Raw genomic sequence first — 115,343 nt, 5'->3', positions numbered from 1 at the left:
GCGCCCGCGTGGCGGCAGCGGCTGGCGAGCAGCATCGTGCCGATCGCGGCGGTGCTGGCGGTGCTGCTGTTCTTCACCGTCGCCCGCGGGATGATCTTCGTGTTCGCCTTGCCCGCGATCGCCGCGCTGCTCGCGGGCGCCATCGCGGGCAACCGGCACGACCGGCGGCGCCGACGGTTCTAGGATCGGCACGGTGGAACCGGTCGAGATCAACGCGGGCACCTACTACCTGCGCCAGTTGCGCGCCGACGACCGGCTGGACGACCGTCCCGCGCTGGTCGAGGCCTTCACCGACCCGACGCACGTCCGCTTCGTGCCCGGCTACCTCGTGGACACGCCGGCGGCGGCGTCCGGCTACATCGCCCGCCGCGCGGGCGAGTGGGCCCGCGGCGAACGCTGCTCGTGGGCCGTCGCCCACCCGGTCACGGGGGCACTGCTCGGCGAGGTCGGGCTGAAGAAGCTCGATTTCGACGCGGGCACCGCCGAGACGGCCGTCTGGGTCCATCCCGCCGCGCGCGGGCAGGGCGTCGCCACCACCGCGGTGGGCGCGGCGCTGCGCTTCGGCTTCGACGCGCTGGGCCTGCGCACCATCGACTACCTGCACGAACCGGACAACCACGCCTCGGCAGGCGTGGCCAAACGGTGTGGCTTCACGTTCGCGGGCCCGGTTCCGGAGACCGGCGACGTCCGCTGGACGCGCGGCGCGGACGATCCGGCGTGAGCCACTTCCTGCACCGGCTGCTGCGGGTGCTGGCCGACGGCGGCGCGGCGACCGCGTTCACCGGACCCTCCGGCCGCACCACCTACGCCGAGGCGCGGGCGTTGCTGCTCCGGCTGCACCACAAGCTCGCCGGCGTCGGCACGGGCGACACGGTGGCGGTGCTCGGCAGCAACCGCCCTGAGACGCTCCTGGCCCAGCTCGCCGCACACCTGCGCGGGGCGAGCGTCCTGCTGGTGCCCGCCTCGGCGAACGCCGCCGACCGTGCAGCGGTACTGCGCGCGGCGGGGGTCACCGCGCTGGTCGTGGAACCGGGCCAGGCCGCGCCGCCCGGGCCGCACCGGATGCTCCCCCTCGCGCCGTCCGCTCCGGGCGCCGAGGACGAGACCACCGTGGACGTGCCGCCCTCGGTGCACACGGTGTTCGGCTCCGGCGGCACCACGGGCCCGCCGAAGCTGATCAGCCACCGCGGCATCTACGAGGGCATGGCGCACATCTTCCAGCCGGACGCCGACGGCCCGTGGCGGGTGCTCGTCGTGGCGCCGCTGTCGCATCTCACCGGCAACTGCGCGGCGCTCGGAGCCCTGCTGCGTGGCGACACCGTGGTCCTGCACGACGGCTTCGACGCGGCCACGGTGCTGCATGCCATCGCCACGGAACGCGTGACCCACCTGTCGCTGACGCCACCGAGGCTCGCCGCGCTGCTCGACCACCCCGCGCTGCCGGACACCGACCTGAGCAGCCTGCGCAGCGTGTCGCTCGGCGCGAGCCCGCTGCCGGAGCGCAGGCTGCGCCAGGCGCTGGAGGTGTTCGGACCCGCCGTCGGGCAGGGCTACGGGCTCACGGAGGCGCCGATGGTCGCGAGCATCACGGCCGCCGAGTACGAGGGGCACCCGGGGCGGCTCGGCTCGGTGGGACGGATCGTGCCCGGCATGCAGGCCCGCGTCGAGGGCGGGCACGACGGCGACGGGGACGGTGCGTCCTGCGGCGAGGTGCTGGTGCGCGGGCTGGCGCTCATGGAGGGCTACCACCGGCAGCCGGACCGGACCGCCGCGGCGTTCACCGGCGACGGCTGGCTGCGCACCGGTGACCTCGGCCGCTTCGACGCCGACGGCTACCTGTACCTGCTGGGCAGGGCCGACGACGTGGTCGTCACCGGCGAGCACGGGACGAAGGTGCACTGCGCGGCCGTCGAGGACGCGCTGGCGGGCCATCCGCTGGTGCGCCAGGCCGCCGTGTTCGGCGCGGAGGGCGACGACGGCGCGCTGCTGCACGCGGTGGTCGCCGCGGAACCGGGGCTGACCGCCGCCGCCGTGCGTGACCACGTCCGCGCCACCCTCGGTGGCGAGCACTTCGTGCCCGCGCACGTGCGGCTGACCACCGCCGACCTGCCGCTCACGGCCGTCGGCAAGGTGGACACGACCGCCCTGCGGGCCGGGTTCAGCCCACCGGCTCGGTGAGCCGCGCCCTGGCCTCGGGCGCGGCCGAGCGCCGGGCGTCGGCGGCCTCGTCGCTGGGCTGGGTCTGCGAGTCGCGCTCGGCCTCCACCCTCGCCCGGTACACCGAGACCTCCTGCGCGGTCTGCTCGGCCGACCAGCCGAGCACCTCGCCCATCAGCTCGGCGACCTGCTCGGCGCAGTCCACCCCCCGATGCGGGTACTCGATCGAGATGCGGGTGCGCCGGGCCAGCACGTCCTCCAGATGGAGCGCGCCCTCGCAGCGGGCCGCGTAGGCGGCCTCCACCCGCAGGTAGTCGGGTGCGTGCTCGATGGGCCGCAGCAGCTCGGGCCTGCCGTCGGCCAGGGCCAGCACCTCGCCGACCAGCGAGCCGTAGCGGTCGAGCAGGTGCCGCACACGGTACGGGTGCAGCCCGTATGCCGAGGCCAGCTGGTCGGCCTGGTTGACGAGCGCGTGGTAGCCGTCGGCGCCCACCAGCGGCACCTTGTCCGTGATGGACGACTGCACGCGCGAGGGCAGGTCGACGGACGCGGCGTCGACCGCGTCGGCGGCCATCACCCGGTAGGTGGTGTACTTGCCGCCCGCGATCGCCACCAGTCCCGGCGCGACCCGCGCCACCGCGTGCTCGCGGGACAGCTTCGAGGTCTCCTCGCTCTCCCCCGCCAGCAGCGGGCGCAGCCCCGCGTAGACGCCCTCGATGTCGCTGTGCGTGAGCGGCGTCGCCAGCACCGCGTTGACGTGGTCGAGGATGTAGTCGATGTCGTGTTTGGTGGCCGAGGGGTGCGCCAGGTCGAGGTTCCAGTCGGTGTCGGTGGTGCCGACGATCCAGTGGTTGCGCCACGGGATCACGAACAGCACCGACTTCTCCGTGCGCAGGATCAGCCCGGTCTCGGAGACGATCCGGTCGCGGGGCACCACGATGTGCACGCCCTTGCTGGCGCGCACCCGGAACCGGCCCCTGCTGCCGGAGAGCCGCTGCAGCTCGTCCGTCCACACGCCCGTGCAGTTGATCACGGCACTGGCCTGGACCTCTGTCTCCCTGCCGTCCTCCACGTCGCGGACGCGCACGCCCGAAACGCGGTCGGCCTCGCGCAGGAACTCGACCACCTGGGTGGACGTGCGCACCACGGCGCCGTAGTGGGCCGCCGTTCGCGCCACGGTCATGGTGTGCCGGGCGTCGTCGGCCTGGGCGTCGTAGTAGCGGATGCCGCCGATGAGCGCGTCGCGCTTGAGCGCGGGCACCATGCGCAGCGCGCCGGCCTTGGTCAGGTGCTTCTGCCCCGGTACCGAGCGGGCGCCGCCCATCGTGTCGTACAGCAGCAGGCCCGCCGCGGTGTACGGGCGCTCCCACACCCGGCGGGTGAGCGGGTAGAGGAAGCTCACCGGCTTCACCAGGTGCGGCGCGAGCCGGGTGAGCATCAGCTCCCGCTCCCGTAGCGCCTCCCGGACCAGGCCGAACTCCAGCTGTTCGAGGTAACGCAGCCCGCCGTGGAAGAGCTTGCTCGACCGGCTCGACGTGCCGGAGGCCAGGTCACGGGCCTCCACCAGGGCGACGCGCAGGCCGCGGGTCGCGGCGTCGAGGGCCGTCCCTGCGCCGACGATGCCGCCGCCGATGACCACGAGGTCGAAGCTGTCCTGGCCGAGGCGTTCCCACGACTTCTCGCGGTGCTCGGGGCCCAGGCGCGCCGAGGCCACGCCCGGCAGGTCGCGTTCACGATGCGCGGTCACGTATTCCTCCTCGCCACGGGGTCGGGCGCACGTCTCCAGCATGGCACGTCTCGGCGCGTCCGCATGTCACCCGGCCGCGAGATTGCGACACTCGGAGCTTGGAGAGATCACTCGCAGGCGAGTAGCGTGCGGGTCCTGTGGGTCGGCAACGGCGCCTACCGCGGGCCGGGCTGCCCTGCGCAAACGGTGTCCAGTGTGGAGGGCGGAGCCATGAGTGCCGGAGCGATATTCGTCTGGGAGATGTTGGGCACCTCGGTGCTCGTGCTACTGGGTACGGCGGTCGTCGCCAACCACGTGTTGAGGAACACGCTGGGCAACGGCGCCGGCTTCCTGTTCATCACGATCGGCTGGGCGTTCGCGGTGTTCACCGGCGCCAGCATCGCGAACCCGACCGGAGCGCACATCAACCCCGCCGTGACCATCGGCGTGGCGGTTTCCGGCCAGATGGACTGGGCGGACGTGCCGATCTACTTCGCGGGCCAGATGGTCGGCGGTGTGCTCGGCGCGGTGCTGTGCTGGCTGACGTACAAACTGCAGTTCGACAACCACCCCGAGCCGGAGAACACCCTCGGCATCTTCTCGACCGGTCCGCAAATCCCCCACAAGGCGTGGAACCTCGTGACCGAGTTCATCGGCACCTTCGTCCTCGTCGCCTGGATCCTGCTGACGCCCGCCGCCGAGCCGGGCCCCAACGGGGTGCCCGTGTTCGGCAACGCCGCGCTCGGCTACGCGGGCGTGTCGTTCGTCGTTCTGGTGATCGGCACCTCGCTCGGCGGGCCGACCGGCTACGCCATCAACCCGGCGCGTGACCTCGGTCCGCGCATCGCCTACGCGTTCCTGCTTCCCATCCGCGGCAAGGGAGACGCCAACTGGGGGTACTCCTGGGTTCCCGTGGTCGGACCGCTGGCCGGCGGCAGCGCGGCCGCGCTGCTGTACCTGGCCGTGAACAATCTGAGCTGAACTGGAGCACGCATGACTTCCTATGTCGCCGCCATCGACCAGGGCACGACCTCCACCAGGACGATGATCTTCGACCACTCCGGGAGCGTCGTCGCCGTCGACCAGCGCGAGCACAGGCAGATCTTCCCGCAGGCCGGCTGGGTGGAGCACGACGCGGAGGAGATCTGGGCCAACACCAGGGCCACCGCGGCCGGGGCGCTGGCCAACGCCGACATCACCGCCGCCGACATCGCCGCGGTGGGCATCACCAACCAGCGGGAGACCACACTGGTGTGGGACCGCAAGACCGGCAAGCCGGTGTACAACGCGATCGTCTGGCAGGACACGCGCACCGACCGGATCGTCAACGACCTGGGCGCCCTCGGCGGTGGGCAGGAGCGCTACCGCGAGAAGACCGGGCTGCCGCTGGCCACCTACTTCTCCGGGCCCAAGATCAAGTGGATCCTGGACAATGTGGACGGCGCCCGCCAGCGCGCCGAGGCTGGTGAGCTGCTGTTCGGCAACATGGACACCTGGGTGCTGTGGAACATGACGGGCGGGCCGGACGGCGGGCTGCACGTCACCGACCCGACCAACGCCTCCCGCACCATGCTCATGGACCTCGACACCCTGTCGTGGGACGAGAGCATCGCCGCCGACATGGGCATCCCGCTGTCGATGCTGCCCGAGATCCGCTCGTCGTCCGAGGAGTACGGCAAGGGCCGCGCGAAGGGCGCGCTCGGCGGCGTGCCGATCGCCGGGATCCTGGGCGACCAGCAGGCGGCGACGTTCGGGCAGGCGTGCCTGTCGGTGGGCGAGGCGAAGAACACCTACGGCACCGGTAACTTCGTGCTGCTGAACACGGGCACCGAGAAGGTGCTGTCGCAGAACGGGCTGCTCACCACCGTGTGCTACAAGCTCGGTTCGAAGCAGACGGTGTACGCGCTGGAGGGCGCCATCGCGGTCACCGGCTCGCTGGTGCAGTGGCTCCGGGACAACCTGAACATGATCAGCACGGCCGCCGAGATCGAGGAACACGCGCGGACCGTGGAGGACAACGGCGGCGCGTACTTCGTGCCCGCCTTCTCGGGGCTGTTCGCGCCGTACTGGCGTTCCGACGCGCGCGGCGCCATCGTCGGCCTGACCCGCTACGTCAACAAAGGACACCTCGCCCGCGCGGTGCTGGAGGCGACGGCCTTCCAGACCCGCGAGGTGATCGACGCGATGAACGCCGACTCGGGCGTGCCGCTGAAGTCGCTCAAAGCGGACGGCGGCATGGTGGTCAACGACCTGCTCATGCAGTTCCAGGCCGACATCCTCGGCGTGTCGGTGATCCGTCCGGTGGTCAACGAGACCACCGCGCTCGGCGCCGCCTACGCCGCGGGTCTCGCCGTGGGCTTCTGGCAGGGCGAGGAGGACATCCGCTCCAACTGGGCCAAGGACAAGCAGTGGGACCCGCAGATGGACCCCGACCGCAGGGCCCGCGAGTACCACAACTGGAAGAAGGCCGTCACCAAGACCTTCGACTGGGTCGAAACCGACTGACCACGCCCCCGGGGCCCCTCACCACGCCCCCAGACCGTGAGCAAGGGACCTTTACTCTCGTTTCGCGGTAGTAAAGGTCCCTTGCTCCCGTCTGTGTCAGGCCGTGTCGGGGACGGCGATCAGGACGAGGTGGGCGCCCTGGTTGTCGGTGACGGTCGCGAGGCGGCCGAAGGGCGAGTCCTGCGCGGGGCGCACCAGCGAACCGCCCAGCTCCTGCGCACGGGCCACGGCGGCGTCGGTGTCGGCAACCTGGAAGTACGCCGACCAGTGCGCGGGCACGTCGGCCGGAGCCTCGGCGTTCAGCTCGCCGAGCCCACCGACGACGTTGCCGCCGACCTTCAGCGTCAGGTAGGTGAAGCCGCCGCCGGACATGTCGTCGAACTCGTAGCCGAACACCTCGCCGTAGAAGGTCTTCGCCCGCTCGACGTCACGGGTGATGCACTCGTTCCACGTCAGCGCGCTCACCGTGTTGGCCAGCTCGACGCCGTGATGCTCCCCGGCCTGCCAGAGGCCGAACACCGCACCCGTCGGGTCGGTGGCGATGGCCATGCGGCCCATCGCGCCGACGTCCATCGCGGGCATCATGATCTGCCCGCCGCTCTCCGTGATCGCCGCCGCGGCCTTGTCGACGTCCGAGGTGGCGAGGTAGGTCGTCCACGCGGCGGGCATGCCCTGCTGGTCCGGCGGGATCCCGCCGATGCCCGCCACCTGTCTGCCGTCGACCGAGCAGAGCAGGTAGTTGCCGTAGGCGTCGCCCTGGTCGGCGAAGTCCCAGGCCAGCAACGCGCCGTAGAAGTCCATGGCCATCCTGGGATCGGGCACCATGAGGTCGACCCAGCAGGGCGTGCCGTCGGGCCAGGGCGTGTCACGAATGGTCATCGAGTGCTCCTTCATGTCGAGACGACTGCGGGTGACCATCATCACCCGAGGCACCGACAGAAGCAGCCGCGCGCGAAGGCCGGGTTTTCAGCGGCTTCAGTCCAGATCGTCGTGGCGCATGAGCTGCCTGCCCGCCTCGGTGATCGATCCGGACAGCGACGGGTACACCGAGAACGTCAGCGCCAGGTGCTCCACGGTGAGCTGGTTCTGCACGGCCAGCGCGATCGGCAGGATCAGCTCACTCGCCGTCGGCGCCACCACCACGCCGCCCACGACAACGCCGGTGGCCGGGCGGCAGAACAGCTTCACGAAGCCCTGCCGCAGGCCCTCCATCTTGGCGCGGGCGTTGGTGGCCAGCGGCAGCATGATCGTGCGGGCCGGCACCTCGCCGGAGTCGATGGCCTGCTGGCTGATGCCGACGGTGGCGATCTCCGGGTGGGTGAACACGTTGGCCGCGACCGTGCGCAGGCGGATCGGCGCGACGCCCTCGCCGAGGGCGTGCCACATCGCGATCCGGCCCTGCATGCTGGCGACCGAGGCGAGCATGAGCACGCCGGTGCAGTCGCCCGCGGCGTACACGCCGGGTGCGCTGGTGCGCGACACCCGGTCGACCGTGATGAAACCGCCGGGGCCCGGTTCGATGCCGACGCGTTCCAGTCCGATGTCGTTGGTGTTGGGCACGGAGCCGACCGTCATCAGGGCGTGGCTGGCCTCGATCTGCCTGCCGTCGGTGAGGTGGATCAGCACGCCCTTGCCGGTGCGCTCGACGCGGTCGGCGCGCGCGTGCTTGACCACGGTGGTGCCGCGCTGGGAGAACACCTCCTCCAGCACGGCGGCGGCGTCGGCGTCCTCGTGCGGCAGCACGCGGTCGCGGCTGGAGACCACGGTGACCTTGACGCCCATCTCGGTGTAGGCGGAGGCGAACTCGGCGCCCGTGACGCCGGAGCCGATGACGGCCAGGTGCTCCGGCAGTTCCGGCAGGTCGTACAGGTGCCGCCAGTCGAGGATGCGGTCGCCGTCGGGCACCGCGCCGGGCAGCACCCGCGGGGTGGCGCCGGTGGCGATGAGCACGACGTCGGCGTCGAGGACCTCCACCTGCTCGCCGTGGTCGGCGGTGACGGCGATCTGGTGCGTGGCCAGGCCCGGCTCGGCGTCACAGAAGCGGCCGGTGCCGGTGACGACGCGCACACCTTCGCGCTGGACCCTGGCGCGGATGTCGGCCGACTGGGCGAGCGCGAGCCCGCGCACGCGGCCGTGCACGGTCGGCAGGTCGACGCGTGTGTCGGCGAGGTCGGTCGCGATGCCGAGCTCGCCGAAGCCGTGCAGGCTGGCGCGGGCGCCCGAGGAGGCGATGAACGTCTTGGACGGCACGCAGTCGTAGAGCACGCAGGCCCCACCGAGACCGTCCCGCTCGACCACGGTGACGTCGGCCCCGTGCTGGGCCGCGACCAATGCCGCCTCGTAGCCGGCTGGTCCGCCGCCCATGATCACGATCTTGGTCACGTTCGCTCGTCCTCCTCGTCGTGGCTTCCCGCGCCCACTCTAGGCGGGGACACGCGGAGTGCGTCCTTTCGGGTGAGCGGGTGGCCGTTAGGCTGTGCCCGTGCCCTTGTATGCCGCGTACGGGTCCAACATGGAACCCTCCCAGATGATGGAGCGGGCCCCGCACTCGCCGATGGCGGGTACCGGGTGGCTCGAAGGCTGGCGGCTGACGTTCGGCGGCGAGGACCTGAGCTGGGAGGGCGCCCTCGCCACGATCGTCGAGGACCGCTCGTCGCGGGTGTTCGTGGTGCTCTACGACGTCACCCCCTACGACGAGGAACGGCTCGACCAGTGGGAGGGCGGCGAGCTCGGACTGCACAACAAGATCCGCCTGCGGGTCCAGACCATGGAGGGGTCCGTCCTGGCGTGGCTGTACGTGCTCGACGCCTACGAGGGCGGCCTTCCCTCCGCACGCTATCTGGGGGTGCTCGCCGATGCGGCCGAGGCCGCGGGCGCTCCCGCCGACTACGTCGACGCCCTGCGCACCCGCCCCTGCAAAGGCATCGGCCCCTAACCCGCGAGTCCTGCGCTCAGGCCCGCGAGTCCTGCGCTCAGGCCCGCGAGTCCTGCGCTCAGGCCCGCGAGTTCTGCGTTCGTGAGTGCCGAGCTGACTAAGCGGCGAGCCCGCGTCGCCGGAAGGCCGCTTGGACCTCGCTGATCACCCGCCACGGGTTGGCCAGATCGCTCGCCGTCGCCCTGATCACCATCCAGCCGCGCCGACGCAGATCGGCGTCCCGTGCCGCATCGGCCTCCTGTTTCGCCTCATGTGCCTCGTAGCCGTCGTACTCGACGGCGACGCGGACACCGGACCACGCGAAGTCGAGCCGGTAGAGCTCTCTCCCGGACAGGTCCGTGATCGGGTACTGCTGCTCGGGCAGCGGTAGCCCGCCGTCGACGAGCGCCAGCAACATCCAGCTCTCCGCGGGTGACTCCGCCAGCCCGGTGGCCAGCGCCAGCACCGATCGCGCCTGCCGACGCCCACGGGGGTCGGGCCTGGTCCGGATACGTTCCTCGACCCATGCCCCGAACTCCGCGCGCTCCTCCTCGGACACCAGCCGAAGGGCTTGATCGGCGCAGGCCAACCCGGTTCGGCGGGTATCCCGGCTCAACGCCTCCGCGAGGGCGACGTCCAGTGCCAGCGTTCGGAGCCCGGCGATGTCCAGCACATCCTGGTCGTCGTAGCGGCCGTGGTGCAGGACAAGCCCCGGCCGCCGGCGCGCCTTGCACTCGTACGGCACGACCATGTGCACGGCACCGGTGCCCGCGGCAGTGCAGCCGTGCAGTGCAAGCGCGCTCGGGCCGGTCAGAACCGCGTGCGGGCCGACGTGGAGCAGGCCTGCGGCCGCTCGTGTCGGGAAGTCGGCCGCCCGGCGCGCGTCCACGACGACCGACCGGGAGAAGGACACCAATCGACCCTCACGCACCAACGTGCGCAGGACGGACGCGCCGACGTACTCGGCCAGCTCGGCACGCAGATGGGCTCCGTGCAGACCCTCGGGCATGATCGCCATGCGTCCACGGTCCACGATTCGAGAACCGCTCGCCGAAACCATCCACAAATTGTGGATAACTTCGGGTCCTGTGGATAACCACCCATGGGCTGGGCACGGCCTGCTCTTCGCCGACTGCAGAACTCGCGGGCCTGAGCGCAGGACTCGCGGGCCTGAGCGCAGGACTCGCGGGTCAGGCCAGGGCGGCGAGGGCCGCGTGGACCATCACCCGGACGCCCGTCAGCAGGGCCCGCTCGTCCAGTTCGAAGGTCGGCTGGTGCAGGTCACGCATAGCTCCCTCGCCGGACCACACGCCGAGCCGCGCGAACGCACCCGGCACGTGCTCCAGGTACCAGCCGAAGTCCTCGCCACCTGACGACTGCTCCGTGCCGGTCAGCGCCTCGTCGCCGAGCGCCGCCTCGACGCCCGCGCGCATGAGCACCGTGCTCTCCTTCTCGCTCACCACGGGCGGCACGCCACGCCGGTAGTCGAGGTCGTACCCGACGCCGGTGGGCGCGAGCAGCGACTGCACCGACGACGCGACGAGCGGCTCCAGCTGGGTCCACGTCTCGTGGTCGGCGGTGCGCAGGGTGCCCCGCAGCACGCCGTCCTGCGGCACCGCGTTCGGCGCCTCACCCGCGTGCACCGCACCCCACACGAGCACCGTGCCCGAACGCGGGTCGACCCGCCGCGACAGCAGCGCGGGCAGGGAGGTGATCACCGTGCCGAGCGCGTGCACCAGGTCGGCCGTCAAATGCGGCCGCGAGGTGTGCCCGCCCGGCGAGGTCAGCCGCAGCTCCACGAGGTCGGCGGCCGAGGTCAGCGGGCCGATCCGCGTGCCGACCTTGCCGACGGGCAGCCGTGGGTCGGCGTGCAGGCCGAAGATCCGGTCCACGCCGTCGAGCGCACCCGCGGCGATCGCGTCCAGCGCACCGCCGGGCATGACCTCCTCGGCGGGCTGGAAGATCAGCCGCACCCGCCCTGGCAACTGGGGAGCCGCGGCCATCGCCAGCCCGGTGGCGAGCAGCACCGTCGTGTGCAGGTCGTGGCCGCAGGCGTGCGCGACGCCGTCGACCGTCGAGGCGTACGGCAGGCCGGTCGCCTCGGTCAGCGGCAGGGCGTCCATGTCAGCCCGCAGCGCCACGCACGTGGAGCCGCTGCCGATGTCGCAGACCACGCCGGTGCCGCCGGGCAGCACCCACGGCCGCAGGCCGGCGGAGCGGAGCAGCTTCGCCACGAGCTCGGTGGTGCCGTACTCGCGGCGTGCCAGCTCCGGGTGGGCGTGGATGTGCCGCCGCCAGGCCACCACGTCCGTGGCGTGCGCGCTGAGCCATTCGTCGAGCCAGAACGGGCCGCGACCCGCACCGAGGTCGGGCACGGATGCCATGGTCACACCGGTCTCACTGAGTACGGCGTCGTCGGAGCCGGTCACTGGGGAGCCGTTGGGCTCCCCGGGAACCTCGGGTCGCGAGTCGAGAACCGTCACGCCACACCTCCGCGCGAGCCCGGCAGAGACTGCACATCCAGCCCTGTCTCTTGCCGGGAAATCGTTGCCGTATGCACTGCCCCTCAAGTTTGCACCAAACAGGTGATGAGGAGACCCAGATGTCCTATTGACGAGACAGACGGTAGCCGGTTTGCGGCGAGCGGCTACAGAGAGTTCGGCTTCACTGTTCGACGAACAGCGGCCGCGGGCGGGTTCAGCGGTCGGCTACTTCTTGGCCTTGCGCTTCTTGTTCCGCACGTGCCGTCCCCACACGACGATGCCGAGCAGCACCGCGGCGGCGCCACCGACGATCAGCTTGTTCTTGGTGTTGCGCTCGTCGGCCTCGGTCTGCGGGTCGAGCGTCGGCCCCTCTTCCTGGGCGTGGTGGAGCTGCTGCGCGGCCGCGGCGGGCGGCTCGGCGGCCGCGTGGGCGGCCGGTACGCCGACGCCGATGGCCAGCAGGCCGACGAGAACGGCCAACACACCTACCTGGACGGCAAACACACGCACGTGGCCAGTGTGCCCTGTCACCGGCTCCCCGTCAGCCACCACCCGGCGCGTCGCCGCCGAACGCCCGCAGAATGCGCTCAGCGGCGAGCGTGGCGGTGAGCCTGCCCTCACGCACGTCGTTTTCCACCTCCGGCACGATGGCCCGCACGTCCGGATGCGCGGCGAGCCGGTCCAGCAGCTGCTCGCGCACCATCGACCACGTCCAGTCCACCTGCTGCCTGCTCCGCTTCGCGGCCAGCTCACCGGCGGCCTCCAGCGTCTCGCGGTGCCTGCCGATCTGCTGCCACACCGTGTCGAGGCCCGCACCGGTCAGCGCACTGCAGGTCAGCACCGGCGGCGTCCACGCCGCGTCGGGGCCGTAGATCATCCGCAGCGCCCCGGACAGCTCCCGCGCGGCCTTGCGCGCCTCCCGCTCGTGCTCGCCGTCGGCCTTGTTGACGGCGATGACGTCGGCCAGCTCCAGCACGCCCTTCTTGATGCCCTGGAGCTGGTCGCCGGTGCGTGCCAGGGTCAGGAACAGGAAGCAGTCGACCATGTTGGCCACCGCCACCTCGGACTGGCCCACCCCGACCGTCTCCACCAGCACCACGTCGTAGCCCGCGGCCTCCATCAGCACGATCGTCTCGCGCGTGGCCCTGGCCACGCCGCCGAGCGTGCCGGAGGTCGGCGAGGGCCGGATGAACGCGGCGGGGTCGACGGCGAGCTTCGCCATGCGGGTCTTGTCACCGAGGATGCTGCCACCGGTGCGCGTGGACGACGGGTCGACCGCGAGCACGGCGACCCGGTGCCCGGATCCGGTCAGCTCGGTCCCGAGCCGGTCGATGAATGTCGACTTGCCGACACCCGGCACGCCGGTGATGCCGACCCGCGCGGAGCCGCCCGCGTGCGGCAGCAGCTCCACGAGCAGTTCCTGGGCGCGCGTCCTGTGCTCGGGCCTGCTGGACTCCACGAGCGTGATCGCGCGGGAGAGCACCCCGCGGTCGCCTGCGAGCACACCCTTGGCGTAGGCGGCGGCGTCGAGACGGTCGATCGGGCGCGGCATGCCTACGACTGTGCCGCGTCGAGCTGGTCGAGCAGGTCGATGGCGGCGTCGGCGATCACAGTGCCCGGCCCGAAGATCGCCGCGGCTCCCGCCTCGCGCAGCTCGGCGTAGTCCCGCGGCGGGATGACCCCGCCGCACACGATCATGATGTCGTCGCGGCCGAGCTCGGCCAGCTCGGCGCGCAGTGCGGGCACCAGCGACAGGTGTCCCGCGGCCAGCGACGACACGCCCACGACGTGCACGTCCGCCTCGACCGCCTGCCGTGCCACCTCGGCCGGGGTGGAGAACAGCGGGCCCACGTCGACGTCGAAGCCGAGGTCGGCGAACGCCGTGGCGATCACCTTCTGCCCCCGGTCGTGGCCGTCCTGGCCCATCTTGGCGACGAGGATGCGCGGCCTGCGGCCCTCGGCCTCGGCGAACCGCTCGACGCGCTCCCTGGCCGCCTGCACGTTCTCGGACCTGCCTGCCTCGTCGCGGTACACCCCGGAGATCGTACGAATCTGCCCGGCGTGGCGCCCCCACACCTTCTCCAGGGCCTCGGAGATCTCGCCGACGGTCGCCTTGGCGCGCGCGGCGTCGATCGCCAGCGCCAGCAGGTTCTCCCCCGAGGACTCCGCCGCCGCGGCGGTGAGCCTGCCCAGGGTGTCCTCCACGGCGCGCGGGTCGCGCTCCTCGCGCAGCCTGCGCAGCTTCTCCAGCTGCTGCGCCCGCACGCCGGCGTTGTCGACCTTGAGCACGTCGATCTGCTCCTCGGCCTCCACCCGGTACTTGTTGACGCCGATCACCGGCTGCCTGCCCGAGTCGATGCGTGCCTGGGTGCGCGCCGCGGCCTCCTCGATCCGCAGCTTCGGGATGCCCGCGTCGATGGCCCTGGCCATGCCGCCCGCCGACTCGACCTCGCTGATGTGCGCCCACGCCCTGCGCGCCAGGTCGTAGGTGAGCCGCTCGACGAACGCGCTGCCGCCCCACGGGTCGATGACCCGCGTCGTGCCGGACTCCTGCTGCAGCAGCAGCTGGGTGTTGCGGGCGATGCGGGCGGAGAAGTCGGTGGGCAGCGCGAGCGCCTCGTCGAGCGCGTTGGTGTGCAGCGACTGCGTGTGCCCCTGGGTGGCGGCCATGGCCTCCACGCACGTGCGCACGACGTTGTTGAACACGTCCTGCGCGGTCAGCGACCAGCCGGACGTCTGGCTGTGCGTGCGCAGCGACAGCGACTTGGTGTTGGCGGGCGAGAACTGCTTGACCAGCTTGGCCCACAGCAGCCGGGCCGCGCGCAGCTTGGCGACCTCCATGAAGAAGTTCATGCCGATCGCCCAGAAGAACGACAGCCGCGGCGCGAACGCGTCGACCTCAAGCCCCGCGTCGAGCCCGGCGCGGATGTACTCGACGCCGTCGGCCAGCGTGTACGCCAGCTCCAGGTCGGCGGTGGCCCCCGCCTCCTGCATGTGGTAGCCGGAGATGGAGATCGAGTTGAACCGCGGCATGCGCTCCGACGTGTAGGCGAAGATGTCGGAGATGATCCGCATCGACGGACCCGGCGGGTAGATGTAGGTGTTGCGGACCATGAACTCCTTGAGGATGTCGTTCTGGATGGTCCCCGTGAGCTCCTCGGGCTTGACGCCCTGCTCCTCGGCGGCGACGACGTAGAGCGCCATCACCGGCAGCACCGCGCCGTTCATGGTCATCGACACGCTCATCTTGTCCAGCGGGATGCCGTCGAAGAGCTGGCGCATGTCGTAGATGGAGTCGATGGCCACGCCCGCCATGCCGACGTCGCCGGAGACCCGCGGGTGGTCGGAGTCGTAGCCGCGGTGGGTGGCGAGGTCGAACGCCACCGAGAGGCCCTTCTGCCCGGCGGCGAGGTTGCGCCGGTAGAAGGCGTTGGACTCCTCGGCGGTGGAGAACCCGGCGTACTGCCGGATCGTCCACGGCTGGTTGACGTACATCGTGGGATATGGCCCGCGCAGGAACGGCGCGATGCCAGGGTAGGTGTCCAGGAAGTCCACACCGGACAGGTCGTCGGCGGTGTAGAGCGGCTTGACGCCGATGCTCTCCGGTGTCTCCCAGACGAGCGCGTCGGCACCCTTGCCGGTGCTGGCCTGCAGCGCGTCGGCCCACTGCTGCCTTCCGCCCGGCTCGGGCGTGCCCAGTTCGACGCCGGTGAAGTCGGGGATGCTCATGGTCGGACTCCCAGCTCGTCCAGGGTGGCGGTCAGCACCGCGAGGGCGTCGCATCCGATGTGGACGACGGCGTCCACGCCGGGGTACTCGCCCGGTTTGCCCGCGAGCAGCACCCGGGTGGCGCCCGCCTCGCGCAGCCGCGCGGCCACGTCCGCGGCCTGCTCGGCGTAGGCGGCGTCGCTGCCGCACAGGCAGGCCACGGTGGCACCGCTGGCGGCGAAGGCCGCGACGACGTCGTCGGTGGCCCCGGGGTTGACCGGCTCGATGCCGCCGGCCTGCAGCAGGTTGGCGGCGAACGTGGCGCGGCCGGTGTGCGCGGCCAGCGGTCCGAGCGTCGCGAGGAACACCGTCGGGCGCGCGCCGTGCCGGGCGAGGTGGGCGTCGGAGCGGTCGCGCAGCTGCTCGTACGCCTGTGCGTAGCGCACGCGCGGCAGCCCGCCGCCGTCCACAGGGGACGGCGCGGGTGGCCGCTCGACGGGTTTCTCGTCCAGATCGGGGAACTCGCTGACGCCGGTGATGGGGTCCTCGCGGGTGGCGATGCGCCGCGAGCGGGCCTGCCAGGTGGCGGCCAGCCTGCCCGCCAGCTCCCCGGAACGCAGCTGCGCCTCGATGCCGCCTGCCCGCTCGATGCCGGTGAACTCCGCCCAGGCGGCGTGCGCGAGCCGATCGGTCAGGTTCTCCACGTACCAGGACCCGCCCGCCGGGTCGATGACGCCGGAGAGCCTGGACTCCTCCAGCAGGATCGCCTGCGTGTTGCGGGCGATGCGGCGGGAGAAGGCGTCGGGAAGGCCGAGTGCAACGTCGAACGGCAGCACGGTCACCGCGTCGGCGCCGCCGACTCCGGCCGCGAAGCAGGCCAGCGTGCCACGCAGCAGGTTCACCCACGGGTCGCGGCGGGTGTACATCGCGGGCGAGCTGACGGCGTGCTGGCACAGCGGGACTCCGGGTGCGCCGGACACCTCCAGCACCCGCGCCCACAGCCTGCGCGCGGCGCGCAGCTTGGCGATGGTCAGGAACTGGTCGGCGCTGGCCGCGAGGCGGAACTCGAGCTGCCGGGCGGCTGTCTCGACGCTCAGCCCGGCCTCGGTGAGCGCGCGCAGGTAGGCGACACCGGTGGCGATCGCGGCACCGAGTTCCTGGCTGTCCGAACCGCCGGCCTCGTGGAACGGCAGCGCGTCGACCACGAGGGTGCGCAGCCGCGGGTACCGCTCGGCGACCCGGGCCGCGAGCGCGGCGGCGACGTCCGTGCCGTGCGCGCGGCCGGTGCGCGCGAGCAGGCCCACCGGGTCGGCGCCCAGGTTTCCGCTCGCCTCGCCCGCGGGCACGTCGCGCTCGGCGAGCAGGCCGAGAAACGCCTCGGCGGCCGCCTCGTAGTCCTCGCCGGGTTCGAGCACCACCGGGGCCAGGTCGACGTGGACGCCGCCGAGCGCGTCGGCGAGTGCAGGCACGGGCAGGGCGCCCTCGCCGGTGCGCAGCCACACCGAGGTGGCGCCGCCCTCCAGGTCGGCGAGGACGGCGGCGTTGGTCGCGGCCGGGTCGGGGCCGGTGTGCAGCACCCGGACGTCCCAGCCGGTGCCGACGTGGCCCTCGGGCCGCGCGCCGCGCACGAACGGCGGCAGGCCGGGGAATCCGGCGGGCGGCGCGGGATCGTCCGCGGCGTACAGCGGCTGGATCGCGATGCCGTCGTAGGTGGTGCTGACCAGGTCGTCGACCGTGCCGCCGCTCTTGTCGAGCACCCGGTTCACCAGTCGTTCCCAGTCGGCGCGGGCGGGCCGGTCGAACTCGGCCGCGAGCGACAGCTCGGCGGGTGCGTCACCGCGTGCCCCAGCCACTTCGGTCATAAGCATCGATGGTAGGGGCAGCGCAAGAGGGACAGGTGTGAGGCTGATCGCCACCGACCCACCGGTAACAAGGTCAGGGGGCATCCGCGGGAGAGAGGAGTTCGACACAATAGGCGCGTGCCCGCTCCCACCGATGAGTCGCGTCTCGTGGCCGGACGGTACCGGCTGCGGTCCGTGCTGGGCTCCGGCGCGATGGGCACGGTCTGGTCGGCCTACGACGAGTTCCTGCACCGCCAGGTCGCGGTGAAGGAGGTGCGCCTTCCGCCCGGCGTGTCGGCGGCCAAGGCCGACGAGCTGCGCGAGCGGACGCTGCGGGAGGCGCGGGCGATCGCGGTGCTGTCGCACCCGAGCGTGATCGTGCTGCACGACGTGGTCCGCGAGAACGGCGACCCGTACGTGGTGATGGAGCTGCTGCCCGCGCGCAGCCTCGCGGCGCTGCTGCGGGGAGGCAGGCGGCTGACGGTGCCGCAGGCGGTCATGGTGGCCCACGCCGTCGCCTCGGCGCTGGAGGCCGCCCACGCGGCCGGCATCACCCACCGCGACGTCAAGCCGGGCAACGTCCTGGTGGCGGGCGACGGCCGGATCAAGCTCACCGACTTCGGCATCGCGCGCAACGTCTCCGAGGTGACGATGACGCACACGGGGATGATGCTGGGCTCGCCCGCGTTCATCGCGCCGGAGGTGGCCTCCGGCGGAGCGGTCACCTACGCGGCCGACCTGTGGGGCCTGGGCGCGACGCTGTTCGCGGCGACCGAGGGCCGCCCGCCCTACGACGCCGACGGCGATCCGCTCGAGACGGTGACCCGGGTGGTGCACGGCGAGGTGCCCGCGCCGTCTCCGGGCCCGCTCGCCCCGGTGGTGCGGGGGCTGATGGCCAAGGAGCCCTCGGCGCGGATGTCGCTGTCCGAGGTGCGGCGCCGGGTGTATCCGCTGCTGCCGAAGCAGGGGCAGCCGGTGTTCGGGCCGGAGCTGTTCCGGGAGCGGGACGGCGTCGCCGCGGGACCCGAGGCGAGCGTCACGCGGGTGATCCCGCAGCTGCCCGCCGTGCCAAGGCAGCCGCCCGAGCAGAGCGACGTTCCGGCCGAGCAGGGCGCGCTGGCCGCCGAGCCCGGGCCACTGCCGTTCGCGCTCGACGCACAGGCCCCCGCTGCGGCCGCCCCCACGGGCGGCCGGAACGTGCCGCGGACGGTGGCGCTGGTGGTGGCCACGGTGCTGCTGTTCCTGCTGGCGGCCGCCGGCGGGTTCGCGTTGACCCGGGCGCTGGCAGGCCAGTCGCTGGGCCCGCCGGACGAGCCGGAACCCGCCGCGACCGCGGCGCCCGCGCAACGGCAGCACCTGGTGGCCAGGGAGGGCGACGCGACCAACCTGCGGGGCGCCAAGGGCGGGTTGTTCTCGGTGCGGGTGCCCGAGAGCTGGACCCGGTTCATCACCCAGCAGCCCGAGGGCAGGCTGCCCACCAGCACGCTCGTGCAGTTCGTGTCGGCCGATGGCACCCAGGTGCTCGGGGTGGAGCGGTTCGCCAACTACGCCCCCGTGCTCACCGTCGACGACTACGTCGACGTGCTGAGCGGTAACTGGCCCACCGGTGACTTCACCCTGGTGCAGTCGGATCCGCTGCGGGACGGCAGGAAAGGCAGGCTGGTGAGCTACCGCACGGCCGAGCGTGGCGAGGGCGAGCGGGCGATCACCAGGGCCACGGTGGCCGAGGTGTTCCTCAGCGGCAGCAGCCTGTGGGTCGTCGGTGTCACCGTGCCGATCGAGCAGGAGCAACTCGGCCGCAGCAGGCTGTTCGACCGCATCGTGCCGACGTTTCAGATGACCGACTGAGCCCTCGCCGCCCTGGTGTTCGGCGCAGGCCACTGGCGTTCCACGCATGGATAGTATAGCTTTCCATTATGGGGAGTAGAGGTATCCATGAATGGAGGGCACCGATGTCCGCACCGCTGCGCCAGGCCGCCACCTGGCACCGGCCGATGCTTGTGCTCGCGGGGTTCATGGGCGTCATGGCCGTCGTGTCACTCGGCGGGCTCGTCGTCGACGACCGGGTGCTGCTGGGGGCTCCCATCTGGCTCAAGCCGTTCAAGTTCGCCGTCTCGATCGCGATCTACTGCGTGACCTGGGCGTGGCTGACGGCGCTGCTGCCGAGGCGGCGCCTCGCCGACCACGTGTCCACCGTGATCGTGCTGCTGCTCACCATCGAGTACGTCATCATCGTCGTGCAGGTGGTGCGCGGCACGACCAGCCATTTCAACTACTCGACACCGCTGAACGCCACGCTGTTCTCGATCATGGCGTTCTCCATCGCGGCGCTGTGGACCGCGACCCTGGTGCTCACCGTGCTGCTGCTGCGCACCCCCATCGCCGACCCCGCTGCCCGCTGGGCCATCCGGCTCGGTGCGCTGATCTCCCTCGCCGGTCTCGCGCTCGGAGCGCTGATGACCAGCCCGACCAGCGACCAGCTCGACTCGATGGAGCGCGGCACGTTCGACGGCATCATCGGCGCGCACAGCGTGGGCGTCGCCGACGGCGGGCCCGGCCTGCCGATCACCGGCTGGAGCACCACCGGCGGTGACCTGCGCATCCCGCACTTCGTCGGCATGCACGCCCTGCAGTTCGTGCCGCTGTTCGCGCTGCTGCTGAGCCGCCTCGCCACGCGGGCCGCTGCGCTGCGCCACGACGGCGTGCGGACGAGGCTGGTGCTGGTCGCGGCGGGCGGCTACGCGGGCGTGGTCGGGCTCGTCACCTGGCAGGCGCTTCGCGGCCAGCCGCTGCTCTCGCCCGACGGCTGGACGCTGGCGGCAGCCGGTGCCCTCACGGCGGCGGTGGTGCTCGGAGCGGTCGGCGCCGTGCGCGCGGCGCCCGCGCCGGACCGCGAGCTCGCCGGGAGCACGACGTGACCGGCGCACTGTTCGACCTCACGTTCTGGCTCGCCGCCCCGTTCTGGGCGCTGATGATCCTCGCGCCCGGCTGGTCCTGGACCCGGCGCCTCATCGGCTCGCCGTGGATCATCGCCCCGCCCCTGGCCTGCTACGCCGTGCTCGCCGCCGCCGGGTTCGGCGAGCTGTGGCGGGTGGTCAGCAGGCCGGATCTCGGTGCGCTCCAGGCGTTTCTCGGCAGCCCGGCAGGCGCGGCGGCCATCTGGGCACACCTCATCGCCTTCGACCTGTTCGTCGGCCGGTGGATCTACCGCGACGCCCGCGAGCGGGGTGTCCACCACGCGCTGCTGGCTCCGATCCTGGTGCTCACGATCCTGCTGTCGCCGTTCGGGCTGCTGGCCTACCTGCTCGTGCGCGCCGCCAGTGCCACACCCCGTAGGCTGGGCGCCCGTGAACGACACGATCGACACGCAGCCCCGTGAGCTCGCCGCCGTGGCCGCGTCGGTGCTCGCCGAACGGACCGGCGCCGCGCGGCACGACATCGCCGTGGTGCTCGGATCGGGCTGGCGCCCTGCCGCCGACGTCATCGGCGAGCCGGAGACCGAGGTGCCGCTGGGCGAGCTGCCCGGGTTCGAGACGCCCAGCGCGGTGGGCCACGGCAGCACGGCCCGGTCGGTGGTGGTCGGCGACAAGCGCGTGCTGGTGCTGCTGGGCCGCACGCACCTGTACGAGGGCAAGGGCGTGGCGCGGGTCGTGCACGCCGTGCGCACGGCCGCCGAGGCCGGGGTGTCGTCGGTGCTGCTCACCAACGCCGCGGGCGGCCTGCGCGACGGTTTCGAGGTCGGCCAGCCGGTGCTGGTGTCGGACCACCTCAACATGACCGCGACCTCGCCGATCACGGGTGCGAACTTCGTCGACCTCGTCGACCTGTACTCGGCGCGGCTGCGTGCGGTGGCCAGGCAGATCGACCCGACCCTGGAGGAGGGCGTCTACGCGGGGCTGCCCGGCCCGCACTTCGAGACGCCCGCCGAGATCCGGATGCTGCGCACCCTCGGCGCCGACCTCGTGGGCATGTCGACCGTGCTGGAGGCGATCGCGGCCAGGGCCGCCGGGGTGGAGGTGTTCGGGCTGTCGCTCGTGACCAACCTCGCCGCGGGGATCACCGGCGAGCCGCTGAGCCACGAGGAGGTCATCGCGGCGGGCAAGGCCGCGGCCGAGCGGATGGGCGGGCTGTTGCGCGAACTCGTGCAGCGAGCGTGACGCTCGTCACTTTCCGGTGGATGCCTGGCTCGTGGTGATGGGCACGTCCGCGATTTCCCGACTCGTCATGGATTTTCCCTTTCAACAATCCGAGATTCGTCGCCGCGCGGTAGCGTGACACCGAGTTTCCTTGCGGCACAGCCAATTTGGCGTATTGCCATGCAGTCAACAATAGCCCGATAGTGTGCTTCGACGACGTTTTCCGCTGACTGTCAGCGAACTTGTCACGAGCCTGACAAAACGCCCGTGACAAATGCGCACGGAAATGCGTGTCCCTACTCCGTCCGGCGGGACAGCAGCCGCCGGACGCGCAACGCGGCGGTGAGCGCGAACCGCGTGTCCGGGTCGTGGAGACGCTCGCCGTAGAGGTCCTCCAGCTGATGCAGCCGGTACCGCACCGTCTGCGGGTGCACGCCGAGTTGCGCGGCGATCTCGGGAGCGCCGCCCCGCGTCTCCAGCCACGCGGACAGCGTCTCGGCGAGCCGCTCGCGCTGTTTCACCGCGACGGCGGAGAGCGGTTCGGTCGCCTGCCGGGCGAGCCGGGCGGCCAGGGCGGCGTCGCTGAGCAGCCACAGGGCGACGAGGTGCTCGGCACCGTCGGTCAGTGGCCTGCCCGGCAGGACGCCGTCGCGGACGAGCGCGGCGACGCCGCGGGCCCACCGCAGCGAGTGCCGCGCGTCGGCGACGTCGACGGCGGGTCCGGTCACCGCGCGCCACCCGGCCAGCGCACGCCCCAGCTCCTCCGTCCGGCCCCGGCCGGCGGGCACGACCAGGCACGGCTGGTCGCTCTCCAGGTCGACGAGCACGTCGGCGTCGAGCTCCGGCGTGGGCGAAGGGTGCTGGCCGCCCGGCGGATCGAGCACCACGACGACGACCTGCTCGGGCAGCGGCCACCTCGCCGCGTCGGCCAGCGCGCCGAGTTCGCCGTGCGCGGGCGCCGGGTCACCGAGCATGCGGTCGAGCAAGCGCTTGCGCCGCCGCTCCAGCGCACCCGCGGCGCGCGCCTGCGCGGCGGTGTAGCCCTCGTGGGACAGCGAGGACAGCTCGTCGATGTAGGCGAACAGCGCGCCCGCCAGCTCACACATGGCACTCACCGGCAGCCCGCTGCGCTGGCCGAACTCGCTGAGCGCCTGCCAGCCGACGCGGGCGCCGATGCGGTAGGCCGCGTGCAGCACGTCGATACCGCGACCCTCGATGACCTCGTACCTGCCGAGGAGCCGGAACAGCTCGGCCGTGCCGGTGCCGGTGCTGCCCGGATCGACGAGCCGGTCGACGAACTCCAGCACCCCCTGCTCGACGCCGCCGACGATGGCCTCGCCGAAGGTGCCCTCGAGCGGGCGCGCATAGGCGGGGATCGTGCTCTGGATCCGCTGCAGGATGAGCTGTGCAACTTCGCCCGCCCTCGCCCGCATGGCCGGGGCCAGCTCGATCAGCTGCGCCCTGGTGGACTCGTCGATCGAGACGTCATGCTGCATTCGGGTTAACCCTATGAAGTATTCAGCCGCGCGAAGCGCGTCCGTTTGGGCGGCGGCGGGCCGGGCGGGGGTGACGGTAGCGGGATCGCCGGTGGTTGACAACATTGGCCGGTGACCGAACCGACCGGCAGGCTCACCGCGGCGCTGCGCGACACGACGTTCCGCTGGATCGCCGACGACGCCGACCCGCGGTCCCGCGCGGAACTGCAGGACGTGCTCGCCCGCGCCATGGGAGGTGACGCCACCGCCGTGGCCGACCTCGAGGACCGGATGGCGGGCCCACTGACCTTCGGTACGGCGGGGCTGCGCGGGCCGGTGCGGGCCGGGCCGAACGGCATGAACACCGCCGTGGTGGTCCGGACCACTGCCGCGGTGGCGTCGTGGCTGGCGAGCCAGGATGCCGCGGGCGGCATCGTCGTGATCGGCCGCGACGCGCGGCGCGGCTCGGAGACCTTCGCCGCCGCGGCAGCCGAGGTGCTGGCCGCCGCCGGGTTCGCCGTGCGGACGCTGCCCGCGCCGCTGCCGACCCCCGTGCTCGCGTTCGCGGTGCGGCAGCTCGGTGCGGTGGCGGGCATCCAGATCACGGCCTCGCACAACCCGCCCGCCGACAACGGCTACAAGCTCTACGACGGCACCGGCGCGCAGATCGTGCCTCCCGCCGACCGGCAGATCGAGGCGGCGATCGCCTCGGCGCCCGCGGCGGTGTCGGTGCCACGCGACACCGCCGGAGTGGCCGTGCTGGGCGACGACGTGCTGGAGGCCTATCTGGCGCGGGTGCATGCCCTGCCCCGGGGCGGCGAGCGCACGCTGCGGGTGGCGGCGACGGCGCTGCACGGCGTCGGGGCCGAGGTGCTGCGCAGGGCACTGCAGGGAGCCGGGTTCACCGACGTGCACCTGGTCGCCGAGCAGTCGCAGCCTGATGCCACCTTCCCGACCGTCTCGTTTCCGAACCCGGAGGTGCCGGGCGCCACCGACCTGCTATACGCGCTGGCCGCCGAGGTGGACGCCGACCTCGTCGTCGCCCTCGACCCGGACGCCGACCGGTGCCAGGTGGGCACGCGCAGCCGGGACGGCTCCTGGCGCCCGCTGACCGGCGACCAGGCAGGCGTTGTGCTCGGCGATCACGTACTGTCCACAGCGGACGTTCCGGATCCGCTGGTGGCCACCACGGTGGTGTCGTCGTCGATGCTGCGGCGGGTCGCCGCCGCCCGCGGCGCGCGCTACGCCGAGACGCTCACCGGCTTCAAGTGGCTGGCGCGTGCCGGCGACGGCCTGGTGTTCGCCTACGAGGAGGCGCTGGGCCTGTGCGTGGACCCCGGCTCCGTCCGGGACAAGGACGGCATCGCGGCGGCGGTGCTGGCGTGCGACCTGGCGGCCACCCTCAAGGCGCGGGGCCGCACCCTGTTCGACGCCTACGACGACCTCACGGTGCGGCACGGGCTGCACCGGACGGGCCAGGTGACGATCCGGATGGCCGATCCGCGCGAGCGGGCCGCGCTGATGGCCAGGGTGCGGGCGGAGCCGCCCGCGTCGCTCGGCGGGGTGGAGCTGACGGCCGAGGACCTGTTGCCGGATGCCGACGTGCTGCTGCTGCGCGGCGAGGGCGTGCGGGTGGCGCTGCGCCCGTCCGGCACGGAGCCGACCCTCAAGGCCTACCTGGAGGTGACGGCACCCGCCCCGCCCCGCGAACGCCTCGCCGAGGCCGACGCCGCCGCCGGTGACCGCCTGCAAGCCCTCGCCACCGACGTCGACCGCCTGCTCACCCCCTGACCCGCCCACCCAGGATGGGAGCAAGGGACATTTACTCTCGTTTCGTGGGAGTAAACCTCCCTTGCTCCCGGCTCGGCGGGGGCTCTGGTTGCGCCGGGCAGGCACGGCGGGCACCCTGACGGACTGTGTCCACGCTGCTCATCGTGCATCACACGCCGTCGCCGCACCTGCAGGCGATGTTCGAGGCCGTCGTCGCCGGCGCCACCGACAGGGAGATCACCGGCGTCGACGTGGTGCGCAGGCCTGCGCTGGCCACCACCGCCTCCGACGTTCTCGACGCCGACGGGTACCTGCTCGGCACCCCGGCGAACCTCGGCTACATGTCGGGCGCGCTCAAGCACTTCTTCGACACCGTCTACTACCCGTGTCTGGACACGACCCGGAACCGGCCGTTCGGCTACTACCTGCACGGCAACCAGGGCACCGAGGGCGCGCAGCGGGCCATCGACGCCATCACCACGGGCCTCGGCTGGACGCAGGCCGCCGAACCCGTCGTCGTCCAGGGCGAGCCTGCCAAGGACGACCTCGCGGCCTGCTGGGAACTCGGCGCCACGATCGCGGCCGGACTGATGCCGTAGAGCCACCACGCTGCCGGGCCGGTGGCTCTACGATGCGCGCATGGTCATTCGCCGAATCCTGGTGGGGGCGCTCGCGCTCGCGGCCACGCTCGCCGCGGGCTGCACGTCCGACGAGACGCCGCAGGGCTCGCTGCCCGACGGCTCCGCCCTGCTGAAGGAGGCCGCCACCGCCACGGCGGAGATCGGCAGCACCCACTTCACCCTGCGCGTCGACGGCACGATCCCCGGCCTGGCCGTGCAGAGCCTCGACGGCGACCTCACCAAGGACGGCGAGGCGAAGGGGTCCGGAACGCTCACGCAGGCGGGCCAGCTGGTGGAGGTCGAGTTCGTGCTCACCGGCGACACCCTCTACCTCAAGGGACCGACCGGTGGCTACCAGCGGATCCCGGCGGCGCTGAGCTCGTCGCTGTACGACCCGGCAGCGGTGCTCGATCCCGAGCGCGGCGTCGCGAAACTGCTGTCCAGCACCCGGAATCCCACCACCGAGGCCGCCGAGGACGTCGGCGGCACCCGGACGTACAAAGTGACCGGCGCCGTGGGCAAGGACGTGCTGGCGAGCCTGCTGCCCGGCGTGCCGTCGGGAGCGGACATGACCTACTGGCTGCGCGCCGACGGCAGGCACCTGCCGGTGAAGGCCACAGCCGCGTTCGCCGACGGCGCCACCGCCGAGGTGATGCTGTCCGATGTGGACAAGCCCGTCACCGTGACCCCGCCCGCGTGACCGGCCTCGCGGTCACCCGGACCGGCCGCTCGCTCGCGATCGGCGCGGGCGGGCTGGCCGTCCTGCTCGGCGCACTCGACACCTATGTCGTCGTCGGGCTGCTGCGCCAGATCATCGAGGACCTGCAGATCCCGGTGAACCGGCTGGAACGCATCACGCCGGTGGTCACCGGCTACCTGCTCGGCTACGTGGCCGCGATGCCGCTGCTCGGCCAGGCCTCCGACCGGTTCGGCCGGAAGGCGCTGCTTCAGGCGTGTCTGGCCGGGTTCGTCGCGGGCTCGGTGCTGACCGCCACGGCGGGCACGGTGCCGCTGCTGGTGGCGGGCCGGGTGCTGCTCGGCATCGCGGGTGGCGCGCTGTTGCCGGTGACGATGGCCCTGGCCGCCGACCTGTGGTCGCAGCGGCGGCGGGCCACCGTGCTGGGCGGGCTCGGCGGAGCGCAGGAGCTCGGCAGCGTGCTGGGCCCGCTGTACGGCATCGCGCTGGCCGCGCTCGCCGGCTGGCGCAGCGTGTTCTGGGTCAACGTGCCGCTGGCGCTGCTGGCGATGGCCGCCGTGGCCGTCTCCGTGCCGGGCGGCAGGCCCGCCGAGCGCGCCAGGGTGGATCTCGCGGGTGGTGGCCTGCTCGCCGTGGCGCTGGGGCTGCTCGTCGCGGGGCTGTACAACCCGGACCCGCGCGCTCAGGTCCTGCCGTCCTGGGGACTTCCGCTGCTCGTCGGTGCCGGCGTCGCGCTGGTGGCGTTCGTGGTGTGGGAATCGCGGGCCAGGACGCGCCTGCTTGACCCGGCACACGTGCGGATGCGGCCGTTCCTCGCCGCGCTCGGCACCAGCCTCGCCGCGGGTGCCGGGTTGATGGTGACCCTCGTCGACGTCGACCTGTTCGCACAGACGCTGCTCGGCCGCGACGACCGGGGCGGGGTGCTGTTGCTGCTGCGCTTCCTCGTCGCGCTGCCGGTGGGTGCCGTGCTCGGTGGGTTCCTCGCGTCCCGCGTGGGCGAGCGCTGGGTGGCGGTGGCCGGGATGCTCGTGGCCGCGGCCGGGTTCGTCCTGATGTCGGCCTGGCCCGCCGACGTGCTGGCACGGCCGCACGAGCTGGGCCCGCTGACGCTGCCACGGTTGGACACCGACCTGGCGGTGGTGGGCCTCGGCCTGGGGCTGGTGATCGCACCGCTGTCGGCGGCCGCGCTCCGGGTGGTCCCTCCTGCCCAGCACGGCGTCGCCTCCGCCGGGGTGGTCGTGGCACGGATGACGGGGATGCTCGTGGGCATCGCGGCGCTGTCGGCGTGGGGGCTGCACCGGTTCCACAGCATGACGGCCGCGCTCGACGTGCCGATCCGGGTGCTGTTCCCGTCGGAGGCGGAGTACGAGGCGGCCCTCGACGCCTACGTCGGCGCCGTGCGGGAGGCACTGCTCACGCAGTACACGGAGATCTTCGCGATCACGGCGGGCGTGTGCGCCGCCGGCGCCGCCCTCGCCCTGCTCATCGGCCCGCGACCCGCTCGATAGACTCGACGGGTACTCCCTGTCCGTACTCCTGACCTGAGGAAACCCTGGTGAAGATCGACAACAGCCCCGCAAGGGGAACCCGTGACCTGCTTCCGGCTGCGGTGGCGGTGCGCGACCATGTGCTGTCGACGATCACCGAGGTGTACGGCCGCTACGGCTACCAGCGCATCGAGACGCCCGCGCTGGAGCGCATCGAGCGGCTGTCCGGCGGGCAGGGCGGCGAGAACGAGAAGATGATCTTCCAGGTGCTGCGCCGCGGTCTCCCGGACCGCGTGGAGGCCGGTACCGAGCTCGCCGAGCTGGTGGACCTGGGCCTGCGCTACGACCTGACGGTTCCCCTCGCCCGCTTCTACGGCCAGCACCGGGCGGAGTTGCCGACGCCGTTCCGCTCGTTCCAGTTCGGGCCGGTGTGGCGTGCCGAGCGGCCACAGAAGGGCCGCTACCGGCAGTTCTACCAATGCGACATCGACATGATCGGTGAGCCGAGCATGCTGGCCGAGGCCGAGCTGATCGAGGCCACCACGCACGCGCTGAACCGGGTGGGCCTCACCGACACCACGGTCCGGATCTCCGATCGGCGGTTCCTGGCCACGCTGGCCACGGAAGCCGGGGTGCCTGCCGAGGCGCAGGACGGCTTCTTCATCACCCTCGACAAGCTGGACAAGATCGGCTGGGACGGGGTCGCCGAGGAGCTGGGCCGCCGTGGGTTCGAGTCCGGCGTGGTCTCGGCCGCGAGGGAACGGATCGAGGCGCTCGGCCAGGTGCCGGGCGACAAGGTCACCGACGTGCTGGGCGAGGCGCTGCCGAGTCTGGCCGAGGACGTCGTCGCCGACATCGGGACCACGGGGTCGTGCCTGAACGAGATCGGCGCCGTACACGGGATCCGGTGGGAGTTCGACCCGACGCTGGTGCGGGGCATGGGCTACTACACCGGCCACATCTTCGAGGTGACGGCGCCGGGTGCGGCCGGTTCGGTGGCCGGCGGCGGGCGCTACGACAACCTGGTTGGCCGTTCGCTCGGCACGGATGTGCCCGCGTGCGGCTTCTCGATCGGCTTCGAGCGGATCGTCGACCTGTTGTCGGAGCCGAGGACGAGCGAGCGGCTCGCGGTGCTGTACGACGGCGACGTCCCGACGCCGACGGTGCTGACCACGGCTCGTGAACTGCGCGATGGTGGCCGGGCCGTGGCGCCGGTCCGCCGGAGTGGCAAGTTCGCGGCACAGCTGAAGCGCCTGGAGGCCGCGGGGTTCACCGCGTTCGTGCACCTGCGCGCGGACCAGGACGGCCTGGAGGAACGCCCCCTGCGCGGCGAGAACTGACGGCAACCGACGAAGGGGTGCGCGGCGGCACGGCTGCGCACCCCTTTTCTTTTATTGCACCGTGGACACGAAAAAAGGCGGGATCCCGATTTCTCGGGATACCGCCCTTCTTCAAGTTGAGTTCGGCGGTGTCCTACTCTCCCACACCCCTGCGGGTGCAGTACCATCGGCGCTGGTGGGCTTAGCTTCCGGGTTCGGAATGGGACCGGGCGTTTCCCTCACCGCTATCACCACCGAAACACTGTGAAACAGCCACGCGGGGTGTTTCGTGGTGGTGTTTCAGGATCGTAGAGTGGGTGCGTAGCATCTTTGTGGGCAAGTCCTCGGCCTATTAGTACCAGTCCACTCGAAAACGCATTACTGCGCGTCCATGTCTGGCCTATCAACCCAGTGGTCTGCTGGGGGCCTTACCCCACATAGGGTGGGAGACCTCATCTAGGAACAGGCTTCCCGCTTAGATGCCTTCAGCGGTTATCCCTTCCGAACGTAGCCAACCAGCCATGCCCCTGGCGGGACAACTGGCATACCAGAGGTTCGTCCGTCCCGGTCCTCTCGTACTAGGGACAGCCTTCCGCAAGTCTCCTACGCGCGCGGCGGATAGGGACCGAACTGTCTCACGACGTTCTAAACCCAGCTCGCGTGCCGCTTTAATGGGCGAACAGCCCAACCCTTGGGACCTACTCCAGCCCCAGGATGCGACGAGCCGACATCGAGGTGCCAAACCATGCCGTCGATATGGACTCTTGGGCAAGATCAGCCTGTTATCCCCGGGGTACCTTTTATCCGTTGAGCGACACCCCTTCCACCAGGAGGTGCCGGATCACTAGTCCCTGCTTTCGCACCTGCTCGACCCGTCAGTCTCACAGTCAAGCTCCCTTGTGCACTTACACTCAACACCTGATTGCCAACCAGGCTGAGGGAACCTTTGGGCGCCTCCGTTACCCTTTGGGAGGCAACCGCCCCAGTTAAACTACCCACCAGGCACTGTCCCTGAACCGGATCACGGTCCGAGGTTAGATTCCCCATCCGACCAGAGTGGTATTTCAACAACGACTCCACCAACACTAGCGTGCCAGCTTCACAGTCTCCCACCTATCCTACACAAGCCGAACCGAAAACCAATACCAAGCTATAGTAAAGGTCCCGGGGTCTTTCCGTCCTGCCGCGCGAAACGAGCATCTTTACTCGTAGTGCAATTTCGCCGGGCCTGTGGTTGAGACAGCCGGAAAGTCGTTACGCCATTCGTGCAGGTCGGAACTTACCCGACAAGGAATTTCGCTACCTTAGGATGGTTATAGTTACCACCGCCGTTTACTGGCGCTTAAATTCTCAGCTTCACCCCCGRARGGGTTAACCGGTCCTCTTAACGTTCCAGCACCGGGCAGGCGTCAGTCCATATACCTCGACTTGCGTCTTCGCATGGACCTGTGTTTTTAGTAAACAGTCGCTTTCCGCTGGTCTCTGCGGCCAACCCACCCTAGCCCGCAAACGGGGCTTCAGGTGCTTTGGCCCCCCTTCTCCCGAAGTTACGGGGGCAATTTGCCGAGTTCCTTAACCACAGTTCACCCGATCGCCTTGGTATTCTCTACCTGACCACCTGTGTCGGTTTCGGGTACGGGCCACACATGCACTCGCTAGAGGCTTTTCTCGGCAGCAGAGGATCACCCTACTTCACCACAACGGCTACGCATCACGCCTCACCCTCGTCATCCAAGACAGCCCGGCGGATTTACCTACCAGGCGGGCCACACGCTTACACCAGTATCACCACTGACTGGCGGGGCTACCTTCCTGCGTCACCCCATCGCTTGACTACTACAGGATCAGGTCCCACGCTCACCAAGCACGACCTCCCGAAGGAAGCCACACCGGCTCGGGTGGTTAGTCTCCCCTGCCTCGCCAGGGACGCACACACGCGGGTACGGGAATATCAACCCGTTGTCCATCGACTACGCCTGTCGGCCTCGCCTTAGGTCCCGACTTACCCTGGGCGGAACAACCTGGCCCAGGAACCCTTGGTCATCCGGCGGCAGAGATTCTCACTCTGCATTCGCTACTCATGCCTGCATTCTCACTCCCACACCCTCCACAGCTAAGTTCCCTCGCTGCTTCCCCGGATGCAGGACGCTCCCCTACCCACCCACACCACTAGACAACAACCCCGAAAGGTCGAAGCCGATGAAATGTGTGGATGACACAGCTTCGGCGGTGTGCTTAAGCCCCGCTACATTGTCGGCGCAGAACCACTTGACCAGTGAGCTATTACGCACTCTTTCAAGGATGGCTGCTTCTAAGCCAACCTCCTGGTTGTCTCAGCGACTCCACATCCTTTCCCACTGAGCACACACTTAGGGGCCTTAGCTGGCGCTCTGGGCTGTTTCCCTCTCGACGACGAAGCTTATCCCCCGCCGTCTCACTGCCGCGCTCTCACATCACAGTATTCGGAGTTTGGTTGACTTCGGTAACCCGGTAAGGCCCCTAGGCCACCCAGTAGCTCTACCCCCATGATGAAACACACGACGCTGCACCTAAATGCATTTCGGGGAGAACCAGCTATCACGGAGTTTGATTGGCCTTTCACCCCTACCCACAACTCATCCCCCAGGTTTTCAACCCTGGTGGGTTCGGGCCTCCACACCGTCTTACCGGCGCTTCACCCTGGCCATGGGTAGATCACCCCGCTTCGGGTCTCGACCACGCAACTACACGCCCTCTTCAGACTCGCTTTCGCTACGGCTACCCCACACGGGTTAACCTCGCCACGCAGCACGAACTCGCAGGCTCATTCTTCAAAAGGCACGCCATCACAACCCACAAAGGAATCGCTCTGACGGCTTGCAGGCACACGGTTTCAGGTACTCTTTCACTCCCCTCCCGGGGTACTTTTCATCTTTCCCTCACGGTACTCGTCCGCTATCGGTCACCAGGAAGTATTTAGGCTTACCGGGTGGTCCCGGCAGATTCACAGCAAATTCCACGAGCTCGCTGCTACTCGGGAACACCGCCACACCCACACCACACAGCTTTCGCGTACGGGACTCTCACCCACTCCGGCCACGCATCCCAACGTGTTCCACTAGCCATGCGCGCAGACGCTAGGAGTGTCAGCCCCTAGACGACAGGTCCCACAACCCCGCACACACAACGCCTGACAACTTGACATGCGCACGGTTTAGCCTCCTCCGCTTTCGCTCGCCACTACTCACGGAATCACACTTGTTTTCTCTTCCTACGGGTACTGAGATGTTTCACTTCCCCGCGTTCCCTCCACACGCCCTATACATTCAGGCGCGGGTGACACCCCATCACGGGTGCCGGGTTACCCCATTCGGACACCCTCGGATCACAGCTCGGTTGACAGCTCCCCGAGGCTTATCGCAGCCTCCCACGTCCTTCATCGGCCCCTGATGCCCAGACATCCACCATGTGCCCTACACAACTTGACCACAAAGATGCTCGCACCCACTCTACAATTCTCAAACACCACACCGAAACAACACCACGTGCTGCCTCAGGACCCAACAGCGTACTTGCAGCCCAGCCAGCGCCCCCACCCCCACACAAGGGACAGAAACACCAACACAGCTTGGTAGGTTCACAAATTCCTCGAGCAACCACCATCCACACAACCGGTGAATCCAGTGGCCACCCCACCCCCACACAGAACCCTCCAACACAAGGGACCTGACAAGGATGGATGTGATGTGCTCCTTAGAAAGGAGGTGATCCAGCCGCACCTTCCGGTACGGCTACCTTGTTACGACTTCGTCCCAATCGCCAGTCCCACCTTCGACCACTCCCCCCCACGAAGGGTTGGGCCATGGGCTTCGGGTGTTACCGACTTTCGTGACGTGACGGGCGGTGTGTACAAGGCCCGGGAACGTATTCACCGCAGCGTTGCTGATCTGCGATTACTAGCGACTCCGACTTCACGCAGTCGAGTTGCAGACTGCGATCCGAACTGAGACCAGCTTTAAGGGATTCGCTCCACCTCACGGTATCGCCACCCTCTGTACCAGCCATTGTAGCATGTGTGAAGCCCTGGACATAAGGGGCATGATGACTTGACGTCATCCCCACCTTCCTCCGAGTTGACCCCGGCAGTCTCCCACGAGTCCCCGGCATAACCCGCTGGCAACATAGGACAAGGGTTGCGCTCGTTGCGGGACTTAACCCAACATCTCACGACACGAGCTGACGACAGCCATGCACCACCTGTACACCAACCACAAGGGAAGCCCTATCTCTAGGGATGTCTGGCGCATGTCAAGCCCAGGTAAGGTTCTTCGCGTTGCATCGAATTAATCCACATGCTCCGCCGCTTGTGCGGGCCCCCGTCAATTCCTTTGAGTTTTAGCCTTGCGGCCGTACTCCCCAGGCGGGGCGCTTAATGCGTTAGCTACGGCACGGGACACGTGAACAGCACCCCACACCTAGCGCCCAACGTTTACAGCGTGGACTACCAGGGTATCTAATCCTGTTCGCTCCCCACGCTTTCGCTCCTCAGCGTCAGTATCGGCCCAGAGACCCGCCTTCGCCACCGGTGTTCCTCCTGATATCTGCGCATTCCACCGCTACACCAGGAATTCCAGTCTCCCCTACCGAACTCAAGTGATGCCCGTATCCACCGCACGCCCCAAGTTAAGCCTGAGGTTTTCACGGCAGACGCGACACACCGCCTACGAGCTCTTTACGCCCAATAATTCCGGACAACGCTCGCACCCTACGTATTACCGCGGCTGCTGGCACGTAGTTAGCCGGTGCTTCTTCTCCAGGTACCGTCACTTCCGCTTCGTCCCTGGCGAAAGAGGTTTACAACCCGAAGGCCGTCATCCCTCACGCGGCGTCGCTGCATCAGGCTTGCGCCCATTGTGCAATATTCCCCACTGCTGCCTCCCGTAGGAGTCTGGGCCGTGTCTCAGTCCCAGTGTGGCCGGTCGCCCTCTCAGGCCGGCTACCCGTCACCGCCTTGGTAGGCCATCACCCCACCAACAAGCTGATAGGCCGCGGGCCCATCCCATACCGCTCCGAAAAGCTTTCCACCACACCCCATGCGAAGCGCGGTCCTATCCAGTATTAGACCCAGTTTCCCAGGCTTATCCCAGAGTACAGGGCAGATTACCCACGTGTTACTCACCCGTTCGCCACTCATCCACCCCCGAAAGGGCTTCAGCGTTCGACTTGCATGTGTTAAGCACGCCGCCAGCGTTCGTCCTGAGCCAGGATCAAACTCTCCAACAATAACTTGAGAAAGACCCAGCTACAAAAATAGCCTCAAAGAAACCCACAAAAAAAGGGGTCACAAAAACAAGCTACCAAACTATCAAGCTCACAAGCACACTGTTGAGTTCTCAAACAACACGCAGTTATTACCACCCGCGGCAGCACACCACCCCACACCAAAACCCACCGGGCTTCACTGAAAGGGAGGCACACCACCCCGAACGGGGAACACCCACTCTACCACAACCATGGGAGCCTGGTTCGCATTCCCCTGCCTGGTAACCCGAACCCCAACCTCCCGGCCTCGGCCCGGTCTCCCCGGCAACGAACAAAAGACTACACACCCCCAAAACCCACCACACAACGGGGGTCCCCCAACCACAAAACCCCAGGCCAGACAACAGATGCGGCTACAGGTGACCCGGGGCCGGCCGTGCGCCGCCTGCCACGGTCACGCCGAGGCCTCGTGCTGCACCGCGGGGATGTTCTGCTCGAGATGCTCGTAGTTGGCGATCTTGTAGTCGAGAACCTCCAGGCATGCCTGGAGTTCGGCGATCCGGTCCGCCACGGCGGCGCGCTGCTCGACGAGGATGGCCTTCCTCCGCCCGGCGCTGGCGATGCCGCGCCTGCGCAGCGAGGCGTACTCCCGCATGCGCCGGATCGGCATGCCGGTGGTGCGCAGCCGGGTGAGGAAGGACAGCCAGGCGAGGTCCTCGTCGGAGTAGGAACGCCTGCCCGCCGCGTCACGTGCGGGCGGGTCGAGCAGGTTGATCCGCTCGTAGTACCGCAACGTGTCGATCGACAGCCCGCTGGTCCGAGCGGCCTCCGCTATCGAGTAGCCCATGCGAGCGACGGTACGACCTGGAGTGCGCTCCAGGTCAACTGTCGCGAGCGGGGGCCACCCGGTTTCGTAACACTGTGCCCATAGCGGGTTACAGTGATCGAATGCCACGTCCGAAGACACACGACGAGACCTTGCGGCTGCGGCTGCTCGACCGCGCGGGGGAACTGCTCGTGCAGGAGGGCGCCAAGGCCCTGAGCCTGCGCCGTCTCGCCGCCGACGCCGAGACGTCCACGACGGCGGTGTACTCGTTGTTCGGCAGCAAGCCGGATCTCGTCAACGCGGTCTACGTCGAGGGGTTCACGCGGTTCGGCACGCGGCTGCGCGAGGTGGCCGGCACCGACGATCCCGCGGAGGACGTCGTGCGCATCGGGCTGGCGTACCGGGACGCGGCGCTCGCCGACCGCCACCTCTACTCCGTGATGTTCACCGGGGCCGTGCCCGGGTTCGAGCCGAACGGCGAGTCGAGCAGGCTCGCGCTGCGCGCGCTGGAGCCGCTGTGGGACGCGGTCGGCGCGGGCCTCAAGGCCGGGGTGTTCGCCGACGTCGACGTCGAGACGATCGCGGTGGGCTGCTGGGCGTGCGTGCACGGGCTCGTCTCGCTGGAGCTCAACACCGGCCTCGCCAGGCAGATCAACTTCTGCCAGACGTACGAACGGTCCCTTCGTGCCACCGTCGACGGCTGGCGGCGGTGACCGGCCCCGCGCCCGCCCGGGAGCAAGGGACCTTTACTCCCGCGAAACGAGAGTAAAGGTCCCTTGCTCCCGGTGTTGCGGGCTCAGACGGCTCCGTACTGGCGGTCGCCGGCGTCGCCGAGGCCGGGGACGATGAAGCCCGAGTCGTTGAGGCGCTCGTCGACGCTCGCGGTGACCACGCGCATCGGCAACCCGGCGTCCTCCAGATGCTTGAGCCCCTCCGGGGCGGCCAGCGCGCAGATGGCGGTGACGTCCGTCGCGCCCCGGCCGGTGAGCAGGCGGATGGTGTGCTCCATCGACCCGCCCGTGGCCAGCATCGGGTCGAGCACGAACACCGGGCGGTCGGCCAGCGTCTCCGGCAGCGACTCCATGTAGGGGGTCGGCTTGAGCGTCTGCTCGTCGCGCGCCAGCCCGACGAAGCCCATCTGCGCGTCCGGGATGAGCTTGTGCGCCTCGTCGGCCATGCCCAGACCCGCGCGCAGCACCGGCACCAGCAGCGGCGGGGTGGCCAGCCGGTAGCCGTCGGTGCGCGCGACGGGCGTGTGGATGCGCTCGGTCACCAGCGGCGCGTTCCGGGTCGCCTCGTAGATGAGCATGACGGTCAGCTCGTGCAGCGCGGCGCGGAAGGCCGCGCTGTCGGTGCGCGCGTCCCGCATGGTCGAGAGCCGCGCTCTGGCCAGCGGATGATCGACGACGAGGACGTCCATGGTGCGACACCATATCCCGCGGATTCCGGCACGCCTGCCCCGCTGGAACCGCCACCCTTCGCGCCGCCGAGTCGATAAGGTGTGGACGTGACGGAACAGCCGGGACTGCCCGACCCGAAGCAACTGCGGGCATCCGACGCCGACCGCGAGCGGGTGGCGCAGGTGCTGCACAACGCCATGGGCGAGGGCCGGATCACCATGGCCGAGCTCGAGGAGCGGCTGGGCACCGTCTACGGGGCCAAGACGCTCGGCGAGCTCGAGCCGGTGCTCGCCGACCTGCCCGGCGCGTCCGTGGTGCCTGCCGCCCAGTCGGCGCCCGCCGCGAGGACGAACCTGCCCGACCAGCGAATCGGCGGCACCCCCGGTTCGGCAGTCTCGGTCGCGATCATGTCCGGCGTCACCCGCAAGGGCAACTGGGTGGTACCCGCCCAGCACAACAGCTTCGCCTTCTGGGGCGGAGTCGAGATCGACCTGCGCAACGCCCGTTTCGCGGAGAAGCACGTCACGATCACCGCCGTGGCGATCATGGGCGGCATCGACATCACCGTCCCCGACGACATCGTCGTCGAGGTCACCGGTCTCGGCATCATGGGCGCCTTCGAGAGCACCGACAAGCGGGGTGCCGCCGACTCGGCGCCTCCCGGCGCGCCGGTGGTCCGCGTGAACGGGCTCGCGTTCTGGGGCGGCGTGGAGGTCAAGCGGGTCCCCGCCGACCCGGAACGGCGCAAGCAGATCGAGTAGGACGGCCTCCGGCGGCTACGCTCGTCCGCATGGCAACAGCTACCTTGCCGGTGGCGCTCGCCGACGCTACCCGCGACGACGCGAGCCTCCGCCGGTTCCTGCACGGCCTGCCCGGGGTCGACCAGGTGGGCGTCGAGCAGCGGGCCGCGGGGCTGGGCACCCGCAGCATCAAGAAGGCCGCGAAGCTCTGGGCGATCGACACCGCCATCTCCATGGTCGACCTGACCACCCTCGAAGGTGCCGACACCCACGGCAAGGTGCGCGCGCTGTGCGCCAAGGCGCGGCGGCCCGACCCCGACCGCCCGGACACCCCGCCGGTCGCCGCCGTGTGCGTGTACCCGGACCTCGCCGCCACGGCGGTCGAGGCGCTGGCCGGCACGGGCATCGCGGTGGCGAGCGTGGCGACGGCCTTCCCGTCGGGGCGGTCCAGCCGGGAGGTGAAGCTCGCCGACGTGCGGCTGGCCGTCACCTCCGGTGCCGCCGAGGTGGACATGGTGATCGACCGCGGCGCCTTCCTCGAAGGCCGCTACGGCCAGGTGTTCGAGGAGATCCAGGCGGTCAAGGCCGCCTGCGGCGACGCCCACCTCAAGGTGATCCTGGAGACCGGCGAGCTGGCCACCTACGACAACGTGCGCCGCGCCTCGTGGCTGGCCCTGCTGGCGGGCGGCGACTTCATCAAGACCTCCACCGGCAAGGTGTCGCCCGCCGCGACGCTGCCGGTGACGCACGTGATGCTGCAGGCCGTGCGGGACTGGTACACGGCGACGGGCGAGCTGCGGGGCGTGAAGCCCGCCGGCGGCATCCGTACCACCAAGGACGCCATCCGCTATCTCGTGGCCGTGCACGAGGTGGCCGGTGAGCAGTGGCTGACGCCCACGCTGTTCCGGTTCGGCGCCTCCAGCCTGCTCAACGACCTGCTGCTGCAGCGCCGCACCCAGCTGGACGGCCACTACAGCGGCCCGGACTATCTGGCGGTGGACTGAGATGAGCACGTGGGAGTACGCGCCCGCGCCCGAGTCGCGGGACATCGCGAACCTCAGGCCGAGCTACCGGCCGTTCATCGGCGGCGAGTTCGTCGACGGCTCCGGTGAGCCGCTCAAGACGATCAACCCGGCCACCGAGGAGGTGCTGGCCGAGGTCGGCACCGCGTCGGTGTCCGATGTGGATACTGCGGTGAAGGCGGCCCGGCGCGCCTACGAACGCACGTGGCGCACCATGCCGGGCGCCGAGCGCGCCAAGTACCTGTTCCGGATCGCCAGGCTGATCCAGGAGCGCAGCCGCGAGCTGGCCGTGCTGGAGACGCTGGACAACGGCAAGCCGATCAAGGAGTCGCGCGACGCCGACGTGCCGACGGCGGCGGCGCACTTCTTCTACCACGCAGGCTGGGCCGACAAGCTCGGCTACGCCGGCTACGGGCCGGACCCGAAGCCGCTGGGCGTGGCGGGTCAGGTGATCCCGTGGAACTTCCCGCTGCTGATGCTGGCGTGGAAGATCGCGCCCGCGCTGGCCACCGGCAACACGGTGGTGCTCAAGCCCGCCGAGACCACCCCGCTGTCCGCGCTGGTGTTCGCCGAGATCTGCCAGCAGGCGGGCCTGCCGCCGGGCGTGGTGAACATCGTGCCCGGCGCCGGGGACATCGGTGCGGCACTGGTGGACCACCCCGGCGTCGACAAGGTCGCCTTCACCGGCTCCACCGAGGTGGGCAAGCAGATCCAGCGCGCCGTGGCGGGAACGCCGAAGAAGCTGACGCTGGAGCTCGGCGGCAAGGCGGCCAACGTCGTGTTCGACGACGCCCCGCTGGACCAGGCCGTCGAGGGCATCGTCAACGGCATCTTCTACAACCAGGGCCACGTGTGCTGCGCGGGCTCGCGGCTGCTGGCGCAGGAGTCCGTTGTGGACGAGCTGCTGGAGAAGCTGCGCCACCGGGTGTCCACGCTGCGCCTCGGCGACCCGCTGGACAAGAACACCGACATCGGCGCCGTCAACTCCGCCGAGCAGCTGGCCAGGATCCGGGACCTCGCCGAGACGGGCGACGCGGAGGGCGCGCAGCGGTGGACCAGCCCGTGCCCGGTGCCGGAGCGTGGCTTCTTCTTCCCGCCGACCGTGTTCTCCGGCGTGGAGCAGTCGATGCGCATCGCGCGGGAGGAGATCTTCGGGCCGGTGCTGTCGGTGCTGACCTTCCGTACGCCGGACGAGGCGGTGGCCAAGGCCAACAACACGCCGTACGGCCTTTCCGCCGGGATCTGGACGGAGAAGGGTTCGCGCATCCTGTGGGCGGCGAGCAAGCTGCGCGCGGGTGTGGTGTGGGCCAACACGTTCAACCGATTCGATCCCGCCGCGCCGTTCGGCGGCTACCAGGAGTCGGGTTTCGGGCGCGAGGGCGGCCGGACCGGTCTGGAGGCGTACCTCGATGTCTGATGCCAGGGTCACCGTCGCCAAGACGTACAAGCTCTACCTCGGTGGTGCGTTCCCGCGCTCGGAGTCGGGCCGGACGTACCCGGTGACCGACGCGAAGGGCCGGTTCCTCGCCAACGCCGCGCACGCCTCGCGCAAGGACCTGCGCGACGCCGTGGTGGCCGCGCGCAAGGCGTTCGGCGGCTGGTCGGGCGCCACCGCCTACAACCGTGGGCAGGTGCTCTACCGCGTCGCGGAGATGCTGGAGGGCAGGCGCGAGCAGTTCGCCTCCGAAGTGGCCGCGTCCGAGGGCCTGCCTGCGAAGAAGGCTCAGTCGCTTGTGGACGCCGCCGTGGACCGCTGGGTCTGGTACGCGGGCTGGACCGACAAGGTCGCCACCGTGCTGGGCGCGGCGAACCCGGTGGCGGGGCCGTACTTCTCGTTCACCGTGCCGGAGCCGACGGGCGTCGTCGGTGTGCTGGCGCCGCAGCGGTCGTCGCTGCTGGGGCTGGTGAGCGTGCTCGCGCCGGTGCTGGCGACCGGCTGCACCGCCGTGGTGGTGAGCAGTGCGGAGCGCCCACTGCCCGCGATCACGCTGTCCGAGGTGCTGGCGACCTCCGACGTGCCCGCGGGCGTGGTGAACGTGCTCACCGGCAAGGCGTCGGAGCTGGGTCCCTGGCTGGCCTCACACGCCGACGTGAACGCCATCGACCCCACCGGCGCCGGGCCGGTGGGCAGGGTGGAGCTGGCGCGGGAGGCGGCGGGCACCGTCAAGCGCGTGCTCGCGGTGCCCGAGGAGGAGCCGGACTGGACCGCGCAGCCGGACATCGCCCGCCTGCGGCAGTACCTGGAGCCGAAGACCGTCTGGCACCCGATGGGCGTGTAGCCGTCAAAAGCTCCCCAATGCGGCATTGGTGGCGCTCAACTTCCCCAATGCGGCATTCGTAGCGTTCAACGCTACGAATGTGGCATTGGGGAGCTTCGGGCGGGCGTCAGCGAGTGGTGGCGGGGCCGACATCGGTGACCCGGACGACGGCGGCGCCGGTCTCGTCGGAGGCGGCGAGGTCGATCTCGGCGCTGATGCCCCAGTCGCGGTCGCCCTCGGGGTCGTCGAAGATCTGCCGCACCTTCCACACGGCTGGCTGCTGGTCGATCATCAGCAGCGCCGGGCCGCGCGCGTCCGGGCCGGTGCGGATCTCGTCGTACTCGCCGAAGTAGCCCTCCAGCGCGTCCTCCCACGCCTCGGCGTCCCAGCCGGAGGCCGCGTCGAGCTCGCCGAGCGCCTCGTAGTCCTCCCGCGCGGCGAGCTCCACGCGACGGAACAGCTCGTTGCGCACGAGCACCCGGAAGGCCCGCTCGTTGCGGGTGACCGGTGGCGGCCCCTCCGGGACGCCGTGCGGCCGCTCGTCGAACTCCTCGGGATGGCGCAGCGCCTCCCACTCGTCGAGCAGGCTGGAGTCCACCTGGCGCACCAGCTCGCCCAGCCACTCGATGAGGTCCTGCAGTGGCTCGGTCTTGGCGTCGTCGGGCACGGTGCGCCGCAGCGCGTCGTAGGCGTCGGCGAGGTAGCGCAGCAGCACGCCCTCCGAGCGGGCGAGGCCGTAGTGGCCGACGTACTCCACGAAGTTCATCGCCCGCTCGTACATGTCCCGCACGACGGACTTCGGCGACAGCTGGTAGTCGGCGACCCACGGGTGGCCCTGCCGGTACCGCGAGTACGCCGCCTCCAGCAGCTCCTCCAGCGGCTTCGGGTAGGTGACGTCCTCGAGCAGCTCCATCCGCTCGTCGTACTCGATGCCCTCGGCCTTCATCTCCGCGATGGCCTCGTTGCGCGCCTTGAACTGCTGCTGCGCGAGCACCTGCTTCGGGTTGTCCACCGTGGACTCCACGATGGACACCACGTCCAGCGCGTAGGTGGGCGATTCGGGGTCGAGCAGCTCGATGGCCGCCAGCGCCAGCGGCGACAGCGGCTGGTTGAGGGCGAAGTCGAACTGCAGGTCCACGGTGAGCCGGACGACGCGGCCCTCCTCGTCCGGCTCGGGCAGCTGCTCGACCACCCCGGCCGCGAGCAGCGCCCGGTGGATCGCGATGGCCCGGAGGATGTGCCTGCGCTGCGCGGGGCGGTCCTCGTGGTTGTCCTCCAGCAGGTGGCGCATGTGCTCGAAGGCGTTGCCCGGCCGGGAGATGACGTTGAGCAGCATCGAGTGGCTGACCTGGAAGCTCGACGTCAGCGGCTCCGGCTCGGCGGCGACCAGCCGCTCGAACGTGCTCTCGGTCCAGTTGACGAAGCCCTCCGGCGCCTTCTTGCGCACGATCTTGCGCTTCTTCTTCGGGTCGTCGCCCGCCTTCTCCAGCGCCTTGGCGTTCTCGATGACGTGGTCGGGCGCCTGCACCACCACGTAGCCGTCGGTGTCGTAGCCCGCGCGGCCTGCCCTGCCCGCGATCTGGTGGAACTCCCGCGCCTTGAGGTGCCGCTGCCGCACGCCGTCGAACTTCGTCAGCGCCGAGAGCACGACCGTGCGGATCGGCACGTTGATCCCCACGCCGAGCGTGTCGGTGCCGCAGATGAGCTTGAGCAGGCCCGCCTGCGCGAGCTGCTCCACCAGGCGCCGGTACTTCGGCAGCATGCCCGCGTGGTGCACGCCGATGCCGTGCCGCACGAGCCGGGACAGGGTCCTGCCGAAGCCCGCCGCGAACCGGAAGTCGCCGATCGCCTCGGCGATGGCGTCCTTCTCCGCGCGGGTGGTGACGTTGATGCTCATCAGCGCCTGCGCGCGTTCCACGGCCGCCGCCTGGGAGAAGTGCACGACGTAGACCGGGGCCTGCCCGCCGTGCAACAACTCGGACACGGTTTCGTGCATCGGCGTGAGCGCGTAGCGAAACGTCAGCGGAACCGGCCGCTCCGCCGAGGTGACCACCGCGGTCGGCCTGCCGGTGCGGCGCGTGAGGTCCTTCTCGAAGAACGAGACGTCGCCGAGCGTGGCCGACATCAGCACGAACTGCGCGCGGGGCAGCTCCAGCAGGGGCACCTGCCACGCCCAGCCGCGGTCCGGCTCGGAGTAGAAATGGAACTCGTCGGCCACCACCTGGCCCACGTCGGCGTCGGCGCCGAAGCGCAGCGCCAGGTTCGCCAGGATCTCGGCGGTGCAGCAGATGATGGGCGCGTCCGCGTTGACGCTGGAGTCGCCGGTCATCATGCCGACGTTGTCGGCGCCGAAGACGTCGATCAGCGAGAAGAACTTCTCGGAGACCAGCGCCTTGATCGGCGCGGTGTAGAAGCTGCGCCTGCCCTGCGCCAGCGCCGTGAAGTGGGCGCCGACGGCCACGAGGCTCTTGCCGGAGCCGGTCGGGGTGGACAGGATGACGTTGGCCCCCGACACCACCTCGATCAGCGCCTCCTCTTGCGCGGGGTACAGGTCGAGGCCACGCTGGGAGGTCCAGGTGGAGAAGGCCTCGAAGAGCGCGTCGGGATCGGCGTCGGCGGGCAGCAGGTCGGTCAGCACGTCAGTCATCGTGTCGTAGATGGTGTCATCCCCGGTGCGGGAGGCGAGGGGTGATCGCGGCGCACGCACCGAACCCGTAGGCTTCGCGTATCGCGTCCGGGTCCCATGAGAACAAATCAGCCCGGCGTGCGCACAGGTGTTCCGGAGGGCGGAATGGCACAGGATATCGTCCCGATCGAGCTCGGGCTGCCACAAGGCGATCTGGTGACCCTGTGGGCGCCACGGTGGCGGGAGGACGGTGAGGAGTGGGAGGCCTTCCTCGGCGACGAGGAGGATCTCTACGCCTTCCCGGACGCCGCGCACCTTGCCGCCTTCGTCCGCACCGCCGAGCAGCACGATCTGATCGACCACCCCGCGTGGGAGACCGTGCCGGAGCTCAACGTTCCCGAGCTGATCCCCGACGACGACCACTCCTACGACCTCGTGGGCGTGCCGGAGATGGTCGCCGAGGAACCGGACTCGTGGACGCTGTCCGAGCTGGCCGAGATCGTCGGCATCGTGCGCTCGCTCGCCGACGTCTGCGAGCTGGACGAGGTGCACGAGGTCCTCGACAGCTGCGAGGGCTTCTCGCTGCTCGACCAGGGCCAGCTGCCGTTCAGCGGCCGCGAGGGCGCCCGGCTGTGGAACGACCTGTCGCGCACGGTCTCGGACAAGTGGGACGTCGTGCTCGACACCATCGACGAGCTGGTCACCGTGCCCGCCGTGGACGCCGCCACGCTCGACGAGACGGCCGAGGAGCTGGCCGCCTTCCACGAGGAGTCGGCCGAGGCCGAGGCCGGCGTCGACTCCGAGGGCGACGACGAGGACCTGGACACGGTCGACTCGGGCGAGAGCGACGACGAGGCCGACGACGAGCCGGTCGGCTTCTGGGCCGAGGTCGGCATCGACCCGATCAAGATCATCACGGCCGGGCGCGAGTACTACACGCTGCGCTGCTACCTGGACGACGAGCCGATCTTCCTCGGCTCCGACGGCACGATCGAGGTCTTCGGGTCCGAGAAGGCCCTGGCCCGCAAGCTGGCCGACGGGCGGGAGCTGTCCGGCACCGACCTCGCCGAGGTGTCCACTTGGGACGAGGTTGTGGCCAAGGCGACGGCGGGTGAGCTGGAGGTCGACGTCGACCCGGACAACATCTACGTCCTCGCCGGGCTGGACGCCGACATCGGCGAGGGCATCGAGGCGATCGACCCGACGCAGCTGGAACTGGCGGTGGAGCTGCTCACCGACGCCGCCGACTGGGCGGGCGACGACAGCGTCGCGGCCGCGCTGGCCAGTTCGGAGAGCCTGGGCTGGCTGGTGTCGTTCGTGCTGCGGCCGGACCCGACGCGGCTGGCCCCGAGCCCGCCGTTCGACGCCGAGCAGAAGGCGTGGCGCGCACTCGTGGAGTCCTTCGAGGACCGCCTTCACCTGGCCTGAGCCGGGGCTCCTTCCCGGTGTCCGCGTTCGGCGGCCACCGGGGTGAGCCAGCAGGCGGCCACCGGGAACACGGCGGTGAGGCAGAAGGCGAGCGCGTAGCGCGAGTCGCCGATCACCAGGCCCAGCAGCGGCGGAGTCAGTGACGCGGCCATGTTCTGCGCCGTGTTCTGGGTGCCCATCGCCCGCCCGGCCCACGCGATGCCTGCGAGTTCGGCCGACGCGGTGAAGCCGAGCCCGTTGTCGCTGACGGTGATCACCGCGGCCAGCACGAGTGCCAGCACCGCGAGCCACGGCCACGTCGCGTCGCCGAGTGCCACCAGCAGCATCACGGCCGCGCTCGCCGCCGCCAGCACGCGCATCGGCGCGAGCCTGCTGCCCACGCGGTCGGACCAGTAGCCGGACGCGAGCCTGCCCAGTGCGCCGAGCCCCTGGACGACGGCGAGGAACCAGCCCGCGGCGAGCGCGCTCCAGCCGTGCACGGCGACGAGATACACCGGCGCGAACGCCGACACCGCGAACTGCGGCACCACCAGCAGCGCACTCGCGCCGTGCAGCCGCCACAGGGTGGGGGCCCGGTACGGCGACGGCGGCTTCGCCTGCCCAGCCTGAGGCTTCGGCGGGCGGGGCGGATCGACGACCAGCCAGGCCACGAGCGCCGCGGCCACCAGCGCGAGCGCGGCGGGAAACGCCAGTGCGACCCGGAACCCGCCGTGGGCGGCGATCGGGGGCAGGGCCAGCGCGGCGACGCCGACCCCGAGCGGCTGGGCGGTCTGCCGGATGCCCATAGCCACGCCGCGCTCCCGGGCGGAGAACCAGCCCATCACCACCCGTCCGCTGGCGGCGTTCACGGACGCCGTGGCCGCACCGGCCGCCACGAACAGGGCGAACAGCGTCCCGAGCGAATGGGTGCCGGTGGCGGCGGCCACCAGCAGCAGACCCGAGCCGCCGAGGCCCGCCGCCATGACGACCCGCTCGCCGTAGCGGTCGGCGGCCGCGCCCCAGGCGATGAGCGTCAGCAGCAGGCCGATACTCGGCGCAGCCACCACGGCCCCCGCTTCACCCAATGTGAGGTTTTCCGTCTCCCTCATCGAGGGAACGAGGAACGGGATGCCATAGAGGAAGGCACAGCTGGCCGTCTGCGCTCCGTGCCCGAGCGCGAGGATCACCCACCGCCTGCGCCCGATCGCGCCCTGCTCGGCCCACACCATGCGGTTCCCACCATGTGAGAGACAACTCTTACATGGTGAACTTTACTTCGCATGGCTAAGCACCGCAAGACGGTGCCGGCGCGAAAAACTCAGACCCGCTCGGCGTACCAGGGCTTGATCACGTTGTTGATCAGATCGAGCCGTTGGTCGAAATCGATGAACGCCGATTTCATGGCGTTGATCGTGCACCACTGCACTTCGGCCCAGCCGAAGCCGAAGGCGTCGACGAGCGCGGCGAACTCCGACGACATCGAGCAGCCGCTCATCAGCCGGTTGTCGGTGTTGACCGTGATCCGGAAACGCAGCCGGGCCAGCAGCCCGATGGGATGCTCCGCGATCGAGCCGACCGCTCCGGTCTGCACGTTGGAGGACGGGCACAGCTCCAGCGGGATGCGACGGTCGCGGACGTAGGCGGCGAGCCTGCCCAGTTCCACCTTGCCGTCGGCCGAGGTCTTGATGTCGTCGACGATGCGCACGCCGTGGCCGAGCCGTTCGGCGCCGCAATGCTGAATCGCCTCCCAGATCGACGCGAGCCCGAACGCCTCGCCCGCATGAATGGTGAAATGCGCATTGTTCACGCGCATGTATTCGAATGCGTCCAGATTCCGGGTGGGCGGAAATCCCGCTTCCGGGCCCGCGATGTCGAATCCCACGACACCCGCGTCGCGGTAGCGGACGGCGAGCTCGGCGATCTCCAGCGCCCGCGCGTGCTGGCGCATCGCGCACAGCAGCGTGCCGGTGCGGATGCGGCCTCCCCGCTCGGCCACCCGGCGCTCACCCTCGGTGAAACCGGCCTGCACAGCCTTGATCACCGCATCGAGTGACAGGCCGCCTTCGGTGAACAGCTCCGGCGCGTAGCGCACCTCGGCGTAGACCACACCGTCGTCGGCCAGGTCCTCGACGCACTCGGCCGCCACCCTCGCCAGCGCCTCCTCGGTCTGCATGACGCCGCAGGTGTGGGCGAAGGTCTCCAGGTAGCTCTCCAGCGAGCCGGAGTCGGCCGCCCTGGTGAACCAGCGGCCCAGCTCGGCGACGTCGGTGGTGGGCAGGCCGTCGTAGCCGGTCTGTTCGGCCAGCTCGACGACGGTGCTCGGGCGCAGGCCACCGTCCAGGTGGTCGTGGAGCAGGACCTTGGGCGCCGCGCGCAGCTCTTCCGGGGAGGGGACGGTTCTCGTCGACATGCTTCGAAGGTACCGCCGAGCAGGCGCTAGGCCGAACGGTCGCAGCCGTTCACCTACTCGGCCGTAAGTCTCAGGTTCGACTTAACCCTCAGCTTGTTGACCATCTCGTTATTCGGCCGTCGGAGTAGCACGTCATTGGCAATTTCGGAGGGGCGATACCCTCAGCAATTAGCCGCTAGATAGGCTGCCGCTCACGTCCCATCTTTTCCCCGCCGATGAAGGACAACCGCAGTGACGACTGACAACCACCTTGCAGCCCCGTCCTTCGACCGCATGCGCAACATGCTGGTGCGCGCGGCCGAGGTGCGCGAGAGCGAACAGCAGCAGATCTTCGACGCGCTCGACGACATCTACGCCCGCCTGGCCCCGGTCGACTCCCTCGGCGCGGTGCGCAAGCGGCTGTCCGAGCTGCCCGACCGCACCGAGGTCAGTGTCCTCGCCGAGCGGCTCGACGAGGCCATGACCCGCCTGGAGGCCCAGGACAACGCGCTGGCCGACCTGGCCCGCGCCGTGGAGGCCATCGTCGACAAGCTGGCCAAGCCCTTCGCCCAGCTGGACGGGCGGCTCGACGGAGTCGCGGCCCGGTTCGAGGGCGTCGCGGGCCGGATGGACGGCCTCGAGGACAAGCTCGAGAGCATCCACCGCAGGCTCGACGAGCTCGGCGGCCACCTCGACAAGCAGGACGACAAGATCGACGGGGTGCCCGCCGCCGTCCACGGCCCGGTGCGCGAGCGCATCGACACCATGGAGTCGAACCTCAAGGAGCGCGTCGAGCGCTTCGAGTCCGACACCAAGGAGCGGCTGAACTCCACCGGCGACTCCCTGCGCACCGCGCTGACCGAGACCGCCGAGATGGTCGACCCGTCCGAGCGTCTCGACACGCTGGGCAACCGGCTCGAGAACGTGACCAGCCGCCTCGACGAGCTGGCGAGCAGGCTGGACAAGGTCGAGGAGGGCTTCACCGGCCGGCTCGGCGACCTGGACGGCTCGCTGAAGTCCGGACTGTCCAAGGTCGAGGGCACCCTGGCGAAGCAGCCGGACAACGACTACTTCAGCTCGGTGGTGCGCAAGAGCAACGAGGAGTCCGAGCGGCGCATCGGCGGCCAGCTCGATGAGGCCATGGCCACCTTCGCGGAGCTGATGCTCGGCGGCGGCCCTGCCCCGCAGACGGTGGCGGTCGCCCCGCCCGCGCCCCGGCAGCCGCGCCGCCGCAACGGCCGCGCGCAGAAGGGCGCCGACTCGAAGGCCAAGACGAGCGGCGGGGCCGACTCCGACTCCGAGGACTGAGCTCGCTTAGGCCCGCACGGTCTCCAGCACGATGCCCTCGCCGCCCGCGGCGGGGGCATCGTCGCGTTCGGCCACCGCCCACGCGCCCGTGAGCGCCTCCAGCGCGGGGGCAACGGCGTCCGGGGTGTCGGTGTGCAGCTCCAGCAGCGGCTGCCCGCGTTCGACACGCTTACCGGGCTTGGCAAGGCAGCGGATGCCCGCCGCGGCCTGCACCGGGTCCTCCTTGCGGGCCCGGCCCGCGCCGAGCCGCCACGCCGCGACGCCGACCGCGTAGGCGTCGAGCCGCGCGAGCGTGCCCGACTCCGGCGACTCGACGACGTGCACGTGGGCAGGCTTCGGCAGCTCGGCATCCGGGTCGCCGCCCTGCGCGCGGATCATCCGCCGCCACGTCTCGTAGGCCTCGCCGGAGGCCAGCACGCGCGCCGGGTCCTGCTCACCGAGCCCGGCCAGCTGCAGCATCTCCCGCGCCAGCGCCAGCGTCAGCTCCACGACGTCGGCGGGCCCTCCGCCGCGCAGCACGTCCACCGCCTCGGCGACCTCCACCGCGTTGCCGACCGCGGCGCCGAGCGGCGCGCTCATGTCGGTGAGCAGCGCCGTGGTGGCCACCCCGTGCGCGGCGCCGATGTCCACGAGCGCCCGCGCCAGCTCCCGCGCCTGGCCGAGGGTCTTCATGAACGCCCCCGAGCCGACCTTGACGTCGAGGACCAGTGCCGCGGAGCCCTCGGCGATCTTCTTGCTCATGATCGAGCTGGCGATGAGCGGCACCGACTCGACGGTGCCGGTGACGTCGCGCAGGGCGTACAGCTTGCGGTCGGCGGGCGCCAGCGACGGCGTGGCCGCGCACACCACCGCGCCGACCTCCTCCAGCTGTGCGGCGATCTCGGTCGCCGAGAGCGACGCGCGCCAGCCCGGGATGGACTCCAGCTTGTCGAGGGTGCCGCCGGTGTGCCCGAGGCCGCGCCCGGACAGCTGCGGCACCGCCGCCCCGCACGCCGCCACCAGCGGCGCCAGCGGCAACGTGATCTTGTCGCCGACGCCGCCGGTGGAGTGCTTGTCGACGGTCGGCCGGGTCGTGGCCAGAGCCAGCCGCTCCCCCGAGTCGATCATCGCGCCGGTCCAGGTCGCCGTCTCGGCGGCGTCCATGCCCCGCAGGAAGATCGCCATCGCGAGCGCGGCCATCTGCTCCTCGGCCACCGCACCCCGCGTGTAGGCGTCGACCACCCACGCGATCTGCTCGTCGCGCAGCCGCGCGCCGTCGCGCTTGGCGCGGATGACGTCGACGGCCGCGAACGGCTCCCGCGCGCCCGTCATGACGGCAGGTCCGCGGGCCCGAACGCGTCCGGAAGGACCTCGTTCAGCGGCAGCACGCCGCGCGGGGTGTCCACCCGGCACTCCCTTCCGCCCAGTTCGAAGAGGATCTGGCGGCACCGCCCGCACGGCATCAGCAGCTCACCGGCGCCGCTGCGGCAGGCCACGGCCACGAGCCGCCCACCGCCGGTGAGCCGCAGCTGACCGGCCATCGTGCACTCGGCGCACAGGGCCAGCCCGTAGGAGGCGTTCTCCACATTGCAGCCGGTGACCAGCCGACCGTCGTCGGCCAGCCCGGCGGCACCGACGTGCAGGCCGGAGTACGGCGCGTACGCCAGTGCGGCCGCCCGCACGGCCTCCCGCCGCAGGTGCTCCCAGTCCACTGTGCTCGCCGCGCCCGCCGTGTCCATCAGTCGCCCTCCCCGCGCCGGTACCGGGCCCCGATCGCGCGTGGTGGCCGGAGCCGTTGCGCGGCCACCGCGAGCACGATGATCGTCACGAAATGCGGGGTGTACGGGATGAGGTCGTCGGGCAGCTCCTCGTTGGCCCAGTAGATGTAGTACAGGACGCCCGCGCCCACCAGTGCCAGCGCGGCGGCCAGCCAGCGCCGCCGCACGAGCTGCACCACCACGATGACCCCGAGCAGCAGCACCGCGCCGTAACACAGCGCGAGCACCGCCTCGCCGCCGCCGGCCAGCTGCAGGCCGTCGGAGTAGCCGAACAGCGCGGCACCGCCGAGCAGGCCGCCGGGCCGCCAGTTGCCGAAGATCATCGCCGCGAGCCCGATGAACCCGCGCCCGTTGGTCTGGTTCTCCAGGTAGTCGGCGCCGCCGGGCAGCAGCACCAGCGAGGCACCGCCCATGCCCGCGAGTCCGCCGGACACCGCCAGCGCCACGTACTTGTGCAGGTACACGTTGACGCCCAGCGACTCGGCGGCCACCGGGTTCTCCCCGCACGACCGCAGCCGCAGCCCGAACCGGGTGCGCCACAGCACCAGGTAGCTCAGCGGCACCAGCAGCAGCGCGATCATCGCCAGCGGCGACACCTGCGTGATGAGGCCGCGCAGCAGGCCCGCCGCGTCGGAGATCCCGACGCGCTGGGCGTCCTCGAGTTCGCCGAGCCAGTCGGAGAGCACCGTCGCCGAGTACGTGTCGAACTTCGGCACCGGCGGCGACTGCCTCGGGTTGCCCGACAGCGGCTCGAACACCAGGTTCGCCAGGTACTTCGTGACGCCGAGCCCGAGCAGGTTGATCGCCACGCCGGAGACGATGTGGTTGACGTTGAACGTCACCGTCGCCAGCGCGTGCAGCAGGCCGCCGAGCCCGCCGAAGAGGATCGCCGCGAGCAGCCCGGCCCACACGCCGCCGTAGAACGCGCCCCACGCCGCGCCCCACGTGCCGAGAATCATCATGCCCTCGAGCCCGATGTTGATCACGCCGGAGCGCTCCGCCCACAGCCCGCCGAGCGCGGCGAGCAGGATCGGCAGCGCCAGCCGCAGCGCCGTCTGCGCGGTGCTGCTGGAGGTGAGCGTGTTCATCCCGGTCAGGTACGAGGTCGTGGACAGCACCGCGATGGCGCCCACCGCCCACAGTGCACCCCGCGCCCAGCCAGGAATCCGCCGCTTCGGCGGGCCCGCGGGCCCGGTGACCGGCGGCCGCGACGGGGTCGGATCCACGGTCGTGCTCACACCGCACCCCCTTCGGCCACTGTGGCGGGTCTGCCGTTGCGGCTCGCGCGCCCGACCCGCCGCTGCTCGGCGGCCAGGTCGGCGCGCTTGACGATCTCGTAGGCCACGACGACCGAAAGCACGATGGTGCCCTGGATGATCGTGGCGATCTCCCTCGGCACCTGGATCTGCTCCAGCGACACCGCGGACTTGTCCAGAAACGCCCACAGCAGCGCGCCGAGTGCGATACCGGCCGGGTGGTTGCGGCCGAGCAGCGCCACGGCGATACCGGTGAACCCGTAGCCCTGGGTGGCGGTCATGGCGTAGACGTGGTCGCGGCCGAGCAGCTCCGGCATCGCGATGAGCCCGGCCACCGCGCCGGAGAGCAGCATGGCGGTCATCGTCATCTTCTTGGCGCTGACGCCACCGGCCGCGGCGGCCGTCGGCGACTCGCCGCTGGCCCGCAGTTCGAAGCCGAACCGCGTGCGGTTGAGCATGAACCAGTACGCCGCGCCGACGGCGGCGGCCAGCAGCACGGCTCCGAACAGGGTGCCCGCGTCGCCCAGCGGGATGCCGGGGATCCAGCCCGAGGGCTCGATCTCCTTGGTGCTGACGTTGTTGCCCTGCAGCACGCCGAACTGGTCCGGGTTGATGAGGAACGCGACGATGCCGAAGACGATCGAGTTCAGCATGATCGTCGTGATGACCTCGCTGACACCCCGCGTGACCTTGAGGATCGCGGGCAGCAGCGCGTAGAACGCGCCGGAGAACACGGCCACCACCAGGATCGCCAGCGTGTGCAGCACGGGCGGCAGCGCCAGCGCGCCGCCGACGATCGCGGCGACCACGGCGGCGAAGCGGTACTGGCCCTCGACGCCGATGTTGAACAGGTTCATCTGGAAGCCGATCGCCACCGCGAGCCCGGCCAGGTAGTAGACCGTGGCCAGGTTGACCGTGTCGACGGCGGTGGTGCCCTTGAACAGCTGCGCGCCCATCGTGCCGAACGCCTCCAGCGGGTCGGCGCCGGAGATGAGCAGCGCGACCGACGACAGGACGGCGGCGAACGCGATCGCCAGCAGCGGCGGCAGCACCGCGGTGCGCCAGGACCTCACAAGACCTCCCCGGTCTCGCCCGCTCCCGTCATCGCCGAGCCCAGCTCGCTCGGGGTGACGGTGGCCGGGTCCGCCTCGGTGACCAGCCTGCCGCGCAGCATCACCCGGATCGTGTCCGAGAGGCCGATCAGCTCGTCCAGGTCAGCGGAGACGAGCAGCACCGCCAGCCCGTCGCGCCGCGCGGTGCGGATCTGCTCCCAGATCAGTGCCTGCGCCCCGACGTCCACCCCGCGGGTGGGGTGTGAGGCGATGAGCAACACCGGAGCGCAGGACAGCTCCCTGCCCACGACGAGCTTCTGCTGGTTGCCGCCGGACAGCGCGCCGGCGGCGACGTCCACGCCCGGCGTGCGCACGTCGTACTGCTCGACGATCCGCGCGGTGTCCTCCCTGGCAGCCGCACGGTCGATCAGGTGGCCGGAGGAGACGGGCTCGCGGGTCTGGTAGCCGAGAATCCGGTTGGCCCACAACGGCTGCGTCAGCAGCAGCCCGTGCCGGGTGCGGTCCTCGGCGATGTAGCCGATGCCGGCCTCCCTGCGGGCGAGCGTGCCGAGGCGGGTGAGGTCGCGGGCGTTGCCGTCGGCGTCGACCAGCTCGATGCCGCCCGCGCTCGCCCTGCGCATGCCCATGATGGTCTCGACCAGCTCGGTCTGTCCGTTGCCCTCGACACCGGCGATGCCCAGCACCTCGCCCGCGCGCACGGTGAAGGAGATGTCGTCGAGCACGGCCCGCTCGGAGCCCTCGGCCGCCAGCCGCAGCCCCGCGACGCGCAGGACCTCCCTGGTGGTCACTGTGGACTCCCGGGTCTCGGGGCTGGGCAGCTCGGAGCCGACCATCATCTCGGCGAGCTGGCGGGTGCTCACCGTCGTCGGGTCCACCGTCCCCACGGTGGTGCCCCTGCGGATCACGGTCACCTCGTCGGCGATCGCGCGCACCTCGTCGAGCTTGTGCGAGATGAAGATGAAGGTGAAACCCTCCCGCTGCATCGCGCGGATGGTCTCGAACAGCGCGTCGACCTCCTGCGGCACGAGCACGGCCGTGGGCTCGTCGAGGATGACGATGCGGGCGCCGCGGTAGAGGACCTTGACGATCTCCACGCGTTGCCGGTCGGCGACCCCGAGCCGTTCCACCAGCGTGTCCATATCGACGCGCAGGCCCGTGCGCTCGGCGAGCCCGGCCAGCCGGTCTCTGGCCGCCTTGCCGATGCCGTGCAGGTTCTCGGCGCCGAGCAGCACGTTCTCGCGCACGGTGAGGTTGTCGGCGAGCATGAAGTGCTGGTGCACCATGCCGATCCCGGCGCGGATGGCGTCCTGCGGGTTCCGCAGGCGCACGACCTCGCCGTTGACCGCGATCGTGCCCTCGTCCGGCTGCTGCATGCCGTAGAGGATCTTCATCAGGGTGGACTTGCCCGCGCCGTTCTCGCCGCAGACGGCGTGCACCTCACCGGCGCGCACGGTCAGGTGCACGTCGGAGTTGGCGACCACCCCGGGGAATCTCTTGGTGATGCCGGTGAGCTCGACCACCGGCGCCGCTTGGGTCATGGATGCCCGTGCCTTCCACACGACAACGGCAGGTGGGGCCCGGAGCGGGATCGCCGCCCTGGGCCCCACGGGCCGGGTGTTCGCCGTCAGCCGGAGACGGTGTCCGAGACGGTGATCTTGCCGTCGATGATCTGCTTCTTGTAGCCCTCGAGCACCGGCACGATGTCGTCGATCTTGCCGCCGGAGGTGGCGTAGCCGACACCGTCCACGGAGAGGTCGAACCGCTCGGGCAGACTGCCGAGGTCGTCCTGCGCGACCGCCCTGATGTAGTCGTACACGGCCACGTCGACCCGCTTGAGCATCGAGGTGATGATCACGTCCCTGACGCCGGAGAGCGTCTTCTGCTCGTACTGGTCGGAGTCGACGCCGATGGCCATGGCGCCGCCCGACTTGGCGGCCTCGAACACGCCCTTACCGGACGCGCCCGCGGCGTGGTAGACGACGTCGGCGCCCTTGTCGATCTGGGACTTGGCGACGACGTTGCCCTTGCCGGGGTCGTTGAAGCCGCTGATGTCACCGGCGGGGGTCAGGTAGTCCCGCTCGATCTCGACGTTGTCCGACACCGCCTGCGCGCCCTGCACGTAGCCCGCCTCGAACTTCTCGATCAGCGGCGTGTCCACGCCGCCGACGAAGCCGATGTGGCAGTTCTTGCTCTTGTAGACCGCCGCGACGCCCGCCAGGAACGAGCCCTGCTCCTCGGCGAAGACGAGCGGGGTGACGTTCGGCGCCTCCACGGAGTTGTCGTCGACGATCGCGAAGTTCGTGTCGGGGAACCTCGGCGCGACGGCCTTCAGCGCCTCGGCGTAGGCGAAGCCGACCGCGATGATCGGGTCGAAGCCCTGGTTGGCCATCTGGGTGAGCCGCTGCTGCTTCGCGTCCTCGGACTCGGTGCCCGCCGCGGTGCTCTCGGTGGTCTTGCCGACGCCCATCTCCTCCTTGGCCCTGTCGACACCGGCCGCGGCCGCGTCGTTGAAGGAGGCGTCGCCCCGCCCGCCGACGTCGAAGGCGAGGCCGACCCGCAGGTCGCTCGCGTCCACGTCACCCTGGGCCTCGCTCTCGCGCTGGCTGCTCTCGGGGGCAGGGGGCGCCTGCGCGGTGATGCAGTTGCCCTCACCCCCGCCGTCCCCGGCGGCCTGGCCCTCGTTGCCCGAGTCCTTGGCGCACCCCGCCAACGTCAGCACGCCGGCCATGGCGATCGCCGCCAGCGTTCCACCACGCATTCGACGCACGGTGTTCTCCCTCCCCGCTGTTCCAGCGGTCACAACTGAGAAAGGCCCGAACTGCTGCCGGGCCGACTGGCGAACCGTACCGCTCTGTGAGATGGGCGGCATCCAGATGCCACCGCGCGTAACCCAAATGTTTACTCGCGGTCCGGACGCGCGACCGTGCACACACCGAACGTGACAATGTTTCGCATCGGGTGACCGGGCACACCCACCGAAGGAGACGTGGACCACTGCCGGGGAGCTGGTCGGTGTTCGGTCCATCACAGAGCACAACCCGAGGTTGAGCCGCGCGAATGGAGCAGGTCTAGCATCCGTTCGTATCCACGCTCGACGACCCTGACCTCGGCGAAGTCGCGGTCCGCCGGGCTTACAGTCCATCAGTGACGTTGGAGGCCTACACCGATGTCCACCACTGCGAGCACCGCCGCCGAGGCGGGGGCGAGTGATCGGACGGGCGCCTCACGCCGGAGCGGGACGTTCTACCGGGGCGACCCGGGCATGTGGTCCTGGGTGATGCACCGCATCACCGGCGTGCTCACGTTCTTCTTCCTCTTCGTGCACGTGCTCGACACCGCGCTCGTGCGCGTGTCCCCGAACGCCTACGACGAGGTCATCGAGACCTACAAGAGCCCGGTCGTCAACCTGCTCGAGGTCGGTCTCGTCGGCGCCGTGCTCTACCACGCGCTGAACGGGATCAGAGTCATTCTCGTGGACTTCTGGTCCAAGGGAGCGAAGTACCAGCGCCCCATGCTGTGGGCGATCATCGGCGTCTGGGTCGTCGTGATGATCCCGGGCACCTACTTCATGCTGGAGCGCACCGTGAGCGAGCTGTTCGGAGGCGGGCACTGATGACTGTCACCCCCGAGGCCCTCTCGCTCGACAAGCCGCGCTCCCCGCGCAGGCCCGCCGCCCGGCGCAGCAACTTCGAGCTCTACAGCTGGGTGTTCATGCGCATCTCCGGCCTGCTGCTGGTGGTGCTGGTGCTCGGCCACCTGTTCATCATGAACATCCTCGACGGCGGTGTGCACCGCATCAACTTCGCGTTCGTCGCGGGCCGCTGGTCGTCGCCGTTCTGGCAGACCTGGGACCTGCTGATGCTGTGGCTGGCGCAGCTGCACGGTGGCAACGGCCTGCGCGTCATCATCGACGACTACGCGCGCAGGGACTCCACCCGGTTCTGGCTGAAGATGCTGCTCTACGTCGCGATGGCCGTCATCCTCGTGCTCGGCACGCTGGTGATCTTCACGTTCGATCCCGACATCCCGGCCAGCTGATCCCACCACACGAAAGTTCGAGACTATGCGGTTTCACAAGTACGACGTGGTGATCGTCGGAGCGGGCGGTGCAGGCATGCGCGCGGCGATCGAGGCGGGGCAGCGCACCCGCACCGCGGTGCTGACCAAGCTCTACCCCACCCGCTCGCACACCGGCGCCGCGCAGGGCGGCATGTGCGCCGCGCTGGCCAACGTCGAAGAGGACAACTGGGAGTGGCACACCTTCGACACCGTCAAGGGTGGCGACTACCTCACCGACCAGGACGCCGCGGAGATCATGGCCAAGGAGGCCATCGACGCGGTGCTGGACCTGGAGAAGATGGGGCTGCCGTTCAACCGGACGCCCGAGGGCAAGATCGACCAGCGGCGCTTCGGCGGCCACACGCGTGACCACGGCAAGGCGGCGGTGCGCCGCTCCTGCTACGCGGCCGACCGCACCGGTCACATGATCCTGCAGACGCTGTACCAGAACTGCGTCAAGCACGGCATCGAGTTCTTCAACGAGTTCTACGTCCTCGACGTCGTGCTCACCGACACCCCGGACGGACCGGTGGCCTCGGGCGCGATCGCGTACGAGCTCGCCACCGGTGAGATCCATGTGTTCCAGGCAAAGTCGATCGTGTTCGCCACCGGCGGCTTCGGCAAGGTCTTCAAGACCACGTCGAACGCGCACACGCTCACCGGCGACGGGATGGGCATCTACGCGCGCAAGGGCCTGCCGCTGGAGGACATGGAGTTCTACCAGTTCCACCCCACCGGCCTCGCCGGGCTGGGCATCCTGCTCACCGAGGGCGCCCGCGGCGAGGGCGCGATCCTGCGCAACGAGTCGGGCGAGCGGTTCATGGAACGCTACGCGCCGACCATCAAGGACCTGGCGCCGCGCGACATCGTGGCCCGCTCGATGGTGCTCGAGGTGCTGGAGGGCCGGGGCGCGGGCCCGAACAAGGACTACGTGTACCTCGACTGCACCCACCTCGGTGCCGAGGTGCTGGAGACCAAGCTGCCCGACATCACCGAGTTCGCACGCACCTACCTGGGCGTCGACCCGGTGCACGAGCCGGTGCCGGTGTACCCGACCGCGCACTACGCGATGGGCGGCATCCCCACCAACGTGCACGGCGAGGCGTTGCGGGACAACGACAACGTCATCCCCGGCCTGTACGCCGCCGGTGAGGTGGCGTGCGTGTCGGTGCACGGCGCCAACCGGCTGGGCACCAACTCGCTGCTGGACATCAACGTGTTCGGCCGCAGGGCGGGCATCGCGGCGGCGGAGTACGCGCAGGGCCGCGACTACGTCGAGCTGCCGGAGAACCCGGCGGGGCTCGTCGAGAGCATGGTCGGCCACCTGCGCACGGCCACCGGCGGCGAGCGGGTGGCCGACATCCGCACCGAGCTGCAGCGCACGATGGACACCAACGCGGCGGTGTACCGCACGGAGGACACGCTCAAGCAGGCGCTGACCGACGTGCAGGCGCTCAAGGAGCGCTACGGCCGGATCGCCGTGCACGACAAGGGGATGCGGTACAACACCGACCTGCTGGAGGCCATCGAGCTGGGCTTCCTGCTGGACCTGGCCGAGATCCTGGTCAACGCGGCGCTGGCGCGCAAGGAGTCGCGCGGCGGGCACGCCCGCGAGGACTACCCGAACCGCGACGACGTGAACTTCATGCGGCACTCGATGTCGTACAAGATCCTGCCGGAGGACGGCAAGGACACGGCCCCCGACATGCCACTCGGGATCGCCGGGTTCCTTTCCGACATCCGGTTGGACTACAAGCCGGTGACCTTCACCCGGTACGAGCCGATGGAGCGCAAGTACTGATGCCTTCCGACGTACTCCTTCCCGCGGAGGAAGCGAAATGACCGCTGTAGCCGACACCGCTCACGACACCTCGCAGATCCCCGCGCCGGAGGGCTCGGTCACCGTCACGGTGAAGATCCTGCGGTTCAACCCCGAGGTGGACGACGAGCCGCACTGGGAGTCCTACGACGTCCCGGCGCTGCCCACCGACCGGGTGCTGAACCTGCTGTTCAACATCAAGAACTATGTGGACGGCACGCTGTCGTTCCGGCGCTCGTGCGCGCACGGGATCTGCGGCTCGGACGCCATGCAGATCAACGGCATCAACCGGCTGGCGTGCAAGGTGCTCGTCAAGGACCTGCTGGCCAAGAAGGGCAAGCAGACCACGATCACGGTGGCACCGATCAAGGGCCTGCCCACGATGAAGGACCTCTATGTCGACATGGAGCCCTTCTTCGAGGCCTACCGCGCGGTGAAGCCCTACCTCATCGCCTACGGCAACGAGCCGACCCGGGAGCGGATCCAGTCCCAGGCCGACCGCGAGCGCTTCGACGACACCACGAAGTGCATCCTGTGCGCCGCCTGCACCTCCTCCTGTCCGGTGTACTGGGCCGACGGCTCGTACTTCGGCCCCGCCGCCATCGTCAACGCGCACCGGTTCATCTTCGACTCGCGGGACGAGGGCTCCGAGGAGCGGCTGGACATCCTCAACGACGCCGAGGGTGTGTGGCGCTGCCGCACCACGTTCAACTGCACCGACGCCTGCCCACGTGGCATCCAGGTGACCAAGGCGATCCAGGAGGTCAAGCGCGCGCTGCTGTTCAAGCGCGTCTGACATCTCCCTCGACGCCACGAGAGGCCGGCCCGGTCGCAGTCCGACCGGGCCGGCCTTTCCCGTCCGGAGGGGGCGGCAACCACGGGAGTACGCGCCCCCCGCGGGAACACCACTCCCGGATGACGACCAGGGCGACGGCCGCCGCCTACCGTGCGCTCGTGCCGACCGAACGATCCGAACGAACCGCCACCGGGCTATCGCCGCTCGCCGTCGCCGGGCTCGCGGTGCTGGCCGTGCCGCGCGCCGTGCTGCACGACCTGGACGCGGCCGGGCCCGCCCTCAACGCGGTGCTGGTCTTCGCCCCGCCCGTCGTCTGGGTGCTGGTGGTGCTCGCCCTCCGCGTGCCCAGCCCGATGCGCGCGCTGCTCGCCGTCGGCCTGGTCTACGGGCTGCTGCTGGCCGTCACGCACCAGGTGCTGTGGAGCGAGTCCTTCACCGAGGAGCCCACCCTCGGGGGCAACCTGGTCGGGGTGCTCGACCCCGGCACCGAGACCGTGCTGCTGCGTGCGTTCGCGTTCGTCAGCAGCGTGGTCACCGGCACCGTCGTCGGCGCGCTCGCCGGTGCGGTCGCCTCGCTGCTCGCACGGCTGCTGCCCCGCCGCGACCGGTGACGGCGGTGCTCGGCGGTCAGGGCCGGGTGAGCGGGGTCTCGGACACGACGTGGGTCAGCTTCGCCGGGTTGCGGACGTAGTACAGGCCGGTGATGCGGCCGCCCTCGACCCGGGCCGCCAGGATGCCGTCGAGTTCGCCGTCCGCGCGCACGACGAGTGCCGGGTGGCCGTTGACCACGGTCGGGCCGACGGTGATCCTGACGCCGAACCTGCCGACGCCGCCGAGGATGAAGCGGCCCACCTTGTCGGCGCCGACGATCGGATGCGGCGCGGCCTGTTTGACCCCGCCACCGTCGCTGATGGCGACGACCTCGGGGGCCAGCACGTCGAGCAGGCCCTGCAGGTCGCTCGTTTCCAGTGCGCGCTGGAACGCCTGCAGGGCCGCCCGCGTCTGGGCCGGGGACGCCGCCTCGCGCGGCCTGCGGGCCTCGACGTGCCTGCGGGCGCGGTGCGCGATCTGATGGACAGCCGCGGGGGTCTTGCCGAGGGCGTCGGCGATCTCGTCGTAGCCGATGCCGAACGCCTCGCGCAGCACGAACACGGCACGTTCGGCCGGCGAGAGCGTCTCCAGCACGAGCATCAGCGCCATCGACATGCTCTCGGCGAGCTCGACGTCGTCGGCGACGTCCGGCGCGGTGAGCACCGGCTCCGGCAGCCAGGGGCCGACGTAGGTCTCCCTGCGGCGTTTCAGCGTGCGCAGCCGGTTGAGCGCCTGCCGGGTCGTGATCCGCACGAGGTAGGCACGCCGGTCACGCACCTGCCCGAGGTCCACCGCAACCCACCGCAGCCAGGTCTCCTGCAGGACGTCCTCGGCGTCGGCCGCCGAGCCGAGCAGCTCGTAGGCGACGGTGAACAACAGGTTGCGGTGCGCCACGAACGCCTCGGTGGCCGCGTCACCGGCGTGCTCGCTCATGTCTCGTGCCCCTCCCCGTGCCGGTCGTGCCGGTCACCGGCCCGCCGGTGCCTCGGCGCGCTGGGCCTCGACCCGCCGCCTGCGCGTGGAGTCCTTCACCGGCCACCTGTGCGAACCAGGCTTGCGCGCCTCGTGCGCCAGCTGCTTGACCGGGCTCTGGCACGCGGACTCCTTGAGCTTGGCACCGAGGCGACCGCTCACGTGCAGCCCGATCGCGGTGTCGTCGAAACGGGCGAACTGGAAGACGCCGATCCGCCGCCCCAGGCTGACGCACATCGCACCGATCCCCCTGTCGAAGTCCGCGGGCCGCTCCCCCGCGATCCTGCTGAGCACGGTGTCGGCCGCGTGCGTGCCCAGCGGGAGAGCGGCCTGGCAGCTCATGCGCAGCGGCAGGCCCGACGGCGCCGCCGCGTCCCCGGTCGCGACGATGCGCTCGTCGTCCACACTGGTCAGCGTCTCGTCGGTGAGCAGGCGGCCCGCCGCATCGGTGCTCAGCCCGCTGCGCCGGGCCAGGTCCGGGACGCCGAAGCCCGCGGTCCAGACCGTCACCGCGCTCGGCAGCTCCCTGCCCTCGGCGAGCCGCACGGCCTCGGCGGTCACGGCGGCCACGGTCGCACCAGGGCCGTCGAGCACGGTCACGTTCAGCGCGGACAGGCCCTTGGCCACGGAGCGCCTGCCGCGGGGATGCAGATACGGGCCGAGCCGCTCGCCGCAGACCAGGGTCACGGTGCGGCCCAGCTCCGCGAGCTCGGCGGCCGTCTCGATGCCGAGCGGACCACCACCGACCACCGTCACCGGTGCCTTCAGGGGCGTGTCCTCGAGAACGGACCGCAGCCGCTGCGCCTGCTCCAGGCTGGCCGCCGGATACGCGAACTCGGCCGCGCCCGGCACCCCCGGATCGGCGCTGCCGCTGCCCACCGCATAGACCAGGTAGTCGTAGCCGAGCGCGTCGCCGCTCTCCAGTGTCACGCTGCGCTCGGCCGTCTCGATGTGCGCGACGGTGCCGACGACCAGCCGGACGCCCTCGGCGAGGACGTCGCGGTAGTCCACCACCGCGTCGTCGGAGCCGCCGACCAGCTGGTGCAGCCGGACGCGCTGGACGAACGCCGGACGCGAGTTGACCAGGGTCACGGTCACGTCGTCGCGCCGCGTCAGGCGGTTTGCCGCCATGACACCGGCGTATCCGCCGCCGATCACGACCACCTCGGTGTTGCCGGCCATGGTGTCTCCCTCCGTTTCGACGGGTTCGGACACCAGACACCGCGCCGGCGACCATCCTGACAGGGTGTGATGCAGATCACTGCCCGGGCGGAGGTTCGGCGCCGGGGCGGCTGCTCGCCCGCAGCCCGCGCCAGCCGATCACACCGATGATCGTGCCGAGCACGAAGGACACCACCGCGAGCACGGCGTGCACCACGAAGAACGAGGTCGGCGACCCGTCCGCGGTCCACGCGTCGTCGCTGGCCCAGAGGTTCCTGGCAAAGGTGATCCAGATGATCCAGGACCACACGCCGAAAGCCAGCAGAAAGAGTGACGTGCGCCGAGACATCCGCATACCGCCCAGTATCGCGGCCGGGTTCACGGTTAGCCTGCACGGGTGCGCAGTGCCCGTCTCGCTCGTCTCGCTCGTCCCGCTCGTGTTGTCGTCCGGGGAACCGCCCTCGTCCTGCTGACCGGCCTGCTGGCCGGGCTCGGCCCCGCCGCGCTGCCCGCCTCAGCGCAGACCCTGACCCAGCCGCCGCCCGCGGGCTGCGACAACCGGCTGTTGCCACCGCCCCCGGTGGACACGTCGGAGCAACCCCCTCCAGGGGTGCCCTCCCCCGCGCCGCTGCCGGTGCCCGCGACCCCGGCGGGCGGCGAGCGCATGGCCGAGTGCGGGCTCGTGCTCCCCTCCGGCGCACCCGCACCGCCCCGGCCGGACACCGCCGCGTCGTGGATGCTGCAGAACCTCGACACCGGCCAGATCATCGCGGCCAAGGACCCGCACGGCAGGCAGCGGCCCGCGTCGCTGATCAAGACGCTGCTCGCGCTCGTGGTGATCGACGAGCTCGACCCGGACCAGGTCGTGGTGCCCACCAAGGAGGACGCCAACCAGGAGTGCACCTGCGTCGGGATCGTCGCGGGCGGCCGGTACACAGTGGACGAGCTGCTGCACGCGCTGTTGATGCGCTCGGGCAACGACGTCGCGCACGCACTCGGCACCGCACTCGGCGGCGTGCCGGTGGCCGTGCGGAAGATGAACGAGCTCGCCGAACGGCTCGGCGCGAAGGACACGCGCGCGGCCACCCCGTCCGGTTTGGACGGACCGGGCATGATGACCTCGGCCTACGACATGAGCCTGGTGTTCGGCTACGCCATGCGCCAGCCCGCCTACGCCGAGGCGGTCGGCACCCGGCACATGGTCTTCCCCGGCGGCCCCGGCGAGCCGGACTACCCGGTCTACAACGACAACAAGCTGTGGGGCACCTTCCCCGGCTTCCTCGGCGGCAAGACCGGGTTCACCGACGACGCCCGGCACACCTACGCGGGCGCCGCCGAGCGGGACGGCACGCGGATCGGCCTGGTGATGCTGCGGGCCGAGCAGCGGCCGAGGCCCGTGTCCGAGCAGGCGCAGCGGCTGCTGGACTACGGTTTCGCGCTCGCGGCGAGCGGCGCCCAGCCGGTGGGCCGGATCACGGTCCCCACGGGCTCGCCCTCCGAGATGGCGGCGGCCGCGCCCGCCGAGGACGGCCCGGAGGTGGCCGCCACCAGCGTGGAGGACCCGTTCGGCACCACCGGCTGGGTCGTCACGCTCATCGTCATCGTGATCGTCGGAGTGGGGCTGCTCGTCGCCCACCGCCGGGGCCTGCTGCAGCGGCCCGAGTAGGCGGGCTCAACCCCGACCGCGTGCCTCCGGGCAGCAGTCCTCGGTGGCGACGTCCTGCGCGGTGTGCTCGCTGTCGTGGCTCGGCGGCAGCGTCTCCCGGGCCAGCAGCCACAGCACGAACGCCAGCGCCGCCATGCCACCCGTGACGGCGAACGCCACCCCGTAGGACCACTGCTCGGCGATCGCGCCCGCGGCGAGCGGACCGACGACGGCGCCGACGTCGGCGGCCATCTGGAACCCCGCGAGCACGGACCCGCCGCGGGCCTTGGCCCCGAGGACATCGGCGACGGCCGCGTTCTGCGAAGGGTTCACCCCGCCGGAACCCACGCCCGCCACCAGCGAAGCCGCGAGGAACACCCACGGGTCGCTGGTCACGCCCATGAGCACGGTGCCGACCGCGAGCAGCGCCAGCCCGGCGACCGCGGGGGGTTTGCGTCCCCTGCGGTCGGCGAAGCGGCCCGCGAGCAGCATCACGGCCGCGTTGGCCGCCGCGAACACGGCCAGCGCGATGCCGGTGAACGAGGCGTCCTTGGCCAGCACGGCGGTGACGAACAGCGGGATCAGCGACATCCGCACGCCGAGCACGACCCAGCCGTTGGCCAGGTTGGAGGCGAGCGCGGCCCGGTAGGTGGGGTGCCGCAGCGCCTGCCGGAACGTCATCGCGGGCACGTCCTCGTCCGGCGGGCGCGACGCCAGTTCGGAGTGGCGCAGCTGCCACCACACCAGCAGCGTCGTGAGCACCAGCGCGAGCCCATAGGCCAGAAACGGTGCCCGCAGCGACACCGCCACCAGGCCACTGCCCAGCACGGGGCCCGCGATGCCGCCGAGCAGGAAGCTCGTGCCCCACAGCCCCGAGGCCCTGCCCCGCAGCCGGGGCGGCGAGATGCGGATCAGCAGCCCGATGGCCGACACCGTGAACATCGTGGACCCGACGCCGCTCGCCGAACGGAACAGCAGCAGCTGCCAGTAGTCGGCGGCCAGCGCGCACGCGAGCGTGCCGACGGCCACGATCGACAGGCCCCACAGGTAGACCGGCCGCTCGCCGAACCGGGTCACCAGCCGCCCGCTCGCGGGCGCGAAGGCCAGGCGGACCAGCGCGAAGGCGCTGACGACGAACGACGCGGCCGTGACCCCGACGTCGAAGCTGGCCGCGAAGTTCGGCAACGCGGGGCCGATCAACCCGAAGCCAATGGCGATCAGGAAGCTCGCCCCCACGAGCACGTAGATCTCTCTCGGCAGCCGGTCGCTCTCCGGCCGCGTCACCGTCTCGCTCACCCTCACCCCTTCGGACCGACAAGGGCGAGCTTAGTCGCGTTCGCGCGGCCCCTACCCGCGTCGGCGGCCGAGCCAGCCCAGCACGGCGCCGAGCCCGAACGCACCGGCCGCCGCACCGGCACCGAGCCCGCGGCTGACCGAGACGGTCGGCCGGATGACCGCGGGCGGCGGCGGGGCGACCCTGCGCACGACGTTCTCCCGCGCCGTGGCCGTCCATGCCGTGACGAACAGCAGGAACCGCGACACGAGGTTCGAGAAGACGAGCAGACCGATGATGGGGCCGAACAGCGCGCCGCTCGGCGAGCTGAGCACGCTGGCGAGGTAGATCGACCCGACCTGCTTGAGCACCTCGAAACCGATCGCGGCGAGCGCGGCGCCACGCACCGCGCTGCGCGGGCTGACGCGCTCCCTCGGCAGCTGAGAGATCACCCACAGGAACACGAGCATGTTGGCGGCCAGTGCCAGCACGACGGTGATCGCGATGAGCAGGAACCGCGCCCAGCTCGCGCCGTCGAGGCCGACCAGCTCCAGCAGCTGGTCGGCGAGCCCGCCGCCCACCGCGGTGAGGCCGAACGACACCCCCAATGCCAGGCCCAGCCCGATCAGCGAGAGCAGGTCCTTGAGCTTGGTGGACAGAAACGGCAGCTTCTTCTTCTCCTGACCCCACTGCGCGGTCAGCGCGTCGCGCAGGTTGGTCATCCAGCCGAGCCCGGAGTACAGCGCCAGCACGAGGCCGAGGATCCCGACGCCGGTGCGCGACTCCAGCGCCGCGTCGACGACCTGCGTGAGCAGGTCACCCAGCCCTTCCGGCGCCGAGGTGATGATGCCCTCGCGCAGCTCGTTCAGCAGCGCCTGGTTGCCCGCGAGGACGAACCCGGCGATGGAGAAGCTCACCATCAGCAACGGAAACAGCGACAGCACCGAGAAGTAGGTGATCGCGGCGGCGTAGTGATTGCCGTAGCGCTCGGTGAACGCGTCGTTGGCTCTGATGACGTGATCCAGCCACGGGTACTTCCGGCGCAGCCGGGGCAGCAGCTTGTCGTCGTCACCGTTGCGTTCCGTCACGTGAGAACGCTAAAAGAGCCGTTGCAGTGCCGCAACGCGAAACGGGCTTCGGCGAGGCACGATCACCTGGGTGCCTGCGTGCGCGCCGCCGTGGCACGCAGGCGTTGCCTCAGCTGGGTTGCAGGGTCCGCCCGTAGGTGGTGGTGCGCTGCCGCGACGGCCTTCCGGCCAGCTCGGCCAGCGTGCCCAGCTCGGCCACGGTGCGCGACGAGCCGTGCTCGGAGCCCGCCATCCGCGAGATCGTCTCCTCCATCAGCGTGCCGCCGATGTCGTTGGCGCCGCCGCGCAGGATCTGGGCCGTGCCCTCGTCGCCGAGCTTCACCCACGAGCACTGCACGTTGTCGATACGGCCGTGCAGGGCGAGCCGCGCGAACGCGTGCACCGCGCGGTTGTCGCGCGGGGTCGGGCCCGGCCTGGCCACGCCGGCCAGGTAGATCGGCGCGTTGTGGTGGACGAACGGCAACCCGACGAACTCGGTGAAACCGCCGGTCTCGGCCGCGATGCGCGCGAGCACGCGCAGGTGGCCCAGCCAGTGGCCGGGATGGTCGACGTGGCCGTACATCATCGTGCTGGACGAGGGGATCCCCACCTTGTGCGCGGTGGTGACCACGTCGATCCACGTCTGCGCGGGCAGCTTGCCCTTGGTGAGCACCCAGCGCACCTCGTCGTCGAGGATCTCCGCCGCGGTGCCGGGGATGGAGCCCAGCCCGGCGTCGCGCAGCTCGGTGAGCCACTCGCGCACGCTCACCCCCGCCTTGGCGGCCGCCGAGACGATCTCCATCGGCGAGAAGGCGTGGACGTGCATGCCGGGCACGGCCGCCTTGATGGCGCGCACGATGTCGGCGTAGTAGCTGACGGGCAGCTTCGGGTCGATGCCGCCCTGCATGCAGACCTCGGTGGCCCCGGCCTCGGCCGCCTCGACGGCGCGGGCGGCCACCTCCTCGGTGGACAGCCGGTAGGCGTCGGCGTCCCGCTCACGCTGCGCGAAGGCGCAGAACCGGCAGCCGACGTAGCACACGTTGGAGAAGTTGATGTTGCGGTTGACGACGTAGGTGATGTCGTCACCCACGACGTCGGCGCGGAGCTCGTCGGCGAGCCTGGTCAGCGTCTCCAGCGCCTCACCGTCGGCGGTGAGCAGCGCCATCGCCGCCGCCGTGTTGGTCTCGTCCAGCAGGGCGGCCGGGTCGTCGGCGGCCAGCCGCAGGCCCTCGCGCACGTCGGTGTCGAACCGCTCCGGCGCGGCGCTCACCTGCTCGCGCAGCACGTCCCAGTCGCCGTAGACGGTGTCGAAGTCACCGCGCCGGTCGCCCGTGCGTCCCTCGGTGTCGATCGCGGCGTGCAGGTCGGCCCGCCCGGTGGTGTCGAGCCCGCCGTCGGGCTCCTGCCAGCGCCTGCCCTCCACGGGTGCGTCCTCGTCGGCAAGGCCGTCCGGCCCGGCGAGCGCGCCGACGTGGCCGTGCAGGCGCACGTCGAGCCACTTGTCGGCGCCCTGCACGTACTTCGGGTAGGCACACAGCCGCTCGCGCATGGTGAACCCCGCCTGCGCGGTCCACTCGGTGAGCGCGTCGATGGCGGGCCACGGCCGCTCGGGGTTGACGTGGTCGGGCGTCACCGGCGAGACGCCGCCCCAGTCGTCGATCCCCGCGCGCAGCAGCAGGGCGTGCTCGTCGCCGACGAGGTTGGGCGGCGCCTGGACGCTCACCCCCGGCGGCATGAGCAGGCGCGCGACGGCGACGGTGGCGGCCAGGTCGGCGATCTCGGCGTCGGCGTGCGCGCGCATCGCGGTGTCCGGTTTGGCCCGGAAGTTCTGGACGATGATCTCCTGGATGTGCCGGTACTGCCGGGCACGCGAGCGGATGGCGTGCAGCGACTCGGCGCGCTCGGTGAGCGTCTCGCCGATGCCGACGAGGATGCCGGTGGTGAACGGCACGCCGACGCGCCCGGCGTCGTCGAGCACGCGCAGCCGCACGGCCGGTTCCTTGTCCGGGCTGCCGTAGTGCGGCCCGCCCTTGCCCGACCACAGCCGCTCGGCGGTCGTCTCCAGCATCATCCCCATGCTGGGCGCGACGGGCTTGAGCCGCTGCAGCTCCTCCCAGCTGAGCACGCCGGGATTGAGATGGGGCAGCAGGCCCGTCTCCTCCAGCACGGCGATGGCCGAGGCACGCACGTAGTCCACGGTGGACTCGTATCCGCGTTCCTCGAGCCACTGCCTGGCCTGCGGCCAGCGGTCCTCCGGCCGGTCGCCGAGCGTGAAGAGGGCCTCCTTGCAGCCCGCGGCGGCCCCGGCACGGGCGATTTCCAGCACCTCGTCGCGTTCCAGGTAGGCCGAGTGCACCTTGCCGGGCACGGAGACGAACGTGCAGTAGTGGCAGCGGTCGCGGCAGAGCCGCGTGAGCGGGATGAACACGCTGCTGCTGTAGGTGACGATCCCCGTGCGGCCCTGGTCGGCGAGGTGGGCGTCGCGCACGCGGCTCGCCGCGGCCAGCAGGCGGTCGAGGTCCTCACCGCGGGCGTGCAGCAGCACCGCGGACTCGGTGACGTCGAGCGCCACCCCGTCCTCAGCCCGCTTCAGCGCCCGGCGCAGCGCGGACGGGGACGGCTTCGGCTCGGGTGCGGCAAGCGGCACGGGGTGATCAGGCATGCCCCGAGACTAGGCGTGCGGCGTCGAGCCCGTTAAGGGATTTCGCTGTGAGGCATTACTCCCCGGCGCGGGAATAAACCGGGGTCTCGGTGGCCGGAGCATCCTGCTCCACCGCGACCACCGCCTCGGCCCTGGCCTTGCGGCGCTGCCGGAGGACGCCTGCCGTCATCCCGAGCACGCCCAGCACGATGGCGATGAGGCCGACCGGCCCGAGCAGACCGAACGTCATCGCATTCGGCTCGGCCTGAGCGGCCAGCACTACATCGGCGGTGCGAAGCACGAAGTGCCTCCCGGGGTCGGACTGTTGCCGTTCGCGGTCCTCACACTAACGAGCGAGTGTGAGCGCGCAGAAAACTACTCTGCGTGTTGATGCTCGTGGTTTCCGTGCGCGTGCGGCAGAGACTATCGACCCGGGCGGACTAACCCGGCACGGGGGGCGGGTTGTCGCGGCCCCGCGACAAGCCCCGCCGTTCTCCCTCGTCGATCACGGTGCGGGCGGACTCCGGCAGCTGACGCGAGCCGTCGCCGACCACCGCCTTGCGCGCCCGCACCGGGTCGGCAGCGACGCGGAGGTCACCGCGTCAGGCGGGGAACGGCCGGTCGAACGTGGCGGTGACCGGGGCGTGGTCCGACCAGCGCGCGTCGTAGCTCGGCGCCCGCTCCACGACCACCGAGGTGCACGTCTGCGCCAGCCCCGGACTGGCCATCAGATAGTCGATGCGCCAGCCGGAGTCGTTGTCGAACGCCTTGCCCCGGTACGACCACCACGTGTACGGGCCGGGCCCTTCCGGGTCGAGCCTGCGCTGCAGGTCGACGTAGCCCGCCTCGTCCAGCACGCGGCTCATCCACTCCCGCTCCCCTGGCAGGAAGCCCGAGTTCTTGCGGTTGCCCTTCCAGTTCTTGAGGTCGATCTCGGCGTGCGCGATGTTCCAGTCGCCGACGACCAGGACCTCACGGCCCTCCGCCTCGGCCTTGCCGCGCAGCTCGGCGAGGTAGGGCAGGAACGCGGCCATGAAGCGCTCCTTCTCCTCCTGCCGCTCGGTGCCCACCTCGCCGCTGGGCAGGTAGAGGCTCGCGACGACGAGCCCGGGCAGGTGCGCCTCGACGTAGCGCCCGCTGTCCTCGAACTCGGCCTCACCGAAGCCCACGCGCACCGACTCGGGCTCGACCCGGCTGTACACGCACACCCCGTTGCGGCCCTTGATCGAGCACGCGGCGTGGGCGCTGTGCCAGCCCTCCGGCTCGCGCAGCGCCGCTGGCAGGCTGTCGGCGTCGGCCCGCACCTCCTGGCAGGCGACCACATCGGCGCGCGTGGCACCCAGCCACTCGACGAACCCCTTCTTGGCGGCGGCCCGCAGGCCGTTGACGTTGACGGTCGAGACGGTCAGCACGCCGCGCAGGCTACCGGGCGGCACCGACAGCGCCGCCTGGCAGACTCCCGCGCCGTGCCGAAGGGCACCTTGGGTACCGGACGTGTACCCGAGGTGCCCTTGGGCTCGCCGCCGGACGAGGGACCTCGGTCATCGACGGCAGGCGTTGGGCGCTAGCAGGTGGCGCCGTCGACGGGCCGCAGGAACCGCTCGGCGGCCCACCGGTTCTCGGCGAGCTTGCGGAAGCCGTTGCGCACGACGCCGGTGGCGTCGGCCTCGGCGTTCTGCCGGTACTTGCCCACGATCTCGGTGTGGGTGCCGGGCCCCGCGCGCACGTTGAGGATGTCGGCCCGCACGACGACGCGGCAGCCGTCGGGTGCGCCGCCCTGGGCCTGGGAAGACTGCTGGTCGGACCCCAGTGCGTAGATGACCACGACCCCCACCAGAACGGCGAGGATGACCAGTGTGTTCTTCGGTATGCCCAGCACCACTCGTCTCCTTGCGTACGGCGGCAGGCGCTGCGAGCAGGGTAGAGGCCGCCATGGCCCCCGGGACAGATCCGACCGGCGCAACCACCCGGCCGCGCCAGCGCTGTGACCGGCTGGTCACCGAACGTAGCACTCCGGACAGCGAAAGGCCCGTTCCCGGCACACGACAGCCGGGAACGGGCCTTGCCGGACAACCCCGTGAACGCGGTCAGGGACGCGCCGGGCTCAGTCCTGGGCGATCTTCGCCGCGAGGTTGCGGTCCAGCGTCGCGAGGAACTCCTCGGTGGTCTGGTACGGCGTGTCCTTGCCGACGAGCAGCGCCAGGTCCTTGGTCATCTTGCCGCTCTCCACGGTCTCGACGACCACCTGCTCCAGCTTGTTGGCGAAGCCGACGAGCTCGGAGTTGCCGTCGAGCTTGCCCCGGTGCTCCAGACCGCGGGTCCAGGCGTAGATCGACGCGATCGGGTTGGTCGAGGTCGGCTTGCCCTGCTGGTGCTGGCGGTAGTGCCGGGTCACCGTACCGTGGGCGGCCTCGGCCTCGACGGTCCTGCCGTCCGGCGTGCGCAGCACCGAGGTCATCAGGCCCAGCGAGCCGAAGCCCTGCGCGACCGTGTCGGACTGCACGTCACCGTCGTAGTTCTTGCACGCCCACACGTAGCCGCCCTCCCACTTCAGGGAGGCCGCCACCATGTCGTCGATGAGCCGGTGCTCGTAGGTCAGGCCCTTGGCATCGAAGTCGGCCTTGAACTCGTTCTCGAAGATCTCGGCGAAGACGTCCTTGAACATCCCGTCGTAGGCCTTGAGGATCGTGTTCTTCGTCGACATGTACACCGGCAGGCCGCGGTCGAGGCCGTACTGCAGCGACGCGCGCGCGAAGTCCTCGATGGAGCGGCGGTAGTTGTACATGCCCATCGCGACGCCGCCGCCCTCGGGGAACTGCGCGACCTCGAACTCCATCGGCTCGGAACCGTCGGCCGGCGTGTAGGTCATGGTGACCGTGCCGGGACCGGGGACCTTGAAGTCGGTGGCCTTGTACTGGTCGGCGTGCGCGTGGCGGCCGACGATGATCGGCTTGGTCCAGCCGGGCACCAGCCGGGGGATGTTCGAGATGACGATCGGCTCGCGGAAGATCACGCCGCCGAGGATGTTGCGGATCGTGCCGTTGGGGCTGCGCCACATCTTCTTGAGGCCGAACTCCTCGACGCGCGCCTCGTCCGGCGTGATCGTCGCGCACTTCACGCCGACGCCGTGCTTGGCGATGGCGTTGGCGGCGTCCACGGTGATCTGGTCGTCGGTGCGGTCCCGCTCCTCGATGCCCAGGTCGTAGTACTCGAGGTTGATGTCCAGATACGGGTGGATCAGCTTGTCCTTGATGAACTGCCAGATGATGCGGGTCATCTCATCGCCGTCGAGCTCGACGACGGTGCCCTCGACCTTGATCTTGGCCATGAGCGGCGGGACTCCTCTCGCGGGTCTGCGCGTTCTCGTCTTTCGGCACGGGTTAGCGGTACAAGCGTACTGCTAACAGCCGGGCGTGTCTGCCCGCACCCTTGTTAGGCACGCTACCCTCGCCGGCACCCTTGCCATGGCCCGGCGATCGCGCAAGGGTGGGGCTCGTGCGCTTCGCGATCAAGACGCGGCCCGAGCACACCACCTGGGCCGACATCCTCGACGTGTGGAAGGCGGCCGACGACATCGAGCTGTTCGAGTCGGCCTGGAACTGGGACCACTTCTATCCGCTCACGGGCGACCTCACCGGCCCCAACCTCGAGGGCATGACGACGCTGGCCGCGCTGGCGCAGGCCACGCGGCGGATCCGGATCGGCTGCCAGGTCGCGGGCATGATCTACCGCCATCCCGCGGTGATGGCCAACATGGCCGCCACACTCGACATCATCTCCGGCGGCAGGCTGGAGCTGGGACTCGGCGCGGGCTGGAACCAGCAGGAGTGCGACGCCTACGGCATCGAGCTGCCGCCCCTGCGTGAGCGTTTCGACCTGTTCGACGAGGGCATGGAGGCCATCGTCGGGCTGCTGAGCCGGCCGACCACCACGCTGGAGGGCCGCCACGTGCGGCTGACCGAGGCTCGCTGCGAGCCGAAACCGGTGCAGCAGCCGCATCCGCCGATCACCATCGGCGGCAAGGGCCCGAAGCGCACCCTGCGTGCGGCGGCCCGCTGGGCACAGCAGTGGAACATCGTCACCGAGACGCCGCAGCGCTGGCTGGAGCTCAAGGAGATCCTGCACGGCCACTGCGCCGACCTCGGCCGCGATCCGGGCGAGATCACGTGCTCGATCAACGTGCTGATCGACCCGGAGAAGGGCATCGGCCCCGCCGTCGAGCAGGTGGCGACGTTCCGGGAGGCCGGGATGGACCTGGTGGTGATGAACCTGCCGCACCGCGCGAAGCCCGCCCTGCTCGAACCGCTCGCCGAGGCACTGGCGCCGCTCGCCTGAGTCAGGTCGTGGCGAACAGGCCCAGCGTCCGGTCCGGCCGGATGCCGTCGAGCTCCTGCCGCCAGATGGCGTAGAAGCCGGCCTCCTCGCGGTTGCGCAGCTCGACGCCCTCGGCGGCGGCCACGTCCGGTGACGAGCGCACCGCCTCCTCGAGCACCTCCTTGGCGCCCGAGCCGTCGCCGAACTGCTCCTTGCCGCGATGCAGGATCTCGTCCGGCAGCCAGCCCTCGAACGCCTCCCGCAGCAACTTCTTCTCCTCGATGCCCGGCCCGATCATCTTGTGCTCCGGCGGGATCGACAGGGCCAGCTCGATGACGTCGCGGTCGAGGAACGGCTCCCGGGCCTCCAGGCCGAACGCCATGGACGCACGGTCGCAGCGTTGCAGGTTCAGGTGGTGCAGCTCGCCGACCGTGCGCACCAGCTCGGCCTGCAGCGCGTCCGGATCGGTGAAGGGCTCCCGGTGGTAGTAGGCGTAGCCGGCGAACAGCTCGTCGGCGCCCTCGCCGGTGAGCACGGCGTGCACATGCCTCACGGCGTACTCGGCGAGCAGCAGGTTCGGCACGGCGCTGCGCACCAGCGACGGGTCGTAGTGCTCGATCGCCCGCACCGCCCTCGGCAGGGCGTCGACGGCGTCCTGCCTGCTCATCACCACCTCGTGATGTTCGATGTTGTGGTGCTTGGCGTCGAGGTACTCGGCGACCCGGCGCGCGGCGGCCAGGTCGGCGCTGCCCGGGGAACCGACCGCGAACGTCGGCAGGGGCTGCCGGTGCTCGGCCGCGTACTCGGCGGCGACGGCCGCCACGATGGCCGAGTCCAGGCCGCCCGACAGGAACACGCCCACGCCGACGTCGCTCATCATGCGGTTCTCCACCGCCGTCACGATGGCCTCGCGCACGGACTTGACGAGCGAGCGCTCCCACACGCCCGGCTCCTCGGCGCGGCGAGCGGGCCGCACGTGCGCGGGCACGGTGTCGGCGAAACGCACCAGACCACCGGCCGGGCTCCAGCAGTGCCCGGGCGGGAAGGTCTCCACGAGCGGCCGGTCCTCGACGTCGAAGGCGCGCAGTTCGCTGGCGAACAGCGTCACGTCGTCGCGGCGCACCCAGTAGAGCGGCTTCACCCCGAGTGGGTCGCGCGCGGCGAGGAAGTCGCCGTCCTGCGTGGTGAACGCGAGCGCGAACATGCCCCGTAGCCGGGCCAGCCCGGCCGGGCCGTCGACGATCAGGGCGTGCAGCGCGGCCTCGCTGTCCGAGCCCGTCTCGAACAGCGCGTGGCCGAGGTCCTCCCGGATGTGGCGGTGGTTGTAGATCTCGCCGTTGGCCACCAGGTAGGTGGTGGCCCCGGCGTCGGTCAACGGCTGGTGCCCGCCCTCGACATCCATAATGGACAGCCGCTGGTGACCCAGCCAGACATTTCCCCTGCGGATTTCGCCGGTGTCGTCCGGTCCCCGATGTTCAATTCGGGTGAGCATTCTCCGGCACAACTCGACATCAATGCTGCCGACAGCGGCAACGATTCCACACACTGGTGCTCAGCACCTCCTTGGTTGGCACCAATGATAGTTGAGCCAGGCACGGCTGCCGTGTTGAACAATGCACACCCGAAGGCGCCTCGACGTGTGCCCGCGTCGCTTTTACCCTTGTTGTTACGGAGGTGGTCGATGATGCAAGCATCCGTGGGAGATCGAATTCGCGTGCACGGACGCACGGTGGGCGACCGCGAGCAGGAGGGCGAGATCGTCGAGGTGCGGGGTGAGCAGGGCACGCCGCCGTATCTCGTCCGCTTCTCCGACGGCCACGAGGGCCTGATGTTCCCGGGCCCGGACTGCGAGGTCGAGGCTCACGCCGAGTGACCCACCGGCTGCCGGGAGGCTCGTGCGCCGCCCCGCTCCCGCAGCCCGAGCGCGGCGAACACGAGGCTGATCGCGGTGAGCACGGCCGCGGCCTCCGGCAGCAGCGTCGGCCCTCCGACGCTGAGCAGCGCGCCGCCTGCCACGCCCGACAACCCCACCCCGAGGTAGATCGCCGAGGCGTTGAGCGACAGCAGCAGGTTGGCACCGCGCGGTGAGAGCGCGATGAGCCTGTGCTGCACCGGCGGGTTGAACGCCCACGTGACCAGCCCCCACACCAGCATGGCCGCCGCCGCGCCCGGCACGCTCGTCGCCACGACCGGCAGCAACGCCAGGGTCACCGTGAGGCCCGCGATGACGAGCAGCAGCGGGCCCCTGGTGCCCCACCGGTCGGCCGCCCTGCCGCCGAGCAGGTTGCCGAGGGCGGCACCGACGCCGTAGCAGAGCAGCAGTGCGCTCAGGACGCCACCGTCGACGCCCGCGGTCGCAGCCAGCACCGGCGCGATGAACGTGTACACCGTGAAGACGGCGAGGCAGCCGAGCACGGTGGTCGCCAGCACCGCGAGCACGCGGGGATCCCTGGCCGGGGTGAACCGATCCGCGAAGCCCACGGCCGGCGGCGGCGCGACCGAGGGCAGCAGCAGGCGTACCGAGACGGCCCCGAGCGCGGCGACGACGGCGACGAGCGCGAACACACCGCGATAACCGAGCGGGCCGCCGAGCAGGTTGCCGAGCGGCACGCCGACCACCAGTGCCAGCGTCAGCCCGCCGAACACGATCGCCACCGCGCGACCCCGGCGTTCGGGCGGACTCAACTCCGCGGCGACCGCGCTCGCCGCGGGCGTGAACACCGCGGCACCGAGTGCCGTGACGATGCGGGCGGCCAGCAGCAGCGCGTAGTCCGGCGCGAGCGCGGCGAGTGCGTTCCCGAGACCGGTGACGGCGAGCGCGACGATCAGCACCGTCCTCCGCTCCCACTGACCCGTGAGCGCGGCCAGCAGCGGGGAGCCCACCGCGTAGGCGAGGGCGAACGCGGTGACCAGCTGCGCGGCGGCGGCCTCGGAGACACCGAGCTCGGTGGTCAGCGCGGGCAACAGGCCTGCGACGACGTATCCGCTGGCGCCGACGGCGAAGGCGCCGGGCGCCAGTACGGGCGTCCTGGACGCGGAGGCGGGCATTCCACTCCTTGTACGACGATCATCGAAGTTCGATGGGTACCGTACTACGGCCCCTTTCAAAGTTCGAGCGACGTCGTACGATGGGACGCGTGAGCGCCCCCACCTCGAGCACCTACCGGCAGCCGGACCGGTCCGAGATCCGTATCGAGACGGTCCTGCACGCGCTGGCCGATCCGGTGCGACTGGACATGGTGCGCCAGCTGGCACGCTGCGAGGGCGAGCTCGCGTGCGGCGGCTTCGACGTCTCGGTGAGCAAGTCCACACTCACCCACCACCTGCGCACGCTGCGCGAAGCGGGCGTCATCGGCTCGCGCCCGATGGGCACGACGCGGCAGAACTGGTTGCGGCGCAAGGATCTTGACGCGCTCTTTCCCGGCCTGCTCGACGGCATCCTCGCCGCGCCGCGGTAGCTGCTGAAACCGGCGTGCTGATCGTCACGCCGAGCCGGGATGACACAGCGGCGCGTCTCGGTTGAAACTGGACGTAAGACAGCCCAGCGACAGAGGGGTCAACGCTGGCCTGTCTTTCTTTGTGCCTCTGTTCTGTATCGATCCAGCCCGTGTCCTCGGAGGGAGTGCTGTGCCCGTAGCGCTGCTCGCGCTCGCCATCGGTGCCTTCGGCATCGGAACCACTGAATTCGTCATGATGGGCGTCCTGCCCGAGGCCGCCACGGACTTCGGCGTGTCCATCTCCTCGGCCGGCTACCTGATCTCCGGCTACGCGCTGGGCGTGGTGGTCGGCGCCCCGCTGCTCACCGCACTCGCGGTGCGGATGCCGCGCAAGACCATGCTGCTGGCGATGATGGGCCTGTTCATCGCGGGCAACACCCTGTTCGCCTTCGCGCCCAACCACGAGCTGGGAGTGTTCTTCCGCTTCGTCGCCGGCCTGCCGCACGGCGCGTTCTTCGGGGCAGGCGCCGTGGTGGCCTCCAGCCTCGTCGGTGCGGGCCAGAAGGCCAAGGCCGTTTCGATGATGTTCATGGGCCTGACCCTGGCCAACGTCGTCGGCGTGCCGCTGGGCACGCTGCTCGCCCAGAACGTCGGCTGGCGGGCCACGTTCCTGCTGGTCGCGGTGATCGGTGCCGCCGCGCTGGCCAGCATCGCCAAGCTGGTGCCGCACCAGGGCAGGCCCGAGGAGGTCTCGCTGCGCACGGAACTGGCGGCCTTCCGCAAGCCCCAGGTGCTGCTCGCGCTGGCGATCGTCACGTTCGGCTTCGGCGGCGGCTTCGCCTGCCTGAGCTACGTCGCGCCGATGATGACCGACGTCGCCGGGTTCGAGTCGGCCACCGTGACCCTGCTGCTGTCCCTGGCCGGCCTCGGCATGACCGTCGGCAACTACGTCGGCGGCAGGCTCGCCGACCGGGCGCCGGTGCCCGCGCTGTGCTCGGCGCTGGTGGGCCTCGGCACCGTGCTGGCGGTGTTCACCGTGACCGCGCACAGCAAGGTGGGCGCCGCCGTCACGATCTTCTTCGTGGGCGTGGCCGCGTTCATGATCGGCCCGATCATGCAGGCTCGGATCATGGAGAAGGCGGGCGGCGCACCGTCGCTGGTGTCGGCCGCCGTGCAGTCGGCGTTCAACATCGCCAACTCGATCGGCGCGTACCTGGGCGGCCTGGTGATCGCCACCGGCTTCGGGCTCGTCGCGCCCAACTGGGTCGGCGCGATGCTGGCGGTGCTGGGCCTGAGCCTGGCTTCGCTGTCCGGGGTGCTCGACCGCAAGGAGGCCGCGGCCGCCGATGCCGACGACGACGCCTCCGCCCCGGACACCGGAACCCCCCAGCTGGCCACCGCCGGCAGCGTTTAGCCCGCGAAACGCACTCCGCGCGGCTGCCGGCAAGCTCCCCAATGTGGCATTGGTAGCGCTCAACTTCCCCAATGCGGCATTCGTAGCGTTCAACTTCCCCAATGCGGGGTGGGTTCTATTGGTGGTAGCAACGCCCTGATTGATGTGGGGTGTTGTGGATGGCTCGGCGGGTGATTCCGGTGGAGGTGCGGGAGAGGTTTTTCGTTTTGGTGTGTGCGGGCTGGTCGTTGGGGGCTGCTGCTCGGGCTGTGGGCGTGGCGTCGTCCACGGCGGGGCGGTGGTGGCGAAGCTCGGGACTTGTGGAGACAGTGATGGAGGTTGGTCGGCGGGTGGGTTGGCGGGGTCGCCGCCGCCGGTGGTGTCGGGTGGGGCTGATGCGGGTGGTGGTCGGCGGCGGCGGTTGTTGACCGGTGAGGATCGGTGTCAGATCGCGGTGGGGTTGCGGTGTGGGCTTTCGTATGCCGAGATCGGTGCGATGCTGGGGCGGGACCGGTCGGTGGTCTGGCGGGAGGTGCAGCGTAACCGGGGCCGGGATGGCTCGTATGTGGCTCCGGTGGCGCATCGGGCCGCGTTCGAGCGGCGGCGCCGCCCGAAGCGGTTCAAGCTGCAGGACAATCCGGGTCTGTGCCGGCAGATCGAGGAGTGGATGGATCAGGGCTGGTCGCCGAGGTTGATCGCGATGGTGCTGGCTGAGGATCATCCGGTGGGGAGTAGGGACCGCGTGTGTCACGAGACGATCTACCAGGCGTTGTACGTGCAGGCCCGGGGGCGTCTGCGGGCTGACCTGCACACCCAGTTGAGCCTCAAACGCCGCCGCCGTAAGCCCCGCACCACCCCGCGAGCGGGGTCGGCGCGGTTGTATGCCGAGGCGTTCACGATCAGCCAGCGACCGGCCGAGGTCGCCGACCGGGCGGTGCCCGGGCACTGGGAGGGCGATCTGATCCTCGGCGCCGGGAACCGCTCGGCGATCGGCACCCTCATCGAGCGCACGACCCGGTTCACGCTGCTCCTGCACCTGCCCCAGCGGCACGACGCGGCCACCGTCGCCGCCGCGATGATCCGCGAGATGCAGCACCTGCCCGAGCACCTCCGCCGCTCCCTGACCTGGGACCGCGGCCGGGAACTCGCCTGCTACAGCGACATCCAACTCGCCCTGAACATGCCGGTCTACTTCTGCGACCCACACAGCCCCTGGCAACGCGGCAGCAACGAAAACACCAACCGGCTCCTGCGGTTCTGGTTCCACCGAGGAACCAACCTGGCCACCCACACCCGCAACGACCTCCACCGCATCGCCGCCACCCTCAACAACCGGCCACGCCCTACCCTGAACCTACAAACCCCAGCCCAAGCGCTGGACCGGCCTTCGTAGCGTTCAACTTCCCCAATGCGGCATTCGTGGCGCCCGCCCGTCTCCCACCACCACCCAGACGGAGGCGCTCCGCGCCGCTGCATCGGTTCAACGTGACGAATGCCGCATTGGGGAGATGCGGCTCCCGGGACGAAGCGCCCGGCTCAGCCGAGCGGACCACCGATGATGGTCAGCGCCACGAAGAGGATCAGCAGGCCGAGGCCGCAGTAGCTGAGCACGTCCACCACCCGGCTGCGGATGGCGAGCAGGCCCGCCTGCTCGTCGGACAGGGCGGCCCGCAGCACGGCCGCCACCAGCAGGGCACCACCGATGAGAGCGGCACCCTGCCGCCAGTGGTACATGCCGATCCGCAGGCCCGCGATCGCGACGAGTGCCAGCACCACGGCGAACGGCAGGTGGACGAGCGCGCGGCGGCGGCCGGGCTCCGGGGTCGCCATGCTCACCGCGCCGCCCGGCGCTCAGCCGCCTCGACGACGTTCGCGATCAGCATCGCCCGCGTCATCGGCCCCACCCCGCCGGGGTTGGGGGCCACGTACCCGGCGACCTCCTCGACGCCCGGCGCGACGTCGCCGGTCAGCTTTCCGTCGACGCGCGACACGCCCACGTCGAGCACGGCGGCACCCGGCTTGACCATCTCGGGCGTGATGAGGCCCGGCGAGCCTGCCGCCGCCACCACGATGTCGGCCCTGCGGACCTCCTCCGCGAGGTCCCGCGTTCCCGTGTGGCACAGCGTCACGGTCGCGTTCTCGCTGCGCCGGGTGAGCAGCAGGCCGAGCGTCCTGCCGACGGTGATGCCCCTGCCGACCACGGTCACCCGTGCCCCGGCCAGCGGCACGTCGTAGCGGCGCAGCAGCTCCACGATGCCCAGCGGAGTACACGGCAGCGGGCCCGGCTGGTTCAGCACCAGCCTGCCGAGGCTCACCGGCGCCAGGCCGTCGGCGTCCTTGTCCGGGTCGATGCGCTCCAGAACGGCGCCGGAGTCCAGGTGCGACGGCAGCGGCAGCTGCACGATGTAGCCGGTGCACGCGGGGTCGGCGTTGAGCTCGTCCACCACCGCCTCGAGCTTGGCCTGCGAGATGTCGGCGGGCAGCTCCCTGCGAATGGAGGTCACGCCCACCTTCCCGCTGTCGGCGTGCTTCATCCGCACGTAGGCGTGGGAGCCGGGGTCGTCGCCGACCAGCACGGTCGCGAGCCCGGGCGTCACGCCCCGCTCGGCGAGCGCGGCCACCCGGGGTGCGAGCTCGGAGAAGATGGCGTCCTTGGTGGCCCTGCCGTCGAGAACTGTCGCCGTCACGCCGCCGATTGTTCCAAAGCGCGGCGCTCACCGCGCCGCCCGCCCGCCGCGGCGACCACCACGGCCACCAGCGCCAGGCCGCAGCCGGCCAGCGTGGCCGTGGCCAGCGGTGCCGCCGCGGCGGGCACGAGCGCGTCCAGCAGTACGGAGCCGACCAGCTGGCCGGCCACCGAGCCGAGCGCCAGCAGCAGCACGCCGATCCAGGACACGACGAACGCGGCGGTGGCGATGAACAGGATCCCGATCGGCCCTCCGAGGTACAACGCCGGGTTGTCCGGGAAGCCGGTCGGCAGGCCGTGCCAGCCCAGCGACGCCAGCCACGCCACGACCAGTGCGGTCGTACCCGCGGTGAAGTTCACCAGCGCCGCGGTCAGCGGGCTGCCGGACACCGCGCCGATGTGGCCGTTGAACGCCTGCTGTACCGACATGCCCGCGCCCGCCACCAGCGGCAACACCAGCAGCCAGATGGCCGTCGGGTCCGCGCCGCCGACGTCGGCCGAGAGCGCGACACCGACCGCGAGCACGGTGAGCAACGCACCGGCCACCCTGGGCCACGTCAGCGGGCGGCGCCCCGCGGGGCCGAGCCCCGCCTTGTCGACGACCAGCCCGCTGACGGTCTGCCCGGCGACGACGCCCACCGTGAACATCGCCACGCCGAGCACCATCACGCTGACCGACTGCCCCAGCACGTAGAGGGCACCGACGAGCCCGCCCAGCAGGTGCCACGGCCGCAGCCTGCGCTCCCGCAGCGCCGAGCCGACGCGGCCGAGGCCGGTCCGCATGCGCGGGGACACGGCGAAGGCGGCGAGCAGGATCAGCAGCCCGCCGCCGAAGGAGACGACGGCGGCGAGCGCCGAGTCGTGGATCTCCTTGCCGAGCTGCGCGTTCACCCGGCTCTGCACGGCCATGGCCGTGCCGCCGAGCACGGCGAGCAGGATGCCTCCCGCACGTTTCGCCCTGGTCACGCGGCGGGTGCCCGCCCCGGGGGCGGGCCGTGCATCACACTCCGTGTCGCAGGTCGTCACACTCTCCATTGTCCGGGGTGGTTCGACGCGAGCGGTGCGCGCCGCCGGTGACATGTGGCACCCGACACGCCTCGTGCGTTGGCGCCGTACTGCGCAGATCGGGTACAACCGATTCGATGTGCCCCCGCGTCGTGCATTGACGGCACGGATTGGTCAAGATGTTGTCGTGGCACTACCGACCCAGCTGAACGCAACCGAGCAGGACACCCTGGTCAAGCAGATTGGCCTCTCCTTGCTCCGGGCGGCACCCCGCGACTGGCGCAGGGTGACCGCGGAGTATCGCGCCGTGGGGAGGTACCACGAGCTGACCGGCGAGGTCGTCACCGCGGACGGCAGCACCCGCGAATGGGTGGCCACGCACGACATCGCCACCCTGTTCGGCAGGCTGCGCGCCGGGATGTACCGGGAAGGCCGGGGCACCTGGTTCAACGCGCGCTACCAGCTGGACCACCCTTCGAGCTACAACCTCGAGTACGACCGCGAGGAGCCGGAGTGGGACCTCGCGCCGCCGCCTCAGGCCTATGCCGACGAGCTGCGCATGTTCCCGCGCAACGAGGAGAACGTGCCGGACTGGCTGATGCGCCGCATGTCCGGTCTCGGGCCGGAGCGGCCCGGCCCCCGGTTCCGCATCGCCCGCATCTTCGACGGCGCGGGCCCGAACGGCCGCCCGGTGATCAACCGCCCCGAGCTGGACGTCGAGGAGCAGGACCGGCTGCTCGACTACCTGGACGGCGCGCCGGTGGTCGTACCCGGCCGCGGCTACGACGTCGACCGGCTCGCCACGACACCGGAGAGCACGGTGCCGATCGCCTTCCACAGCGACGGCACGTGGATCTGGCCTGCCGCGGTGAACTACTACCTGCGGGAGTACGGCGTCGCGCCGGAACCGGACCTCGTCCAGCACATCCGCGCGAACGGGTTCGCCATCCCGGACGTGCCGGAGCCGGTGCGCCAGGCCGCGAGCGCGCACATCACCCGCGGCGGAGCGCCGCAGCAGCGACCCGCCCCGCCACAGGCGCCGCCGCCCCCGATGCCCGCGCCCGAACCCGAGCCGGAGCACCCCGCGGCCGAGGAGCCGCGGCACCGGGACGACGGGCACCGGGAGCACGAGCCACCGTTCGAGGACCAGTTCGGGGAGCACGACAACGAACGCACCCAGCTGGCCCCGGCCGTGCTGGCCCACGCGCCCGAGCAGGAGGCGGCGCCGGAGGACGAGGACTACGCCGGTCACCCCGACGAGCAACCCGTCGGCGGGGAGCATGCCGCCACCGACGAGCACCCCCTTCCCGGGGAGCACCAGGGCTACGACGAGCCCGAGGAGCAGGACCGGGGCGGAGAGGCGACCGCGTTCGCGCCCCTGCCCGACCTCGAGGGAGGGCCGCCGACCACGATCACCTCGCCGTCGCCGCCTCCGGTGACCCAGCGCGCCGTGCAGGAGCCGCCGTCGGGCGACGCGGCCCGCACCGAGCCACCGGTGTCGCAGCAGCGCACCGACGAGCAGCCGTTGCCGCGCCGGGAGGAACCCGCCGACGCGGGCCCGCCGACGCAGTTCTCGGCACCCCCGCCCCTGCACGACGAGCCGGTGCTGGACGACCTGCAGGACAAGCTCGACGAGCTCGGCGTTCCGGACTCGGTCTACCGCGTCGGCGAGCCCGCCGATCGCGGCTGGGCCATCGAACAGGTGGCCGAGGGCTGGCGCGTCGGCTGGTACGACGGCGAGCTGCGCAGCCCCGCCGTGTTCGGCGACGCCCACGACGCGGCCGCGTTCATGCTGGGCAAGGTACTGCTGGCCCCGGGAGGCACCTCCGAGGTCCCGCCACAGTCACCGCCACAGAAAGCCCAGCAAGCCCCGCCTGCGCCCGAGGAGCGGCCTGCGCCCGCGGCACCGGCCCCGCCTCCGTCGCGGCCGGTGACGGCCACGCTGTCGCCGGAGGTCGCGACCGGGATGCGGCCGCCCCCGGGCCCGCCGAGGGACGGCGTCCCGGCAGGGGGCCCCGGCGGTGTCGCCGGCAGCGCGGGCGACACCGCGCGTCCGGCACCCCCTCGGGAGGACGCCCCCGCGGGAGGAGGCCGCAGGGCCCATGCGGCTCCCTCGGCGGCCCCACCGCCGCCCCAGGCAGCGACGCCGCCGCGCAGGGCCGAGCAGCAGCCTGAGCAGCGGCAGTCGGGCAACCAGTGGCCGATCCAGCCGATGCCCGGCGAGCCACCCCTGACGCTGTTCCGTGGCAAGGAGATGCGAGAGCTGCCCGCCGGCAGTGAGCTGGACCGCTTCGGTGGGCCGAACGGCAACCTGACCTACGCGGCGGGCACGCCGTTCGAGGAACGGTCACTGGTGCCGGAGTGGGTGAACCGTCCGTATCACGTGTACCGGGTGCAGCGTCCGCTCGAGGCACTGGCCGGGGTGGCGATCCCCTGGTTCAACCAGCCCGGCGGCGGCGCGGCCTACCTGCTGCCCGCGTCGATCGAGGAGCTGCTGGCCGAGGGACACCTCATCGAGCTGGATCCCGGGGAGCCACCCATCGACTAGGGGCCGGGCTCTCGCTGGGTGGCGGGTTCCCGCGGCGGTCACGGCCCCGGGCCCGTCAGTGCACGATGAGCCCGTGGGCGGCGGCGTAGGTCAGCGTCGGTGAAGTCGCAGCGCACGAACCGGCGCTGCTCCCACTGGGCGCCGGGCAGAACCGCGTCCTGGTAGTCCTGTCCGATTTCCTCCGGTTGGTCCGCCGCCGGGTCCGCCATGCGGTTCAGCCTTCCACACCGTTCACCAGCTGATGCGCGCGAACAGCGCCCGCAGCCGCGCCGCCCTGCGGGGATGTGTGGCACCGACCCAGGCGATGCGGCCGAGCAGGTGCGCCCGGAAGTCCGGATGGCCGTCTCGGTTCTGTGCCGCGGGGCCGGTGCGCACGCAGTTGTGCAGGATGGCGCGCAGCGCGTCGTAGTCCTCGCGGGGGACGGCGGGTGAGGCGTTGACGACCAGCCCGGCGACCCGCTGCCGCTGGTGTGCCGCCGCGACGGAGGTCTTCGAGTCCCGCAGCGGGAAGCCTTCGTCGCCAGTGATCAGGCGCACCCCGGGCAGCAGCCGGTGCAACGGGAGGTCGGCGTCGCCGGAGAAGACGAGGTCGTCGGCGTAGCGCGTGTAACGGGCGCCGAGGGCGGCGGCGAGTCCGGCGAGCCGCAGGTCGAGCCGCTGGGCGACCGTGTTGGCCACCGCCGGTGAGGACGGGGCGCCCTGCGGCAGGTGCGGGGCCGCGAGGCGGCGCAACAGCCGGCGGCGGGACTCGCGGTCCCGGGTGTTCGGAGCGGCCGACAGCACGTCGGCCGGCGCGGTGGTGGTGAGCAGCCCGGCCACGGCAGCCGCCACCGCGGGCGGGTACCCGGCGAGCCGCAGCAGTGCCCGGACACGCGCGGCCGAGACCGCCGCGAAGAAACCCTCCAGGTCCAGCCGCACGACGAAGGACCGCCCGGCGTGCGGCTCGGCGCACGTGGCGGCCGAACGGCCCGGCCGGAACCCGTGTGCCGCGTCGTGCACCGGCAGCGCCGCAAGGACGTGGCGGGTCACCCGGCGTTGCAACTCGGCCAGCCGCGGTTTGGGTTGCTCGAGCAGCCGGACACCGCCGCTGCGGGTAGGCACCCACCGGTAGCGGTAATGCCGGAGCGCGGCGCCCGCCCTGCGGTTCCAGCCGCGGGTGTCGGCGAACCACTGCAGCTCGCCGACGTCCACGTCCAGCGCTTCGGCGCAGTCGCCGAGGGTCCTCCAGTGAGGGACGGGCCAGCGCCACACGGGCATCGGCTCGACCGGTGCCTCCACCGAGCCCGGCAGCGTGCGCACCGGCAGCGGTGGCAGGGCGAGGATCGCGGCCGCCACGCGTCCCGGATCGTCGGGCGGGGCGTCCGGAAAGCGCTCGTGCAGGCGTGCCGTCAGGTGCCGCGCATCGTCGTCGTCAAGGCGGCTGCCACGGACGAGCCGCGCGGTCAGGTCGGCACGGTCCCAGGGGCCCTCGAGAGCGAGCAGGGCGAGCTGATGGGCCTGCCGCCGTCGCTCGACGGTTCGCCGCCGTCGCCGGGCGCGGCCGCGCTGCCGCCAGTCGCCCACGTCCGCCGCCTCGTCGTCGCCAGGTTCGCTCACCCGCGGCACCCGGCTCTCCCGGCTCTCCGGGTGCGACGAGCGATGTGGGCGATGCGGAGGTGACCTCGTCTCCGCTCTCCCGCGCGCCGATCGCACGCGGAGCATGGCGCCGCGCGTGGGGCGCAGTGCTCAACCGATGCCGGGCTCCCCGGGGTTGCCCCGGAGTGGGTGGGTGACCCCACCTGCTCACCTCCGCATCGCCACACGCTCCGACGGTATCGGCCAGGGCAGGGTCGCGTCTCAGCAATGCGGGCATCGGGCGGTTCACCGGAAGTCCCGCGACTTCGAGGCAACGCGCATGGGCAGGTGCTGCAACCGGTCCGCGAGCAGGCTCACCACGCCGTCGGCCCGTTCGACGACACCACGGACCAACAGGGCCGGGCTGGACCGGGCGATCCGGTGGTAGCGCTGCCACAGCCCGGCCGTGCAGATGACGTTGACCATGCCCGTCTCGTCCTCGATGTTGAGGAAGGTGATCCCGCCCGCGGTGGCGGGACGCTGGCGGTGGGTCACGGCACCGCCGATGAGGACACGCCTGCCGTTCTCGGCCTCCTGCAGCTTCTCGGCGGTGACCACGCCGAGTGCGTCGAGCCGGTCGCGGATGAACTGCGTGGGGAAGCTGTCCGGAGAAAGGCCGGTGGCCCACACGTCGGCGACGGCGAGATCGAGCTGGTCCATACCGGGCAGCGTGGGTGCGGCCGTCCCGAGCACGCTGCCGGGCAGCTTCTCCGGCCGTTCCTCCGCCACCGCACCCGCCGCCCACAACGCCTTGCGCCGGTCCTCTTCGAAGCAGGCGAAGGCTCCGGCCGTGGCGAGCGCCTCGACCTGCGGAGTGGTCAGCCGCACCCGCCTCGCCACGTCACCCATGTCGGCGAAGGCGCCGCCCCGCTCACGTTCGGCGACGAGCGTCTCCGCGAGCGACGTGCCGATGGTGCGCACCGCGGACAGCCCGATCCGCACGGCATGGCCGGATGCCCCGTCTCCCAGCGATTCCAGAGTCGCGTGCGGCAGGCTCGCATTGACGTCCGGCCCCCGCACGGTGACCCCGTGCCGCCGGGCGTCCGCGACCAGCGACTGCGGGGAGTAGAACCCCATCGGCTGCGCGCGCAGCAATCCCGCGCAGAAGGCGTCCGGGTGGTAGTACTTGAAGAACGCGCTGGCGAACACCAGGTAGGCGAAGCTGAGCGCGTGGCTTTCCGGGAAGCCGAAGTTCGCGAAGGCCCGCATCTTCTGGAAGATGATCTCCGCCGTCTTCTCGTCGACGCCCTTGCGCGCGGCGCCCTCGTAGAACCGCTGCCGCAGCCGTTCCATCTTCCGGCCCGACCGCTTGGCCCCCATGGCGTGCCGGAGCTGATCGGCCTCGGCGGCCGTGAAGTCCGCGACGTCGAGGGCGATCTGCATCATCTGTTCCTGGAACAGCGGCACGCCCAGCGTCTTGCCCAGCGCATTCTCCAGCAGCGGGTGCTCCGGCTCCCACGTCTCCTTGCCGGTATAGCGCCGGATGTAGGGATGCACCGAGCCGCCCTGGATGGGCCCCGGACGGATCAGTGCCACCTCGACGGCCAGGTCGTAGAACTCTCTCGGCGCCAGCCGGGGCAGCGTGGCCAGCTGCGCACGGCTCTCCACCTGGAACACGCCGATGGCGTCGGCGCGGCTGAGCATCTCGTAGACGTTGTCGTCCTCGAGGTCCAGCTGCGCGAGGTCGACCTCCACGCCCTTGTGCTCCCGTACCAGGTCGAGCATGTAGTGCAGCGCGGAGAGCATGCCGAGCCCGAGCAGGTCGAACTTGACCAGCCCGACCGATGCGCAGTCGTCCTTCTCCCACTGCAGCACGCTCCGGTTCTCCATGCGGGCCCACTCGATCGGGCAGACCTCGCTCACGGGCCGGTTGCAGATGACCATGCCGCCGGAGTGGATCCCGAGGTGGCGTGGGAAGTCCTCCAGCGAGGCGGCCAGCGCGAGCACCTGCTCGGGAATGTCGTGGTCCTTCTCGCCGCGGGTGTTGCGCAGCGGCCCCCAGCGGTCGATCTGCTTGCTCCACGCGTCCTGCTGCCCCGGGGAGTGGCCGAGTGCCCTGGCGGCGTCGCGGACCGCCGACCGGGCGCGATAGGTGATGACGTTGGCCACCTGCGCCGTGCACAGCCGTCCGTACTTCTCGTAGACGTACTGGATGGCCTTCTCCCGCAGGTCGGACTCGATGTCGAGGTCGATGTCGGGATAGCCGTCCCGGTCCGGAGCGAGGAAGCGTTCGAAGAGCAGCTTCCAGCGCACCGGATCGACCTTCGTGATGCCCAGCGCGTAACAGACCGCCGAGTTGGCCGCCGATCCCCTGCCCTGGCACAGGATGCCGTTTCTCCGGCAGAACCTCGCGATGTCCCACACGATCAGGAAGTAGCCGGGGAAGCCGAGCCGTTCGATGATCTCCAGCTCGTGGTCCAGCTGCGCGTAGGCCTCCCTGTGCTCCTCCCTGCTGCCGTAGTGTTCCCGCGCGCCTTCCTCCACCCGCTCCCGCAGGTAGCTCGCCTCGGTGTGTCCCTCCGGGACGTCGAACGGTGGCAGCTCCGGCGCGATCAGCTCCAGCCGGAACGCGCACCGCTCGCCCAGCAGCGCGGCCCGCTGCACCGCCCCGGGGTAGCGCGCGAACCGCGCCTCCATCTCGGCGCCGGAACGCAGGTGCGCCGTGCCCGCCGCCGCGAGCCAGCCCTCCATCTCGTCGAGGCCCCTACGGGCCCTGATGGCGGCGAGCGCCTGCGCCAGGTAGGCCCGCTGCGGCTTCGCGTAGTGCACGGCGTTGGTGGCCACGGTCGGCAGCCCCAGCTCGGCCGCCAGCCCGGCCAGGATGTCGTTGTGCGTGCTGTCGAGCGGCCTGCCGTGATCGATCAGCTCGACGTAGACGTCCTTCTCCCCGAACAGCTCGACCAGCTCCCGCAGCCGGGCCGCGGCCGCTTCGGGGCCGTGCTCGGCCAGCGCACGCCGGACGGCGCCCTTGCGGCAGCCGGTGAGCACGGCACAGTGACCCGCCACCTCGGCGGCGACGGCCTCCAGGTCGTACACCGGTCTGCCCTTCTCCGCCCGTTCCTCGCGCGGCAGCTCCCGGTCGTGACCCCGCAACTGGCCCGCCGTGATCGCCCGGCACAGGCTCGCGTACCCGTCCTGACCCTTCGCCAGCAGCAACAGGTGCTCGCCCTCCGGGTCGGCGACCCCGTTCTGCGGCCCGGAAAGCCCGAGGCTGAGTTCGGTGCCGAACACCGTGCTGATGCCCACATCACGGGCGGCCTCGGCGAACCGCGCGACGCCGTACATGCCGTCGTGGTCGGTGATCGCGATGGCGTCCAGCCCGAGCCGGGCCGCCTCCTCGACCAGCTCCTCGGGGTGGCTGGCACCGTCGAGGAAGCTGAAGTTCGAGTGGCAGTGCAGCTCCGCGTAGGGCACCCGGGTGGTGGCGCCGCCGTTGTCGTCACCCCGCGGCGACGCCAGATCGGCGGGGCGCAGGTACCGCTCTCTTCTGCGTCCCCACGCGGGACTGTCGTTGCCGTCGCCAATGCCGTCCGGCAGTTCCGCGCCACCGGACAGGGTGCGTTCCAGCTCCCGCCACGGCACCGGCGGATTGTTCCAGCCCATGGCCCTATCCGTCGTTCTCCGGCGACATCCTCGGCGCCGGGATCACCGGGTAGACCCGCTGCGCCTCCATCCGCACGACCCTGGCCTGCCTGCCCCACGGGGACACGGGTTCCACCGGGAGCGACCACGGATCATCGCCCGCCTCCGGGTTCGTCCACTGTGGCCTGGCACAGGAGAACTCGTCATCCATCAGTCGTACACCCCTTCTACTGTCCACAACGGACTCTCGTTGCCCTGCCAGCGCAACAGCAGTGCGCCGCCGGGCCGCTCCGGACCCTCCCCTTCCAGCACCACCTGCATCCGCGCGCACGTCCCCGCGCCGTCGCCCGCCCACCAGCGGCCGAGCACCGGCCACGGCCCCGCCCACTCCACGACCCGCCTGGCGGGGCCGCCGTCGATCGCCACCTGCCGGGGAACGCCGGTGACCTGGTACCGGCCGGTGATACCCACCTCCTCGCCTTCCGCCCCGGCGACGACGGCGGGCACCGGCTCCTCGAAGACGGTGGCCGGGGACGGGCCGGGCAGCCGCTCCGGCCAGGACGCCTCGTGGCCGGGGGACGGGGCCCGCTGGTCGCCCCACGGCACCAGCCGCACCCGCTCCGCGGGCCCCCGCCCGCCCTCGGTGACCGCGGTGAACACGCTGTCCGGCCCCAGCAGCCCCTGCACGTGGACGAGGGCGCGGCCGGCCCGTTCCGCCTCCGGGGTGTGCTCGCCGCCCTGCCCCGGCGCCGGTTCCGCGCCGCCTCGCCACAGGCCGAGCTGCAGCGACCGGCCCTCGACGGTCTCCTCGGGCTCCAGCCGGATTCGCGTGACCCCCGCCGTGGGCCGCACTCCCTCACCGGCACGCAGCCACCCCTCGAACTGCCAGCGCACGCGGTCGGCGATGCCCTCCGGGGTGAGGGGCTCCGCACACCGCCAGACCCTGCTGAGCTGCTCGCCGTGTTCGGTGGTGGCATAGATGCCCAGCCGGGTGCAGGCCAGCCCACGGGAGGCGAGTCCGTCGTGGAAGCGGCCTGCCAGCGTCTTCGCCATGAAGGCGGCGGCGTCCACCCGCTCCAGCGGCGGGTCGAACGACCTGCCGGCGGACAGTTCCGGCGGAGGACGCCGCCGGTGGGGCGGCCGCTCGTCCTGCCCACGAGCCAGCCGATGCGCGAGCAGCCCCACACTGCCGAACCGCGAGACCACGTCCTTCTCCGGCAGGGCGGCGAACGCCCCCAGCGTGCGCAACCCGAGACGGCGCAGCAGGTCCACCAGCTCGGCGCGTTCCGAACCGGGCTGGTCGAGCTCGGTGACGCTCAGCGGAGCGAGGAACTCGGCGGAGCACCCCGGATCGACCAGGGACGAACGGTGTGCGGCCAGTGTCGCGGCGAAGAGCCCGTCGGCGATGCCGATCTGGCACTCCACCCCGGCCACGCCCGAGACGTGGTCCACGAGCAGCTCCACGAGCCGCAGCTCACCGCCGAAGTAGCCCGCGGCCCCGCTGACCGGCACTGCCACCAGCCCGGGGCGCACGACCTCCACCCCGACGACGAGCTCCTCCACCGCCGCGGCCACCGGTTCGAAGAGGCGCGCGTCCCGGTCGGGATCCTCGGCCAGCACCGCGATCTCCGGGCACCGGGACTGTGCCTCCCTGCGCCGCATGTCCCTGGTGACTCCGGCCGCCCTCGCGACCGCCGAGCACGCCACGACCCTGTTGGCGGCGAACACGGCAGCGGGCAGGTGAGCGGGCAGCCCCGCCGCCGCGCTCGCGGCGACGACGGGCCAGTCCGGGCACCACAGCACCAGCATCCGCGCCTGCCGCTGCTGTGCGCGCTCGCCACTCATCCCACCTTCACCTCCTCGGGAGGCGAGAGTCCAGGACGGACGGCAGCGCTTCCGGTGGCGGTCACGGTGCCGTCGGGCCCCGGGAGCAGCAGCGTCGCCCTGGTCGGCCTGGCGGCGGCGCCCCGGCCCACGGCATCCACGACGACCTCCCGTTCCCGCAGGTAGCCGGATCCGCCTTCGAGGCCGGACCAACGCGCGGACGTGCAGCGCAGCTCCATGTCGGCGCCCGGCCAGGAGCCGAACGCCAGCAGCACCGCACCCCGGTGCCGTGCCCTGGCGGAGAGCCGGCGAGCGGTCTGGGTGCCACCGAAGCGTCCGGGCGGGCCGGTGACGACCAGGTCCACGCCGTCGAGCAGCGCGGCGGCCGCCGCCGCGAAGTCGGCGCCGGGCCGGGGCACGAGAGCGAGCCGGCTCACCTCGACCCCGAGTTCGCCCGCGGCGACCACCCCGAGGCGGGGCAGGCCCACCACCGCCGCCCACGAGCCGACCGCCGTCGCCTCGGCCAGCAGCGCCAGCAGCAGCGAGGTGGACCCGCGGACCGCGATCGTGCTCCCCCTCCGCAGTCCGCCCCAGGGCAACAGGTCCTCGAGCGCGGGCAGCACCGGCAGGACCCGTCCCGTGACCTGCGCGTGCTCATCCCGGGCCGCGACCGCACTGGCGGTGCCCACCCCCGGCAGGGACGCCAGCCGCGCCACCGTCTTACCCGCCCCCGCCCCCGGCCCCGGCCCCGGCCCCGGGAAAGACGGGGAAGACGAGGAACGGGCGGCACGCAAATCCGCCACCGCGCCCGGCATCGCACACCACCTCCCTCACGGACAGCACGAAGACCCGCCCACGCCACGAAAGGCGCGGGCTGCCTGCATCGGTCGCCGCGGGGAAGACGGCGCGTACATCGAACACATGTTCGATACCTCTAGAGAACACCAGGCTCGCGAAGGTGTCAAGGAACTCCGGTGTCACGTAACCCTGCCGGGTTATGCGTGCCTACGGCCTGCGGCTCAGCCACTCCGGCACGGTGAGCGCCTCCGGCAGGAGTTCCCGCGTCGGTGCGGTCTCCATCGGGAACTCGGCGGTGCTCAGCCAGCGCCACATGGTGGTCAGGTCCGTGCCGACGAACCGCTCGAACAACCCGACCGGCATCGGCAACCGGCGCGGAGCCCTGCCGGTGGCCTCCTTCCACAGCACCCGGCACTCGGCGATCGACCGGACGTCGGCGACCAGCTGCAGATCCGCGCCGACGAACCGGTCCGGATCGGCGAAGAGCTTCGCGACGACGGCGCCAAGGTCGTCGACGCACAGCCACCCGACGGGCCGGTCGGCGCCCATCAACCGCGGCATCAGGTTCCACGTCGAGACCTGCGGGTAGAAGGCCCTGTCCGTCATCAGCTCCATGAATCCCATCGGCCGGGTCACGGTGAAGGGCACCCCGAGCTGCTCCAGATACGCCTGCACCTGGAGCTTCGACTCCCACGAGCCGATACCGGTACCGGACCTGCCGACCCCGGCCGAGGCGTACACCAGATGCCGCACACCGGCTTGCGCGGCGGCGTCCGCGACGTTGCGGCCCTGCACGACCTCCTCGGCCACGCCACAGATCATGGGGTTCTGCACGCTGAACACCCCGTGCGCGCCCTGGAACGCCTTCCGCAGGGTGGCCGGGTCCGCCATGTCGGCGCCGAGCACGTCCGCGCCCAGCGTGGCGAGCCGCCGCGCGGGCTCTCCCCGAGGGTGCCGGGTGAGCGCCCGCACCCGCCAGCCGTCGGCCAGCAGCTGCCGTGTGACCGCTCCGCCCTGCCGCCCGGTGGCTCCCGTGACCGCGACGATCCGATCAGCGTTCACCGGTCTCTCCTCGCGCCCGCGCCGCACTGGTCCCGCTAAGTCGGTGCCGTGACCAGGACTGTTACAGCAGGGCCCTCGTTTGGGGCACGAGCAGCGACACGATGAAGTACGTCCTGCTCGCCCACGCTGACCGATGGCCCCCTGAAATGCAGTTAGCCCGCGAAACGCACTCCCGGGCCGCCGCCACGGGTGCAGTTAGCCCGCGAAACGCACGTCAGAGGGGTGCCGGGGAGTGCAGTCTGCCCGCTGAACGCGCTTCTCGGGGGTCGGGTCAGTGGGCGAAGTGGCGGGTGCCGGTGAGGTAGACGGTGGCGCCCGCGGCCTCCGCGGCGGCGATCACCTCGGCGTCGTGCACCGAGCCGCCCGGCTGCACCACGGCCCGCACACCGGCCTCCAGCAGCACCTCGAGGCCGTCCGGGAACGGGAAGAACGCATCCGACGCGGCCACCGAACCCTTCACCCGGTCGCCCGCCCGCTGCACCGCCAGCCGCGCCGAGTCCACGCGGTTGACCTGCCCCATGCCGACACCGACCGTCGCCAGGTCGCTCGCCAGCAGGATCGCGTTGGACTTCACCGCCCGGATCGCCCGCCACGCGAACTCCAGGTCGGCCAGCGTCGTCTCGTCCACCGGGTTGCCCGTCACCAGTGTCCAGTTGGCCGGATCGTCGCCCGGCGCGTCGATCCTGTCGACCGTCTGCACCAGCATGCCGCCCGAGATGGGCCGGAACTCGACCGCCTCGGCGCCCGCCTGCTCGCCGAGCCGCAGCAGCCGGATGTTCTTCTTGCGCGTGAGCACGTCGAGGGCGTCGGCGTCGAAGTCCGGCGCGAGCACCACCTCGGTGAACACGTCGGCGATCTGCTCCGCCGTGTCGACGTCCACCGGCCGGTTCGTCGCGATCACGCCGCCGTAGGCCGACAGCGGGTCACACGCATGGGCCTTGCGGTGTGCCTCGGCGATGTCGGTGCCCACCGCAATCCCGCACGGGTTGGCGTGTTTGATGATCGCCACCGCGGGCTGTGCGAAGTCGTAGGCGGCGCGACGGGCGGCATCGGTGTCGACGTAGTTGTTGTAGGACATGGCCTTGCCGTGGAGTTGCTCGGCATGGGCGAGGCCGCCCCGCGAGTGCGTGTACACCGCGGCCCGCTGGTGCGGGTTCTCGCCGTAGCGCAGCACCTCGCCACGCTCCCAGGTGGCGCCGGCGAAGTCGGGGAAACCGGAATCGTCCACGGGCGCGTAGACACTGGCGAACCACGACGCCACCGCCGTGTCGTAGGCGGCGGTGTGCGCGTACGCCTGTGCCGCCAGCCGCCTGCGTTCGCCCAGGTCGAAGCCGCCGCCGCGCACCCGCTCCAGCACCCAGTCGTAGCGGCGGGGGTCGACGACGACGGCCACCGAGCCGTGGTTCTTCGCCGCCCCCCGCACCATCGCGGGCCCGCCGATGTCGACGTTCTCCACGCAGTCCTCGGGGCTCGCCCCGGACGCCACGGTCTTCTCGAACGGATACAGGTTGACCACGAGCAGGTCGAACGGTGCGATGTCGAGCGTGCGCAGCTGCTCGAGGTGCTCGGGCCGGTCCTGGTCGGCGAGCAACCCGGCGTGCACCCGCGGATGCAGCGTCTTCACCCGTCCGTCCAGCGACTCGGGGAACCCGGTCAGCTCCTCGACCCGCGTCACGGGCACCCCGGCATCGTCGATGACCTTGGCCGTGCCACCGGTGGACACGATCTCCACACCGGCGGCGTGCAGGCCGGTCGCCAGCTCCAGCAGCCCCGTCTTGTCCGACACGCCGATCAACGCGCGGCGAACCGGCCGCTGCCCGGCGCCACGAGACTGCTCGCTCACGAGAACCTCACCTTTCGTCCGTCCACCGTGCAGCCCGCACGGCCCAGCTGCTCGATCACATCCACCAGGAGCCTGCGCTCCACGACCTTGATCCGCTCGTGCAGGCTCGCCTCGTCGTCGGCCGCCTCGACCGGGACGGCCTGCTGCGCGATGATCGGCCCGGTGTCCACACCGGCGTCGACGAAGTGCACCGTCGAACCGGTGAGCTTGACGCCGAGTTCCAGCGCGTCCCGCACGGCGTGCATGCCGGGAAACGCGGGCAGCAGTGCCGGATGGGTGTTGATGACGCGGTTGGGGAAGCGGGCGAGGAACCGCGAACCGAGGATCTTGAGAAAGCCCGCCGAGACCACCAGGTCCGGCCGGTAGGCGGCGACCGCGTCGGTGAGCGCCTTGTCCCAGGCTTCCCGATCGGGGTGATCGCTCATCCTGACCGCGAACTGCGGGACGCCGGCGCGCTCGGCCCTCGCGAGTGCCTCGATGCCGTCCCGGTCGGCCCCGACGGCCACCACCGTCGCGGGGAAGGACGGCTCGCGCGCCGCGTCGAGCACCGCCTGCAGCAGGGTGCCCGAACCGGATGCGAGTACCACCAACCGCGCCGGACTGGGCAACTCCAACCTGCTAGCCAGAACGATCTCCTTGCCGGGCAGTGCGCGCGGCGGCGCGCACGTCGCGTGACCTGGTGAGGCCAGCCTAAACGTGCCGTTGTCGATCTTGAAGGTGAGGTGTCAGGCCTGCTTGCCGTCGCCGTCCGGCTCCGCGTCGCCCTCGGCTTCGGCGTCGTCCCCGGGCTCGTCGTCCTCCGGCTCCGGCTCGGGCTCGTCCGCATCCGGGCCGTCCCCGGTCACGGCGGTGTCGCTCTCGCTGTCGTCCTCGGGCTCGGGGTCCGGGTCGGGGAAGTCGTCGTCCTCGGGCTCGCCGTCGCCGGGATCGCCGTCCTCGGGGGAGGTCTCCGCTTCCGTGGCGTCCTCGGGTTCGTGCTGCTCATCCGGGTTCTCGGCGTCCACGGTGTCCTCGGTGTCCTCGGTGTCCTCGGCGTCCACGGTCGCCGCGGGCTCGCCGGTCGCCTCGGCCGGCGCCGCGGCCTGCGCGGGACGGCGGTGCGGACCGGCGAACCAGGCGACCAGCCCCCCGGGCACGGCGATCCATCCGAAGGCCGCGATCGACACCAGTCCGAGTGGCACCGACACCGGGTCGAAGGCACCGCTGCCCAGCCTGCCGCCCGCGAACGTGCCCAGGATCACCGTGCCGAACCCGACCACCGCGCCCGCCACGCCCACCGTGCGCAGCCGCACCAGCGGGTCGTCGTGCACGCGGCGCAGCGACCAGCCGACGAGAGCCCCCACAGCGGCAGGCAGCAGCACCAACACCGGCCACCACCCGGCCTCGGTCTCCGGCACCGCGGCAAGCAGCGGCACGCCCGGCACCGGCCCGCCGGTGAACGCGAACGGGCTCACCGACACCGTGCCCAGCGAGAAGCCGGGGCCGGTCGCGAAACCGAGCGCCAGGACCACGGCGTTGGGCAGGTAGCCGGCCGACAGCAGGAACATTCCCGTGGCGCTGCCCACACCCGGCGCGTTGCGGGCGAACAGCTCGCTCGCCGTCGGCAGCGCCAGCGCCATGGCCACGAGCAGAGTCAGCGATCCCACGGCCAGCAGGCCGGCAAGCCCGAGCGCACCCGCGCGCAGGCCGTGCAGGGCGAGCGGGTCCAGGTAGTCCCGGACCGCGGCGACGAGCCCGCACTGCCGGGCGGTGCCCACGGTGGCGGCCCCGGCCGAGAGGAGGGCAGGAACGAGGAACGCCGCGAGCGGCTCCACACCGAGCGCGTCGCCGTCCGCCAGCACCGAGATCGTGATCCCCGCGGCGGCATGCGCACCGGCGATCACGCCGAGCAGGGGCACCACCCGCACGGGCTCGGTGCAGCGCAGCCGCTGTGCCGCTGTGGCGGCGGTCCGTGCGACGAGCAGGCACACCCCGAGCGTGGGCAGCAGCGGCAGAACACCCAGCGGCTGCCCGCCGATGTGCAGCGGAACCTGGTAGGCGGCAAGCCAGCCCGGGCCCGCGGCCAGCAGCACCCCGGTCGCGGAGAACTCGGCCCGCGACGCGATGGCGGTCACCAGCGCCAGCACGGCGGCCACGGCGGCGTAGCCCGTGACGAGCGGACCCACCGCGGCGGCCAGCATCGTACGGACCCGCAGCCCGCGGGACACTCCCTCACTCGTGTCCCCCTCCGCGCTGCGGGTGTGCACGGTGAGCAGGTCCATGCAGCGACCATCGCACCCGGGTTGGGCCACCCGGGTGAGGCACGCCGCCGCGACCGGATGACACCGCCCACACCCACCCGGTTGGGGCAGAGACGACGGTGCCCGCGGCGCGGGGCCGCGGGCACCGTCGACGCCGGCCGGAGGTCAGGCGCCGGACTGGCCGAAGCCTCCCGGCGGGGTGCCCGGCTTGTTCTGCTGGCCGCCGTCCTGCGGCTGCTGCTGTTGCTGCTGCTGGAAGAACTGCCCCTGCTGGGAGGCGTACTGCGTCGGCTGCTGGGTGGGCTGTTGCTGGCCCACCGGCTGCGCGAACTTGGTCGGCTGCGGGATGCCGCCCGAGGCGTCGGGAGCGGGCTGCTGCCCGAACGGCGGCGGCTGCTGGCCGAACCCACCCGGCTGCTGCTGGCCGAACGGCTGCTGCTGGTGCCCGTAGGGCGACATCTGCTGCGGCGCCGGAGCCTTGAGAATGCCCGCGTCGAACAGGTACGCGCCCACCGACGCCGCCAACTGGACAATGCCGAAGATCAGCAGCATGATGCCGCCTGCCTGCAGGTCGGCGTCGGACTGGAACACCGTGAACAGGAACGGCAGCATGACCCCTGCCGCGATGGCGGCGGGCCACGGGCCCGGCTTCTGGTCGCCGGGCAGGATCGAGAACAGCGCGGTCAGGCCGCTCACCAGCAGCAGGCCCGGGATCCAGCCGTAGCCGGCCTCGAAGAAGCTACGGCCACCGCTGACGTTGGCGAAGGCAAGGAAGAGGTTCAGGACACCGAGGCCCGCCGTGCCGAGCAGCAGGATCTGCGGCAGCGCGAGCTTGGGGCCACCGCCCATGGACGGACCCGCCCCGGGAAATGGCTGATGCGGCTGTTGGGGGCCTTGGCCCGGGAATCCACCCGGCGCGCCGCTCGGGAAGGTCATCCGTGTTCTCCTGTCATGTCTTGCTGAAACGCGCGGTAGTCCTGGTCGGCCGAACCGTGCGCTCCGGGCACGCACCACCCGGCGTGCAGGGCGGCCGCGGCAACGGAAACGTCGGCGCAGCGATGAGTCGCCGAAGCGCCGTGACTGAGACGCTTCACCCGTGCGGTTGGTTTCGTCCGCACCACGATTGTGCCCTGACGAAAAGCGGCGGGGACCGGGCACCACCCGTGCCCGGTCCCCGCCGTGGTCCGATCGCCTGGCCTGCCTACAGAGCCTTGTACAGCTCGCGGGCGAGTTCGGCGGTTTCGCTGGGGGTTTTGCCGACTTTGACGCCGGCGGCTTCGAGGGCTTGTTTTTTGGCTTCGGCGGTGCCGGAGGAGCCGGAGACGATGGCGCCGGCGTGGCCCATGGTTTTGCCTTCGGGGGCGGTGAAGCCGGCGACGTAGCCGACGACGGGTTTGGTGACGTGGGTTTTGATGTAGTCGGCGGCGCGTTCTTCGGCGTCGCCGCCGATTTCGCCGATCATCACGATGACCCGGGTGTCGGGGTCGGCCTCGAAGGCTTGGAGGGCGTCGATGTGGGTGGTGCCGATGACGGGGTCGCCGCCGATGCCCACGCAGGTGGTGAAGCCGATGTCGCGCAGCTCGTACATCATCTGGTAGGTCAGGGTGCCCGATTTCGACACCAGCCCGATCGGGCCGGCGCCGGTGATGTTGGCGGGGATGATGCCGGCGTTGGACTTCTCCGGCGAGATCACCCCGGGACAGTTCGGGCCCACGATCCGGGTTTTCTGGCCGTGGGCGACGTTGTGGGCCCAGAAGGTGGCCGCGTCGTGCACGGGGATGCCCTCGGTGATCACCACGGCCAGCCCGATCTCGGCGTCGATGGCCTCGATCACGGCGTCCTTGGCGAAGCGGGGTGGCACGAAGATGACGCTGGTGTCGGCGCCGGTGGCGGCCATGGCCTCGGCCACGGTGCCGTAGACGGTGAGGTCGGTGCCGCCGATGGTGACGGTCTGGCCGGCCTTGCGGGCGTTGACCCCGCCCACGATGGTGGCGCCGGCGGCCAGCATCTTGGTGGCGTGTTTGGTGCCCTCGGAGCCGGTCAGCCCCTGCACGATGATCTTGGAGTTCTCGGTGAGGAAAATGGCCATCGGGATCAGGCTCCTGCCGCGGCGAGCTCGGCGGCCTTGTCGGCCGCGTTGTCCATGGTGTCGACCAGCGTGACCAGCGGGTGGTTGGCCTCGGCCAGGATGGCCCGGCCCTGCTCGACGTTGTTGCCGTCCAGGCGCACCACCAGCGGCTTGGCCGCCTCGTCGCCCAGAATCCTCAACGCCTCCACGATCCCGGTGGCCACCGCGTCACAGGCGGTGATCCCGCCGAAGACGTTGACGAACACACTCTTCACCGCCGGATCACCCAGGATCACATCCAGCCCCGCGGCCATCACCTCCGCCGAGGCGCCCCCGCCGATGTCGAGGAAGTTCGCCGGCCTGACCCCACCATGCCGCTGCCCGGCGTAGGCCACCACATCCAGCGTCGACATCACCAGCCCGGCACCATTGCCGATGATGCCGACCTGCCCGTCCAGCTTGACGTAGTTGAGGTCCTTGGCCTTGGCCTTGGCCTCCAGCGGATCCTCGGCCTGCACATCCACCAGCTGCGCATGCCCGGGATGCCGGAACCCCGCATTGTCATCCAGGGTGACCTTGCCATCCAGCGCCACGATCCGATCCTGCGGATCCCGCACCAGCGGATTGACCTCCACCAACGTGGCATCCTCGGCCACGAACGTCTCCCACAGCCGCACCACCACCTCGGCAGCCCGCTGCCGGATCGCCTCCGGAAACCCCGCCCGGGTCACAATCTCGACCGCCGCGGCCTCATCCACCCCGACCAGCGGATCCACCGGCACCCGCGCCAGCGCCTCCGGCCGCTCCACCGCCAACTGCTCGATCTCCACGCCACCCTCGGCCGAGGCCATCGCCAAAAACGTGCGATTCGCCCGATCCAGCAAAAACGAGAAGTAATACTCCTCAGCAATGTCCGACGCCTCGGTCACCAACACCCGCCGCGTCACATGACCCTTGATATCCAAACCCAGGATCGCCTCGGCCCGCTCCCGCGCCTGCACCGGATCCTGCGCCAGCTTCACACCACCGGCCTTACCCCGGCCACCCGTCTTCACCTGCGCCTTGACCACGACCTGGCCACCGATCTCCTCGGCGGCGGCCTGCGCTTCTTCCGGATTGCTCGCCACGGCGCCGGGAAGTACCGGCACGCCATGGGCGGCGAAGAGATCCTTCGCCTGGTACTCGTAGAGGTCCACTACTCCAGTCTCCTGACGACACACGCCTCTGTGGTTTGTGCAACCGTGCTGCCGGACGGAGACGACCCTATCGACCTGGCTTCCCGGCGCAGCCCCGGCCTTCGGTGAACTCGGTCACCGGCACGCCTGTGAGCTGGGGTCTGTGGCACAGATCGCGCTGCCGGCCACCCATTCGTGGACATCTGTATCGGTTGGGAACGTGAGCAACGGAACACCCGGCAGCTCACCGGCCACCCGCGTCGCGAGCGCGTGTCCGGGTTCCGAGCCGACGACGGCCACCACCACGTCCGGGTCCTCCTGCTCGACGGTGGCCCGCAGCTCCGCGGCCGTGCGCAGCACACCCGCGTGAATCACCTCGGCGCCCGTGTCGCGCAGCGCCCTGCCCAGGGGGAGCGCGCCCGGCTGCGCGCCGTCCAGCTCCGCGAGCACGACGCGGGTCACGGCCCGCCCGGTGGTCACTCGCCTGTCCCGCGGCGCCCCGCGAGGGCGATCGCGGCCGCCACCAGCAGGGCCGCGATGGCGGCCAGGGAAAGCCACAGCCCGATGCCGGCGCACGCGTCCGGAAGGTGGGAGCCCGTGAGCGGCAACGCGGATGCGTGCACCGCGAGCACTCCGGCCGCACCGGCGAGCAGGGCCGCCGCCTGGCGCGGCCTGCTGCGCGGCGCGAGCACCGTGGCACCGAGCACGGTGAGAGCGGCGGCGAGCAGGCCCCACGACGGCGTTCCGAAATCGGACCAGAGGCCGGCCGCGATGTAGTCGGCCGCGGTGACCACCGGGGTGCCCAACGCGGCCACCGCGAGCACCGCCGCGGCGGTGACGGGGGTCAGCAGGTTCATCCCCGCGCCGGTGCCGTCGGCCGGGTCCAGCCCGTCGGCGTCCTCGCGTTCGACCATGCCCGCGATGACCGAACAACAGGCCGTGGCGGCGGCGCCGCACATCGCCAGCCAGGTCCACAGCACCCCAGGGCCCGACGACAACGAGCCGCCCGGCACGCCGGTGGCCGTGATGGCGGTGTCCAGCACCGCCGTTCCGGCCAGCAGCACGCCCACCCACGCCACGGTCAGCGCGGGCCGCAGCACGATCGCCACCCTGGGCACGAACAGGCCGAGACCGAGGGCTCCGACCAGCACGCCCGCGGCCAGCAGGAGCCAGCGCGCCGGGCTCTCCGGTGCCGGAGCGGGCCCCGGTGAGGACAGCTGCGCCGTCAGCGATCCCGCTGCCGCGGCCAGTGCGGTGAGCACGGCGAGGACGCCCGTCGCGGTCAGCAGCCTGCGCTGACCCGGCACGGCGACCTCCCCGGAACGGTCCGGGGAGTCGTCCCGCTCGGCCCGGGCGCTCGCGCGCACGAACGCCACGGCCAGCAGCACGGCGACGGCGACCAGCGCCACGACCGGGCCGGAGCTGACGCTCGTCGCGTCGATGCTCGCCGCCGCGGCCACGCTGGGCACCGCGACGCAGGCCACGCCGATGGCGAGGCCGCCGAGGCCGCCGCGCGCGAACGGGCCGTTGCCGGAGGTCATGAACAGCGCCGCCGCGAGGGGCAGCGCGGCCGCGACGAGCAGGTATCCGGTCAAGGCGACCGCAGGCCCCTCGAAGGCGTTGCGGGCCAGCAGGTACACGTCGCCGGAGGCGAACGGCGCCATCAGCAGCCCGGACGCGGCGACCACGGCCGCGACCATCACCACGAACAGCCAGCGCTGCCGCCAGGTCGCGACGTCATGGCCGTCGGTGGCGCGTTCCCCGGCGTCCGCGACGTCCGCCCGCTCGCGGGCGGCGCGCACGGCGAGCAGTCCCGCGACGGCCAGCGCGCCGTGCCCGGCCACCAGCAGCCACAGGCCCGCTCCGGGCGGGTGCCGCAGGAGGTCGCCGGGCAGGTACAGCTCGGGACGCAGGGCCGCGCCCGGGTCGGCGGCGAGCTGCAGGTCCAGCACCGCCCTGCCGGGCGCGAGGGCGGCGGCGCCGACGAGCACTCCGGCCGCGGCGTTGTGCCGTCCGCTCAGCAGCAGGGCACCGGACACGGCGGCAGGCAGCAACGCCAGCACGATCAGCAGGGGCCCGCTGCGGAAGCCGGGCGCGGCGTCCGCGACCACCGGCACGCTTGCCCCGGCCGCGTGCAGCCCCGCCGCCACGATGGCAGCAGCCAGCGCGGCCAGCAGGGTGGTGGACCGCCGTTCGACGTCGGCGAGCAGGCGCGTGTTCACCGTGTCCCACCCCGGAACGGCCTCTGCCGGGTGGCCGGACCGGACATCCACTCACCTCAACTCATCGCGAGCTTGCGCCTCGCCACCGGGCTCGGCGCCCTCGGCAACGGGCGGAGCCAGGCAACGTGTCGGCGCCGACGCTAGCAATGGTGAAGGCCGCACGAGACGTTCGCCCGCACGGGTGGCGGCGGGCTCGGCAAACCCTCGGTTGCGCGAATGTAATGCAAGTCACACCGAATGGAGCAATCCCCTCTCTACCTTGTGTCATTCCGTCGCCGACCCCGCCGGATCGGGTCTCGTTCGGCCGACACGAGCCGTCTGATCTTGCTCGCACCGGCACGCCTTCGTTACTGTCCCGCAGTCCCCATTACGGTCAGGTCACAAAGGGACTTGGCGAGCAAGCCTTCCCAAGGCGAGCGCGTCATCGAGCGGTTACCCCCGAAACCGCTCGCCGGGATCCCCCGCCCGGTGTCTCGCGGCCTGGCTTCCCCGAGTAACGGAAGGCCCTGTCTTGGCTCGACACCGCTCCCCCGGCGGCCAAGCTCCTTCCCCGGCGCTCGAAGACGCACTGGACGGTGCGGTCATTCGCGTCCGGGGGGCACATCGGCTTCCCGCGCCCTCGTCGGCCCTGCGCGGCCGCGTGATGGTCGCGGCGGTGGCCGCCGGCGCCTTCGCCGCCGCTGCCGCAGGCCAGACCCTGCAGGCCGCCACGGGAAGCACCGATTCGAACGCCGACATCACGCCGCTGGCCAGCTCGCGCGACGCGGCCGCCTCGTTCGGCACCGGGGGCAACGCGCCCGCCGGAGCGCCCGCCCTGCTGCAGGTTGCGCCCACCACCGACGCCTCGGCCGAGGTCCAGCAGCTCACCGAGAACGCCCAGGTGACGAAGGAGCGGCTCGCCCGCGAGGCGGAAGCCGCCCGCCAGGCCGCGATCGAGGCCGCCCGCCCCAAGTTCGTCGTACCCGCCCAGGGCACCTTCACGTCGGGCTTCGGCGCGCGGTGGGGAACGACCCACTACGGCATCGACATCGCGAACAGCATCGGCACGCCGGTGGTCGCCGCCGCCGATGGCACGGTGATCGAGGCCGGCGCGGCGAGCGGGTTCGGCCTGTGGGTCCGGATCCAGCACGACGACGGCACCATCACGGTCTACGGCCACGTCAACACCTACTCGGTGAGCGAGGGCGACCGCGTCAAGGCCGGCGAGCAGATCGCCGAGATCGGCAACCGCGGCCAGTCGACCGGCCCGCACCTGCACTTCGAGGTCTGGACGGCCGACGGCCAGAAGGTCGACCCCCGCTCCTGGCTCGCCGAGCACGACGTCTACCTCTGAGCGGCTCCCCGTTCCGCTCGGCAGGCTCCGGCCACCCCGGAAACGTCGGCCCTGCACCCCGCTGTCGCTGACCACCATCGTCGGCACCCCCTCGCGCGCCCGGTGGCGTCGCGGCCACCGGGCATGATCGAACGTGTGTTCGACTCCGAGACTAGCGCGTGGGTCCGACAGTGTGGGGCGCGTCCGGGTGGTTCACCCGGACGAAGGAACTCAGCAGGCGAGGCCCGCAGCGGGCAGGCCGGTCACAGCTTCACCATCGGCACGCTGCCGATGAGCATCAGCCGCACCGTGCCCGAGGCGCCGAAGTCGATGGTCGCCGTAGCCCGGGGGCCGCTGCCGTCGGTGGCCACCACCGTGCCGAGCCCGTACCTGTCGTGGCTGACCCGGTCGCCGACGTCCAGCTTCAGCGAGACCGTGTCCTTCCAGTCGTTCTTCCAGCCCTTGAACGCCGTGCTGCGCATCCCCCTGGCCGCGAGCCCCGCCTGTGCCGAGTCCTCGCCGAAGCCGGACCGCCTGCCCCACGTGGTGGCCGCGCGGGGCGAGCCTCCCTCCGCCGACCGGCCCGCGGGCTCGAGCCTGCGCCAGTCCAGAAGGCCGGCCGGAATCTCGTCCAGGAAGCGCGAGGCCGGGTTGGTCATCGGCTGACCCCACGCGGTACGCATCAGCGTGCGCGAGAGGTACAGCCGCTTGCGCGCCCTGGTGATGGCCACGTAGGCCAGCCTGCGTTCCTCGGCCAGCTCCTTGGGCTCACCCAGCGCCCGCATGTGCGGGAAGACGCCGTCCTCCCACCCGGTGCAGAACACCACGGGGTACTCCAGGCCCTTGGCCGTGTGCACGGTCATCAGCGTGACGACTCCGGAGTCCTCCCCGGCGTCCTCGCCATCGGGCGAGGGGATGGAGTCGGCGTCGGCGACCAGCGAGACCCGCTCCAGGAAGGCGGGCAGGGAGCCCGGCTCCGGCACACCCGCGTCGCCGGCCTCCTGCCCCTCCTCGGCCTGCGGTGCGACCACCGAGTCGGCGAACTCGGTGAACTCCCTGGCCACCGTCACGAGCTCGTCCAGGTTCTCCAGCCGGGAGGCGTCCTGCGGATCGTCGGAGTCCTCCAGCTCCGCGCGGTAGCCGGTGCGCTCCAGCACCGCCTCCAGCACGTCGGCGACCTCCTCGCCGGAGTCCACCAGCTCGTGCAGGCCGTCCATGAGCTCCACGAACCCCGCGATGGCCTTCTGCGACCGCGGGTTGAGCAGCGGCACCCGACCGGCCACCGCCTCGCGCAGCGACGCGGCGAACGAGATGCGTTCCCGCTCGGCGTGCGTGGCCACGACGGCCTCCGCCCGGTCGCCGATGCCGCGCTTGGGCACGTTGAGGATCCGGCGAAGGCTCACCGTGTCCTCCGGGTTGGCCAGCACCCGCAGGTAGGCCAGCGCGTCCCGGACCTCCCTGCGCTCGTAGAAGCGAACACCGCCGACCACCCGGTACGGCAGGCCGAGCCGGATGAAGATCTCCTCGAACACCCGCGACTGGTTGTTCGTGCGGTAGAAGACGGCGACGTCGGAGTACTTGACCTCGCCGGAGTCGGCGAGCGCATCGATCTCGCCCGCGACGAACGCGGCCTCGTCGTGCTCGTTGTCCGCGACGTAGCCGACGATCTTCTCGCCGTCGCCCGCGTCGGTCCACAGCCGCTTCTCGCGGCGGTTGGGGTTGCGGGCGATCACCGCGTTGGCGGCGGACAGGATCGTCTGCGTCGACCGGTAGTTCTGCTCGAGCAGGATCGTGCGCGCGCTCGGGAAGTCGCGTTCGAACTCCTCGATGTTGCGGATCGTCGCGCCGCGGAAGGCGTAGATCGACTGGTCGGCGTCACCGACGACGCACAGCTCCGCCGGCTCGACGCCCGACGCCGTCGGCGCGGTGCCCACGAGCTCGCGCACCAGCGTGTACTGCGCGTGGTTGGTGTCCTGGTACTCGTCGACGAGCACGTGCCGGAACCGGCGCCGGTAGTGCTCGGCCACCTCGGGGAAGACCTGCAGCAGCTCGACCGTGCGCATGATGAGGTCGTCGAAGTCCATGGCGTTTGCCTGCGACAGCCTGCGCTGGTACTCGCCGTACGCCTCGGCGGCCCTGCGCTCGAAGTCGTTGGCCGCCTTGCCCGCCGCGGAGTCGGCGTCGAGCAACTCGTTCTTGAGGTTCGAGATGTGCGCGGCGAGCGCCCGCGCCGGGTACCGCTTCGGGTCCAGGTCGAGGTCGCGCGCCACCAGCGTCATCAGCCGCCGCGAGTCGTCGGCGTCGTAGATCGAGAAGTTCGACGACATCTCCAGCGTCTTGGCCTCGCGCCGCAGCACCCGCACACACATGGAGTGAAACGTCGACACCCACATGGCGTTGGCCCTGCGGCCCACCAGCTCGACGACACGCTCGCGCATCTCGGCGGCTGCCTTGTTGGTGAACGTGATGGCCATGATCTGCCCCGGCTGCACCTTCCGCTCCGCGAGCAGGTACGCGATGCGCCGGGTCAGCACCCGGGTCTTGCCCGAACCCGCACCGGCCACGACGAGCAGCGGCGTGCCGCTGTGCTCCACCGCGGCACGCTGCGCGGGGTTGAGATCGTCGAGCAGGTCGGCGTGCCTGCCGGGTTCCGGGGGGAGGTCGAAGAGGGTGCTCATTGTGACTTCACGCTACCTGGGACCACCGACGAAGTGACGATGTGCCATACTGCCTCTCGTGCGGCACCACGCTTTCCGATTTTTCTACGGGAACCGGACTCCGGCTCCCGTGATCGCGTAGTGCCACAACCGCCGTCACAGCAAGCCCCGGAGTCCACCGGACCCGGGGCTTTCGTCGGCCCGGGGCCGGATGGGATCCGGAAGAACCGGAGGTCCACATGAACGCGCAGACCCACGACACCGGCGAGGCCCGCGAGGAACGCGTGTCCTCGGCCGAGGAGATCGACGAGCTGCGCAAGGAGATCGACTGGCTCGACGCCGAGATCCTGCGGCTGGTCAAGCGCAGGGCCGAGGTGTCGAGAACGATCGGCGCCGCGCGGATGGCCGCGGGCGGCCCGCGCATCGTCTACAACCGCGAGATGGACGTGCTCGCCCGCTACCGTGAGCTCGGGCCCGAGGGCCGCCAGCTCGCGATGGCGCTGCTGAACCTCGGCCGGGGACGCCTCGGGCGCTGACCCCGCGAATCTCCGGGTTTCCCCCGAGCCGTCCGCCGCGCCGAACGGGCACACTGGTCGTATGGACACGATCGTGCACCTGATCGCCTTCGTGATCGCGCTCGTCGGCGTGCTCGCCGCACTCGGCCACGCCGGCTACCTCGCCATGCTGGGCAGCGCCGCCGCGAAGCGGGCGGGCGGCGCGCCCATCGCGCAGTACGTGCGGTCGAGGTGGGGCGTCGCGGGCGGCACCACCGCCGTCTCGCTGCTGGCGCTGCTGCTCACGGCAGGCGGGCCCGCGCTCGACATCGTGGCGATCATCCTCGCGGTCGGCAGTGGTGTGACGGCGACGAAGGCGCTGCAGTCGACGCAGACGAAGTACCGCAGCGGCGGCTGAACGATCGCTCAACGACCGCTGCCCCGCCAGCGCACGGGCCTCGCGGAGCGAGCACACCGCACTACGCCGAGTGGAGTCCCCGACTGGGTGCGCCCAGAGGAGTGATATCCGCGTCCGCTTGGCCCCCCAACGCGGCGATCCGGCGCGAAGCCTCCTAATGTAGGCCGGGTGGATCCCCTCACGTGCCCTGCCTGCGCCGCACACTGCGGCGCACGTGCAGCGTGCCGTGCAGATGCTCGTGATCCCGCTGCTCCGTTCGGCTTAAAGACGGCCACAGTGCCGTCAGGTGGAGCCGAGGGAGGGGTCCACCAGGCATGAACGGCAGGGGCGACTCCACAGGACACCGCTTCACCGCACCCGACCAGCGACAGCCACCCGAGGGCAGGCACCGGCACGCGCCGGGCGCGGGCACCTGGACTCCCGCGGTGCCCTCGCGTCCGCGCAGGCGCAGGCGCGGCGAGCCGGACGCCGTCGTCGCCGGTTCCCTGCCGCTGCCGCCACCCGGCGCCGCACCGGCAGTGCCCGGCGTCGACGGCGCCACCGACGACCCCCCGACCGAGGAGATCGCCGCGACGACCGGCGAGCTCCCTGTCCCCGCACAGCCCGCACCCATCGGCGAGCAGACGACGGTCCGCCGCCGCAAGGTCAGCCTGACCGCTCCCCCGGCGTCGGCGAGGCCCGCCGAGGACGACGAGGAGCGCGTCTACGTCGCGCCGCCGGACGGCCTCGGCAAGTTCGACCTCGGCTCGGTGCCCGCCTCCGTCACCCCGCCGCGCAGCTGGCGGAAGGCGGCCTGGTTCGCCAGCCTGTCCTCCGGCTTCGTCGTCGTCGCCCTGCTGGTCGCCGGGACGGTCCTCGTCGGACAGCCCGTGGACGACCGGCAGGCCATCGGCGGCTGGACCGACCGGCACGGCGGTGTCGCCCCGACCCTGCCCAACGAGCAGTACGCCGGCGACGAGACGTCGTCGGCGCCGGAGAGCACGGAGTCCGGCACGAACCCGGCCGAGGACACGGGCCGCGACGACGCCAGCAGCACCGGCGACCGGCTGACCAGCCCCACCGGCCAGATGGCGGCGCCGCCGGTGGGCACGGGCGGGCAACCCGGCCCATCGAGGGCACCGGGGTCGCCGAGCGCGCCGCCCTCCTCGTCGGCGGAGCCGAAGAAGCCGCCGGTGACACCGGCCCGGACGACGAAGGCTCCCGGCCGCTACGTCTTCCCCCAGCACGACGCCGACGAGATGGGCCAGGTCTCGCAGGACTTCCTCAACACCGTCACCGAGGACCCGGCGCAGGCGCACGCCCTGACCACCGGCAAGCTCGCCCAGGAAGGCCCGGAGGGTCTGCGGCGCAAGTACGCCGACGTCGCCTACTTCGAGGTGAAGCACGTCTACATCGAGCCCAACGAGGGATACACCATCAACACGGTGGAGGTGACTCACCCGGACGGGTCCACCACCGAGGAGACGTGCAAGCTCGTCTTCGGCGAGGACACCAAGATCGCCGACGACGGCAAGTGAGGCACCGCACCCGCGCCCGAACAGCCGCTTCACCTGCGAATGCACAGGTAATCCGCACATTCCGTTGCACGTGCGGTGCGGCGAGCGGTGGAAAATTGCTCTACCCGGGTGACATCGCGAGCCGCTCGTCGTGCGCCACCGACTGTCCACCGATAGGGGCTGGTGGCCGCCCGCCTGACACGGTTGTCTTGGGTGCCGGAGGGGTCCGACGACGTTCGAGTCCACAAGACGAGCCAGACGAGGACCAGCAGTGCACGACCGGCATCACTCGGGATACGACCCGACCGGTGCCGCCGGCGACACCGTCACCGACGAGTTCCCCGGCGAGCCGGTGGTCGACGACACCCTGCGGGACGCCTTCGAGGAGCCGCGCAGGTACCTGCCGCCACCGGGCACCCGGCCGCGGCGCGACGGCGAGCAGCCGGACGAACCGGAGACGAAGCTCGCCCGGCGCGCCAAGCTGGCCGCGCTGATCCTCGTCATCGCGCTGCTCGTCGCCTCCGTCGTCGTCGCCGCGTCCCTCGCCCAGCAGGAGCAGCCACCCGGCGACGAGGCAGAAGCTGCCGCGGAGCTCACCGGAGCGGCCGCCCTCGGCGGCCTGGCGATGCCCGGGGCGGGCACCGGCACGGACGGGTTCCTCAGCACCTCCTCCCGCACCGGTGACACCTCGACGGGACGGGTGCGGCACGCGGCGGCCACCACCTCGACCGGCAAGCTCGGCACCGTCCGTGAGTTCTACAGCCGGGTCGGACGTGACCCCGAGGCCGCGCTCGACCTGGTGGATCCGGCCCTGACCGGTGGCGACGGCGCCGACCTGGTGCGCGCCTGGCGTTCGATCGGTTCCGTGACGGTCAATGACCTCGGCGAACAGGACAACGGCACGGTGCGGGCCGTGGTCACGATGGCACCCCGCCACAGCGGCCCGGTGCGCGTCGTCCAGGAGCTCGGCCTCACCGGCCGCGGGGACGACGCGGTCATCTCCGAGGCGAAGCTGCTGTCGGTGCAACCTGGCTGAGTGCCCGGGCGTCTCCTCTACGGGCGCCGGGACCGTCCCGCGGTGTGCCGCCTGCGTGTGCGCAGAGTGAGCGGCCTAACCTGAGATGAGTCGGTCTCGGTAAGCCGGCACACGGTTCACCGGTTCGTGCCTACGCTCCACCCGTGCGGCGCGCTTCCAGGCCCTGCGCCGCCGCCACCACAGACGGAGCCAGAAGGAGGGTCGCGTGAGCGACGAGGGTCGCCTGGTCGCCGGCCGTTACCGCGTCATCAAGCGGATCGGCACCGGTGCCATGGGTGCCGTCTGGCAGGCGCAGGACGAGGTACTGCACCGCACGGTCGCGATCAAGCAGCTCCTGCTGCAGCCGGGCCTGGACGAACACGAGGCCGAGGACGCCAGGGCCCGCACGATGCGCGAGGGCCGGATCGCCGCGCGGCTGCACCACCCGAACGCCATCTCCGTGTTCGACGTGGTCACCGACGACAACGGCCAGCCGTGCCTGATCATGGAGTACCTGGCCTCCACCAGCCTCGCGCAGGAGCTCCAGCAGCGGAAGACATTGCCGCCGATGGAGGTCGCGCGGATCGGCGCCCAGGTGGCCGCCGCGCTCAAGGAGGCGCACGCCGTCGGCATCGTGCACCGCGACATCAAGCCGGGCAACATCCTGCTCGCGGGCAACGGGCTGGTGAAGATCACCGACTTCGGCATCTCCCGCGCCAAGGACGACGTCACGGTCACCAAGACCGGCATGATCGCGGGCACGCCCGCCTACCTCGCGCCCGAGGTGGCTGTCGGTGGCGACCCCGGCCCCGAGTCGGACGTGTTCTCCCTCGGCTCGACGCTGTACGCCGCGACCGAGGGGCAGCCGCCGTTCGGGCTCAGCGAGAACACCCTCGGCCTGCTGCACGCCGTCGCCGCGGGCCAGATCAACCCGCCGCGCCAGTCCGGTCCGCTCACCAGCGTGCTCGCGGTGATGCTGCACCCCGACACCCGCCACCGGCCGACGGCCGAGGAGTGCGAGGAACTGCTCGACGCCGTCGCCAGGGGCGAGACCCCGATCGGCGCGGGCGACGCGCCCACGGAGGTCCACCGCGGCGGGGGCGGCACGGCCGTCCTCGGTGCCGCGGGCGCGGGAGCCGTCGGCGGAGCGCTCGGTGCGGCGGCGGCCGAGGACGAGCTCTCCGCGGGCCACTCCGGCACGCTCGGCGGCGATCTCGGCGGCACGAGCTACTACGACAACGCGCAGGACGACGCCTACCCGGCCGCGGCGGGCTATCCCGACCAGGACTACGACGCCACTCGCGCGCTGGGCGCGGGCGCCACCCGTGCCGTGCCCGCCTACGACGAGCACTCCGAGTACGACGGCTACGACGATCCACCGGCCGAGGACGAGCCGGCGCCGAAGGGCAACTGGAAGGTCCCCGCCGTCATCGGCAGCCTCGTGGTGGTCGGCATGGCGGCGTTCGCCATCTGGCTGTTCGGCGGCTCCGGCGGCGGCGACGCCGAGCAGAACCCGCAGCGGCAGCAGCCCGTGGCGACCGAGTCGGACCTGCCGAGCACCACCAGGAGCACCGAGCCGACCACCTCCGAGCAGGTGGAGTCGAGCGAGCCGGTGGAGACCGAGAGCTACGAGGAAGACCCGTACACACCACCCGTGCAGCCCCCGCCCGACAACACCGAGCCGGAGCCGAGCACGCAGCCGACGCAGACGCCGACCGGCAATCCGCAGCCGACGACGTCAGTGTCTGTCGACCCTCCGCCGGACGACGACACGACCACGCCGCCGCCGGACCCGCCGACCAGCTCGCCGTAGGGATTGATGTGCGTTTGACCGGAGCTGGAGTACAAGAGGGCGCGTGAACGACACCGAAGCCACCCTCGTCGGCAAGCGTTACCGGCTTGACCAGCCGATCGGTCGTGGCCGGGCCGGGATCGTGTGGCTGGCGTTCGACACGATGCTGCACCGCACCGTGGCCGCCAAGCGCGCCTACCTCGATCCCGAGCTGAGCCCGGACCGCGCCGAGCAGGCCCGCGAGGCCGCGCTCGGGGAAGGCAGGCAGGCCACCCGGGTGCTGCACGCGGGCGCCATCACGGTGTTCGACGCGTTCCGCGACGGCGACGACGTGTGGCTGGTGATGGAGTACGTGCCGTCGCGCAACATGGCCGACTTCCTCGCCGAGCACGGGCAGCTGACCCCCGAGCAGGCCGCCTACCTCGGCGTCCAGGTCGGCTCGGCGCTCGCCACCGCGCACGCCATCGGCATCGTCCACCGGGCGGTGGAACCCGGCAACATCCTGCTCGCCGACGACGGCGGCGTGAAGATCACCGACATCGGCATCACCGGCGGGACACCGGATCCGGCATTCCAGGCGCCCGAGGTCGCCAAGGGCGAGCCCGCGACGACCGCCTCCGACGCCTTCTCGCTCGGGGCGACGCTGTTCACCGCCGTCGAGGGCGAACCTCCGTTCGGGCCGGACGGCACCGGCGCACCCGTCGTGCCAAGCCGGCTGGACCAGCTGAGCGGGGCCGTGCTCAAAATGCTGCGCGACGACCCGGATCTGCGGCCGACGATGGCCGACACGGTCGCCGCGCTGAAGGCCGTCAGCAAGGGCCAGCAGCACGGGTTCGTGCCGCCGACCGCACCGGCGATGCCGACGGTGCCGTTGCTGCCCCGGCCACCGAGGGTGCCGACCCGGCAGGAGCAGGAGCAGGCGCGGCAGGCGCACGCCGGGTCGAGCGTCCGGCGGTGGGCGGTGCCCGCGGGCGTGGTGCTGCTGGTGCTGATCGTGGTGCTCGTCGTCGCGCTGGGTTAGGCGCCCGCTGCCGCCACGGCCCCGCCGGGCCGCATGGCGGCGAGCAGTGTCCGCACGGCGGGGTTGTCCCTCGCATGGGCGGCGACGGCGGCGTGGATGCCGCGCACCGGCGCGGGCCTGCGCACCCGCCGCACGGCGACGCCGGGATGCGGCGAGCCCAGTGCCAGCTCCGGGATGAGCGACACCCCGAGCCCGGCCGCGACGAAGCCCTGCGCCGTCGGGTAGTCCTCCGACTCGACCACGAAGTTCGGCGCGAACCCCGCGGCGCCGCAGCCCTGGAGGATGATCTCGCGGCACGGCCCCGGCGGCCACTTGTTGCCCACCCACGGCTCGTCGGCGAGGTCGGCCAGGTCGAGCACCCGCTTGCGGGCCAGCGGGTGCCCCTTCGGCAGCACCGCGCGGTACGGGTCGTCCAGCAGGTGCACGACCTCGATGCCCTTCGCGGGCGGCCGCGAGCGCGGGAACACGATGATCGCCACGTCGGCATCGCCCGACTCGACCTCGGGCAGCGGGTCGTCCGGCTCGACGAGCTTGAGATCGATCTGGAGCCCGGGCAGCTCGCGGCGCAGCACGGCGACGGCGGGCGGCACCAGTGCCGCGCCTGCGGTGGCGAAGTACCGGATGGCGAGCCTGCCGGTGCGGCCGTTCTTGAGGTCGGCGAGCGCCGCCTCGGCCTTGGCGAGCTGGGTGGAGAGCAGCTCGGCGTGCTCGGACAGCAGTGACCCGGCGGGCGTGGGCCGCACGCCGCGGCCCGCCCGCTCCAGCAGCACCGTGCCAGCCTCCCGCTCCAGCGCGGACAACTGCTGGCTGATGGCCGACGGCGTGTAGCCGAGGTTGCGGGCGGCCGCGCTGATCGAGCCGCTGGTGACCACCGCCCTGAGCACCTGCATTCGCCGCACGTCGAGCACTCCTCGATCCTATAGTTCTGCTTAACGGCCTTCCAGAACAATTCGCTTGTCCTAACAAGCCGGCGCGGATGAGTCTGGTGTCGTGGGTGAGACGAGAACCCTGCTCCGGCTCGGCGCGCTGGCGCTGATGTGGGGCTCCAGTTTCCTGTGGATCAAGCTCGCGCTCGCCGCGTTCACACCGGTGCAGCTCGTGCTCGGCAGGCTCGTCCTCGGCGCGGCCGTGTTGCTGCTGCTGTGCCTGCTCTCCAGGCACCGGCTGCCGTCGGGGCGGCGTACCTGGGTGCACCTGGCCGTGGCGGCGCTGTTCCACAACGCCCTGCCGTTCGTGCTGTTCGCTGTGGGCGAGCAGACGGTCGACTCGGGCGTCACCGGGGTGCTCAACTCGACCACGCCGCTGTGGGCGCTCGCCGTGGCGCTGCTGTGGCGGACCGAGAAGCGGCTGACCGGCGCCCGCGCCGCCGGGCTCGTGCTCGGCCTCGCCGGCACCGTGCTGATCTTCGCGCCGTGGCAGTCGTCCGGCCTGCTGAGCTGGGGCGCGCTCGGCATCCTCGCCGCGGCGGCCAGCTACGGCTTCGTGATGGTCTACGAGGGCAGGTACCTGTCCGGCACCGGCGCCTCCCCGGTGGCGCTGGCCGCGGCGCAGATGATCACGGCCAGCGGATTCCTGCTGCTGGCGGTGCCGGTCGGCGGGCTGAGTCCCATCCACACCGACACCGGCGCGTTCGTGGCGCTGGCGATGCTCGGGGTGTTCTCCACGGGCGTGGCCTTCGCACTGAACTACCGGCTGCTGGCCACCGAGGGCGCCGTCGCGACCTCGACGGTCGGCTACCTGCTGCCCGTGGTCTCCGTGCTGCTGGGCGCCGTCTTCCTCGGCGAGACGATCGACGTCCGGGTGATCATCGGCATGGCCGTCGTGCTCGCGGGGGTCGCGCTGACGCGGCTGCGTCCGCGAGCTGGAGAAGTGGTCACGGTGCCGCTGCCCGGTGACGCCCCCGCCGCACCTCGGTAACTTTTCGTCACAGCAACCATTGCCCTATCACTCTTTCAGGCTACGTTCTGCCTGTTTTGTCCACGAACAGGGAGAACGTTGTGCAAGCGAACAGACCCGGCCGGGTCAGGCGTGCGACCTGCGCGACGGCGGCAGCCTTCGCCGTCAGCGCCGCCGTCCTGGCCCCGGCGGCCGGTGCCCAGGAGACCGGCGGCGCCTCCAGCTCAGCTCCGAGCGCCCCGGCCTCCGGCCCCGACCTGCAGGTGAAGGCGACCGTCCCGGGCGGACCGTACGTCGTCGGCGAGCAGGTTCGGCTCACCGTCACCATCACCAACGCCGGTGATGCCGCCGCCACCGACGTGCGCGGAGACGTCCAGCACGATGGGCAGCTCGGCTCGTACTTCTTCGTCCCGGAATCCGAATGGGAGGAGCTGGGACCCCACGGCCCCGGCGGCACCATCGAGGCGGGCCAGACCCGCACCGTCCACCTGAACGGCAGGCTCGGCGACTGGGACGGCGGCGAGCCGGTCATCACCGTGTCGGTGCAGACCCCCGGCGAGACCAACCCCGCCGACAACACCGCCGCCGACCTGCCGCTGCCCACGGTGGCTCCCGGCACGACCGACACCGTCGGTGGCGTCGTGTACGGCGACGCCAACGGCAACCGCGCGCTCGATCCCGGCGAGGAACTCAGCGGGGTCACGATGAGCCTGTCCGCCGACCGGTCGCTGCGGACGACCACCGGCGACGACGGCCGGTTCACCTTCACGTCCGTGCCCGCCGGGATCTACAGCCTCTCCACGACGGGCACGGTGCCCGGCGGTTGGGACGTGCCCGGCCGCTGGAACCTGCGGGTCGACGGCAGCGGCGAGCACACCGGCCTCGCCCTGCGGGGCACCCGGCCCGCCTCCGAGAACCTGACCGCCTCGATCACCTTCGCCAAGGCCACCTACCAGCCCGGGGACACGGCGCGGCTGACGATCACCCTGACCAACACCGGCCCGCACGACGTGTCCGGCATCAAGGCCTTCTGCAACCGGTCCGGCGAGGGTCCCCACCTGCGCGGCTGGGACGACACCGAACACTGGGGACAGCTCGCCCCCACCGGTACCGGCGTCACCGTCGCCGCGGGCGACACCGCGACGTTCGACGTGACCGGCACCGTGCCGGCGTGGGCCGGTGACCACGGCCTGGTCTACGTCGAGTGCGACTTCGGCGAGAACGGGGCCAACCCCGACGGCAACACCTGGGCACAGGCGGCGGCCA

94 protein-coding genes, 3 rRNA genes and 1 pseudogene (2 of these 98 only partly in view) are annotated in these 115,343 nt (G+C 71.2%); 43 read left to right on the top strand and 55 right to left on the bottom strand.

Going from position 1 to position 115,343, the window contains the following annotated elements; genetic code table 11:
* The 3 genes in view from BAY60_RS09575 to BAY60_RS09565 are tightly spaced (at most 10 nt apart) and all read left to right on the top strand, a layout consistent with a single transcriptional unit that may run on beyond the window.
* A protein-coding gene (locus tag BAY60_RS09575; protein WP_112280377.1) for a DUF1707 SHOCT-like domain-containing protein crosses the window boundary here: on the top strand, positions 1-183 show its final stretch. The gene continues 267 nt to the left of window position 1, outside the view; the window shows 183 of its 450 coding nt (coding positions 268-450); its start codon lies beyond the left edge, outside the window; its stop codon occupies positions 181-183.
* Positions 184-193: 10 nt separating this feature from the next.
* On the top strand, positions 194-721 hold the full coding sequence (locus BAY60_RS09570) for a GNAT family N-acetyltransferase (RefSeq protein WP_112280376.1): 528 nt from the start codon (positions 194-196) through the stop codon (positions 719-721).
* The gene (locus BAY60_RS09565; RefSeq protein WP_112280375.1) at positions 718-2,178 is read left to right on the top strand and encodes a class I adenylate-forming enzyme family protein; all 1,461 of its coding nucleotides are present in this window, start codon (positions 718-720) and stop codon (positions 2,176-2,178) included. The genes BAY60_RS09570 and BAY60_RS09565 overlap by 4 nt, the downstream gene beginning before the upstream one ends.
* Here the strand turns inward: BAY60_RS09565 and BAY60_RS09560 are convergent.
* Complete coding sequence (locus BAY60_RS09560; protein WP_245992430.1) at positions 2,159-3,871, bottom strand: glycerol-3-phosphate dehydrogenase/oxidase; 1,713 nt, start codon at positions 3,869-3,871, stop codon at positions 2,159-2,161. The genes BAY60_RS09565 and BAY60_RS09560 overlap by 20 nt on opposite strands.
* 243 nt (positions 3,872-4,114) lie before the next feature.
* Between BAY60_RS09560 and BAY60_RS09555 the strand changes: the two genes are divergently transcribed.
* Together BAY60_RS09555 and glpK are read left to right on the top strand one after the other, a co-directional pair.
* Positions 4,115-4,864, top strand: coding sequence for an MIP/aquaporin family protein (locus BAY60_RS09555; RefSeq protein ID WP_112280373.1), 750 nt, complete (start codon positions 4,115-4,117; stop codon positions 4,862-4,864).
* Between the two features lie 12 nt (positions 4,865-4,876).
* The gene (gene glpK, locus BAY60_RS09550; RefSeq protein WP_112280372.1) at positions 4,877-6,388 is read left to right on the top strand and encodes a glycerol kinase GlpK; all 1,512 of its coding nucleotides are present in this window, start codon (positions 4,877-4,879) and stop codon (positions 6,386-6,388) included.
* A gap of 96 nt (positions 6,389-6,484) precedes the next feature.
* On the opposite strand, the gene BAY60_RS09545 is transcribed toward glpK, so the two are convergent.
* Together BAY60_RS09545 and BAY60_RS09540 are read right to left on the bottom strand one after the other, a co-directional pair.
* Positions 6,485-7,267: a VOC family protein gene (locus BAY60_RS09545; RefSeq protein WP_112280832.1), complete on the bottom strand. Its 783-nt coding sequence runs from the start codon at positions 7,265-7,267 to the stop codon at positions 6,485-6,487.
* 96 nt (positions 7,268-7,363) lie between these two features.
* Positions 7,364-8,770, bottom strand: coding sequence for an NAD(P)H-quinone dehydrogenase (locus BAY60_RS09540; RefSeq protein WP_112280371.1), 1,407 nt, complete (start codon positions 8,768-8,770; stop codon positions 7,364-7,366).
* Positions 8,771-8,870: 100 nt separating this feature from the next.
* On the opposite strand from BAY60_RS09540, the gene BAY60_RS09535 reads away from it, so the two are divergent.
* The gene (locus BAY60_RS09535; protein WP_112280831.1) at positions 8,871-9,323 is read left to right on the top strand and encodes a gamma-glutamylcyclotransferase; all 453 of its coding nucleotides are present in this window, start codon (positions 8,871-8,873) and stop codon (positions 9,321-9,323) included.
* 97 nt (positions 9,324-9,420) lie between these two features.
* Here the strand turns inward: BAY60_RS09535 and BAY60_RS09530 are convergent, their stop codons facing one another.
* From BAY60_RS09530 to BAY60_RS09505, 6 genes are all read right to left on the bottom strand, one after another.
* A complete protein-coding gene (locus BAY60_RS09530) occupies positions 9,421-10,320 on the bottom strand; it encodes an endonuclease domain-containing protein (protein WP_112280370.1) in 900 nt (299 codons plus the stop codon).
* 172 nt (positions 10,321-10,492) lie between these two features.
* A complete protein-coding gene (locus tag BAY60_RS09525) occupies positions 10,493-11,785 on the bottom strand; it encodes a M20 family metallopeptidase (RefSeq protein ID WP_112280369.1) in 1,293 nt (430 codons plus the stop codon).
* Between the two features lie 225 nt (positions 11,786-12,010).
* Positions 12,011-12,268 carry a hypothetical protein gene (locus BAY60_RS09520; RefSeq protein ID WP_342769764.1) on the bottom strand — a complete coding sequence of 86 codons (258 nt, stop codon included), beginning with the start codon at positions 12,266-12,268 and terminating at the stop codon, positions 12,011-12,013.
* A 58-nt stretch (positions 12,269-12,326) separates the two neighbouring features.
* Positions 12,327-13,337, bottom strand: a complete 1,011-nt coding sequence (meaB, locus tag BAY60_RS09515) for a methylmalonyl Co-A mutase-associated GTPase MeaB (RefSeq protein WP_112280367.1) — start codon at positions 13,335-13,337, stop codon at positions 12,327-12,329.
* A gap of 2 nt (positions 13,338-13,339) precedes the next feature.
* A complete protein-coding gene (gene scpA, locus BAY60_RS09510) occupies positions 13,340-15,514 on the bottom strand; it encodes a methylmalonyl-CoA mutase (protein ID WP_112280366.1) in 2,175 nt (724 codons plus the stop codon).
* The gene (locus BAY60_RS09505) at positions 15,511-17,355 is read right to left on the bottom strand and encodes a methylmalonyl-CoA mutase family protein (protein ID WP_112280365.1); all 1,845 of its coding nucleotides are present in this window, start codon (positions 17,353-17,355) and stop codon (positions 15,511-15,513) included. Before BAY60_RS09505 ends, scpA begins: the two co-directional genes overlap by 4 nt.
* A gap of 117 nt (positions 17,356-17,472) precedes the next feature.
* Here BAY60_RS09505 and BAY60_RS09500 point away from each other — a divergent pair, with 117 nt between their 5' ends.
* From BAY60_RS09500 to BAY60_RS09485, 4 genes are all read left to right on the top strand, one after another.
* Positions 17,473-19,182 carry a serine/threonine-protein kinase gene (locus BAY60_RS09500; protein WP_112280364.1) on the top strand — a complete coding sequence of 570 codons (1,710 nt, stop codon included), beginning with the start codon at positions 17,473-17,475 and terminating at the stop codon, positions 19,180-19,182.
* Positions 19,183-19,286: 104 nt separating this feature from the next.
* Positions 19,287-20,252: a hypothetical protein gene (locus BAY60_RS09495; protein WP_112280363.1), complete on the top strand. Its 966-nt coding sequence runs from the start codon at positions 19,287-19,289 to the stop codon at positions 20,250-20,252.
* On the top strand, positions 20,249-20,713 hold the full coding sequence (locus BAY60_RS09490) for an ABA4-like family protein (RefSeq protein ID WP_112280362.1): 465 nt from the start codon (positions 20,249-20,251) through the stop codon (positions 20,711-20,713). Before BAY60_RS09495 ends, BAY60_RS09490 begins: the two co-directional genes overlap by 4 nt.
* Positions 20,682-21,491: a purine-nucleoside phosphorylase gene (locus BAY60_RS09485; RefSeq protein WP_112280361.1), complete on the top strand. Its 810-nt coding sequence runs from the start codon at positions 20,682-20,684 to the stop codon at positions 21,489-21,491. Before BAY60_RS09490 ends, BAY60_RS09485 begins: the two co-directional genes overlap by 32 nt.
* A gap of 275 nt (positions 21,492-21,766) precedes the next feature.
* On the opposite strand, the gene BAY60_RS09480 is transcribed toward BAY60_RS09485, so the two are convergent.
* Complete coding sequence (locus tag BAY60_RS09480; RefSeq protein WP_170160338.1) at positions 21,767-22,966, bottom strand: PucR family transcriptional regulator; 1,200 nt, start codon at positions 22,964-22,966, stop codon at positions 21,767-21,769.
* A 111-nt stretch (positions 22,967-23,077) separates the two neighbouring features.
* Between BAY60_RS09480 and BAY60_RS09475 the strand changes: the two genes are divergently transcribed.
* From BAY60_RS09475 to hisS, 5 genes are all read left to right on the top strand, one after another.
* On the top strand, positions 23,078-24,736 hold the full coding sequence (locus tag BAY60_RS09475; protein ID WP_112280359.1) for a phospho-sugar mutase: 1,659 nt from the start codon (positions 23,078-23,080) through the stop codon (positions 24,734-24,736).
* 125 nt (positions 24,737-24,861) lie between these two features.
* Complete coding sequence (locus BAY60_RS09470) at positions 24,862-25,314, top strand: flavodoxin family protein (RefSeq protein ID WP_112280358.1); 453 nt, start codon at positions 24,862-24,864, stop codon at positions 25,312-25,314.
* A gap of 40 nt (positions 25,315-25,354) precedes the next feature.
* The gene (locus BAY60_RS09465) at positions 25,355-26,035 is read left to right on the top strand and encodes an LppX_LprAFG lipoprotein (protein ID WP_112280357.1); all 681 of its coding nucleotides are present in this window, start codon (positions 25,355-25,357) and stop codon (positions 26,033-26,035) included.
* On the top strand, positions 26,032-27,540 hold the full coding sequence (locus BAY60_RS09460; RefSeq protein ID WP_112280356.1) for an MFS transporter: 1,509 nt from the start codon (positions 26,032-26,034) through the stop codon (positions 27,538-27,540). The genes BAY60_RS09465 and BAY60_RS09460 overlap by 4 nt, the downstream gene beginning before the upstream one ends.
* Positions 27,541-27,587: 47 nt before the next feature.
* Positions 27,588-28,859 carry a histidine--tRNA ligase gene (gene hisS / locus BAY60_RS09455; RefSeq protein ID WP_112280355.1) on the top strand — a complete coding sequence of 424 codons (1,272 nt, stop codon included), beginning with the start codon at positions 27,588-27,590 and terminating at the stop codon, positions 28,857-28,859.
* 120 nt (positions 28,860-28,979) lie between these two features.
* Here the strand turns inward: hisS and rrf are convergent.
* From rrf to BAY60_RS09435, 4 genes are all read right to left on the bottom strand, one after another.
* A 5S ribosomal RNA gene (rrf, locus tag BAY60_RS09450) occupies positions 28,980-29,097 on the bottom strand.
* A gap of 73 nt (positions 29,098-29,170) precedes the next feature.
* Positions 29,171-32,305, bottom strand: a 23S ribosomal RNA gene (locus BAY60_RS09445).
* A 269-nt stretch (positions 32,306-32,574) separates the two neighbouring features.
* A 16S ribosomal RNA gene (locus BAY60_RS09440) occupies positions 32,575-34,100 on the bottom strand.
* Together the 16S, 23S and 5S rRNA genes form the textbook arrangement of a ribosomal RNA operon.
* Before the next feature lie 433 nt (positions 34,101-34,533).
* The gene (locus BAY60_RS09435) at positions 34,534-34,926 is read right to left on the bottom strand and encodes a MerR family transcriptional regulator (protein ID WP_112280354.1); all 393 of its coding nucleotides are present in this window, start codon (positions 34,924-34,926) and stop codon (positions 34,534-34,536) included.
* Positions 34,927-35,027: 101 nt separating this feature from the next.
* Here BAY60_RS09435 and BAY60_RS09430 point away from each other — a divergent pair, with 101 nt between their 5' ends.
* Positions 35,028-35,618 carry a TetR/AcrR family transcriptional regulator gene (locus BAY60_RS09430; protein WP_112280353.1) on the top strand — a complete coding sequence of 197 codons (591 nt, stop codon included), beginning with the start codon at positions 35,028-35,030 and terminating at the stop codon, positions 35,616-35,618.
* Positions 35,619-35,701: 83 nt separating this feature from the next.
* On the opposite strand, the gene upp is transcribed toward BAY60_RS09430, so the two are convergent.
* Positions 35,702-36,325, bottom strand: a complete 624-nt coding sequence (upp, locus tag BAY60_RS09425; protein WP_112280352.1) for a uracil phosphoribosyltransferase — start codon at positions 36,323-36,325, stop codon at positions 35,702-35,704.
* Positions 36,326-36,412: 87 nt separating this feature from the next.
* On the opposite strand from upp, the gene BAY60_RS09420 reads away from it, so the two are divergent.
* From BAY60_RS09420 to BAY60_RS09405, 4 genes are read left to right on the top strand one after another with little or no spacing between them, the layout of a single operon-like run.
* Entirely contained in the window at positions 36,413-37,066 is a 654-nt protein-coding gene (locus BAY60_RS09420) for a DUF1707 SHOCT-like domain-containing protein (RefSeq protein ID WP_112280351.1), read from the top strand.
* 29 nt (positions 37,067-37,095) lie between these two features.
* Entirely contained in the window at positions 37,096-38,049 is a 954-nt protein-coding gene (gene deoC / locus BAY60_RS09415; protein ID WP_112280350.1) for a deoxyribose-phosphate aldolase, read from the top strand.
* Between the two features lies 1 nt (position 38,050).
* Positions 38,051-39,484, top strand: a complete 1,434-nt coding sequence (locus BAY60_RS09410) for an aldehyde dehydrogenase family protein (protein ID WP_112280349.1) — start codon at positions 38,051-38,053, stop codon at positions 39,482-39,484.
* Positions 39,477-40,346 carry an aldehyde dehydrogenase family protein gene (locus tag BAY60_RS09405; protein WP_112280348.1) on the top strand — a complete coding sequence of 290 codons (870 nt, stop codon included), beginning with the start codon at positions 39,477-39,479 and terminating at the stop codon, positions 40,344-40,346. Before BAY60_RS09410 ends, BAY60_RS09405 begins: the two co-directional genes overlap by 8 nt.
* A gap of 106 nt (positions 40,347-40,452) precedes the next feature.
* Here BAY60_RS09405 and BAY60_RS09400 read toward each other — a convergent pair whose 3' ends face one another.
* A complete protein-coding gene (locus BAY60_RS09400) occupies positions 40,453-42,972 on the bottom strand; it encodes a DEAD/DEAH box helicase (protein ID WP_112280347.1) in 2,520 nt (839 codons plus the stop codon).
* Positions 42,973-43,116: 144 nt separating this feature from the next.
* On the opposite strand from BAY60_RS09400, the gene BAY60_RS09395 reads away from it, so the two are divergent.
* Positions 43,117-44,379, top strand: coding sequence for a primosomal protein (locus BAY60_RS09395; protein WP_112280346.1), 1,263 nt, complete (start codon positions 43,117-43,119; stop codon positions 44,377-44,379).
* Here BAY60_RS09395 and BAY60_RS09390 read toward each other — a convergent pair.
* Together BAY60_RS09390 and BAY60_RS09385 are read right to left on the bottom strand one after the other, a co-directional pair.
* Complete coding sequence (locus tag BAY60_RS09390; protein ID WP_112280345.1) at positions 44,367-45,587, bottom strand: MFS transporter; 1,221 nt, start codon at positions 45,585-45,587, stop codon at positions 44,367-44,369. The two genes, BAY60_RS09395 and BAY60_RS09390, sit on opposite strands and share 13 nt — an antisense overlap.
* An 89-nt stretch (positions 45,588-45,676) precedes the next feature.
* Positions 45,677-46,768 carry an adenosine deaminase gene (locus tag BAY60_RS09385; RefSeq protein ID WP_112280344.1) on the bottom strand — a complete coding sequence of 364 codons (1,092 nt, stop codon included), beginning with the start codon at positions 46,766-46,768 and terminating at the stop codon, positions 45,677-45,679.
* Positions 46,769-46,999: 231 nt separating this feature from the next.
* Between BAY60_RS09385 and BAY60_RS09380 the strand changes: the two genes are divergently transcribed.
* A complete protein-coding gene (locus tag BAY60_RS09380; RefSeq protein WP_112280343.1) occupies positions 47,000-48,055 on the top strand; it encodes a coiled-coil domain-containing protein in 1,056 nt (351 codons plus the stop codon).
* Positions 48,056-48,061: 6 nt separating this feature from the next.
* Here BAY60_RS09380 and BAY60_RS09375 read toward each other — a convergent pair whose 3' ends face one another.
* From BAY60_RS09375 to BAY60_RS09350, 6 genes are all read right to left on the bottom strand, one after another.
* Positions 48,062-49,366: a thymidine phosphorylase gene (locus BAY60_RS09375; RefSeq protein WP_112280342.1), complete on the bottom strand. Its 1,305-nt coding sequence runs from the start codon at positions 49,364-49,366 to the stop codon at positions 48,062-48,064.
* A complete protein-coding gene (locus BAY60_RS09370) occupies positions 49,363-49,773 on the bottom strand; it encodes a cytidine deaminase (RefSeq protein ID WP_112280341.1) in 411 nt (136 codons plus the stop codon). Before BAY60_RS09370 ends, BAY60_RS09375 begins: the two co-directional genes overlap by 4 nt.
* Positions 49,773-51,050 carry an ABC transporter permease gene (locus BAY60_RS09365; protein WP_112280340.1) on the bottom strand — a complete coding sequence of 426 codons (1,278 nt, stop codon included), beginning with the start codon at positions 51,048-51,050 and terminating at the stop codon, positions 49,773-49,775. Before BAY60_RS09365 ends, BAY60_RS09370 begins: the two co-directional genes overlap by 1 nt.
* Entirely contained in the window at positions 51,047-52,141 is a 1,095-nt protein-coding gene (locus BAY60_RS09360; protein WP_112280339.1) for an ABC transporter permease, read from the bottom strand. The genes BAY60_RS09365 and BAY60_RS09360 overlap by 4 nt, the downstream gene beginning before the upstream one ends.
* A complete protein-coding gene (locus BAY60_RS09355; RefSeq protein ID WP_112280338.1) occupies positions 52,138-53,679 on the bottom strand; it encodes an ABC transporter ATP-binding protein in 1,542 nt (513 codons plus the stop codon). Before BAY60_RS09355 ends, BAY60_RS09360 begins: the two co-directional genes overlap by 4 nt.
* 86 nt (positions 53,680-53,765) lie before the next feature.
* A complete protein-coding gene (locus BAY60_RS09350; RefSeq protein ID WP_170160337.1) occupies positions 53,766-54,899 on the bottom strand; it encodes a BMP family lipoprotein in 1,134 nt (377 codons plus the stop codon).
* Between the two features lie 408 nt (positions 54,900-55,307).
* Between BAY60_RS09350 and sdhC the strand changes: the two genes are divergently transcribed.
* The 5 genes from sdhC (at position 55,308) to BAY60_RS09325 (ending at position 59,426) form a co-directional block, all read left to right on the top strand.
* Positions 55,308-55,754, top strand: a complete 447-nt coding sequence (gene sdhC / locus BAY60_RS09345; protein ID WP_112280337.1) for a succinate dehydrogenase, cytochrome b556 subunit — start codon at positions 55,308-55,310, stop codon at positions 55,752-55,754.
* The gene (locus BAY60_RS09340; RefSeq protein ID WP_112280336.1) at positions 55,754-56,179 is read left to right on the top strand and encodes a succinate dehydrogenase hydrophobic membrane anchor subunit; all 426 of its coding nucleotides are present in this window, start codon (positions 55,754-55,756) and stop codon (positions 56,177-56,179) included. Before sdhC ends, BAY60_RS09340 begins: the two co-directional genes overlap by 1 nt.
* A gap of 25 nt (positions 56,180-56,204) precedes the next feature.
* Positions 56,205-58,001 carry a succinate dehydrogenase flavoprotein subunit gene (gene sdhA / locus BAY60_RS09335; RefSeq protein WP_112280335.1) on the top strand — a complete coding sequence of 599 codons (1,797 nt, stop codon included), beginning with the start codon at positions 56,205-56,207 and terminating at the stop codon, positions 57,999-58,001.
* 37 nt (positions 58,002-58,038) lie between these two features.
* A complete protein-coding gene (locus BAY60_RS09330) occupies positions 58,039-58,815 on the top strand; it encodes a succinate dehydrogenase iron-sulfur subunit (RefSeq protein ID WP_112280334.1) in 777 nt (258 codons plus the stop codon).
* A gap of 119 nt (positions 58,816-58,934) precedes the next feature.
* Positions 58,935-59,426, top strand: a complete 492-nt coding sequence (locus tag BAY60_RS09325; RefSeq protein WP_245992384.1) for a hypothetical protein — start codon at positions 58,935-58,937, stop codon at positions 59,424-59,426.
* 16 nt (positions 59,427-59,442) lie between these two features.
* On the opposite strand, the gene BAY60_RS09320 is transcribed toward BAY60_RS09325, so the two are convergent.
* The 3 genes from BAY60_RS09320 to BAY60_RS09310 form a co-directional block, all read right to left on the bottom strand.
* Entirely contained in the window at positions 59,443-60,339 is an 897-nt protein-coding gene (locus BAY60_RS09320; RefSeq protein WP_112280333.1) for an RNA polymerase sigma-70 factor, read from the bottom strand.
* 33 nt (positions 60,340-60,372) lie between these two features.
* Complete coding sequence (locus BAY60_RS09315; protein ID WP_112280828.1) at positions 60,373-61,560, bottom strand: NAD(P)/FAD-dependent oxidoreductase; 1,188 nt, start codon at positions 61,558-61,560, stop codon at positions 60,373-60,375.
* Between the two features lie 76 nt (positions 61,561-61,636).
* Positions 61,637-61,894: an SCO4848 family membrane protein gene (locus tag BAY60_RS09310; protein WP_112280827.1), complete on the bottom strand. Its 258-nt coding sequence runs from the start codon at positions 61,892-61,894 to the stop codon at positions 61,637-61,639.
* 42 nt (positions 61,895-61,936) lie between these two features.
* On the opposite strand from BAY60_RS09310, the gene BAY60_RS09305 reads away from it, so the two are divergent.
* Complete coding sequence (locus BAY60_RS09305) at positions 61,937-63,205, top strand: D-alanyl-D-alanine carboxypeptidase family protein (protein WP_425466455.1); 1,269 nt, start codon at positions 61,937-61,939, stop codon at positions 63,203-63,205.
* Positions 63,206-63,211: 6 nt separating this feature from the next.
* On the opposite strand, the gene BAY60_RS09300 is transcribed toward BAY60_RS09305, so the two are convergent.
* From BAY60_RS09300 to BAY60_RS09270, 7 genes are all read right to left on the bottom strand, one after another.
* Positions 63,212-64,480 (bottom strand): MFS transporter, encoded by a 1,269-nt coding sequence (locus BAY60_RS09300; RefSeq protein WP_112280332.1) that lies wholly within the window; start codon positions 64,478-64,480, stop codon positions 63,212-63,214.
* A 51-nt stretch (positions 64,481-64,531) separates the two neighbouring features.
* A complete protein-coding gene (gene yhjD, locus BAY60_RS09295; protein WP_112280331.1) occupies positions 64,532-65,545 on the bottom strand; it encodes an inner membrane protein YhjD in 1,014 nt (337 codons plus the stop codon).
* Positions 65,546-65,654: 109 nt separating this feature from the next.
* On the bottom strand, positions 65,655-68,186 hold the full coding sequence (locus BAY60_RS09290; RefSeq protein WP_112280330.1) for a bifunctional FO biosynthesis protein CofGH: 2,532 nt from the start codon (positions 68,184-68,186) through the stop codon (positions 65,655-65,657).
* A gap of 55 nt (positions 68,187-68,241) precedes the next feature.
* Positions 68,242-68,466, bottom strand: coding sequence for a hypothetical protein (locus BAY60_RS09285; RefSeq protein ID WP_425466454.1), 225 nt, complete (start codon positions 68,464-68,466; stop codon positions 68,242-68,244).
* A 301-nt stretch (positions 68,467-68,767) separates the two neighbouring features.
* Positions 68,768-69,577: an exodeoxyribonuclease III gene (locus BAY60_RS09280; RefSeq protein WP_112280329.1), complete on the bottom strand. Its 810-nt coding sequence runs from the start codon at positions 69,575-69,577 to the stop codon at positions 68,768-68,770.
* Positions 69,578-69,729: 152 nt separating this feature from the next.
* Positions 69,730-70,044: an SH3 domain-containing protein gene (locus tag BAY60_RS09275; RefSeq protein WP_342769763.1), complete on the bottom strand. Its 315-nt coding sequence runs from the start codon at positions 70,042-70,044 to the stop codon at positions 69,730-69,732.
* A gap of 225 nt (positions 70,045-70,269) precedes the next feature.
* Positions 70,270-71,493 carry an NADP-dependent isocitrate dehydrogenase gene (locus BAY60_RS09270; RefSeq protein WP_112280327.1) on the bottom strand — a complete coding sequence of 408 codons (1,224 nt, stop codon included), beginning with the start codon at positions 71,491-71,493 and terminating at the stop codon, positions 70,270-70,272.
* Between the two features lie 167 nt (positions 71,494-71,660).
* Here BAY60_RS09270 and BAY60_RS09265 point away from each other — a divergent pair, with 167 nt between their 5' ends.
* A complete protein-coding gene (locus BAY60_RS09265; protein WP_112280825.1) occupies positions 71,661-72,500 on the top strand; it encodes a TIGR03560 family F420-dependent LLM class oxidoreductase in 840 nt (279 codons plus the stop codon).
* A 1-nt stretch (position 72,501) separates the two neighbouring features.
* Here BAY60_RS09265 and asnB read toward each other — a convergent pair whose 3' ends face one another.
* Complete coding sequence (gene asnB / locus BAY60_RS09260) at positions 72,502-74,025, bottom strand: asparagine synthase (glutamine-hydrolyzing) (protein WP_112280326.1); 1,524 nt, start codon at positions 74,023-74,025, stop codon at positions 72,502-72,504.
* 138 nt (positions 74,026-74,163) lie between these two features.
* Here asnB and BAY60_RS09255 point away from each other — a divergent pair, with 138 nt between their 5' ends.
* Positions 74,164-74,352: a DUF1918 domain-containing protein gene (locus BAY60_RS09255; protein ID WP_112280824.1), complete on the top strand. Its 189-nt coding sequence runs from the start codon at positions 74,164-74,166 to the stop codon at positions 74,350-74,352.
* Here the strand turns inward: BAY60_RS09255 and BAY60_RS09250 are convergent.
* Positions 74,340-75,527 (bottom strand): MFS transporter, encoded by a 1,188-nt coding sequence (locus BAY60_RS09250; protein WP_112280325.1) that lies wholly within the window; start codon positions 75,525-75,527, stop codon positions 74,340-74,342. The genes BAY60_RS09255 and BAY60_RS09250 overlap by 13 nt on opposite strands.
* Positions 75,528-75,607: 80 nt before the next feature.
* Here BAY60_RS09250 and BAY60_RS09245 point away from each other — a divergent pair, with 80 nt between their 5' ends.
* The 3 genes and pseudogenes from BAY60_RS09245 (at position 75,608) to BAY60_RS09235 (ending at position 78,702) form a co-directional block, all read left to right on the top strand.
* Positions 75,608-75,937 carry an ArsR/SmtB family transcription factor gene (locus BAY60_RS09245; protein WP_112280324.1) on the top strand — a complete coding sequence of 110 codons (330 nt, stop codon included), beginning with the start codon at positions 75,608-75,610 and terminating at the stop codon, positions 75,935-75,937.
* Between the two features lie 169 nt (positions 75,938-76,106).
* A complete protein-coding gene (locus BAY60_RS09240) occupies positions 76,107-77,330 on the top strand; it encodes an MFS transporter (RefSeq protein ID WP_112280323.1) in 1,224 nt (407 codons plus the stop codon).
* Positions 77,331-77,488: 158 nt separating this feature from the next.
* A pseudogene (locus BAY60_RS09235) lies at positions 77,489-78,702 on the top strand (IS30 family transposase).
* Positions 78,703-78,845: 143 nt separating this feature from the next.
* Here the strand turns inward: BAY60_RS09235 and BAY60_RS09230 are convergent.
* Genes BAY60_RS09230 through BAY60_RS09220 form a run of 3 tightly spaced genes read right to left on the bottom strand, consistent with a single transcriptional unit; the run spans position 78,846 to position 81,021 of the window.
* Entirely contained in the window at positions 78,846-79,139 is a 294-nt protein-coding gene (locus tag BAY60_RS09230; protein ID WP_112280322.1) for a DUF3017 domain-containing protein, read from the bottom strand.
* A 2-nt stretch (positions 79,140-79,141) separates the two neighbouring features.
* Positions 79,142-79,996: a bifunctional methylenetetrahydrofolate dehydrogenase/methenyltetrahydrofolate cyclohydrolase gene (locus tag BAY60_RS09225; RefSeq protein ID WP_112280321.1), complete on the bottom strand. Its 855-nt coding sequence runs from the start codon at positions 79,994-79,996 to the stop codon at positions 79,142-79,144.
* Positions 79,993-81,021 carry a DMT family transporter gene (locus tag BAY60_RS09220; protein WP_342769761.1) on the bottom strand — a complete coding sequence of 343 codons (1,029 nt, stop codon included), beginning with the start codon at positions 81,019-81,021 and terminating at the stop codon, positions 79,993-79,995. The genes BAY60_RS09225 and BAY60_RS09220 overlap by 4 nt, the downstream gene beginning before the upstream one ends.
* A gap of 166 nt (positions 81,022-81,187) precedes the next feature.
* Here BAY60_RS09220 and BAY60_RS09215 point away from each other — a divergent pair, with 166 nt between their 5' ends.
* Entirely contained in the window at positions 81,188-83,548 is a 2,361-nt protein-coding gene (locus BAY60_RS09215) for a glycohydrolase toxin TNT-related protein (RefSeq protein WP_245992382.1), read from the top strand.
* 231 nt (positions 83,549-83,779) lie between these two features.
* Here BAY60_RS09215 and BAY60_RS09210 read toward each other — a convergent pair whose 3' ends face one another.
* The 14 genes from BAY60_RS09210 to BAY60_RS09140 form a co-directional block, all read right to left on the bottom strand.
* Positions 83,780-85,144, bottom strand: coding sequence for a reverse transcriptase family protein (locus BAY60_RS09210; RefSeq protein ID WP_245992381.1), 1,365 nt, complete (start codon positions 85,142-85,144; stop codon positions 83,780-83,782).
* 264 nt (positions 85,145-85,408) lie between these two features.
* The gene (locus BAY60_RS09205) at positions 85,409-88,765 is read right to left on the bottom strand and encodes an error-prone DNA polymerase (protein ID WP_112280320.1); all 3,357 of its coding nucleotides are present in this window, start codon (positions 88,763-88,765) and stop codon (positions 85,409-85,411) included.
* Positions 88,766-88,769: 4 nt separating this feature from the next.
* Positions 88,770-88,955 carry a hypothetical protein gene (locus BAY60_RS09200; RefSeq protein WP_112280319.1) on the bottom strand — a complete coding sequence of 62 codons (186 nt, stop codon included), beginning with the start codon at positions 88,953-88,955 and terminating at the stop codon, positions 88,770-88,772.
* Entirely contained in the window at positions 88,955-90,553 is a 1,599-nt protein-coding gene (locus BAY60_RS09195) for a DNA polymerase Y family protein (RefSeq protein WP_112280820.1), read from the bottom strand. Before BAY60_RS09195 ends, BAY60_RS09200 begins: the two co-directional genes overlap by 1 nt.
* A 32-nt stretch (positions 90,554-90,585) precedes the next feature.
* Entirely contained in the window at positions 90,586-91,284 is a 699-nt protein-coding gene (locus BAY60_RS09190) for a hypothetical protein (RefSeq protein WP_112280318.1), read from the bottom strand.
* 289 nt (positions 91,285-91,573) lie between these two features.
* Positions 91,574-92,428 carry an NmrA/HSCARG family protein gene (locus BAY60_RS09180; RefSeq protein ID WP_170160335.1) on the bottom strand — a complete coding sequence of 285 codons (855 nt, stop codon included), beginning with the start codon at positions 92,426-92,428 and terminating at the stop codon, positions 91,574-91,576.
* A 271-nt stretch (positions 92,429-92,699) separates the two neighbouring features.
* Positions 92,700-94,271 (bottom strand): bifunctional phosphoribosylaminoimidazolecarboxamide formyltransferase/IMP cyclohydrolase, encoded by a 1,572-nt coding sequence (gene purH, locus BAY60_RS09175; RefSeq protein ID WP_112280315.1) that lies wholly within the window; start codon positions 94,269-94,271, stop codon positions 92,700-92,702.
* Positions 94,268-94,885, bottom strand: coding sequence for a phosphoribosylglycinamide formyltransferase (gene purN, locus BAY60_RS09170; protein WP_112280314.1), 618 nt, complete (start codon positions 94,883-94,885; stop codon positions 94,268-94,270). Before purN ends, purH begins: the two co-directional genes overlap by 4 nt.
* A 111-nt stretch (positions 94,886-94,996) precedes the next feature.
* Positions 94,997-96,532 carry a cell division protein PerM gene (locus BAY60_RS09165; protein WP_211330208.1) on the bottom strand — a complete coding sequence of 512 codons (1,536 nt, stop codon included), beginning with the start codon at positions 96,530-96,532 and terminating at the stop codon, positions 94,997-94,999.
* Between the two features lie 144 nt (positions 96,533-96,676).
* Positions 96,677-97,447 carry a DUF5336 domain-containing protein gene (locus BAY60_RS09160; RefSeq protein ID WP_112280313.1) on the bottom strand — a complete coding sequence of 257 codons (771 nt, stop codon included), beginning with the start codon at positions 97,445-97,447 and terminating at the stop codon, positions 96,677-96,679.
* A 265-nt stretch (positions 97,448-97,712) separates the two neighbouring features.
* The gene (sucD, locus tag BAY60_RS09155; protein WP_112280312.1) at positions 97,713-98,600 is read right to left on the bottom strand and encodes a succinate--CoA ligase subunit alpha; all 888 of its coding nucleotides are present in this window, start codon (positions 98,598-98,600) and stop codon (positions 97,713-97,715) included.
* 5 nt (positions 98,601-98,605) lie between these two features.
* A complete protein-coding gene (gene sucC, locus BAY60_RS09150; protein WP_112280311.1) occupies positions 98,606-99,775 on the bottom strand; it encodes an ADP-forming succinate--CoA ligase subunit beta in 1,170 nt (389 codons plus the stop codon).
* Between the two features lie 114 nt (positions 99,776-99,889).
* On the bottom strand, positions 99,890-100,234 hold the full coding sequence (locus BAY60_RS09145; RefSeq protein WP_112280310.1) for a hypothetical protein: 345 nt from the start codon (positions 100,232-100,234) through the stop codon (positions 99,890-99,892).
* Complete coding sequence (locus BAY60_RS09140) at positions 100,231-101,976, bottom strand: hypothetical protein (RefSeq protein WP_146770990.1); 1,746 nt, start codon at positions 101,974-101,976, stop codon at positions 100,231-100,233. Before BAY60_RS09140 ends, BAY60_RS09145 begins: the two co-directional genes overlap by 4 nt.
* 643 nt (positions 101,977-102,619) lie before the next feature.
* Between BAY60_RS09140 and BAY60_RS09135 the strand changes: the two genes are divergently transcribed.
* The gene (locus tag BAY60_RS09135) at positions 102,620-103,309 is read left to right on the top strand and encodes a M23 family metallopeptidase (RefSeq protein WP_112280308.1); all 690 of its coding nucleotides are present in this window, start codon (positions 102,620-102,622) and stop codon (positions 103,307-103,309) included.
* A gap of 242 nt (positions 103,310-103,551) precedes the next feature.
* On the opposite strand, the gene pcrA is transcribed toward BAY60_RS09135, so the two are convergent.
* Entirely contained in the window at positions 103,552-105,966 is a 2,415-nt protein-coding gene (pcrA, locus tag BAY60_RS09130) for a DNA helicase PcrA (RefSeq protein ID WP_112280307.1), read from the bottom strand.
* Positions 105,967-106,184: 218 nt separating this feature from the next.
* On the opposite strand from pcrA, the gene BAY60_RS09125 reads away from it, so the two are divergent.
* The 6 genes from BAY60_RS09125 (at position 106,185) to BAY60_RS09100 (ending at position 112,181) form a co-directional block, all read left to right on the top strand.
* Positions 106,185-106,481, top strand: coding sequence for a chorismate mutase (locus BAY60_RS09125; protein WP_112280306.1), 297 nt, complete (start codon positions 106,185-106,187; stop codon positions 106,479-106,481).
* A 61-nt stretch (positions 106,482-106,542) separates the two neighbouring features.
* On the top strand, positions 106,543-106,857 hold the full coding sequence (locus BAY60_RS09120) for a hypothetical protein (protein ID WP_112280305.1): 315 nt from the start codon (positions 106,543-106,545) through the stop codon (positions 106,855-106,857).
* 314 nt (positions 106,858-107,171) lie between these two features.
* Positions 107,172-108,374 carry a hypothetical protein gene (locus BAY60_RS09115; RefSeq protein ID WP_245992380.1) on the top strand — a complete coding sequence of 401 codons (1,203 nt, stop codon included), beginning with the start codon at positions 107,172-107,174 and terminating at the stop codon, positions 108,372-108,374.
* Between the two features lie 250 nt (positions 108,375-108,624).
* The gene (locus BAY60_RS09110; RefSeq protein WP_112280304.1) at positions 108,625-109,389 is read left to right on the top strand and encodes a hypothetical protein; all 765 of its coding nucleotides are present in this window, start codon (positions 108,625-108,627) and stop codon (positions 109,387-109,389) included.
* A 205-nt stretch (positions 109,390-109,594) separates the two neighbouring features.
* Positions 109,595-111,181 carry a serine/threonine-protein kinase gene (locus tag BAY60_RS09105; protein WP_112280303.1) on the top strand — a complete coding sequence of 529 codons (1,587 nt, stop codon included), beginning with the start codon at positions 109,595-109,597 and terminating at the stop codon, positions 111,179-111,181.
* Positions 111,182-111,224: 43 nt separating this feature from the next.
* Positions 111,225-112,181, top strand: a complete 957-nt coding sequence (locus BAY60_RS09100) for a serine/threonine-protein kinase (protein WP_112280302.1) — start codon at positions 111,225-111,227, stop codon at positions 112,179-112,181.
* On the opposite strand, the gene BAY60_RS09095 is transcribed toward BAY60_RS09100, so the two are convergent.
* Positions 112,178-113,089: a LysR family transcriptional regulator gene (locus BAY60_RS09095; RefSeq protein ID WP_112280301.1), complete on the bottom strand. Its 912-nt coding sequence runs from the start codon at positions 113,087-113,089 to the stop codon at positions 112,178-112,180. The genes BAY60_RS09100 and BAY60_RS09095 overlap by 4 nt on opposite strands.
* Before the next feature lie 82 nt (positions 113,090-113,171).
* Here BAY60_RS09095 and BAY60_RS09090 point away from each other — a divergent pair, with 82 nt between their 5' ends.
* Together BAY60_RS09090 and BAY60_RS09085 are read left to right on the top strand one after the other, a co-directional pair.
* Positions 113,172-114,098, top strand: coding sequence for a DMT family transporter (locus BAY60_RS09090; RefSeq protein WP_112280300.1), 927 nt, complete (start codon positions 113,172-113,174; stop codon positions 114,096-114,098).
* Between the two features lie 80 nt (positions 114,099-114,178).
* A protein-coding gene (locus BAY60_RS09085) for a CARDB domain-containing protein (RefSeq protein WP_112280299.1) crosses the window boundary here: on the top strand, positions 114,179-115,343 show its 5' portion. It continues 533 nt past the right edge of the window; the window shows 1,165 of its 1,698 coding nt (coding positions 1-1,165); it begins with the start codon at positions 114,179-114,181; its stop codon lies beyond the right edge, outside the window.

Source organism: Prauserella muralis (assembly GCF_003202285.1).
In the GTDB taxonomy this organism is placed as follows: Bacteria; Actinomycetota; Actinomycetes; order Mycobacteriales; family Pseudonocardiaceae; genus Prauserella_B; species Prauserella_B muralis.
This window is presented reverse-complemented; position numbering and strand designations above follow the sequence as displayed.

What these genes read in the sequence shown, in the direction of transcription:
- BAY60_RS09375 (WP_112280342.1), bottom strand. Translation starts at nt 49,366, where the DNA reads ATGACGGGCGCGCGGGAGCCGTTCGCGGCCGTCGACGTCATCCGCGCC.
- BAY60_RS09390 (WP_112280345.1), bottom strand. Translation starts at nt 45,587, where the DNA reads ATGGTGTGGGCCGAGCAGGGCGCGATCGGGCGCAGGCGGTGGGTGATC.
- BAY60_RS09115 (WP_245992380.1), top strand. Translation starts at nt 107,172, where the DNA reads ATGAACGGCAGGGGCGACTCCACAGGACACCGCTTCACCGCACCCGAC.
- sdhC (WP_112280337.1), top strand. Translation starts at nt 55,308, where the DNA reads ATGTCCACCACTGCGAGCACCGCCGCCGAGGCGGGGGCGAGTGATCGG.
- BAY60_RS09370 (WP_112280341.1), bottom strand. Translation starts at nt 49,773, where the DNA reads ATGGACACGGCGGGCGCGGCGAGCACAGTGGACTGGGAGCACCTGCGG.
- BAY60_RS09545 (WP_112280832.1), bottom strand. Translation starts at nt 7,267, where the DNA reads ATGACCATTCGTGACACGCCCTGGCCCGACGGCACGCCCTGCTGGGTC.
- BAY60_RS09320 (WP_112280333.1), bottom strand. Translation starts at nt 60,339, where the DNA reads ATGAGCGAGCACGCCGGTGACGCGGCCACCGAGGCGTTCGTGGCGCAC.
- deoC (WP_112280350.1), top strand. Translation starts at nt 37,096, where the DNA reads ATGGCAACAGCTACCTTGCCGGTGGCGCTCGCCGACGCTACCCGCGAC.
- BAY60_RS09350 (WP_170160337.1), bottom strand. Translation starts at nt 54,899, where the DNA reads ATGCGTGGTGGAACGCTGGCGGCGATCGCCATGGCCGGCGTGCTGACG.
- BAY60_RS09355 (WP_112280338.1), bottom strand. Translation starts at nt 53,679, where the DNA reads ATGACCCAAGCGGCGCCGGTGGTCGAGCTCACCGGCATCACCAAGAGA.
- upp (WP_112280352.1), bottom strand. Translation starts at nt 36,325, where the DNA reads ATGGACGTCCTCGTCGTCGATCATCCGCTGGCCAGAGCGCGGCTCTCG.
- BAY60_RS09555 (WP_112280373.1), top strand. Translation starts at nt 4,115, where the DNA reads ATGAGTGCCGGAGCGATATTCGTCTGGGAGATGTTGGGCACCTCGGTG.
- glpK (WP_112280372.1), top strand. Translation starts at nt 4,877, where the DNA reads ATGACTTCCTATGTCGCCGCCATCGACCAGGGCACGACCTCCACCAGG.
- BAY60_RS09385 (WP_112280344.1), bottom strand. Translation starts at nt 46,768, where the DNA reads ATGTCGACGAGAACCGTCCCCTCCCCGGAAGAGCTGCGCGCGGCGCCC.
- BAY60_RS09205 (WP_112280320.1), bottom strand. Translation starts at nt 88,765, where the DNA reads ATGGGCTGGAACAATCCGCCGGTGCCGTGGCGGGAGCTGGAACGCACC.
- BAY60_RS09465 (WP_112280357.1), top strand. Translation starts at nt 25,355, where the DNA reads ATGGTCATTCGCCGAATCCTGGTGGGGGCGCTCGCGCTCGCGGCCACG.
- pcrA (WP_112280307.1), bottom strand. Translation starts at nt 105,966, where the DNA reads ATGAGCACCCTCTTCGACCTCCCCCCGGAACCCGGCAGGCACGCCGAC.
- BAY60_RS09245 (WP_112280324.1), top strand. Translation starts at nt 75,608, where the DNA reads ATGGGACGCGTGAGCGCCCCCACCTCGAGCACCTACCGGCAGCCGGAC.
- BAY60_RS09165 (WP_211330208.1), bottom strand. Translation starts at nt 96,532, where the DNA reads ATGGACCTGCTCACCGTGCACACCCGCAGCGCGGAGGGGGACACGAGT.
- BAY60_RS09395 (WP_112280346.1), top strand. Translation starts at nt 43,117, where the DNA reads ATGGCACAGGATATCGTCCCGATCGAGCTCGGGCTGCCACAAGGCGAT.
- BAY60_RS09400 (WP_112280347.1), bottom strand. Translation starts at nt 42,972, where the DNA reads ATGACTGACGTGCTGACCGACCTGCTGCCCGCCGACGCCGATCCCGAC.
- scpA (WP_112280366.1), bottom strand. Translation starts at nt 15,514, where the DNA reads ATGAGCATCCCCGACTTCACCGGCGTCGAACTGGGCACGCCCGAGCCG.
- BAY60_RS09125 (WP_112280306.1), top strand. Translation starts at nt 106,185, where the DNA reads ATGAACGCGCAGACCCACGACACCGGCGAGGCCCGCGAGGAACGCGTG.
- BAY60_RS09200 (WP_112280319.1), bottom strand. Translation starts at nt 88,955, where the DNA reads ATGGATGACGAGTTCTCCTGTGCCAGGCCACAGTGGACGAACCCGGAG.
- BAY60_RS09135 (WP_112280308.1), top strand. Translation starts at nt 102,620, where the DNA reads ATGGTCGCGGCGGTGGCCGCCGGCGCCTTCGCCGCCGCTGCCGCAGGC.
- BAY60_RS09290 (WP_112280330.1), bottom strand. Translation starts at nt 68,186, where the DNA reads ATGCCTGATCACCCCGTGCCGCTTGCCGCACCCGAGCCGAAGCCGTCC.
- BAY60_RS09315 (WP_112280828.1), bottom strand. Translation starts at nt 61,560, where the DNA reads ATGGCCGGCAACACCGAGGTGGTCGTGATCGGCGGCGGATACGCCGGT.
- BAY60_RS09310 (WP_112280827.1), bottom strand. Translation starts at nt 61,894, where the DNA reads ATGCGGATGTCTCGGCGCACGTCACTCTTTCTGCTGGCTTTCGGCGTG.
- sucD (WP_112280312.1), bottom strand. Translation starts at nt 98,600, where the DNA reads ATGGCCATTTTCCTCACCGAGAACTCCAAGATCATCGTGCAGGGGCTG.
- BAY60_RS09160 (WP_112280313.1), bottom strand. Translation starts at nt 97,447, where the DNA reads ATGACCTTCCCGAGCGGCGCGCCGGGTGGATTCCCGGGCCAAGGCCCC.
- BAY60_RS09410 (WP_112280349.1), top strand. Translation starts at nt 38,051, where the DNA reads ATGAGCACGTGGGAGTACGCGCCCGCGCCCGAGTCGCGGGACATCGCG.
- sdhA (WP_112280335.1), top strand. Translation starts at nt 56,205, where the DNA reads ATGCGGTTTCACAAGTACGACGTGGTGATCGTCGGAGCGGGCGGTGCA.
- BAY60_RS09195 (WP_112280820.1), bottom strand. Translation starts at nt 90,553, where the DNA reads ATGCTGGTGCTGTGGTGCCCGGACTGGCCCGTCGTCGCCGCGAGCGCG.
- BAY60_RS09250 (WP_112280325.1), bottom strand. Translation starts at nt 75,527, where the DNA reads ATGCCCGCCTCCGCGTCCAGGACGCCCGTACTGGCGCCCGGCGCCTTC.
- BAY60_RS09480 (WP_170160338.1), bottom strand. Translation starts at nt 22,966, where the DNA reads ATGCAGCATGACGTCTCGATCGACGAGTCCACCAGGGCGCAGCTGATC.
- BAY60_RS09495 (WP_112280363.1), top strand. Translation starts at nt 19,287, where the DNA reads ATGTCCGCACCGCTGCGCCAGGCCGCCACCTGGCACCGGCCGATGCTT.
- BAY60_RS09230 (WP_112280322.1), bottom strand. Translation starts at nt 79,139, where the DNA reads ATGGCGACCCCGGAGCCCGGCCGCCGCCGCGCGCTCGTCCACCTGCCG.
- meaB (WP_112280367.1), bottom strand. Translation starts at nt 13,337, where the DNA reads ATGCCGCGCCCGATCGACCGTCTCGACGCCGCCGCCTACGCCAAGGGT.
- BAY60_RS09435 (WP_112280354.1), bottom strand. Translation starts at nt 34,926, where the DNA reads ATGGGCTACTCGATAGCGGAGGCCGCTCGGACCAGCGGGCTGTCGATC.
- BAY60_RS09505 (WP_112280365.1), bottom strand. Translation starts at nt 17,355, where the DNA reads ATGACCGAAGTGGCTGGGGCACGCGGTGACGCACCCGCCGAGCTGTCG.
- BAY60_RS09530 (WP_112280370.1), bottom strand. Translation starts at nt 10,320, where the DNA reads ATGGCGATCATGCCCGAGGGTCTGCACGGAGCCCATCTGCGTGCCGAG.
- BAY60_RS09325 (WP_245992384.1), top strand. Translation starts at nt 58,935, where the DNA reads ATGACGACCAGGGCGACGGCCGCCGCCTACCGTGCGCTCGTGCCGACC.
- BAY60_RS09330 (WP_112280334.1), top strand. Translation starts at nt 58,039, where the DNA reads ATGACCGCTGTAGCCGACACCGCTCACGACACCTCGCAGATCCCCGCG.
- BAY60_RS09430 (WP_112280353.1), top strand. Translation starts at nt 35,028, where the DNA reads ATGCCACGTCCGAAGACACACGACGAGACCTTGCGGCTGCGGCTGCTC.
- BAY60_RS09340 (WP_112280336.1), top strand. Translation starts at nt 55,754, where the DNA reads ATGACTGTCACCCCCGAGGCCCTCTCGCTCGACAAGCCGCGCTCCCCG.
- BAY60_RS09120 (WP_112280305.1), top strand. Translation starts at nt 106,543, where the DNA reads ATGGACACGATCGTGCACCTGATCGCCTTCGTGATCGCGCTCGTCGGC.
- BAY60_RS09255 (WP_112280824.1), top strand. Translation starts at nt 74,164, where the DNA reads ATGCAAGCATCCGTGGGAGATCGAATTCGCGTGCACGGACGCACGGTG.
- BAY60_RS09405 (WP_112280348.1), top strand. Translation starts at nt 39,477, where the DNA reads ATGTCTGATGCCAGGGTCACCGTCGCCAAGACGTACAAGCTCTACCTC.
- BAY60_RS09270 (WP_112280327.1), bottom strand. Translation starts at nt 71,493, where the DNA reads ATGGCCAAGATCAAGGTCGAGGGCACCGTCGTCGAGCTCGACGGCGAT.